General features: G+C 46.8%; 119 protein-coding genes, 2 tRNA genes and 1 riboswitch (2 of these 122 cut by a window edge). Of the genes, 59 read left to right on the forward strand and 62 right to left on the reverse strand.

Annotation, left to right across the window (positions count from 1 at the left end; all coding sequences use genetic code 11):
- Positions 1-546 carry the 5' end (the start) of an efflux RND transporter permease subunit gene (locus BEL04_RS21735; protein ID WP_066007492.1) on the reverse strand. It extends 2691 nt beyond the left edge of the window, so the window shows 546 of its 3237 coding nt (coding positions 1-546); the start codon lies at positions 544-546; its stop codon lies beyond the left edge, outside the window.
- Between the two features lie 125 nt (positions 547-671).
- On the reverse strand, positions 672-2033 hold the full coding sequence (locus BEL04_RS21740) for a TolC family protein (RefSeq protein WP_254659617.1): 1362 nt from the start codon (positions 2031-2033) through the stop codon (positions 672-674).
- A gap of 144 nt (positions 2034-2177) precedes the next feature.
- Here BEL04_RS21740 and BEL04_RS21745 point away from each other — a divergent pair, with 144 nt between their 5' ends.
- The 5 genes from BEL04_RS21745 (at position 2178) to BEL04_RS21765 (ending at position 7871) form a co-directional block, all read left to right on the forward strand.
- The gene (locus BEL04_RS21745) at positions 2178-3065 is read left to right on the forward strand and encodes a LysR family transcriptional regulator (RefSeq protein WP_066007494.1); all 888 of its coding nucleotides are present in this window, start codon (positions 2178-2180) and stop codon (positions 3063-3065) included.
- Positions 3066-3186: 121 nt separating this feature from the next.
- Complete coding sequence (locus BEL04_RS21750; RefSeq protein ID WP_066007495.1) at positions 3187-3969, forward strand: DUF6515 family protein; 783 nt, start codon at positions 3187-3189, stop codon at positions 3967-3969.
- Between the two features lie 464 nt (positions 3970-4433).
- Entirely contained in the window at positions 4434-5882 is a 1449-nt protein-coding gene (locus tag BEL04_RS21755; RefSeq protein ID WP_066007506.1) for a circularly permuted type 2 ATP-grasp protein, read from the forward strand.
- 30 nt (positions 5883-5912) lie between these two features.
- Entirely contained in the window at positions 5913-6848 is a 936-nt protein-coding gene (locus BEL04_RS21760; protein WP_066007508.1) for an alpha-E domain-containing protein, read from the forward strand.
- Between the two features lie 48 nt (positions 6849-6896).
- The gene (locus tag BEL04_RS21765; RefSeq protein ID WP_066007510.1) at positions 6897-7871 is read left to right on the forward strand and encodes a transglutaminase family protein; all 975 of its coding nucleotides are present in this window, start codon (positions 6897-6899) and stop codon (positions 7869-7871) included.
- Positions 7872-7974: 103 nt separating this feature from the next.
- On the opposite strand, the gene BEL04_RS21770 is transcribed toward BEL04_RS21765, so the two are convergent.
- The gene (locus tag BEL04_RS21770; protein WP_066007513.1) at positions 7975-9348 is read right to left on the reverse strand and encodes a DEAD/DEAH box helicase; all 1374 of its coding nucleotides are present in this window, start codon (positions 9346-9348) and stop codon (positions 7975-7977) included.
- Positions 9349-10314: 966 nt separating this feature from the next.
- Between BEL04_RS21770 and BEL04_RS21780 the strand changes: the two genes are divergently transcribed.
- Entirely contained in the window at positions 10315-10662 is a 348-nt protein-coding gene (locus BEL04_RS21780) for a hypothetical protein (RefSeq protein ID WP_066007516.1), read from the forward strand.
- A gap of 71 nt (positions 10663-10733) precedes the next feature.
- Here BEL04_RS21780 and BEL04_RS21785 read toward each other — a convergent pair whose 3' ends face one another.
- Positions 10734-12125, reverse strand: coding sequence for a DNA/RNA non-specific endonuclease (locus tag BEL04_RS21785; RefSeq protein ID WP_066007519.1), 1392 nt, complete (start codon positions 12123-12125; stop codon positions 10734-10736).
- Between the two features lie 202 nt (positions 12126-12327).
- On the opposite strand from BEL04_RS21785, the gene BEL04_RS21790 reads away from it, so the two are divergent.
- Entirely contained in the window at positions 12328-12804 is a 477-nt protein-coding gene (locus BEL04_RS21790) for a nuclear transport factor 2 family protein (protein ID WP_066007521.1), read from the forward strand.
- A 120-nt stretch (positions 12805-12924) separates the two neighbouring features.
- On the opposite strand, the gene BEL04_RS21795 is transcribed toward BEL04_RS21790, so the two are convergent.
- Complete coding sequence (locus tag BEL04_RS21795) at positions 12925-13413, reverse strand: hypothetical protein (RefSeq protein ID WP_066007523.1); 489 nt, start codon at positions 13411-13413, stop codon at positions 12925-12927.
- 76 nt (positions 13414-13489) lie between these two features.
- Positions 13490-14722: a peptidase T gene (gene pepT / locus BEL04_RS21800; RefSeq protein WP_371327595.1), complete on the reverse strand. Its 1233-nt coding sequence runs from the start codon at positions 14720-14722 to the stop codon at positions 13490-13492.
- Positions 14723-14843: 121 nt separating this feature from the next.
- On the opposite strand from pepT, the gene BEL04_RS21805 reads away from it, so the two are divergent.
- From BEL04_RS21805 to BEL04_RS21815, 3 genes are all read left to right on the forward strand, one after another.
- Positions 14844-15635 carry a hypothetical protein gene (locus tag BEL04_RS21805; protein WP_066007528.1) on the forward strand — a complete coding sequence of 264 codons (792 nt, stop codon included), beginning with the start codon at positions 14844-14846 and terminating at the stop codon, positions 15633-15635.
- Between the two features lie 128 nt (positions 15636-15763).
- Complete coding sequence (locus tag BEL04_RS21810) at positions 15764-17062, forward strand: serine hydrolase (protein ID WP_066007532.1); 1299 nt, start codon at positions 15764-15766, stop codon at positions 17060-17062.
- A gap of 553 nt (positions 17063-17615) precedes the next feature.
- Positions 17616-18683 carry a hypothetical protein gene (locus BEL04_RS21815; RefSeq protein ID WP_175404131.1) on the forward strand — a complete coding sequence of 356 codons (1068 nt, stop codon included), beginning with the start codon at positions 17616-17618 and terminating at the stop codon, positions 18681-18683.
- A gap of 2 nt (positions 18684-18685) precedes the next feature.
- Here the strand turns inward: BEL04_RS21815 and BEL04_RS21820 are convergent, their stop codons facing one another.
- Positions 18686-20071, reverse strand: coding sequence for a metallophosphoesterase (locus tag BEL04_RS21820; RefSeq protein WP_066007534.1), 1386 nt, complete (start codon positions 20069-20071; stop codon positions 18686-18688).
- A 147-nt stretch (positions 20072-20218) separates the two neighbouring features.
- Here BEL04_RS21820 and BEL04_RS21825 point away from each other — a divergent pair, with 147 nt between their 5' ends.
- Both BEL04_RS21825 and BEL04_RS21830 read left to right on the forward strand, forming a co-directional pair.
- Positions 20219-20572 carry a YciI family protein gene (locus BEL04_RS21825; protein ID WP_066007536.1) on the forward strand — a complete coding sequence of 118 codons (354 nt, stop codon included), beginning with the start codon at positions 20219-20221 and terminating at the stop codon, positions 20570-20572.
- Between the two features lie 49 nt (positions 20573-20621).
- The gene (locus tag BEL04_RS21830) at positions 20622-21842 is read left to right on the forward strand and encodes an RNA polymerase sigma factor (protein ID WP_066007537.1); all 1221 of its coding nucleotides are present in this window, start codon (positions 20622-20624) and stop codon (positions 21840-21842) included.
- Positions 21843-21931: 89 nt separating this feature from the next.
- Here BEL04_RS21830 and BEL04_RS21835 read toward each other — a convergent pair whose 3' ends face one another.
- The 10 genes from BEL04_RS21835 to BEL04_RS21880 form a co-directional block, all read right to left on the reverse strand.
- Positions 21932-22702 (reverse strand): DUF4382 domain-containing protein, encoded by a 771-nt coding sequence (locus tag BEL04_RS21835; protein WP_066007539.1) that lies wholly within the window; start codon positions 22700-22702, stop codon positions 21932-21934.
- Between the two features lie 260 nt (positions 22703-22962).
- The gene (gene thiD, locus BEL04_RS21840; protein WP_066007540.1) at positions 22963-23802 is read right to left on the reverse strand and encodes a bifunctional hydroxymethylpyrimidine kinase/phosphomethylpyrimidine kinase; all 840 of its coding nucleotides are present in this window, start codon (positions 23800-23802) and stop codon (positions 22963-22965) included.
- A gap of 9 nt (positions 23803-23811) precedes the next feature.
- A complete protein-coding gene (moeB, locus tag BEL04_RS21845; protein WP_066007541.1) occupies positions 23812-24879 on the reverse strand; it encodes a HesA/MoeB/ThiF family protein in 1068 nt (355 codons plus the stop codon).
- 5 nt (positions 24880-24884) lie between these two features.
- Positions 24885-25997: a 2-iminoacetate synthase ThiH gene (gene thiH, locus BEL04_RS21850; RefSeq protein WP_066007542.1), complete on the reverse strand. Its 1113-nt coding sequence runs from the start codon at positions 25995-25997 to the stop codon at positions 24885-24887.
- Positions 25990-26757 (reverse strand): thiazole synthase, encoded by a 768-nt coding sequence (locus BEL04_RS21855; protein ID WP_066007543.1) that lies wholly within the window; start codon positions 26755-26757, stop codon positions 25990-25992. The genes thiH and BEL04_RS21855 overlap by 8 nt, the downstream gene beginning before the upstream one ends.
- On the reverse strand, positions 26751-27413 hold the full coding sequence (locus BEL04_RS21860; RefSeq protein WP_083228031.1) for a thiamine phosphate synthase: 663 nt from the start codon (positions 27411-27413) through the stop codon (positions 26751-26753). The genes BEL04_RS21855 and BEL04_RS21860 overlap by 7 nt, the downstream gene beginning before the upstream one ends.
- Positions 27410-28018 (reverse strand): thiamine phosphate synthase, encoded by a 609-nt coding sequence (locus BEL04_RS21865; protein ID WP_066007545.1) that lies wholly within the window; start codon positions 28016-28018, stop codon positions 27410-27412. The genes BEL04_RS21860 and BEL04_RS21865 overlap by 4 nt, the downstream gene beginning before the upstream one ends.
- Positions 28018-29901, reverse strand: coding sequence for a phosphomethylpyrimidine synthase ThiC (gene thiC, locus BEL04_RS21870; protein WP_066007546.1), 1884 nt, complete (start codon positions 29899-29901; stop codon positions 28018-28020). The genes BEL04_RS21865 and thiC overlap by 1 nt, the downstream gene beginning before the upstream one ends.
- 17 nt (positions 29902-29918) lie before the next feature.
- On the reverse strand, positions 29919-30122 hold the full coding sequence (gene thiS / locus BEL04_RS21875) for a sulfur carrier protein ThiS (protein ID WP_066007548.1): 204 nt from the start codon (positions 30120-30122) through the stop codon (positions 29919-29921).
- A 64-nt stretch (positions 30123-30186) separates the two neighbouring features.
- Positions 30187-30279: riboswitch (TPP riboswitch) on the reverse strand.
- 241 nt (positions 30280-30520) lie between these two features.
- Entirely contained in the window at positions 30521-31525 is a 1005-nt protein-coding gene (locus BEL04_RS21880) for a YncE family protein (RefSeq protein WP_066007550.1), read from the reverse strand.
- A 23-nt stretch (positions 31526-31548) separates the two neighbouring features.
- On the opposite strand from BEL04_RS21880, the gene BEL04_RS21885 reads away from it, so the two are divergent.
- From BEL04_RS21885 to BEL04_RS21910, 6 genes are all read left to right on the forward strand, one after another.
- Entirely contained in the window at positions 31549-32391 is an 843-nt protein-coding gene (locus BEL04_RS21885; protein ID WP_066007553.1) for a chromate resistance protein ChrB domain-containing protein, read from the forward strand.
- Between the two features lie 76 nt (positions 32392-32467).
- Positions 32468-33832: a TolC family protein gene (locus BEL04_RS21890; protein ID WP_066007558.1), complete on the forward strand. Its 1365-nt coding sequence runs from the start codon at positions 32468-32470 to the stop codon at positions 33830-33832.
- Complete coding sequence (locus BEL04_RS21895) at positions 33829-36987, forward strand: efflux RND transporter permease subunit (RefSeq protein ID WP_066007560.1); 3159 nt, start codon at positions 33829-33831, stop codon at positions 36985-36987. The genes BEL04_RS21890 and BEL04_RS21895 overlap by 4 nt, the downstream gene beginning before the upstream one ends.
- Positions 36984-38072 (forward strand): efflux RND transporter periplasmic adaptor subunit, encoded by a 1089-nt coding sequence (locus BEL04_RS21900; protein WP_066007562.1) that lies wholly within the window; start codon positions 36984-36986, stop codon positions 38070-38072. Before BEL04_RS21895 ends, BEL04_RS21900 begins: the two co-directional genes overlap by 4 nt.
- Before the next feature lie 10 nt (positions 38073-38082).
- The gene (locus BEL04_RS21905) at positions 38083-39258 is read left to right on the forward strand and encodes a chromate transporter (protein ID WP_066007564.1); all 1176 of its coding nucleotides are present in this window, start codon (positions 38083-38085) and stop codon (positions 39256-39258) included.
- Positions 39255-39701, forward strand: a complete 447-nt coding sequence (locus tag BEL04_RS21910) for a chromate resistance protein ChrB domain-containing protein (protein ID WP_066007565.1) — start codon at positions 39255-39257, stop codon at positions 39699-39701. The genes BEL04_RS21905 and BEL04_RS21910 overlap by 4 nt, the downstream gene beginning before the upstream one ends.
- Before the next feature lie 177 nt (positions 39702-39878).
- On the opposite strand, the gene BEL04_RS21915 is transcribed toward BEL04_RS21910, so the two are convergent.
- A tRNA-Pro gene (locus BEL04_RS21915) sits at positions 39879-39952 on the reverse strand.
- An 86-nt stretch (positions 39953-40038) separates the two neighbouring features.
- Complete coding sequence (locus tag BEL04_RS21920) at positions 40039-40302, reverse strand: hypothetical protein (RefSeq protein WP_066007567.1); 264 nt, start codon at positions 40300-40302, stop codon at positions 40039-40041.
- 345 nt (positions 40303-40647) lie between these two features.
- On the opposite strand from BEL04_RS21920, the gene BEL04_RS21925 reads away from it, so the two are divergent.
- The 7 genes from BEL04_RS21925 (at position 40648) to BEL04_RS21955 (ending at position 49432) form a co-directional block, all read left to right on the forward strand.
- The gene (locus tag BEL04_RS21925) at positions 40648-43974 is read left to right on the forward strand and encodes a DUF4175 family protein (RefSeq protein WP_066007569.1); all 3327 of its coding nucleotides are present in this window, start codon (positions 40648-40650) and stop codon (positions 43972-43974) included.
- A gap of 1 nt (position 43975) precedes the next feature.
- Positions 43976-44398 carry an ATP-binding protein gene (locus BEL04_RS21930; protein ID WP_066007571.1) on the forward strand — a complete coding sequence of 141 codons (423 nt, stop codon included), beginning with the start codon at positions 43976-43978 and terminating at the stop codon, positions 44396-44398.
- 1 nt (position 44399) lies between these two features.
- The gene (gene ybeY, locus BEL04_RS21935; protein WP_066007572.1) at positions 44400-44831 is read left to right on the forward strand and encodes an rRNA maturation RNase YbeY; all 432 of its coding nucleotides are present in this window, start codon (positions 44400-44402) and stop codon (positions 44829-44831) included.
- Positions 44832-44965: 134 nt separating this feature from the next.
- Positions 44966-45478 (forward strand): glutathione peroxidase, encoded by a 513-nt coding sequence (locus BEL04_RS21940; protein WP_066007574.1) that lies wholly within the window; start codon positions 44966-44968, stop codon positions 45476-45478.
- A gap of 184 nt (positions 45479-45662) precedes the next feature.
- Positions 45663-47096: a DNA/RNA non-specific endonuclease gene (locus tag BEL04_RS21945; protein WP_066007576.1), complete on the forward strand. Its 1434-nt coding sequence runs from the start codon at positions 45663-45665 to the stop codon at positions 47094-47096.
- Positions 47097-47246: 150 nt separating this feature from the next.
- A complete protein-coding gene (locus tag BEL04_RS21950) occupies positions 47247-49121 on the forward strand; it encodes a M1 family metallopeptidase (protein WP_066007577.1) in 1875 nt (624 codons plus the stop codon).
- Between the two features lie 11 nt (positions 49122-49132).
- Positions 49133-49432: a hypothetical protein gene (locus tag BEL04_RS21955; RefSeq protein WP_175404132.1), complete on the forward strand. Its 300-nt coding sequence runs from the start codon at positions 49133-49135 to the stop codon at positions 49430-49432.
- A 6-nt stretch (positions 49433-49438) separates the two neighbouring features.
- On the opposite strand, the gene BEL04_RS21960 is transcribed toward BEL04_RS21955, so the two are convergent.
- The 5 genes from BEL04_RS21960 to BEL04_RS21980 are packed head-to-tail and all read right to left on the reverse strand — an operon-like array spanning position 49439 to position 52940.
- Positions 49439-50326, reverse strand: coding sequence for a phosphatidylserine decarboxylase (locus BEL04_RS21960; protein WP_066007580.1), 888 nt, complete (start codon positions 50324-50326; stop codon positions 49439-49441).
- 16 nt (positions 50327-50342) lie between these two features.
- Complete coding sequence (locus BEL04_RS21965; protein WP_066007582.1) at positions 50343-50954, reverse strand: phosphatidylserine decarboxylase; 612 nt, start codon at positions 50952-50954, stop codon at positions 50343-50345.
- Between the two features lie 46 nt (positions 50955-51000).
- Entirely contained in the window at positions 51001-51804 is an 804-nt protein-coding gene (locus tag BEL04_RS21970; RefSeq protein ID WP_066007583.1) for a phosphatidate cytidylyltransferase, read from the reverse strand.
- 6 nt (positions 51805-51810) lie between these two features.
- On the reverse strand, positions 51811-52017 hold the full coding sequence (locus tag BEL04_RS21975; RefSeq protein WP_066007584.1) for a DUF2007 domain-containing protein: 207 nt from the start codon (positions 52015-52017) through the stop codon (positions 51811-51813).
- Complete coding sequence (locus BEL04_RS21980) at positions 52017-52940, reverse strand: CPBP family intramembrane glutamic endopeptidase (protein WP_066007591.1); 924 nt, start codon at positions 52938-52940, stop codon at positions 52017-52019. Before BEL04_RS21980 ends, BEL04_RS21975 begins: the two co-directional genes overlap by 1 nt.
- A 41-nt stretch (positions 52941-52981) precedes the next feature.
- Between BEL04_RS21980 and dusB the strand changes: the two genes are divergently transcribed.
- Together dusB and apaG are read left to right on the forward strand one after the other, a co-directional pair.
- Positions 52982-53974 carry a tRNA dihydrouridine synthase DusB gene (gene dusB, locus BEL04_RS21985; protein ID WP_066007593.1) on the forward strand — a complete coding sequence of 331 codons (993 nt, stop codon included), beginning with the start codon at positions 52982-52984 and terminating at the stop codon, positions 53972-53974.
- A 128-nt stretch (positions 53975-54102) separates the two neighbouring features.
- Positions 54103-54489 (forward strand): Co2+/Mg2+ efflux protein ApaG, encoded by a 387-nt coding sequence (gene apaG, locus BEL04_RS21990; protein WP_066007595.1) that lies wholly within the window; start codon positions 54103-54105, stop codon positions 54487-54489.
- Between the two features lie 563 nt (positions 54490-55052).
- Here apaG and BEL04_RS21995 read toward each other — a convergent pair.
- Genes BEL04_RS21995 through BEL04_RS22005 form a run of 3 tightly spaced genes read right to left on the reverse strand, consistent with a single transcriptional unit; the run spans position 55053 to position 56785 of the window.
- A complete protein-coding gene (locus tag BEL04_RS21995) occupies positions 55053-55505 on the reverse strand; it encodes a DUF1569 domain-containing protein (RefSeq protein WP_066007597.1) in 453 nt (150 codons plus the stop codon).
- 9 nt (positions 55506-55514) lie between these two features.
- On the reverse strand, positions 55515-55997 hold the full coding sequence (locus tag BEL04_RS22000; RefSeq protein ID WP_066007599.1) for a DUF6252 family protein: 483 nt from the start codon (positions 55995-55997) through the stop codon (positions 55515-55517).
- 59 nt (positions 55998-56056) lie between these two features.
- A complete protein-coding gene (locus BEL04_RS22005; RefSeq protein ID WP_066007601.1) occupies positions 56057-56785 on the reverse strand; it encodes a zinc metallopeptidase in 729 nt (242 codons plus the stop codon).
- Positions 56786-56851: 66 nt separating this feature from the next.
- Between BEL04_RS22005 and BEL04_RS22010 the strand changes: the two genes are divergently transcribed.
- A complete protein-coding gene (locus tag BEL04_RS22010) occupies positions 56852-57997 on the forward strand; it encodes an FAD-binding oxidoreductase (RefSeq protein WP_066007603.1) in 1146 nt (381 codons plus the stop codon).
- Between the two features lies 1 nt (position 57998).
- On the opposite strand, the gene BEL04_RS22015 is transcribed toward BEL04_RS22010, so the two are convergent.
- A complete protein-coding gene (locus BEL04_RS22015) occupies positions 57999-59114 on the reverse strand; it encodes an AhpC/TSA family protein (protein WP_066007604.1) in 1116 nt (371 codons plus the stop codon).
- 6 nt (positions 59115-59120) lie between these two features.
- Complete coding sequence (murF, locus tag BEL04_RS22020) at positions 59121-60422, reverse strand: UDP-N-acetylmuramoyl-tripeptide--D-alanyl-D-alanine ligase (RefSeq protein WP_066007606.1); 1302 nt, start codon at positions 60420-60422, stop codon at positions 59121-59123.
- 352 nt (positions 60423-60774) lie between these two features.
- Here murF and BEL04_RS22025 point away from each other — a divergent pair, with 352 nt between their 5' ends.
- From BEL04_RS22025 to BEL04_RS22035, 3 genes are all read left to right on the forward strand, one after another.
- The gene (locus BEL04_RS22025) at positions 60775-61293 is read left to right on the forward strand and encodes a hypothetical protein (RefSeq protein ID WP_066007611.1); all 519 of its coding nucleotides are present in this window, start codon (positions 60775-60777) and stop codon (positions 61291-61293) included.
- A gap of 64 nt (positions 61294-61357) precedes the next feature.
- The gene (locus BEL04_RS22030; RefSeq protein ID WP_066007616.1) at positions 61358-61936 is read left to right on the forward strand and encodes a Crp/Fnr family transcriptional regulator; all 579 of its coding nucleotides are present in this window, start codon (positions 61358-61360) and stop codon (positions 61934-61936) included.
- 83 nt (positions 61937-62019) lie between these two features.
- Positions 62020-62682, forward strand: a complete 663-nt coding sequence (locus tag BEL04_RS22035) for a hypothetical protein (RefSeq protein WP_066007618.1) — start codon at positions 62020-62022, stop codon at positions 62680-62682.
- Between the two features lie 109 nt (positions 62683-62791).
- Here BEL04_RS22035 and BEL04_RS22040 read toward each other — a convergent pair whose 3' ends face one another.
- Both BEL04_RS22040 and BEL04_RS22045 read right to left on the reverse strand, forming a co-directional pair.
- On the reverse strand, positions 62792-64447 hold the full coding sequence (locus tag BEL04_RS22040) for a glutamine--tRNA ligase/YqeY domain fusion protein (RefSeq protein WP_066007620.1): 1656 nt from the start codon (positions 64445-64447) through the stop codon (positions 62792-62794).
- Positions 64448-64525: 78 nt separating this feature from the next.
- Positions 64526-64720 carry a hypothetical protein gene (locus tag BEL04_RS22045; RefSeq protein ID WP_066007622.1) on the reverse strand — a complete coding sequence of 65 codons (195 nt, stop codon included), beginning with the start codon at positions 64718-64720 and terminating at the stop codon, positions 64526-64528.
- A 51-nt stretch (positions 64721-64771) separates the two neighbouring features.
- On the opposite strand from BEL04_RS22045, the gene BEL04_RS22050 reads away from it, so the two are divergent.
- The 10 genes from BEL04_RS22050 to BEL04_RS22095 all read left to right on the forward strand — a co-directional run bounded on the left by BEL04_RS22050 (position 64772) and on the right by BEL04_RS22095 (position 71465).
- Positions 64772-65083 carry a hypothetical protein gene (locus tag BEL04_RS22050; protein WP_066007624.1) on the forward strand — a complete coding sequence of 104 codons (312 nt, stop codon included), beginning with the start codon at positions 64772-64774 and terminating at the stop codon, positions 65081-65083.
- 162 nt (positions 65084-65245) lie between these two features.
- Entirely contained in the window at positions 65246-65668 is a 423-nt protein-coding gene (locus BEL04_RS22055) for a cobalamin B12-binding domain-containing protein (RefSeq protein WP_066007626.1), read from the forward strand.
- Between the two features lie 124 nt (positions 65669-65792).
- Positions 65793-66575: an enoyl-CoA hydratase/isomerase family protein gene (locus tag BEL04_RS22060; protein ID WP_066007627.1), complete on the forward strand. Its 783-nt coding sequence runs from the start codon at positions 65793-65795 to the stop codon at positions 66573-66575.
- Positions 66576-66755: 180 nt separating this feature from the next.
- Positions 66756-67331, forward strand: coding sequence for a hypothetical protein (locus tag BEL04_RS22065; RefSeq protein WP_066007628.1), 576 nt, complete (start codon positions 66756-66758; stop codon positions 67329-67331).
- Positions 67332-67509: 178 nt separating this feature from the next.
- On the forward strand, positions 67510-68931 hold the full coding sequence (locus BEL04_RS22070; protein ID WP_066007629.1) for a sigma-54 dependent transcriptional regulator: 1422 nt from the start codon (positions 67510-67512) through the stop codon (positions 68929-68931).
- 18 nt (positions 68932-68949) lie between these two features.
- The gene (locus BEL04_RS22075; RefSeq protein WP_066007633.1) at positions 68950-69141 is read left to right on the forward strand and encodes a histidine kinase dimerization/phospho-acceptor domain-containing protein; all 192 of its coding nucleotides are present in this window, start codon (positions 68950-68952) and stop codon (positions 69139-69141) included.
- 76 nt (positions 69142-69217) lie between these two features.
- Entirely contained in the window at positions 69218-70267 is a 1050-nt protein-coding gene (locus BEL04_RS22080) for an AI-2E family transporter (RefSeq protein WP_066007634.1), read from the forward strand.
- 96 nt (positions 70268-70363) lie between these two features.
- On the forward strand, positions 70364-70633 hold the full coding sequence (locus BEL04_RS22085; RefSeq protein ID WP_066007635.1) for a YtxH domain-containing protein: 270 nt from the start codon (positions 70364-70366) through the stop codon (positions 70631-70633).
- A gap of 45 nt (positions 70634-70678) precedes the next feature.
- Positions 70679-71053 (forward strand): phage holin family protein, encoded by a 375-nt coding sequence (locus BEL04_RS22090; RefSeq protein ID WP_066007636.1) that lies wholly within the window; start codon positions 70679-70681, stop codon positions 71051-71053.
- Entirely contained in the window at positions 71037-71465 is a 429-nt protein-coding gene (locus BEL04_RS22095) for a hypothetical protein (RefSeq protein WP_066007637.1), read from the forward strand. Before BEL04_RS22090 ends, BEL04_RS22095 begins: the two co-directional genes overlap by 17 nt.
- Positions 71466-71468: 3 nt before the next feature.
- Here the strand turns inward: BEL04_RS22095 and BEL04_RS22100 are convergent, their stop codons facing one another.
- Positions 71469-72404: a GDP-L-fucose synthase gene (locus BEL04_RS22100; protein ID WP_066007638.1), complete on the reverse strand. Its 936-nt coding sequence runs from the start codon at positions 72402-72404 to the stop codon at positions 71469-71471.
- Between the two features lie 84 nt (positions 72405-72488).
- Between BEL04_RS22100 and trmB the strand changes: the two genes are divergently transcribed.
- From trmB to BEL04_RS22135, 7 genes are all read left to right on the forward strand, one after another.
- Positions 72489-73139: a tRNA (guanosine(46)-N7)-methyltransferase TrmB gene (gene trmB / locus BEL04_RS22105; protein ID WP_066007640.1), complete on the forward strand. Its 651-nt coding sequence runs from the start codon at positions 72489-72491 to the stop codon at positions 73137-73139.
- A gap of 6 nt (positions 73140-73145) precedes the next feature.
- Positions 73146-73487: an MGMT family protein gene (locus tag BEL04_RS22110; protein WP_066007643.1), complete on the forward strand. Its 342-nt coding sequence runs from the start codon at positions 73146-73148 to the stop codon at positions 73485-73487.
- Between the two features lie 40 nt (positions 73488-73527).
- A complete protein-coding gene (locus tag BEL04_RS22115) occupies positions 73528-73872 on the forward strand; it encodes a carboxymuconolactone decarboxylase family protein (RefSeq protein WP_066007645.1) in 345 nt (114 codons plus the stop codon).
- Between the two features lie 55 nt (positions 73873-73927).
- Positions 73928-74536, forward strand: a complete 609-nt coding sequence (locus tag BEL04_RS22120) for a hypothetical protein (RefSeq protein WP_066007651.1) — start codon at positions 73928-73930, stop codon at positions 74534-74536.
- Between the two features lie 37 nt (positions 74537-74573).
- Entirely contained in the window at positions 74574-75197 is a 624-nt protein-coding gene (locus BEL04_RS22125) for a biopolymer transporter ExbD (RefSeq protein ID WP_066007652.1), read from the forward strand.
- A 52-nt stretch (positions 75198-75249) separates the two neighbouring features.
- Positions 75250-75807: a hypothetical protein gene (locus tag BEL04_RS22130; protein WP_139113145.1), complete on the forward strand. Its 558-nt coding sequence runs from the start codon at positions 75250-75252 to the stop codon at positions 75805-75807.
- Between the two features lie 100 nt (positions 75808-75907).
- Positions 75908-76471, forward strand: a complete 564-nt coding sequence (locus BEL04_RS22135) for a DNA-3-methyladenine glycosylase I (RefSeq protein ID WP_066008043.1) — start codon at positions 75908-75910, stop codon at positions 76469-76471.
- Here BEL04_RS22135 and BEL04_RS22140 read toward each other — a convergent pair.
- Positions 76464-76787: a hypothetical protein gene (locus BEL04_RS22140; protein ID WP_066007654.1), complete on the reverse strand. Its 324-nt coding sequence runs from the start codon at positions 76785-76787 to the stop codon at positions 76464-76466. The genes BEL04_RS22135 and BEL04_RS22140 overlap by 8 nt on opposite strands.
- A gap of 11 nt (positions 76788-76798) precedes the next feature.
- Positions 76799-77299, reverse strand: coding sequence for a hypothetical protein (locus tag BEL04_RS22145; RefSeq protein ID WP_066007656.1), 501 nt, complete (start codon positions 77297-77299; stop codon positions 76799-76801).
- Between the two features lie 269 nt (positions 77300-77568).
- Here BEL04_RS22145 and polA point away from each other — a divergent pair, with 269 nt between their 5' ends.
- The 4 genes from polA to BEL04_RS22165 all read left to right on the forward strand — a co-directional run bounded on the left by polA (position 77569) and on the right by BEL04_RS22165 (position 83961).
- Entirely contained in the window at positions 77569-80376 is a 2808-nt protein-coding gene (polA, locus tag BEL04_RS22150; protein WP_066007658.1) for a DNA polymerase I, read from the forward strand.
- 70 nt (positions 80377-80446) lie between these two features.
- Positions 80447-80974 carry a Uma2 family endonuclease gene (locus tag BEL04_RS22155; RefSeq protein ID WP_066007660.1) on the forward strand — a complete coding sequence of 176 codons (528 nt, stop codon included), beginning with the start codon at positions 80447-80449 and terminating at the stop codon, positions 80972-80974.
- Positions 80975-81273: 299 nt separating this feature from the next.
- Positions 81274-82686, forward strand: a complete 1413-nt coding sequence (locus BEL04_RS22160; protein WP_066007662.1) for a glycogen synthase — start codon at positions 81274-81276, stop codon at positions 82684-82686.
- A gap of 12 nt (positions 82687-82698) precedes the next feature.
- Complete coding sequence (locus BEL04_RS22165) at positions 82699-83961, forward strand: glucose-1-phosphate adenylyltransferase (RefSeq protein WP_066007664.1); 1263 nt, start codon at positions 82699-82701, stop codon at positions 83959-83961.
- A gap of 36 nt (positions 83962-83997) precedes the next feature.
- On the opposite strand, the gene BEL04_RS22170 is transcribed toward BEL04_RS22165, so the two are convergent.
- The 23 genes from BEL04_RS22170 to prfA form a co-directional block, all read right to left on the reverse strand.
- Positions 83998-84675 (reverse strand): metal-dependent hydrolase, encoded by a 678-nt coding sequence (locus BEL04_RS22170; protein ID WP_066007666.1) that lies wholly within the window; start codon positions 84673-84675, stop codon positions 83998-84000.
- An 84-nt stretch (positions 84676-84759) separates the two neighbouring features.
- On the reverse strand, positions 84760-85074 hold the full coding sequence (locus BEL04_RS22175; RefSeq protein ID WP_066007668.1) for a YbaB/EbfC family nucleoid-associated protein: 315 nt from the start codon (positions 85072-85074) through the stop codon (positions 84760-84762).
- A 165-nt stretch (positions 85075-85239) separates the two neighbouring features.
- A complete protein-coding gene (locus BEL04_RS22180; RefSeq protein WP_066007670.1) occupies positions 85240-86271 on the reverse strand; it encodes a hypothetical protein in 1032 nt (343 codons plus the stop codon).
- Between the two features lie 41 nt (positions 86272-86312).
- On the reverse strand, positions 86313-87440 hold the full coding sequence (locus BEL04_RS22185; RefSeq protein ID WP_083228032.1) for a ferritin-like protein: 1128 nt from the start codon (positions 87438-87440) through the stop codon (positions 86313-86315).
- Between the two features lie 2 nt (positions 87441-87442).
- The gene (locus BEL04_RS22190) at positions 87443-89335 is read right to left on the reverse strand and encodes a GMC family oxidoreductase (protein ID WP_083228033.1); all 1893 of its coding nucleotides are present in this window, start codon (positions 89333-89335) and stop codon (positions 87443-87445) included.
- Between the two features lie 31 nt (positions 89336-89366).
- Positions 89367-89813 carry a hypothetical protein gene (locus tag BEL04_RS22195; RefSeq protein ID WP_066007672.1) on the reverse strand — a complete coding sequence of 149 codons (447 nt, stop codon included), beginning with the start codon at positions 89811-89813 and terminating at the stop codon, positions 89367-89369.
- A 653-nt stretch (positions 89814-90466) separates the two neighbouring features.
- Entirely contained in the window at positions 90467-91198 is a 732-nt protein-coding gene (locus BEL04_RS22200) for an SDR family oxidoreductase (RefSeq protein WP_066007674.1), read from the reverse strand.
- Between the two features lie 80 nt (positions 91199-91278).
- The gene (locus BEL04_RS22205; protein ID WP_066007675.1) at positions 91279-91851 is read right to left on the reverse strand and encodes a Crp/Fnr family transcriptional regulator; all 573 of its coding nucleotides are present in this window, start codon (positions 91849-91851) and stop codon (positions 91279-91281) included.
- A 55-nt stretch (positions 91852-91906) separates the two neighbouring features.
- Positions 91907-92059 (reverse strand): hypothetical protein, encoded by a 153-nt coding sequence (locus BEL04_RS24475; protein ID WP_175404127.1) that lies wholly within the window; start codon positions 92057-92059, stop codon positions 91907-91909.
- Between the two features lie 10 nt (positions 92060-92069).
- Positions 92070-93110 carry a 2-hydroxyacid dehydrogenase gene (locus BEL04_RS22210; protein WP_066007676.1) on the reverse strand — a complete coding sequence of 347 codons (1041 nt, stop codon included), beginning with the start codon at positions 93108-93110 and terminating at the stop codon, positions 92070-92072.
- Between the two features lie 39 nt (positions 93111-93149).
- Entirely contained in the window at positions 93150-93428 is a 279-nt protein-coding gene (locus BEL04_RS22215; RefSeq protein WP_066007677.1) for a DUF5676 family membrane protein, read from the reverse strand.
- A gap of 41 nt (positions 93429-93469) precedes the next feature.
- Positions 93470-93691, reverse strand: a complete 222-nt coding sequence (locus BEL04_RS22220) for a hypothetical protein (RefSeq protein ID WP_066007680.1) — start codon at positions 93689-93691, stop codon at positions 93470-93472.
- Between the two features lie 746 nt (positions 93692-94437).
- On the reverse strand, positions 94438-95196 hold the full coding sequence (locus BEL04_RS22230; protein ID WP_066007691.1) for an SDR family NAD(P)-dependent oxidoreductase: 759 nt from the start codon (positions 95194-95196) through the stop codon (positions 94438-94440).
- Between the two features lie 93 nt (positions 95197-95289).
- A complete protein-coding gene (locus BEL04_RS22235; RefSeq protein ID WP_066007693.1) occupies positions 95290-95784 on the reverse strand; it encodes a cupin domain-containing protein in 495 nt (164 codons plus the stop codon).
- Between the two features lie 69 nt (positions 95785-95853).
- Positions 95854-96744, reverse strand: a complete 891-nt coding sequence (locus BEL04_RS22240) for an NAD(P)H-binding protein (RefSeq protein ID WP_066007695.1) — start codon at positions 96742-96744, stop codon at positions 95854-95856.
- An 11-nt stretch (positions 96745-96755) separates the two neighbouring features.
- Complete coding sequence (locus BEL04_RS22245; RefSeq protein ID WP_066007697.1) at positions 96756-97838, reverse strand: alkene reductase; 1083 nt, start codon at positions 97836-97838, stop codon at positions 96756-96758.
- A 97-nt stretch (positions 97839-97935) separates the two neighbouring features.
- Positions 97936-98919 (reverse strand): AraC family transcriptional regulator, encoded by a 984-nt coding sequence (locus tag BEL04_RS22250; RefSeq protein ID WP_066007699.1) that lies wholly within the window; start codon positions 98917-98919, stop codon positions 97936-97938.
- A gap of 27 nt (positions 98920-98946) precedes the next feature.
- Positions 98947-99162 (reverse strand): hypothetical protein, encoded by a 216-nt coding sequence (locus BEL04_RS23935; protein ID WP_083228035.1) that lies wholly within the window; start codon positions 99160-99162, stop codon positions 98947-98949.
- A 112-nt stretch (positions 99163-99274) separates the two neighbouring features.
- Positions 99275-99412, reverse strand: a complete 138-nt coding sequence (locus tag BEL04_RS24480) for a hypothetical protein (protein ID WP_175404134.1) — start codon at positions 99410-99412, stop codon at positions 99275-99277.
- A gap of 4 nt (positions 99413-99416) precedes the next feature.
- Positions 99417-99827, reverse strand: a complete 411-nt coding sequence (locus BEL04_RS22260) for a DUF4267 domain-containing protein (RefSeq protein ID WP_066007700.1) — start codon at positions 99825-99827, stop codon at positions 99417-99419.
- A gap of 72 nt (positions 99828-99899) precedes the next feature.
- Positions 99900-100469: a Crp/Fnr family transcriptional regulator gene (locus BEL04_RS22265; protein WP_066007704.1), complete on the reverse strand. Its 570-nt coding sequence runs from the start codon at positions 100467-100469 to the stop codon at positions 99900-99902.
- A gap of 344 nt (positions 100470-100813) precedes the next feature.
- Positions 100814-100887 (reverse strand) — tRNA-Asp (locus tag BEL04_RS22270).
- Between the two features lie 58 nt (positions 100888-100945).
- Positions 100946-102019, reverse strand: coding sequence for a peptide chain release factor 1 (prfA, locus tag BEL04_RS22275; protein WP_066007705.1), 1074 nt, complete (start codon positions 102017-102019; stop codon positions 100946-100948).
- Between the two features lie 211 nt (positions 102020-102230).
- Here prfA and BEL04_RS22280 point away from each other — a divergent pair, with 211 nt between their 5' ends.
- Positions 102231-103097: a glutamate--tRNA ligase family protein gene (locus BEL04_RS22280; RefSeq protein WP_066007707.1), complete on the forward strand. Its 867-nt coding sequence runs from the start codon at positions 102231-102233 to the stop codon at positions 103095-103097.
- Here BEL04_RS22280 and BEL04_RS22285 read toward each other — a convergent pair.
- Positions 103067-103873, reverse strand: a complete 807-nt coding sequence (locus BEL04_RS22285; RefSeq protein WP_066007709.1) for a UDP-2,3-diacylglucosamine diphosphatase — start codon at positions 103871-103873, stop codon at positions 103067-103069. The two genes, BEL04_RS22280 and BEL04_RS22285, sit on opposite strands and share 31 nt — an antisense overlap.
- Positions 103874-104622: 749 nt before the next feature.
- Positions 104623-107982, reverse strand: a complete 3360-nt coding sequence (gene mfd, locus BEL04_RS22295) for a transcription-repair coupling factor (RefSeq protein WP_066008047.1) — start codon at positions 107980-107982, stop codon at positions 104623-104625.
- A 184-nt stretch (positions 107983-108166) separates the two neighbouring features.
- Between mfd and BEL04_RS22300 the strand changes: the two genes are divergently transcribed.
- The 3 genes from BEL04_RS22300 to BEL04_RS22310 are packed head-to-tail and all read left to right on the forward strand — an operon-like array spanning position 108167 to position 109243.
- Positions 108167-108571 carry a DUF4199 domain-containing protein gene (locus BEL04_RS22300; RefSeq protein WP_066007713.1) on the forward strand — a complete coding sequence of 135 codons (405 nt, stop codon included), beginning with the start codon at positions 108167-108169 and terminating at the stop codon, positions 108569-108571.
- Entirely contained in the window at positions 108572-108859 is a 288-nt protein-coding gene (locus tag BEL04_RS22305; protein WP_066007715.1) for a DUF2752 domain-containing protein, read from the forward strand.
- An 18-nt stretch (positions 108860-108877) separates the two neighbouring features.
- Positions 108878-109243 carry a TM2 domain-containing protein gene (locus BEL04_RS22310; protein WP_066007717.1) on the forward strand — a complete coding sequence of 122 codons (366 nt, stop codon included), beginning with the start codon at positions 108878-108880 and terminating at the stop codon, positions 109241-109243.
- Here BEL04_RS22310 and BEL04_RS22315 read toward each other — a convergent pair whose 3' ends face one another.
- The 3 genes from BEL04_RS22315 to BEL04_RS22325 form a co-directional block, all read right to left on the reverse strand.
- Positions 109244-109807: an isochorismatase family protein gene (locus BEL04_RS22315; protein ID WP_066007719.1), complete on the reverse strand. Its 564-nt coding sequence runs from the start codon at positions 109805-109807 to the stop codon at positions 109244-109246. It abuts the gene before it with no gap.
- Positions 109808-109963: 156 nt separating this feature from the next.
- Complete coding sequence (locus tag BEL04_RS22320) at positions 109964-111241, reverse strand: MFS transporter (RefSeq protein WP_066007721.1); 1278 nt, start codon at positions 111239-111241, stop codon at positions 109964-109966.
- A 116-nt stretch (positions 111242-111357) separates the two neighbouring features.
- Positions 111358-111792, reverse strand: a complete 435-nt coding sequence (locus BEL04_RS22325) for a MarR family winged helix-turn-helix transcriptional regulator (protein ID WP_066007723.1) — start codon at positions 111790-111792, stop codon at positions 111358-111360.
- Positions 111793-112205: 413 nt separating this feature from the next.
- On the opposite strand from BEL04_RS22325, the gene BEL04_RS22330 reads away from it, so the two are divergent.
- The 3 genes from BEL04_RS22330 to BEL04_RS22340 all read left to right on the forward strand — a co-directional run.
- Positions 112206-113300: a Nif3-like dinuclear metal center hexameric protein gene (locus tag BEL04_RS22330; protein WP_066007724.1), complete on the forward strand. Its 1095-nt coding sequence runs from the start codon at positions 112206-112208 to the stop codon at positions 113298-113300.
- Entirely contained in the window at positions 113300-114043 is a 744-nt protein-coding gene (locus BEL04_RS22335; protein ID WP_066007725.1) for a zinc ribbon domain-containing protein, read from the forward strand. The genes BEL04_RS22330 and BEL04_RS22335 overlap by 1 nt, the downstream gene beginning before the upstream one ends.
- A gap of 63 nt (positions 114044-114106) precedes the next feature.
- Positions 114107-115343: the 5' portion of a lipopolysaccharide assembly protein LapB gene (locus BEL04_RS22340; RefSeq protein ID WP_066007728.1), read on the forward strand. Its footprint extends 251 nt past the window's final position; 1237 of the gene's 1488 nt are visible here — the first part of the coding sequence; it begins with the start codon at positions 114107-114109; the stop codon falls past the right edge of the window.

A 115343-nucleotide genomic window follows, 5' to 3' on the forward strand; every position in this document is an offset into this window, starting at 1 on the left:
ACGGGTATTGCCACCAAATGGCGCCGGGGCAACCAAACCCGGGATAGAGGTAAAGCCCGAACGAACGTAAATATTGGCCAAATCGAGCAACTCATTATTCGTTCGTTTGGGGCTGCTCAGCACCAGCTGGCCGACGGGTAAGGTCGATGCATCAAAACGGAGGATGAACGGCGGGTTGGAACCATTCGGGAATATGGCCTGCGCCCGGTTGGAGAAGGCCGTGACCTCGGCCGAAGCCTGCGCCATATTGGTACCTTCGTAAAAAGTAAGCTTAATGAGCGTTAAGCCCTGGATGTTTTTGGTTTCGATACTTTTTACACCCGAAACATAGAGCAGCAAGTTAACATACTGCTTACCAAAATAAGCTTCCATCTGGTTCGGGGTATAACCGCCGAAAGGGTGCGACAGATAGATCACCGGCAAATTGAGATCGGGGAAGATATCGATCTTGATATTACGCACGGCATTGATACCGAAGAAAAACAAGCCTGCCACAATAACCAATATGGTGATAGGCCGCCGTAATGCACTTTTAATTAAACCCATGTTTTTATTTTAAGTAGAAGCAGAGGTTATGCAAGAGTCAAGAATCAAGACGCAAGAGCATTTCTTTTTCTTCATTGTTCACCCTCAGTATCTTGATTCTTGCATCTTAATTCTTGATTCTTTTTTTAGAATTCGTTAATAAACAAACCAAAATCGCCTGTCGAGGCGGCTTTGTATAACAGCGCCTGCCAAACATTATTATAGGCAATATCCCTGTCTGTTTCGGCGCGGTTAAGTGTATATAAGGCCGTCGTCAGATCGACGATAGTTGTCAGCCCGTTTTTATACAAAACCGATTTTTGCAGGTAGGCGTCGGATGCGGCTTTTACACCGACAGGCGCTTCCTGGTAATTTTTGATGGCGTTCTGTATCCGTGTATCCGACAGGGCAACCTGGTTGCGCAGGTTTTGATTCACCAGGTCGTATTCGTTTTTCAATCCCATCGAATTATACTTCTGCGCTTCAACCTGCTGGTGCACGCGGAAAAGACTGGCGATGTTCCAGGTTACGCCCACGCCAACCAGGTAATTGGCACGGGTCGGGTCGGCGCCGGTAAAATAGTTTTGCGTATAACCGTTCAGGTTAGCTGCGCCGTAACTGCTGTCGAAACCACTTCCCCTGCCTTGAAAAATGCTGAAAAGCGAAAACGTTGGATACGCAAATGTTTTAAAGTATTTCGCCAATTCGTCGCTGTAAGTAATGCGGCCCTGGTAAAATTTGAGGATCGGGTTATCTTCAATCTTAACATCGGGCACGGCGTTGATCACTTTGGGGATGCTGGATACAAACAAAGTATCTAATACAAAATCGCCGGCGTCAACACCCATAAACTGTGCAAGCTGGTTGGCCTGGCCCTGCTCATAATCGAGCGCGTTGGTCAAAGCAATTTTCGCGCTCGATACATCGGCATTAGCCAATGAAGAATCGACACCGGCATTTAAACCGTTTTTGGCACGAACAACCACCACTTTGGTGATCTGCATGGCCCTGTCGAGGTTCTTTTGCTGTTCGGCGCGGATCTGTTGCGCGGCTAACAAATTAAGATAAGCTGTTGCTACACGTACTTCGTGCTGAAACTGCTCCTGGGCAAGGTCGGCCTGATTTTGGTTGAGGATGGTTTGCGCCACCTTTATCTTTTCGCGCGCTTTACCAAAAGAGAAGAAATCCCAGTTAATATTGGCCAGGTACAATGAGCCGAAAGCGGTATTCCAGTTTTGATTGGCCAATGCCGGGCCGGATGAAGCGACAGCACCGCCACGGTAGCCCGATAGCGGACCAAACTGGCTGTTCACGGTACCATAATCCTGCTGTGCCGAAAAATTGAAATCGGGCAGCGCTTCGCGCTGGTTTTCTTTGACATTGGATTTGGCCGCGCTGATATAATTGGCCTTGGCCTTGATGGTTCCGTAATTATTGAGCGCGGTTTGTACAGCCTCCTTTAAAGTTAATACCTTTTGCTGACTGCTGGCCGTTTGCGCAAACGCCATTAACACGATGAGACAAATACAGGGATTGCGGTACTTAAACATGTGAAAAAACAAATTATTACAAAGTAGACGAACAAAAGTACATTCCGCTATACTATGAGAAAAATGAATTAAATTTGTGATAAGTATTAATAAAATTCATACATGAATATTGCGTTGCATCATTTCAAACTGGTTGATACCATTTCGAAAGAGGGGACATTAACAAAATCGGCCCTGGCGCTGCATTTAACGCAATCTGCACTGAGCCATCAGCTGCGTGAGCTTGAACGCGAAATGGATACCGAAATCTTTCGGCGAACGGGCAAAAGGATGCAATTAACCGAGAATGGCACAAGATTTTTACAAAGCGCTGAAAAAATATTGGCCGAAATACGGGCCCTGCAGGAAGATATCAGTAATTCGAAGAATGGGAAAACCGGAAAATTGAGCTTTTGTACCCAAAGTTATACGGCTTATCACTGGCTGCCCGACATTATTAAAAGCTACCGGGGGCTTTCGCCCGATATTAATCTGCACATTGTTTCGGAAGCATCGAAGCGCCCCCTGGAATATCTGCTGCGCGGGGAGCTTGATGTGGCCATTGTGCGGACGCAAATGGCCAATACTAAAATACATTATGAGCCGGTATTTGAAGATCAGCTCATGGTGGTGATGAGTAAAAATCACCATTTAGCTTGTAAAAAAGTATTCGAGATTGCAGATTTTCACGATGCCGAAGTGATTATGCCGGCGTACGACGCATCGTACCAGGATACGCCCCTGATCGAGCACATGATACAACAGCAGCATATCAGGATCAGTAATCTGCAACGAATACATTATACCGATGCCGCCATCGAAATGATAGATGCCGACCTGGGTATTGGCGTTATAGCCGACTGGCTGCTCAAACCATACCTGGAAAGTAAGAATATCGTAGCCATACCTTTCTCTTCGGCTATTGCGCCCCGTACGTGGTATGCCGCCACCATTACGCAAAGCTGCGCAATACGCAATTTTGTGCAGTGTTTGAAAGTGTATTTTGGGTAGGTGATTTAAGGAAGGAAACTGCGATAAAAATATGCCAATATCAAAATGTTAAAAAATTAAACTCCTACAATAAATCGTGGTCAAAGCAGTTTAAATAGATGTTTTTAAATTGTTTACCGCCATGAAATCCATCATCAAAAACCTGACCACGCTCGGCATCGGGGCGTTTTCACTACTTATTGTTACTGCAGCCAGCGCACAGCGCGTACGCGTTGGTATAGGCTTTGGCTTTGGTTATCCGCATTATTATTATAACCCTTACGGCCGTTATTATGGTTACGCTTATCCGCGTATCGGCCTGTCTTTCGGTTACCTGCCTTATGGTTATATACCGTTTTATTTTGGTACCGACTTATATTACCTGAATAACGGCGTTTATTACCGCCAGTATGATGATCATTACTATCATGTGGTTGCCCCGCCGATCGGTGCCGAAGTGCCCAAACTGCCAGGCCACGCCCGTTCGCTGATGATCGATAACCAACAGTATTTCGAACTGAACGGGGTTTACTACAAACCGAATATTAAAGCCGATGGCACTACCGATTATATCATCACCGGTAAGGATGGTGTGCTTAACACCAGGGTGGTCCCTGTTCCGCCTGCGCCGCAAGGTAATGTAACACCACCGCCGCCGCCTGCACCACCGGCTAATGACCAGCTTGCCCCACCGGCAGATCAAAATGCGCCAGCTGCGAATGATCAGCTTCCGCCACCACCAAGCGATGAGCCCGCACCAAAAGTTGGCGATATTGTCAGCGCTTTACCCAATGGTTGTAAAGCCGTTACCGTGGCCGGTAAAAAATACTTTGTATCAGCATCCGATGTGTATTACGAGGAGTTTAACAACAAAGGCAAAGTAAACTATAAAGTTGCCGGCGTGCCCGAAACACAAAACCAATAAACTAAATAAATATAATTGTTAGAGCCCGGGCGATTGTCCCGGGCTTTTTCATTATGACCGCCTGCTTATAAGCCGAATTACCCGTTGCGTTGTACAAACTTTTAGCTGTACAAGCTGTATATTACAGACTGAAACTTTATTGTTTGAACTGATCAATAAAACAAAGGGCTATCGTTATTAAACGCAGCCCCGCTTGTTTTCAAAAAAAATCTTAAAACCAAGGTAAATTTAAATAATTTCTATCAAAAAGATATAGAAAATAGTAATTTTTAAATTTTTTAATGAAATTCCTATAGAAATGACATTATTTTTTTATAAAATTGAAAATAAAGTGATTTTGTATTGATTAAATTCAATTTTTTATAGCTAAATTTTGAACTTTTAACCGGTTAACTTAATTAATTACACTCAATAATCATCTTTTGATCAATATTTAACCAGATCATATTGGAAGGGGAACAAAAATGACCGAGCACGCTTACTTTAACCAGTATCAACCCACACCCAATACCTGGGACGAAATGTTTGGCCCGGATGCCAAGATCCGCAAGCATTATCAAAAAGTGATCAATTATCTCACCAAAGAATCCATCGACGACCTGAACAAAAAGGAAGACCTGGCCAAGCGTTTGTTTATGAGCCAGGGTATCACCTTTACCGTTTACAACAGCGGCGAAGGCATCGAGAAGATCTTCCCTTTCGATATCATACCGCGCATCATCACCGGCGACGAATGGGCCTTTGTTGAAGAAGGCATCAAACAACGCCTGCATGTGCTCAATTTATTTTTGAAGGACGTTTACAGCAACCAGTTCATCATTAAGGATGGCATCGTGCCGATAGATATCATTTACTCGTGCCCGCATTTTTTGCGCGAGATGTATAATGTGCAGGTGCCTTATGATATTTATGTGCACATTGCCGGTATCGATCTCATCCGCGATGCCGATGGCACTTTTTACGTGCTCGAAGACAACCTGCGCACACCATCGGGCGTGAGCTATATGCTCGAGAACCGCGAGATCACCAAGCGTTTGTTCCCCGATCTGCTACCGCAATGCAAAGTGCGCAGCGTTACCGAGTATCCCAATATCCTGTACAAAAACCTGCTTTCGCTGTCACCGAGGCAGATATCCAACCCAACGATCGTGCTGCTTAGCCCGGGTATATACAATTCGGCTTATTTTGAGCATACCACGCTTGCGCGTTTGATGGGCGTTGAGCTGGTTGAAGGGCGCGACCTGGTGGTATCGAACAACAAGGTGTTCATGAAAACCACCACCGGTTTGCAGCAGGTTGATGTGATCTACCGCCGGGTTGATGACGAGTACCTCGACCCGCTGGTGTTTAATCAAACCAGCATCCTGGGCGTTCCCGGTATTATGGATGCCTACCGCAAAGGCAACGTCGCCATCGTAAACGCCATCGGCAACGGCGTGGCCGATGATAAAGCCATTTACTCGTACGTACCCGATATGATCCGCTATTACCTGAACGAGGAGCCCATACTCAAAAACGTGCCAACCTATCAGCTGGGCAACCCCGACGAAAAGGAATACGTGTTTGCCAACATCAACAAAATGGTGGTAAAACGCACCAACGGCAGCGGCGGTTACGGCATGCTGATGGGCCATGCAGCCAGTGAAGCTGAAACTGAGGATTACAAGAACGAGATATTGAAAAACCCGCGCGATTTTATTGCCCAGCCAACCATCAGCCTGTCATCAGCTCCATGCTATATGCAGGGGCAGCTCACACCTCGCCGGATTGATTTGCGGCCTTACGCCTTATGCGGCCCCGACGGTATCGAGATCGTACCGGGCGGTTTGACACGGGTTGCTTTACGCGAAGGATCGCTGGTGGTAAACAGCTCGCAGGGCGGGGGCAGTAAAGATACCTGGGTATTACTATAATGATTACTTTTATACACACCACTTTTATACATGTTAAGCAGGGTTGCATCAAGTTTATATTGGATGAGCAGGTACATTGAGCGCAGCGATGGTATTTTGCGCATGCTCAAAATCAATTACGCCTCATCGCAGGATACCGTTCAGGAGTTTACCTGGGAACCGGTTATCCGGATATTTACAGGCCTGCAGGCCGAAGAAAAAGAAGCCCTTGGCAACGACAGCCGCGCGGTATTGAAATACATGGTGCTCGATAAGGAAAACCCCAATTCGGTTTTGAATATCATAACCCAGGCGCGCGAAAACGCGCGCAGCGTTCAGGAGCATATCACCAAGGACCTTTGGCAATGCCTCAACGAGTATTACCATGTGGTCCGCGATCCTAACCTTAATTTCTGGATAGAAAAGGACGACCCGATAACGGCCCTCGATATCCTGATTAAGCAAGGGATGTTATACTATGGCACAGTTGAGATTACGATGGAACGCGGGGAAGGCCGCGCCTTTATGAACATTGGCCATTACCTGGAGCGGGGCATCCAGTCGGTCGACCTGCTCGACACCAAATTCGGGTCGCTTGATGATAACCCCGACCTGCTGACCGATACTACCTACTGGAAACACCTGCTGCTTTCGCTCGGCGGCTACGAAATCTATCTCAAAACCTACCGTAAGGGTTTTGAAGCCGAAAACGTGGTGGAGCAGGTGGTGCTGAATAACGAGTTCCCGCGCTCGGTGCTGTACTCCGTCAATCACATCCAGGTGTATTTTGAGCGGATTAAAAGCGAAAACAACATCGATAATTTCCGTGAGCTATCGTTTTTGATCGGCCGTTTGCAAAGCAGCATCAAATACAGCTCTGTAAAAACCATTAAGCAGGATGGCCTGCATGAGTATTTAACCCGCATCCGTGGCGAGCTTTTCAATATCGGCAACGTGCTCAACCAGCACTACTTTGCTTATTCGTAATTTCAAACGCTTTTATCGCAGTATTTTATAATTTTACCGCACAAGCTGATGCCAGAGTTCAAGATACAACATACTACCCGATATATTTATGATGGCCCTGTTCGCGACAGTGCTAACCAGATTATTCTTTACCCGATCCAGGATGATTTCCAGGAAGTGATCAGTCACGAGATCAAGATCAGCGGCGACCCTCATATTGACACCCATATTGATTACTACGGTAACGAAGTGGGGGTGTTTACCTATCTCGATCCGCATTACCGCCTCGAGATCACCTCAAAAATGCTGGTACACACCAAACACCGCATGTTCCCGAACGATGATATGTTTCCCGAACAGCAGTGGAATGATCTGGAACGGCTACGCTACCAGGTATCGTTCATCGATTTTTTGCGCCAGGAGCCCTTTGAGGGCCTTGCCGAAATGAAAGAACTTTTAGATGCGCAAAAGCAGCGTAACGAAACACCGTATCAAACTGCCGTGCGCTATTGCAAGTACGTATACGATAACTTCGAATACATCAAAGGCGTAACCACGGTCGAGACTACGCTCGATGAAATATGGAAGCTTAAAGCGGGTGTTTGCCAGGATTTTGCGCACATCCTCACCGAAATGTTGCGTGTGGTGAACATCCCCGCACGTTACGTAAGCGGGTACATCTGCACCTTTAAAGGTGCCATGCGCGGCGAAGGCGCTACCCACGCCTGGGCCGAGGCTTATATTCCCAATTATGGCTGGCTGGGCATCGACCCGACCAATAACATCATCGCTAACGAAAACCATGTGCGCCTGGCTGTCGGCCGTAATTTTACCGATTGCTCGCCTGTAAAAGGCGTTTACAAAGGTTCGGCAAGCCATGTGCTCGAAGTAGCGGTATCGGTAGGCAGCCATGAGGATGAGCATATTCACGAAGTGCACGAGCACGAGGTACATCCGGCACCGCCAATCAAACCGGCCAGTAAAATTGTTAAGAACAGTTACCGCGAATACCTGGAGATGATCCAGCAGCAACAACAGCAGTAATATAGTCTTGAGTCGAAAGTCTTTAGTCCAGAGTCTTTTTTACTCACGGTGCCGGCTATTTTTGCACTTTTCTGACTCAAGACTACGGACTCCTGACTCTGGACTATCCCACGGCCGGTGGCGAGCCATGCGGCCCCGCATTCGGCTTCCGCTTCCCTCTCCATTTACGGCGGTTATTTTTTTCGTGCGAATGCCCGGCCTTTGGCGCTTCAGCGCTTGCTTCTGCATTTTGTGGCTTGGCTTCGCCGGCAGGCTTTTTGTCACCGCTTTTACGGTTTTTATTACGGTTGTTGCCGCCGCCCCTGCGGTTGCCCTCGCTAAAGGTACCCGGTTTTCGGAACACGGGCGGTTCGCCTAATTCGGCAGGCAGTTCCTTTTCGGGGACGGGCCTGTCGATCATCTTCTCGATGTTCATCAGCTTGCGCTGATCGCGTTCGTTAATCAGGGTAATAGCCGTACCGGTTGTTGCGGCGCGCGCCGTACGGCCAATGCGGTGTATGTAGTCTTCGGGGTCGCCCGGTGCGTCGTAGTTGATCACAAGGTCGATACCCTCCACATCAATCCCCCGCGAAAGCACATCCGTACCCACCAAAACCCTTACCTTGCGGTTTTTAAAGTTAAGCAGGATCTCTTCGCGTTCGGCTTGCTTCAGGTCGGAGTGAAATGCTTCCACATGTATCTTCAACGCGCGCAAAGCTTTATAAACCTCTTTTACTTTTTCTTTTGTCCCGGCAAAAATAATAATGCTGCCATAGGCCGAATCCTTCAGCAGCATTTGTATCAAAGGCGTTTTTTGGCTGTCGTGCACTTTATAGATCTGCTGATCGATGCCCACCGCCGGCTGCGAAATAGCGAGGCTCACCTGCTGCGGTTCGTGCAAAATGCTTTTGGCCAGGTTGCGTATCCTGCCCGGCATCGTTGCCGAAAAAAGCAGTGTTTGCCGCTTTTTAGGCAAAAAACTGATGATGCGCATAATATCATCCTGGAAACCCATATCCAGCATACGGTCGGCCTCGTCCAGTATCAGGTGTTGCACAGTTTCGAGTTTTACTATCCCGCTGGCCAGGTGCGCCAGGAAACGACCGGGCGTAGCGATCAGGATATTGGCGCTGTGCTGTATCCCCCGGCGCTGCTGCTCGTAAACCATGCCGTCGCCGCCGCCAAAAATGGCCATGCTTGTGGTGCCGGTAAAATAAGCCAGCCCCTGTATCTGCTGATCGATCTGCTGGGCCAGCTCGCGCGTGGGCGCCAGTATCAGCGTGTTGATCTTGGGGCTGTGCAGGTTACTGATGTTATGCAGTATCGGCAGCAAATATGCAGCGGTTTTGCCGGTACCGGTTTGCGCGCAGGCAATCAGATCGTGCCCTGCAAGTATAATGGGTATTGCTTCTGCCTGGATGGGCGTTGGGGTATCAAAACCCATTGCAGATAGCCCCTCGGCCAGTTGTTCGTTAAAGTTAAAATCAGCGAATGTCAATTGTATCTGTATTAATGCCCGCAAGTTAACGCTTTTAGTTCATAGTGCATAAGTTTGGTATTACCGCAAAAAGCACATAGGTATTCTTCGGTATTTCAACTGTTCAAACATTGGGTCATTCAATTATTAAGAACAGGGTGTAATTATGGGTACTTTTTATTTCGAATGTTCAATTTCGAATTTAATTCTTAACGCGTCATTGCGAGGTACGAAGCAATCTCTACACAGGATGATCGAACTTGCAAGTGTCTCTGCAAATCTGGCATTATGGATTGATGTTTGTGCCGTTCCCGGCATCCTCACTAACACCGGAACGAACCTCATGGGTATTTGTGGGTGTTCTTTCATTTCGGATGTTCGATTTCGGATTTATTTTCTTAACGGGTAATTGTGAAAAATACACACGGGTAAAATATAGGTATTAGAAAGAAGTCATGCCGAACTTGTTTCAGCACCCCACAGGCCAAGCAAACGAGTATATTTTCAAGAACGTGGTTCTCATTACCGGCAAGTATGCCGGGTTGGATTTTGGTATAGCTACTTGTACCCATTCAATCATTCAGGCAATCAATCCTTCAATCATTTTTTCAAGGGCGTTGCCTGCGGCCGGGCTATCCCTGCCCGTCCGGCAGGCGCTGCTATCCCTAACGCATTTTCAGTCCGAAAGTCTGAAAGATGCTTTTTTACTTTCGGACTTTCCGACTTCCTCCAGCCAGGGGGGAAATTGTAAGAGATTTTTGCAGCCCTGTTAATATCTTTTCTCATCACAGAGGACCGATGAACTAATGACCGGCGAACTAATGACCTACTATCATGCTTCGCGCTTCAAGCTTCCGGTTCAATCTTACAATATACAAAAATCAGGACAATCTTACAATATTAAGCGTGAATTTAAAATAAATAGTACTATGTATTGCATAATACCATGTTAAACTATATCTTTGCTTTAATTAAATGCGATTGAACATGAAAAAAGTAAATTTACTGATAATTACCGCTGTGGCATTGGTATTAACCGCCTGCCATACCGGTCATCACATCTCCATAGTGCGCAATACCAACGGCAGTTATGTTAAGATAGAGTGTGCGGGCAATATTGCTCTAACCGAAGACATGACCGGCATCCAGGGTATCTCGCCCGGCGGTTATGTAAAATACGAAACCAATGATGAAAAAATCGTTGCCAAACCGGCGCTCGACGGGCATATCGAATACGAGCTCAATGACGGCGATCAACAGGCCACTCTTAACGAGAAAGGCAAAAAGCTTATTGCGCGGGCCGTTAAAGAGATCGCCAAAAATAGCCATTACTGATATAAAAAAGCCGCTCCCGGAATATGGGAGCGGCTTTTGCAATTTCGTATGCCAGTTAAGTTTCAGATAGTTTAGATGGTACCGGTTCCGCTGTCTTTTTCAACACGTAGTGCTGCACGTACATTGGCAGGTAATGCCGAGAAGAAGGTATAACCTGTAGCCGCCTCGATAGCTGCCGGGGTAGTGAGGTATTGGGTCCAGTCGCTGCTTACGGTATTCAGGTTTGGTACATCAATAGTGATAACACGTGTGGTTGTAGTAATGCGGCTCAAGTCGTTATTACCGTTAGGCAACACTACATAAATTTTCCAGATGTGCGCAGGCACACGTACATGGCCGCCATCTATAGTTGTAGCCGAAGCGCCCGAACCTGTACCGCCGGTACCATAAGTACCCATAATTACATAAACCTCATCTCCGCTGCCTGTAACCAGCGAGCGGCCGTAATCTTCAAAATTGGCCCAGGTGTGCTGGTTGTTATTTGGCGCCTGTGGTATCATGTTATCCATCAGGAAGGTAGCCGAGTTTGCTGCTACGGTTGAAGTACGGTCGGCCGAAGGACAGTTGTGGCCACGGTCGAAACCCGTACCCGAGTAGTCGCTGGCGCCTACTTCAAACCAGCCCGAAGGCAGGTTGGTATCCGCACGGAAATCATCCTGGCGTGCGGTTGAGCCTAAGCTTGTCGGGCCAACGTACCAGCTTGTCCAGTTTGGTACACCTGCATCGCGGTTATACGAATCGATATAATAAGTATGATCGTACAGGTAGTTATTGGGGCTGGTAGTGATGTTGGTAACGGCACTGCTTGGGTTACCCAAAAGCATGTTGGTGTTATCGCCAACGGTACCGCCGCTGCCACCACCGCTGCCGCTGTCATAGCCATTCACCGTAAATTCGTCGATATTGATACGGCCGCTGCCGGTTAGTTTAGCGATTTTAAAACGTACCGAACCGCTGTTATTAACGGTAAAAGTAGCTGTTGATAGTGTGGTTGATGATGTAGTGATGGTCGAGCCCACCTGTGTATACGTTGAGCCCGAGTTTGTTGAAACCAAAAGTTCCCAGGTAGAGCTTGCATCGCTGCCAAATAAGGCGTGTTTTACGGTCACGGTCGAGCAACCTGTCACGTTAAAATTCATAGCAATACTACCGGTAGTTTCGATACGGACAGAGTGAGAACCCACCATAGCATCAGACGTGCTGGTGCCAACCAACGCCAGGTTCAAGTCCCAGCTGCCACTGGCAAAAGTTACATTTCCATCTGCATAAGCAGTTTTTGTGCCGGCTTCAAAGCCCTCATCAAATGTTTGGGTAATGGTTTCAATCCGGTTTCCTCCGCCGAATGTCGGTGTGGTTGTGAATGGCGCTAATGCCGCATCGGCCACCGGGGCCTGATTGTCTTTCGAGCAGGAAGCCAGCATGGCCACTGCTACCGGGATAATTAGTAATCTTTGTAATTTCATGCGAGGTTTTAGTTTTGATGTTAAATTATACGAAAGTGCAAAGTCAAAAGTTAACTAATTTTTAACAAATTGTTGTCAAAACGTTGTCGGAAGTTGTTATATGAAAAATAAAGTTATGCACATTTGTTAGTTTGTAGAATAATTACAAAGTTTATACTCTTGATGATATATGCTTAGTTTGGTACATGCTTAATCAACACCGATGAATATTAATCAGCAGCTTATCGATCGCTTTTACACAGCTTTTCAAAAAAAGGATTATGCGACCATGCAGCAATGCTATGCCGCCAATGCGATGTTTACCGACGCAGTGTTTGTTAACCTCGATGCCGGGCAGGTAAAAGCCATGTGGCAGATGCTCTGCAAAAGCAGCAGCGGCGATTTTAAAGTTGAATACCGGATATTATCGGCCGATGATGATCAGGTAACTGCCGAATGGACAGCCTGGTACACCTTTTCGGCAACCGGCAATAAAGTAGTCAATCGCGTCAGAGCCGATTTTACTTTACATAATGGGGAAATTATATCCCATACCGATCAATTCAATTTCTACGAATGGGCGCGGCAGGCATTGGGTTTACCGGGGCTGTTGTTGGGATGGACACCTTTCTTCAGGCATAAAGTGCAGGCATCGGCAGCCGGGAGGTTAAAGGCTTATATGGAGAAGAATGGGTTGTAATGTTGAAGGTTAAAATGTTGTAAAGTTGTTTCTCGCAGAGGCGCAAAAACGCTAAGATTTATGTTTTGCCTTGCAGCTTTGGCGCCTTGGCGCGCAAACCCTTTAAATTGCTGGTTTCGATCAAAAAAACTTACGCTCAATCAATTGTACCTGCTGGCGTATCCATTTTGGTGGTTTGGTTTGCGCCTCGCTTTTCAGCAATAGCTGCTTTTGCTGTGCGCTGAAATAAACATCGCGCATTTCGTTATATTTTAAGTTTTGGGCGCCGGCGCATTTAACTTCAAGCAACTCATATTCATGCTGTAACCTCCTGCTTTCCAGGTGGATTTCGTCCATTTCGAGCGCAATGTGCAGGCCCGCCAATAAAACCGCCAAAAACGAGCACGAAACGGCTATGATGGTATTTTGGGTAGTTAAATAATCGAGCGGGCGCATCAAAATGTTAAATAAAGCCGTGCCTATGAGCAATGCCGCCCCGCCTATCATCGAAAAACGGATCAGCGTGATCAGGTCGACCCAGCGCTGGTAGGCTTCTTTCTCTATCCTGCAGGCCAGCTCTTTTTGTTTGAGCAGCTCGATCATTTTGTTCAGGTCTCCTTCGCCGGGCATGTGTTTGTTTGTTGATCCTAAAAATAAGTATTTAAACGTACTTATACGCTTAAAACTTATAGGTTGTTTCCAAATATCATGCCTTTTCTTCCCAGAGGCTGCACAAATTTAAGATGGTGAGCACGGCTTTCTCCATATCCTGCACCGATACCCACTCGTGCTTGCCATGAAAAGCATGCTCGCCTGCAAAAATATTAGGGCAGGGCAGCCCCATAAACGATAAGCGCGATCCGTCTGTACCGCCGCGTATGCTGCGTAACCGCGGCTCCATGCCCGCCCGCCTTATCGCTTCAATTCCATGCTCCACAATTTGCGGGTGTTTGTCGAGCACCTGTTTCATGTTGCGGTATTGTGGTTTGGTTTCTAAAGTATAGGTAGCTCCGGGATATTGTTTCAGCACCTCTTCGGTTACCGATCTGATCACACCGGCATGCTGATGAAGTTTATCATCAGCAAAATCGCGGATGATGAACTCGATCTTCGCTTCCTCTACGTGCCCGCTGATACCTACCGGATGCACAAATCCTTCTTTGCCCGAAGTCCCCTCGGGCGAAAGCTCAAAAGGCAGCATAGCAGCAATAGCCCCTGCAATTTTGATGGCGCTTTGCATTTTGCCTTTGGCAAAGCCCGGGTGGGCGCTGATGCCTTTAATGGTCAATACCGCCCCATCGGCGCTGAAGGTTTCGTTCTCGATAGTACCGGCGCTTTCACCATCGATGGTATAGCCAACATCGGCGCCAAGCTTTTTCAGATCGGCTTTGTCCACCCCGCGGCCTATCTCTTCATCGGGTGTAAACAGTATCCTGATTTTCCCGTGTTTAATTTCGGGGTGGTTGATCAGCTGGTAACAGGCATCCATAATTTCGGCTACCCCTGCCTTATTATCTGCGCCAAGCAGGGTAGTACCGCTTGCCGTGATCACGTCGTTACCTATCTGGTTCTTCAGGTCGGGGTGTTCGCTCATGCGGATAACCTGGCTATGGTCATCGGGTAATATCAGGTCCTGGCCCTGGTAATTTTTATGTACGATGGGTTTTACATCCTGGCCGCTGCAATCGGGCGAGGTATCCATGTGCGAACAAAAACACACAACCGGCACATCTTTTTTATCGGTATTGGCTTCTATTGTTGCATAAACGTAACCAAATTCGTCTAAATGCGTATCACGGATACCTATGGCTTTTAACTCATCGACTAAAATTTTACCCAGATTTTTTTGTTTAAGTGTCGATGGACAGGTAGAAGATGCAGGATCGGACTGAGTGTCCACAATAACGTAACGTAAAAATCGTTCTGCTACTGTAAACATAAAATCAGAATTTTTTAAAGAAGACATGATAATATCAAATGAAACTTTATTTTTGGTAAACTTAGCAAAAAATATAAGTGATGTTTTTTAAAACATTGTTCAATATATAACACCCCGTATTTTGAAAAGATTTATAATACTTATCCTGTTTATACAAGCCTCGGTTTTTACAGCTAAAGCTCAGCTTGGTTTCAATTATTACCAATACACCATGGGCCTCGGTATCGATTATATCAAGGCGTCAACCAGTGTACCTAACCAGCTATCGTACCCGGCTTTCCATTTCAATATGGGTTACAATGTTAGTCCGTACACTACTTTCAGCCTGGAGCTGCAGTTCGGTACCTTGTCAGGCGGGTTCGATCATTATTATGCTACCAAAGTAGCCTCGCTCGATCCCACCTCGGCAAAATACGATTCATTGTTGAACGATATTCCAATTCAATACAAAAAAATCGATCCGTACGAGTTAAACTATACCAACCACTTTCAGATGGTAAACCTGCATGCCGATATGGGCCTGGGCGAAATACTGAATCTGAATGATGATGACTGGACAGGCTATCTCAAGGATATTTACCTGGGCACCGGCATCGGCATGGTATTTAATAACATTTCAGATAACCACTCGCGGCTTAGCCCCGATTCAACTTATTACATCGGCGGCAGCGATAAAAGCCAGAATTTAGTGATACCGGCCCGTATAGGCTATCAATATAAGCTTTATAACGCTTACGATATTCCGTCTCTCATCCTCGAAATAGGCTATCAGCGCAACTTTGTGTTAGGTTACGGTTTGGATGGTTTTGCCGACCCTGTGGTGATTAAACAACAGGAGAGCTACAGCGGCTTTCATTTTACGCTTAAGTTTAACTTCGGCAGTATAACTTCCTGGCGAAAGTCGCTGCATTAACGCCGCCTCCCTAAATTTGTTTGCGGTTTTTTCCCACCTGCCATGTGGGATTGTTTAAAACTATTGTATCAGTTTACAAGGGATAATTAATAATTTTCGCCCTTGTTTATTTTTGATATTGCCACCGTATGCGTTTTCTCTCTCAAAAAAATCTCCTCCCCGCAATTTTCCTGCTCTCTATACAAGCCTGTTCATCGCACAATGCCGAAAAAAGCGAACCGGCTGCCGCTCCGTTAGCAAAAATGGATACTTCGATATTGAAGTACGACCCGGCGAAAGCAGATAAGCGGATTGACGATTTTATGCAAAACCTGCACCTGCACGCGGGCTTTAACGGCAACGTACTGGTTGCTAAAAACGGGAAGATAATTTACGAAAATGCTTTTGGCTGGGCCGATTACCCAAATCAGAACAAACTTACCCTCAACTCGCAGTTTGAACTGGCGTCCATCAGCAAAACCATGACGGCTACTGCCGTATTACAATTAATGGAACGTGGCAAACTGCGGCTTTCCGACTCGGTACAGCGCTTTTTTCCTAATTTCCCCTACCACGGGGTTACCATCCGCATGCTGCTTACGCACCGGTCGGGCCTGCCTAATTATGTGTATGCTATTGATGATGTTTTCCGCAAAGAGCACCGTGATCAAAAAACAGGGGTTACCAACCAGCAGATGATGGATCTGCTGGCGCAATACAAGCCGGCACGTTATAACGTGCCGGATAAAGGCTATCACTATAATAACTCTAATTTTATGGTGCTGGGTTCCATTATCGAAAAAGCCGCTCAAATGCCTTATGCCCAGTATATGATGCAGAACGTTTTTTTGCCGGCCGGCATGTATCATACCAATGTGTACTCAAAGGCTAATTATACCAAAATACCTACTAAGGTGCTGGGGCACGATCGCAACAGCTGGAAGTATTCGGTAGCGCAAAATTACCTCGATGGCCCCGTAGGTGATAAGGGTATTTATAGCACAGTTGGCGACCTTTTTATGTTCGACCGCGCGCTCCGTGCCGGCAGGCTGATTAAACAATCAACACAGGACTCGGCTTACACCAACCGTGTTCCGTTAAAAAACGGGCATTTTGGTTATGGTTACGGCTGGCATTTATTTGAGGGGCCCAATCAAAAAGTGGTTTACCATACCGGTTGGTGGCATGGCTATCGTCATAACTTTTTGCGCGATATGAAAGAAGACGTAGTGATAGTACTGCTGGATAACATGGCAAACGGCAGCCTGCTGCACCTGGATAATCTGTTTAAAATAACAGGCATGCCAGTGGTACGCGCAGGGGCCTATGGCCGTGATGGCGAGGAAGAAGATGCACAGGGCCCTGCACCTGCTGCAGCAAAGGCGAAGAAAAAAGAAGGCGGGGTAAAACACACTACCTCAAAAAAACATAAAGCCGCCAAACATTAATAGTTAAAAAGTGTACTGCAGACCGGCGAAACCACCGACGATTGATGAATTAATATGATATTTTAACCCGTTCTATCGCTATAGCTCCCTGTAGCTAAACGGCATTTTTATTATTTACTCATTTTATAGCCATTGCATTGCGTATAGGTGTTGCATAAATGCACTGCCCGGTATCGTTCGTATTCATTTGTCACTACCAACTTGCTGCTCAACATAAGTACTGCTCACACGCCGTTTGCACCAATGCATTAATAAACCATAACCATAACACTTAAGTAACAATAAAATAACGAGCCAATGTGAAATTGCGCGATAGCGCGGACGCGGCTTCTTGCGTTTTTCGTGATTTGCAAAAAGATATCGCCTTGGTTAACAACACGGCATTATCTATCAGTACTATGTCAAAAAGCAAGTTAGGCTAAGCGTCGCATGGTACAAAAACTAACTTTGTTGTGTAATCAACCCGTTACAATAGTGTCTAAAGCCCGGGCCTTCTGCCACAGTTGGCTTTAAACAATACGGTAAAATTATTGTTAAAATAAGATTAAGTATTATGAAGAGAAAAATACTATTCATAACTGGATCGATCAATCAAACCTCACAAATGCACCAGATAGCCCGGCAACTGGTGGATTATGACTGCTGGTTCAGCCAGTTTTTTACCGACCTCGGGTGGGTAAACAAACTGATCAAACATACTACTCTGCTGGATGGTACCATTTTGGCCGGGCAGTTCAAAAAACGATCGGAAGAGTATCTTAAAAAACATAACCTGCAGATAGATTACCAGGCTAAAAAGAACGATTACGACCTGGTGGTTTATTGCAGCGATCTGCACATCCCCAGGCGTATGCGCCAAACCAAAACTGTATGGGTACAGGAAGGGATGATCGATAAATATACCCTGGCAAGCCGCATCGTACAGGCGCTTAAGCTTCCGCCGATACTGAGCGGCAATACCTCGCTCAATGGCTCATCTAATGTGTGCGATATCTATTTCGCAGCATCCGAAGGATATAAAAAGTACTTTAGCAAATTAGGTACCGATGCCGAAAAGATCATCGTTACAGGTATGCCCAATTACGATAATATCCATCAGTACCTGGATAACGATTTCCCATACCGGAACTATGTGATGGTTGCCACCAGCGATATGCGCGAAACCTTCAGATGGGAAAACCGCCCGGCATTTATCAAAGAGGCGGTAAAGATTGCCGCCGGCCGCCGTTTACTTTTCAAACTGCACCCCAACGAAAAATTTGAGCGCGCCGAAGCGGAGATACGCAGGTTTGCACCGGCCGATACGCTCATTTATCAAAACGGCAATACCAACCACATGATAGCCAATTGCAGCGAGCTGATCACCCAATACTCAACAGTAGTTTATGTAGGGATGGTATTAGGCAAAAAGGTACACTCGTATTTTGATAAAGAGCAGCTTGAAGAGTTGGAACCCCTGCAAAACGACGGCATGTCGGCCACCTATATAGCCGATATCTGCCGTAATTATATCGAGTACAACCAGGTGCCTGCGTCGCTGCCGCTGCTTGCTACATCCGAAATGGCTTCGCGCAAGGCATTTAAAAAGTTAAAAGCCGCCCGGCACGCACATTCGGCCTAAGGCTATTTCAATACACCGCCGCAATAGCAATTGGTATAGCTTGCTGTGGTGAGGTTGCCCGTTGCGCACCAGTAAGCTTTCCAGTTTTGGTTATTGATACCATCCAGCTGCGGGTTGCTCATATCGTAGTAGTTAACGTAACTGGTTAAACAGGCCGGTTTCGACAGGATGTTTTTACGAACCACATCCAAACTTGCCGGCGTGATATTGCCGACACCGTAGGTCTTATTAAAGTCGTATTCAAACGTCCACGCCGGGGCGCTTGTGTTCAGGCTGTAATAATAAGTTTTCGAATCGAGCAACACAAATGAGCTTTTGCTGTAACTGAGGTTTTGGAAACCCGGGTTGTTGCCAAAAAGCGGACTAACCGCCGGCGTGATATGCATAAAGTATACCGGCACGCCTTTCGCATTATATAACAACCTGAAATCATCCATGTGGGTATGGCCCGCAAAGCCTGCCTTAATGGCCGCTGCATATTTGATAACCAGGCTTTGGAATACCATGTTGCACGAGTCGCGCCACATGGTGCGCACATTCTGGGCGCAGGTACCTTTGCCGTTGATGGTTTTATTCACATCGATGCCCGGTGGTATGTGCGCTGCCAGCCACAATTTTTTTGCCTGGTTTTGCTTGAGCACCCTTGCCAGCCAGTTTAGCTCGTCGGCCGCCGGGTGAGCGGGATGGGTTTCGCAGCTGTTATTGTAACTGGTCGAAAAGAAGATGGTGTTTAACATCACCATTTTACCGCCCGAACCGTCTTTCAAATCATACGTATAATATCCGCCTTTACCGAACTGGGTAACAAAAGCTTTATCCGCAATGGCATTGTGGCTGCGCTGCAGGGGCACCCATGCTTTTGCAAACATGTTCAAAAACTCACCGCCGGGATCTATCATATAATCGCCGCAAAACGAGTCGTTATTTCCTAAAACAGGTAAAACGACAGTTTTTGGAAAATATTTATCCAGCATCAGTGCCATTACCTGGATGGTTTTGGAGGTGAACGAGCGTACCGAATCGGGATAATTTGGCGCATATTTGGCGTAGTTGCTTTGGAAGCTGTGACACAGAAAATCGCCGGTGATGATAATGAACGCGGGCGACGGGTTCTGCTTTTTCATGGCGGCAAGCGCCGATACGAACAAAGGAAAATTGGAGTCGCTGTTGTAAGTGTTGGGCGCTTTTATTGATGACGAATTGAAAATGGTCGGCCATTGTTTGTAATCTGATTTCACAAGTTTGTCCATCAGCGACGGATCGAAATAAGGGTTCAGGTGGATGTCGGACACTGTCAGGATGTTACCTGTCGCTGTCGGTTTGGGTTGGGCCCGGATATTCGCAACTATCATAACCAAAACCAATATAATAACGCAGAGTTTTTTCATAACTAAATATAGGTTTATTAAAATAATATATCCGGCTATAATCGTCTTGTTTAAATAAATTTTTAGCCGGCCGTCCAATTTAGCCGGCCGTGATTGATATCAGTTTAATTAATCATTATATTCATTAACCGATAAAAATTTAAAAAGATGGACGAGTACGCATTGATCATGAGGCACGAGGACGGCAGCAAAATAGCTTCGCCCGAACAAATGCAGGCCTGGATGAAACAAACCATGGATTGGATAGGCGGCATAGCCGCACAAAACAAATTTGTAAGCGGCACAGGTTTATTATTTGCCGATGCCAAAGTGGTGCATCATAATAAGGTAGTTACCGATGGACCTTTCGGCGAAATAAAAGAAACCATTGGCGGTTTTATTGTGGTGCGCGCCGAAAGCGCCGAAGAAGCTGCCGGATTTGCCAAAGGCTGCCCGGTTTTGGGGGGTGAAGGTAATACGATGGAAGTGAGGCGTATTGCCAAAAACGACGGAACACATTAAACTGATCACGGGAGCTGCATCAACAGGGTGCAGCTCCCGTGTTTTTGAAATGGAACAGGAGCTGATACCTCATTTATTCCGTACCGAGTACGCTAAGATCGTTTCGGTACTGGCCAGGCATTTCGGTTTTGAGCAGATCGAAATGGCCGAAGACATAGCCGGCGAAACCTTTTTAACAGCCATGCAAAGCTGGCCGATGAACGGAACGCCGCCCAATCCTGTAGCATGGCTTTACAGCGTGGCCAAAAACAAGGCAAAAAATCAAATCAAACGTCAAATGCTCTACCGCGAAAAGGTGGAGCCGGGCTTAGTAAACATTACCGGTTCCACATTTGAGCACGAAATAGATCTGACGGCACAAAACATCACCGACAGCCTGTTGCAAATGATGTTTGCCGTGTGTAACCCGGTAATCGCACCCGAAGGCCAGATCGGCCTGGCATTACGCATATTATGCGGTTTCGGTATTGCCGAAATTGCCGATGCGTTTTTAACCAATAAAGAAACCATCAATAAACGTTTGTTCAGGGCTAAGGAGAAACTGCGCCAGGAAAAAATTAAAATAGAATTCCCGGCTGTTGCAACCATTGAGCAACGACTGGATAATGTTTTGACGACCATTTACCTGCTATTTAACGAGGGGTATTATTCAGTAAATAACGATCAAACTATCCGCACCGAACTGTGCTTTGAGGCTATACGCTTATGTACAATGCTCGCTGAAAACCCAAATACCGATCAACCGCGGGTAAGCGCCCTGCTTTCGCTGATGTACTTCCAGGCATCGAGGTTAAATGCCCGCCTCGATAAAAACGGCGGGCTGGTTTTGTATGATGAGCAGGATACCGCTTTGTGGGATACTGATATGATTGGCAAAGGCGGGTACTTTTTAAACCGGGCATCCACCGGAGATCAGCTATCAAAATATCATCTTGAAGCTGCTATTGCTTATTGGGGGACGCAAAAAACCGATAGCCGCGAAAAATGGGAAACAATTTTACAGCTGTATAACCGGTTGTTACAGATCGAATACTCGCCCATTGCGGCACTTAACCGCACTTATGCGCTTTCAAAAGCCAATGGCAAAACCGAAGCCATTATCGAAGCCGAAAAACTAAAACTCACCAATAACCATTTTTACTATGTGTTGCTGGGCGATTTATATAGTGGTATCGATAATCTGCGGGCCAGATCGAATTTAAAAATAGCATTGTCGCTGGCCAAAACCCCGACAGATAGACAAATTATCCTGAAAAAGTTAAGTGGTTAGGGTAAGGTTATTATAGGATTGCGATTCAACATGGTATAAAAAACCGGTGGTAAAATTACCGCCGGTTTTTTAAAGTAAAAAATTAAAAACTATTGGGTGCTGATAGTTATGGTACCCATGTCGGTAACCGAGCCGTTTGTAACCGAAACACTGTTAACGGTTTTGGTTACATATGGGCTAACCGGCACAAACCGAACCTGGTAGCTACCCGACGCCAAACCCGGAAAGTAGAACTTCCCGGTTGCATCGGCTATCGTGCCAACGGTATCTGTGCCCATAATAGCATATACTTTAGGCGATGAAGTCGCCGGGTTAACCATGCCGGTAAGCGCACCCGAAACGGCTTGTGGTATGGCACGGATAACGGGTTTCAGGATATATTTCCCGTTACCGGTGGCCACAATGGATTGTGCGGCATCAAAATCGAGGCGCAATGTGTAATCAACACCGGCTGTAAAGGTATCGTGCACGTTTAATTTAACCCCTGAGGTTTGTCCGCTCGGCGTAGTCAGGTCGTACGGTATACCGCCTACTACTACTCTGTTACCGCTATCATTCAGCACCACCCTGATCTGTTGAATAGTCCCTGCAGGAATGTCCTGACCGGCAAGGACGGTATCTTTGCCTGCGCGGAACCGCAGGATATCTACCGGCCCGCCATTAACGTTTAATGTTTGCTCACCCTTATCGGTTACAATCACTACACTTTTTACATTAATGATAACAGCATCAAATGAGCCCGGCGAATCCGTCATTTTTACGGTGACATGCGAGGTACTGCCTGCGCTGCCGGAATTATCCTTTTTACACGAGAAAAAACAAAGGCTTAGGATACTGGTAAATAAAAATAATTTTTTCATGGCATTAATAAATTGTTAATTACCGGGTCGTACAAAATTTAAGCCTTTATTAAAATGCTGTATTTTTTACTAAGCAGGCACTTCTTTGCCGCCAGGGATTGTATCGCAAAAGTTACAAATGTCTTGTTTTAAGGATGGCTGGATTGCCTCCGTCGATCCATTTGAAGGATAACAGGCTGATCAAGCGGTTATCAATAAAAAAGCCCTGACAATAACCAGAGCTTCTTTAAAGTCGGGATGGCGGGATCTCGTTCTACTTTTCATGTTAAATCCGGATTGATTTTTGCCTGCTTCCGGGGCCTAAAAAAATGATTTAAGGGCCCGTATCCTTCGCCGGTCTTCACATTTCGCCCTTCTTTAATGGCTATGTTGACATATTCACCTGCCGCGTCAATAGCTTCAATCAACGATTGTCCTCTGGCCATGCAGGCTGCTATGGCCGAAGCCAGCGTACAACCCGTTCCGTGTGTATTTGAGGTGGCTACAAAAGGATAGGCAAGAGTTTTTCTTTCACCCTGCTGATCGGCATATACATTGTAAAGTTCGGCACCAGTTAAATGACCACCTTTTACAAGCACCGCATGGCTTCCCAAATTCAATAATGTCTCCGCCGCTTTTTTCATATCATCAGCATTACTGGCTTGTTTACCTATTAGTTGAGCTGTTTCATTCAGATTCGGTGTGAGCAGGGTGACCATCGGAAAAAGCAACTCCTTCATGGCAAGTAATGCTTCGTTATTTGCCAGTTGTTTCCCGCTGCCTGAACTGATAACCGGGTCGAGTATGATGGGAACCGCCTGGTAACTTTTTAAGGTATCAGCTACCGTTTTCACAGTCTCCTCGTCTGGTAACATGCCGATCTTTACAACTGCGGGGCGGATATCATCCATTACTGCCCTGATCTGGTTTTGTATCATCACCGGCGGAACGATATGAATACCCGTTACGCCGAGCGTGTTTTGCGCAGTGATGGCAGTAATGGCCGATGTACCATAGCAACCCAGCGCGGCAAATGTTTTCAGGTCGGCCTGAATGCCTGCGCCGCCGCCACTGTCGGAGCCGGCGATGGTCAATATCGAACAATATTGATAATACTGCATATTGGCATTTTAAAAGTTAAAGGCATGAATGCCACCTTTCAAGCTAAAGGCCTCTCTCCGTAATAAAGTGCGGATTTGCTGAACGGCTATTTTACTACGCTGCCCTGTTTGACAGATAAACACCAACTTTTTGTCGGATGGAAAACTATTGGCGTGTTCCTCCAATTCATATAGCGAAATATTTACGCCGCCTATATTTTCGTCATCAAACTCATAAGGTTCACGTACATCAACGAGGTAAATATCGCATGGTTTCGTGGCGAGCCATTGTTTCAGCGTTTCGGCGCTAATCTCGTCTGCTACTTCAAAGCTTGCCACAGGTAAAGGTATAGCTGTAGTTAGAGTGTTTTGAGACGGCCGGGCAGATATCCTGAAGACAGTGATACTGCTATCGAGTGCGTTCAGTGTCAATAATTTGCCAGAGAGTAGTTCGCCTATGCCACATATCAGCTTAATTGCCTCATTCGCCATATAAGTACCTATCATACCGGGCAGCACACCGATAACACCGATTTCGGCGCAGTTGGGCACTTCGTTCTCGGGCGGTGCTTCAGGGAATACATCGCGATAGTTTGGCCCGCCCTGGTAATTAAATACCGATACCTGTCCTTCAAATTTGAATATCGACCCAAATACCAGCGGCTTATTAAGTGCTGTGCAAGTATCGTTTACCAGGTAGCGGGTTTTAAAGTTGTCTGAGCCGTCTATCACCACATCAAAAGTAGTTATTAACTGCTGCGCATTTGCGGCAGTTATCCTTTCGGTATAAGCGATTATCTCGACAAAAGGATTAAGCTGATTTAATTTTTGGCCGGCCACTAAAGCTTTGGGCCGGCCAATATCGGCCGCCGAATACAATATTTGCCGGTGCAGGTTGCTAATGTCAACCACATCATCATCCACAATACCAATGGTACCTGCACCGGCCGCTACCAGGTATTGCAAAACCGGGCATCCCAAACCGCCCGCGCCAATCACCAGCAAGCGTGCAGCTTTTAGCTTCTCCTGCCCGGGCAGGCCCAATTCGGGTAATATTATTTGCCGGTTATACCGTTTTAGTTCTTCGCGCTCCAGCATATTCTTTAAGTTAAACAACTATCCCAATCTTTCCAAACGGGCTCATAACCTTGCGCAGTTATTATTCTTGCAATTTCGGCCGGACTGCGTTCGTCCGAAATCTCGAATTGTTCTAACGATTCAGGTTCGACCGCGTACCCTCCGGGGTTGGTTTTTGATCCTGCACTCATGTGGGTAATGCCTAATTTGATGATATTGTTGCGGAAGTTATCAGACTCGCGCGTGGAGATCGAAAGCTCAACTTCTCCGTTAAATATCCGGTAGGCGCAGATCAGCTGTACCAACTCACGGTCGGTCATTTCAACTTTAGGCTCAAGGCCACCGCTAAAAGGCCTTAACCGGGGGAATGAAAGGCTGTACTTGGTTTGCCAGTATTTTTTTTCGAGATAGTTAAGGTGCATGGCGGTAAAAAAACAATCGGTGCGCCAGTCTTCCAAACCTATCAGCACACCCAGGCCCATTTTGTGGATACCTGCCTGGCCCAGCCGGTCAGGTGTTTCAACGCGATACTTGAAATTTGATTTTTTGCCTTTTGGGTGATGCTTTTTGTAATCCTCTTTATGGTATGTTTCCTGGTAAACCAATACGGTGTTGAGGCCGTAGGGGGTTAGCTGCTGATAATCTTCAAGGTCCATCGGCTGCACTTCCATCGAGATGTGCGCAAAATGCGGCCTGATCAGTTCGAGCACCTTTTTAAAATAATCAACATGCACGTTAACGTTATCCTCACCGGTTACAAGTAGCACATGCTCATAGCCCATCTCCTTAATAACGGCCACCTCCTGCATAATTTCCATCGGCGAAAGCGTTTTGCGTTTTACCTTATTATCATAACTAAAACCGCAATAGGTGCAAATGTTGCTGCATTCGTTGGATAAATATAGCGGTACATACATCTGTATCACCTTGCCGAAGCGTTTCAGGGTCAGCCGCTGGCTGATTTGCGCCATTTGCTCCAGATAGGGCGCCGCCGCCGGCGATACCAATGCCTTAAAATCTTCTAAGGTTCTTTTACCGGCGAACAGGGCACGCTCTACATCTGCGCTGGTTTTAGCATAGATGCTGGCTTTAGTATCATCCCAGTTATAGGTCTCAAAAATATCGTGAAAACTATTCATCTAAAAAAGAGGTTAGCGGGCTGCTTGCCACCGCATGTGATACCGACTGTGCCAATTTTGCTTCAAAAGCCATACGGCCCGCCTCAACAGCAAGTTTAAATGCCCCGGCCATTTGTACCGGATTATTCGATACCGCAATAGCAGTATTTACCAGTACGGCATCAGCGCCTATTTCAAGGGCTTTTGCTGCATCCGACGGAGCGCCTATGCCCGCATCGACAATAACGGGCACGCTGCTCTGGCTGATGATGATCTCTAAAAAATCGATGGTTTTAAGCCCCTTGTTGCTGCCAATAGGCGAACCTAAAGGCATTACAGCCGAAGTTCCCGCATCTTCGAGTCTTTTACACAGCACCGGGTCGGCGTGGATGTAGGGTAATACTACAAAACCAAGTTTCGCCAGTTCCTCGGTAGCTTTTAAAGTTTCTATCGGGTCGGGCATCAGGTATTTAGGATCGGGATGTATCTCCAGTTTTATCCAGTTAGTTTCAAGGGCTTCACGCGCGAGTTGGGCGGCGAATACGGCCTCTTTGGCAGTGCGCACACCGGATGTATTGGGCAGCAGGTTGATATGCGGATATTTTAAACGAAGTAACAGGTCGTCGTTGTCGTTGTTGTTTACATCAACGCGTTTAAGGGCAACGGTTACCAGTTCAGAACCCGAGGCCAGCAAGGCATCCTCCATCATAACCGGCGAATTAAATTTGCCCGTACCGGTAAATAAGCGCGATTGAAAAGTTTTATCAGCTATGGTTAACATGTGTGTTGTTTTTGAGCTTCGTTAAACAAAGGTTGATTTAATTGATCGTATATCTCCGAAACCATTTGCCCGGCATCGGCGGCATAAGTTATGGCGCCTGATAGTGCTACACCATGTACGCCGGTTTGCATAATCAGAGGGATATCAGCAGGTACAATGCCGCCGATAGCGATTACCGGGATATTGATATTAGCAAGGCGCATTTTATTCATGATACCCCGATAGCCTTCAATACCCAAAATAGGGCTCAGTTTCTGCTTGGTGGTTGTAAACCGGTATGGACCCAGGCCGATATAATCGGCGCCTTCGGCAACGCGTTGTTGTATGTGCGTAAAAGTATTGGCGGTTCCGCCTATGATCATATTTGATCCAACAATTTGTCGGGCCTGCCTAATCGGCATGTCCTGCAAACCTACATGCAAACCGTGCGCGCCCGCTTTTAGTGCAATTTCAGGGTGGTCGTTTACTATTAACCTGGCGCCATACCCATTACAAAGCTTAACAGCTTCGATGGCATATTGCAGAATAATATCTCCGGGTTGATCTTTAACCCTCAGTTGTATCCATTTACAACCCGCATTCAAAGCCGCCTTGATGGCATTAAGATGCGTATTGTCTTTAGGTTGTTGAGAGATATAATGCAGTTTATCGATCATGAATTTAATTGTTCAGTTACTTTTTTAATGCTTACAAAATTTAAAACAGCATGTTCCAGGTCTTGCCAGATCGCGCCCAACACTGCTGCTCCGTCAAAATTCATCGATCTTATTTGTTCGATGTTTAATGCATCTACCCCACCCAGCGCTATTACTTTTGGGTTTAGCTTATTTCTATCTAAACAAAAGCCCTCGGGCAACATGCTTTGATAACCAGGCTTGGATATACTGTTAAACACCGGGCTTAAAAAAACATATTCAAAGCCCTGCAATGTGGTTATAGCATCAACGGTGTGTACCGAGGTGCTTAAGCGATAACCCTCGTTAACCAGGGTATTTAACTTAGATTGATCGCATTTGATACGGTCATTTTCGGCATAATGCAAATAATCCATTCCAAAAACTTTGGCCAGCTGATGATGCTGATGGCAAACGATAGCATGGTGGTATGAGCGGTCGATCTGCGTAAGCAAGTCTGTACACCGCCCAATGTCCCAACCCGGTTTGCGCAGATGAAAGCGCTGTAATCCGGCTCCGAACAAGTGATTAATGATTTGTGCTTCATTAGCCACAATATCCGGGGCCGATATTACGATCAACTCCATCACAAATATATCTCGCTGCCTTTTTCGGCAAACTCTTTCGATTTTTGTTCCATACCTTTTGCCAGCGCGCCGGCTTCGTCAACCCCGTTTTCCTTAGCAAAATCGCGCACATCTTGGGTTATCTTCATCGAGCAGAAGTTTGGCCCGCACATCGAGCAAAAGTGAGCGATCTTGGCGCCCTCGGCAGGCAGCGTTTCATCATGAAATTCTTTAGCCGTATCCGGATCTAACGACAGGTTGAACTGATCTTCCCATCTAAACTCAAAACGAGCTTTGCTAAGGGCATTGTCGCGGTACTGCGCACCCGGATGACCTTTGGCTAAGTCGGCCGCGTGAGCAGCTATTTTGTAGGTAATCACGCCGTCCTTAACATCCTTTTTGTTAGGTAAACCTAAATGTTCTTTGGGAGTAACATAGCACAACATAGCCGTGCCGAACCAGCCGATCATGGCAGCGCCGATAGCCGAGGTGATATGATCGTAACCCGGGGCAATATCGGTAGTTAGCGGACCTAAAGTATAAAAAGGCGCTTCCGAACAATGCTTCAGCTGTTTCTCCATGTTCTCTTTAATAAGATGCATGGGCACGTGGCCCGGGCCTTCGATAATGGTTTGCACATCGTGTTTCCAGGCTATTTTGGTCAATTCGCCCAGTGTTTCCAGTTCGCCAAATTGCGCGGCATCGTTGGCATCGGCAATACAGCCGGGGCGCAGCCCATCACCTAACGAAAATGCAACGTCATAAGCCTTCATGATCTCGCATATCTCTTCAAAATGCGTATACAAAAAGTTTTCTTTATGATGGGCCAGGCACCATTTAGCCATGATTGAGCCACCGCGCGATACGATACCGGTGATACGCTTGGCGGTTAACGGCACATAGCGCAATAACACACCGGCGTGAATGGTGAAATAATCAACCCCCTGCTCGGCTTGTTCGATCAGCGTATCCCTAAACAGCTCCCAGGTAAGGTCTTCGGCCTTGCCGTTCACTTTTTCGAGCGCCTGGTAAATAGGTACGGTACCTATCGGCACAGGGGTATTGCGGATGATCCACTCGCGGGTTTCGTGGATGTTTTTACCTGTTGACAGATCCATAATAGTATCGGCACCCCAGCGGCAGGCCCAAACAGCTTTTTCCACTTCTTCTTCGATGCTCGACGTTACGGCCGAGTTACCAATGTTGGCATTGATCTTAACCAAAAAATTACGCCCGATGATCATCGGTTCGCTTTCGGGGTGGTTGATGTTTGATGGGATAACAGCACGGCCGGCAGCCACCTCCTGCCTTACAAACTCGGGGGTAATATAGCCTTTAGGCGTATTAGCGCCAAAGCTATGACCAGCGTGCTGCTGGCTCATCGCATCATACTGTCCGTTCAGCTGTTCTTTTAACTGATCGATGCGCTGGTTTTCGCGTATGGCGATATACTCCATTTCGGGTGTGATGATGCCTTTTTTGGCGTAATGCAATTGCGATACATTCATCCCGGCTTTAGCACGCAAAGGCTTGCTGTGATAGCCAAAACGCAAATGATCGAGCTCTTTATTATTTAAACGCTCACGGCCATACGCCGATGATATACCTTCAAGCTGATCAACGTCGCCACGGTACGTGATCCATTTTTCGCGCAGACGGGGTAATCCTTTCTTAACATCAATGGCGATGTTTGGGTCGGTATAAGGGCCGCTCGTATCGTAAACGGTTACCGGTGCGTTAGGCTCGGTTTCGCCAAAACGGCCATGCAGTTTGGTATCGCTCAGGCTTATCTCGCGCATGGCTACACCGATATCGTGCAATTGCCCTTTAACGTAGATTTTACGCGATGCCGGAAACGGCGTTTGGGTGATCGCCTGTGCTGTAGGTGTTTTTTCTATTTTCATGAAAAGCTATTTGGTGTTTATCCTCCCTGGGTGGCTTTGATAATAATAATTTTATCGCCCGGATTGAGCTTGCAATTTCCCCATTGAATTTTAGGAACAATAGTTTCATTGATGGCAATGGCCATACCCTGGCCTGGGCGCTGCAATACATCAATGAGCAAAGCCTGCACATTGCAATTATCGGGCACAATAAAATTTTGTTGATTAACGGTTATTTCCATTACGTTGCATTTAAAACATCAACTATAGGAATGTCCCCGTACAAGGAAAGAAAAACAACACCACGGCGTTGTCGTCACTTTTCCCTTCGCCAGCATTACCCGGATCAGGTTCAAAGGGTATTATCTCAGTCCGCAAAGGACACCCCTAAAGTCAGCGTAAACATAAAGAAAAAGATTTGGAATGCAAGGCCATCTCAAATAAATTTTATAGTTTAGAACAATCGGACACTGGTTATTTTATTGAAGATTCTGCCTTTTCACTGATGTGATTTCTTTTACAATAATCGCAGCAGCCATATTTATAAAACTTGCGGTTTCTGCAGCGATTTCAATCGTGGGTTCTTTGTTATCTTTTGCAAAAATCTCACGTACCGATCCAGGCGTTAATTCCGGGTTTTCTAATTGGGCAGCCTGTACAGCAACAACGCAGCGGGCCGATCGCCTGTTGCCCTTGCTGCCAAAATAAACAACTGCAAGCCCGGCTCCCATAAAGAAGTACGTGCACCACTGCGGGTTTTGATGTCGGCAACTTGTTTGAAGCTATTATTGCCCATATCTTTAAAGATATCGACCGAACCACCACCGCCGCTGATCAGCAATTGTTTGGTTTGAGCATCCCAATAAAAATCATCCACGTCACCCACCATACCTGAGCTGAACAGCTCTTTGCCGGTACGGCTGTCCAGTACTTTCAAAGTCGCGGGAATGCGGTAGCCGATGAACAACCGGTGCCCGGTTACGTCATAGGCCATCGGAAAATTGGAACGGGGTAAAAGTCTTTTCCATTCAGCTGTTACTTTTCTGGTTTTAATATCAGCCACAGCGATCCGGCCAGCGCCTGGTAAATTGACCCACAACCGGCCTGCGGCTGCGTCCAATTGAAAAGATTCCGGATGGGCAGCCAAAGAAATATCACCCGCCCGCTGGTGTTTACCTGCGTCGATGATGCCGATAGCGCCGCTGCCGTACCCTACATAGATCAGGTCTGCCATCGCGTCATATCGTACATCATCGGCGTCATCGTCATATTTAACAGACGCTACCTTTTGCCATGTTTGGGTATCGTAAAAGAAACATTCGCCCGTACCGCCATTGGCGATAAAAAGCTCATGATGTTTAGGAATATAAGCTACGCCCTGTGGTTCACTCATCCCGGTGATCGAATGTAAGACTTTTCCATTTTTCAGGTCAACCACTTCGACCGTGTTATTGCCCAAAGCGGCCACAAAAACAATTTGATCCTGCAGATCGATGTCGAGATGGTCGATGCGCCCTTTTACACCCGGCAGGGCGATCTCTTTTTCCGGCTTTAAGGCAGCCTGCCCGTAACTTTTATTGTCCTTGCAGCCGCAAAGCAGCACAGCGACCAAAATCAGTCCGAAGTGATTAGTTTTGTTTTTCATAGCTTTGATCAAATTTACATAAAATGAAATGGATCACCCGCGAGAGGCCGAAAATAGACCGTATTGCCTGCCCCTGGCTCATTAAACGTTTTGTCGATCCTGACGCGGAGTTCATTTATGTGCCCTATGCGGAAGTGCTGAAGGAAGCAGCAGAAAAAAATGCCATACCCTTTGATTTGCCCGACGTCGAATACACGCATTACGATGATCAGTGCACCTTTGATTATATCATCAAAAGGCACGGGTTAAAAGACCCCGCTTTGTTCCGTATCGCAGGGATCGTGCGCGGGGCAGATACCGACCGGCATGATTTTGCGCCGCAGGCCGCTGGTTTGGAGGCCATTTTTTCGGGCTTAGCTTATAACAGTAAAGATGACCACGAATTGCTGGAGCTGGGTATGCTGATCTATGACGGACTTTACAGCTGGGCAACCCACCTGTTTAAAAAGAAACATTCGGACGATAGCCCGGCGGAGCAATTGTTATTACAGGTTTATCATCAATACCTAAAAAAAGGAAAAGGCCGGAAGACGCCCGAATGGGCAGAAACGCTGAAAGAGATGATCCAGGATCAGCTGGATACGCAGATGACCCTGAGCTTGCAGCAAGCCTCAGAAGAGCTAAAGATCAACCCGGCCTACCTGTCTCGTGAGTTCTCCAAATATTTTGACAACCTGAGCTTTGGCGATTATATGCGCAAGGCGCGTATTGAAAAAGCGAGAAACCTGATCGAACACACCGGTCATACGCTCACCGAGATCGCTTACCTGACGGGTTTTTCAGACCAGGCCCACTTTACAAGAGCATTTAAACAGTACACCGGCGTAAATCCATCTGTTTTAAAAAAAAGTTTGACCAAAAAGTAAAGCAGATACAAAAAGTAAATTTCTTACAATTTTCCCGATTTTTATCTGACCAATATTGCAACATTAAACAAATGCCGTGAATACATTCAAATTGCTGTTGTTCGCTTGCGCGCTTTCTGCCACGGCCTATGGCCAACGGCCCGGGCGCGTGTACCTGGATTCGCTGCTGCAAACGACAGCCAGGAATTACCCCCTCATCAAAGCCAAGCGTCTGCAATCGCAAAGCTTGCAGCAGGCCGTGCAGTTACAGAAGAATGGTGTGATCCCGATGCTGACCGCTTCTTACCAGGCAGATTACGCTACTTACAATAACATTACCGGGATGATCTACCCGCAGTATATCATCCCCATCAGCGGGCCGCCGAGCAAAACGAATGTCTCCTCAGCCGTGCCGGGCAGCGCAGCAGCGCTGAGCCTGCTATGGGACCCTTTCACTTTCGGACAGCGGCAGACCGCCATTGACCTGGCGCAAAGCCGGGCCGAGGGCGGCAAAGCCGAAGAAAACCTGACGGTATTCCGCCAGCAGCTCGCGGTGATCAATGCCTGGCTGGACTATTCGCTCGATCTGAGCCTCATCAGGGTGTTTCAGCAAAATATCGACCGCGAGGCTTATCACCTGAAACAGGCGCAAAGCCTGGCCAGCAGCGGCCTGCGCCCCGGCACAGATTCATCCACCTTTCATGCAGAACTCATCCGTGCAAGGATACAAATGCTTGCTTTTGAGCAGCGGCGCGATTCCACGTTAAGCGTGCTGAAAGAACTGGCGGGCGGCCAGTTACCGCCCGGCCTTCCTGCAGATTCGTCGATATTCGGGCATCTGCCCATCGGCATGGCCAGGCAAAGTGCCGCCGAACACCCGGAGATCAGCCTGCAAAACACGCTGGTTAAAACCGATGAACTGACGTTAAGCGCATCCAAAAAAAGCCTGCTGCCAAAGCTGAGTTTTTGGGGGACAACCTATGCCAGGGGATCGGGCGTAGCCGCCGATGGTTCGGTCAATAGTTCCGATGGCTGGCAGTTCCAACGTTATAACTATGGTATCGGCCTGCAATTATCGGTGCCGATACTCGAAGCATTCCGTCAAAAACCCCTGTTCAAACAACAACGCTTAGCGGTTGATGCAGACCGTGAAATCTTGAATCAGACAGAACTGCGATTGCAGACCCAAGTGGAGATCAGCAATTCGGCACTGGAAAAAGCCATCGCCGCCGCAAAGCTTTCCCCGGAAGAACTGCACGCCGCCCGCTATGCCTATGATGCCATGTTATCGCGCTACCAGGCCGGTTTGACCAACTATGATGACGCCATGCAATCGCTGCTGCTGCTTTACCGCGCGGAAGCCTCGGTAAAAATGAGCTATTGGGCCGCATGGAAGGCCCTGCTGGGCAAAGCCGCCTATGAGGGAAGCCTGGACGTCTTTTTAAACCCCTACGGAAAATGAATATCGTACAACTCATCTATGCTTCCTTAAAAAAGCCGGTAACGGTCATCGTCGCGGTGCTGGCCATCGTGTTCTTTTCGATCACGGCTATCCGTAATATGCCGATTGATATTTTCCCGAAGCTGGGCACGCCGACGATCTATGTGGCGCAAACCTACGGCGGCCTTTCTGCCGAACAGTTAGAGGGTTATATTACCTCATATTACGAATACCACTTTTTATATATCACCGGCATTAAGTCGGTAGAGAGCAAGACCATACAGGGTGTAACCCTGCTGAAACTGAATTTTTACGAGGGGACGGATATGGGGCAGGCCACCGGCGAGGTAGTGGCGATGGTGAACCGCGCCAAAGCCTTTATGCCGCCCGGCACGATCTCGCCCTTCGTGACCCGTTTTGATGGCGGTAGCGTGCCCGTGGGCCAACTGGTGTTCAGCAGCCCCAACCGTTCACTGTCCGAAGTGCAGGATTTGGCGCTCTTTAAGGTAAGGCCGATGTTCTCCACGCTGCCCGGCGTATCCGCGCCGCCGCCGTTTGGCGGTAACCAGCGTACCGTACTGATCAAGGCCGACCCGGACAAGCTGCGCAGTTATAATATCACACCGCAAGATCTGGTTACGGCTATTGCCAAGGGCAATACCATCACCCCGTCCGGCAATATCCGCGTAGGCGACCAGACGCTGATCACCCCGCAGAATACCGTTGTAGACAATATACAGGATCTGGCGGCTATCCCTTTAAAAACCGGCAGCGGCCCGCAGGTCTATGTGCATGACGTAGCGACCGTAGATAACGGGGCCGACCTGACCACCGGCTACGCGCTCATCAACGGCAAACGTTCGGTGTATATCCCGGTAACCAAACGGGCCGACGCCTCGACCTGGGATGTGGTGCAGGCCGTGAAAAAGGCTCTGCCCGATATGCAGGCGGCCATCCCGCCGGATATTAAGGTCAGCTACGAGTTCGACCAGTCGGGCTATGTGCTGAATTCGCTGAAAAGCCTGGCTACCGAGGGTGTTTTGGGCGCACTGCTCACAGGCCTGATGGTGCTGCTTTTCCTGCGTGACTGGCGCGGCTCGATGATCGTGGTGCTGACCATTCCGTTAGCCATACTTTCCTCCGTCATCTGCCTGAAGCTGTTCGGGCAAACCATCAATATCATGACGCTGGGCGGTTTGGCGCTGGCCATCGGCATCCTCGTAGATGAAGCGACCGTCACCATCGAAAATATTCACCATCACCAGGAATCGGGCGAGTCCAAAGGCCGCGCCATCAAGGAAGCCTGCCGCGAGATCGCCCTGCCGAAACTGCTCATCCTGCTGTCGGTACTGTCGGTGTTCTTCCCGGCCTTTTTTATGTCGGGCATCCCTAAAGCGATGTTCCTGCCTTTATCGCTGGCCGTGGCTTTTGCCATGATGGCTTCCTTCCTGCTGTCGCAATCCTTTGTGCCGGTGGCCGCCAACTGGCTGTACAGAGATCATGCTGCCGGTATCGGTGAGGCCAAATGGATGCGCCGTTTTAAGGAAAAACATCAGGACAGGTTAACGAGGCTGCACAAATCATCCGGCTTGGTGATCATCTTATATCTGGTTATTGCGCTCACCGGTGCATTCTTACTATTCAGGGTAACCGGCAAAGAGCTGTTCCCGCGCGTAAATGCCGGGCAATTGCAGGCCCGTATCCGTCTGGCGGATGGCACGAGGCTGGAGCGCACGGAAACCGCCACTAAACGTTTACTCGCCATCGTGGATAGCCTTTCGGGCGGCAAGGTCGCCATCAGCTCGGCTTTTGCCGGCAACCAGCCGTCTACCTATCCCATCAATACTATTCACCTCTGGACAAGCGGCCCTCAGGAAGCCGTATTGAAGATCAATTTTATCTCCGGTTCGGGTATTCACCTCGAAGCGTTCAAAGAATCTTTGCGAAAAGAGGTGGCGCGGCAAATGCCGGGCATGCTGATCTCGTTTGAGCCCGCCGACCTGGTTGACCAGGTCATGAGCCAGGGCACGGCCACGCCGGTGCAGATCAGGATACTGGGTAAAAGCCTGGTGCAGGATCGCCAGTACGCGGCGATGATCATGGAGCAATTGAAGGCCTTGCCTTACCTGCGGGATATTCAGTATGCCGCACCGCAAAGCTACCCGGCCATGAAGCTGGAGTTTGACCGCACCCGGCTCGGACAGTTGGGGCTGACGGTGGACGATGCCAGTAAATCCCTGGTGGTAGCCACTTCATCCAGCCGTTTCACCACGCCGAATTATTGGCTGGATAAAGGTAATGCCACTGCCTACCAGGTACAGGTGCAGGTGCCCGAAATGATCATGAATGATCCGCAGAAAGTAGATAATGTGCTATTGGGCACCAGCAACGGCAAGCAGGTATATGTGCGCGATGTAGCCAGTTGGAAAATGGGCGGCATCGAAGCCGAATACGACCGGCTGAACCAGAAACGCTTCGTTACGCTGAGCGCCAACCTTTATGGTAAGTCGCTCGGCACTGCGATCAATGATATAGACAGGATCATCGGCAAACTGGGCAAATTGCCCGAAGGCATGAAGATACAGCAGCAGGGGCAATCGGAAGTGTTTCTGCAAACCTTCCAGGAACTGCAAAACGGTATCTTGATGGCGATTGTGGTCATCTTCCTGATGCTGGCCGCCAATTTCCAGTCTTTCCGCACCTCGCTGGTGGTGCTGTCGGTGATCCCGGCGATCCTGGCAGGCAGCTTGTTACTGCTCTGGCTGACCGGCAGGACACTAAACATTCAATCCTATATGGGCTGCATCATGGCCATCGGCGTGGCCGTGGCCAATGCCATCCTGTTTGTTACCCAGGCAGAAAAGCACCGCCGCGAAAAGAGCGGGCAGGCCTACCTCGACGGTATCCGTGACCGTATCCGCCCTATCCTGATGACCGGCGCGGCGATGATCGCCGGCATGATCCCGATGTCGCTCGGCTGGGGTGAGGGCGGCGACCAGATGGCTCCGCTCGGCACGGCGGTGATCGGCGGCCTGTTATTTGGCCTGGTGATGAGCCTGTTTTTGCTGCCGCTCGTTTACCAGCGCTTTGTCGGCACCGGCCCGGTAGCGGCGGTGTCCCTCGACCCGGACGACCCGGAAGGCATTTATTTTGAACACGAACAACATAACAAATGAAAGCATACCATTATATCAGTTTATTGAGTTTAAGCACCTTATTGGCCGCTTGCGGCGGTAGTGCCGATAAACCGGCTGACAAACCCGCAGCGCCGCAGCAGCCCGCCGTTGAACTGGTGTCCCTGCAACCGCAAAAGATCAGTACCAAACTATCGCTGACCGCCGAGATCATCCCCTTTGACCGGGCCAACATCTATGCGCGGACGGCAGGCTATGTTAAAGAGATCAGGGCCGATATTGGCACCAAAGTGAGCAAAGGCCAGGTGCTTTGCATACTGGAAGCACCGGAGCTGAGCGCCGGGGAAGCCGAAAGCCGGAGCAGGAGCCAGGGTGCCTTATCCAAATACCAATCGAGCAAAAGCATTTACCTGCGCCTGCTGAAAGCGGCGCGGACGCCTGGCGCTATCGCGGATAATGAATTGGAGGTGGCCCGCAACCAGATGAGAACGGACAGCTCGTTTTATGAAGCATCCCGTGCGGCTACCCAGGCTAACCGCGCACTGGAAGATTACCTCGTGATCCGTTCGCCGTTCGATGGCGTGGTAACAGAGCGCAACGTGTTTAAAGGTGATTATGTCGATAATTCCGGTAAGATATTATTGTACCGCATTGAGGATAACTCGGCACTGCGCATACAGGTGCCGGTACCCGAAGCTTATAACGCCACGCAGATCGAGGGCAGCAAAGCCAGCTTTACTGTATCGGCATTGCCCGGTAAAACCTTTACCGCGCCGCTGACCCGTAAATCAAATGCGATCAGTACGGATACCCGCAGCGAAACCTGGGAGTTTGATTTTCCCAATAAAGACGGGCTGTTAAAGCCGGGAATGTTTGCACAGGTAATGCTGATTGTTAACCGCCCTTATGACGGGTTTGCCGTGCCTTTCAAAGCCGTGGTGACTACCCAGGAGCGTAAATTCGTGGTAAAGCTGGTAGACGGGCATGCGAAATGGGTGGATGTCAAGACCGGCTTTACGGCAAAGGATAAGGTAGAGATTGCGGGCGACCTCGCTCCCGGTGACCTGGTGGTGAAACAAGCCAATGAAGAAATGAAAGAGGGAACCATATTGAAGATCAAAAAATAACAGGAATGAAATGGTGAAGCCTGCAACATCGAAATATCAGCTTTCTGAGCTTGCCCTGTATTTCCTCAAACTTGGCACCTGGGGATTTGGCGGGCCGGTGGCTTTAGTAGGTTATATGCACCGCGACCTAGTGGAGCAGAAACAGTGGCTGACGGAAGAAGAATATAAGGAGGGATTAGCTTTAGCGCAACTGGCGCCCGGCCCTCTGGCTGCGCAGTTGGGCATCTACATCGGGTTCGTTCATTATGGCCTGTTGGGGGCAACGCTCACAGGTCTGGCTTTTGTTTTGCCCTCGTTCGCCATGGTCGTGCTTTTGGGCATGATCTACCAATTGTACAGCGGCCTGACCTGGATGCGCGATGTGTTTTACGGCGTTGGTGCGGCGGTGATCGGGATCATTGCCATCGGCGCCTATAAGCTGACCTTGAAGTCCGTAGGCAAGCTAACTGTCTCGGCCGTGAAGACCAACTGGCTGCTATGGCTGTTTTATGGCGCAGCTATCGTTATTACCGTTATCACTCAACAAGAGCAGATATTACTTTTTGTTGGTTGCGGGCTGCTGTATATGGCCGTAAAAGCCCCGCCTTTGTGGATGAAAAAGCGTACCACGTTGCCGGCGTTATTATTGACCGGCATTGGTTTCTGGAATTTTTCCAAAGACACGTTGGTTCAGATCGGCCTTTTCTTTTTAAAAGCAGGCACCTTCGTTTTTGGCAGTGGCCTGGCCATCGTTCCTTTTTTGCACGCCGGGGTAGTCAACGATTATCACTGGCTCACCGAAAACCAGTTTGTGGACTCGGTGGCGGTGGCCATGATCACGCCCGGCCCGGTGGTGATTACCGTAGGTTTCATCGGTTACCTGGTGAGCGGATTCCCGGGGGCGGCGGTAGCAGCCTTAGCGACTTTCCTGCCTTGTTTCCTGTTTACGGTGATCTTAGCGCCCTATTTCAAAAAGATCGCTAAGAATGCCAGTATCAAAGCCTTTGTGGATGGTATTACCGCTGCGGTGATCGGCGCGTTGGTCGGTTCGGTCATCATCATTGCGACACGCTCCATTATCGATATACCGACAGCAGTTATCGCCGTAGGAAGCGTGTTGTTATTGGCTTATGTTAAAAAGATAAAAGAGCCGCAGTTGATCGGCACGGCTGCTGTTTTAGGGATCATCATTAAAAATTTGCTATGAAATGGATCACAAGAGAACGGCCTAAGATTGACCGTATTGCCTGTCCCTGGCTCATTAAGAACTTTGTGGACGAGGCTGCGGAGTTCGTCTTTGTACCTGCTGAGCAGGTATTTGCCAGGGCAAGCGAAATAAACGCGGTACCGTATGATATACCCGGTGCAGAATACAGCCACGAAGGGGAATTTTGTACCTTTGATTATATCATCAAAAAACACCAATTAACCGATCCCGCATTATTACAGATCGCCAAAATTGTGCGCGGCGCGGATACCGACCATTTTGAACTGGCACCGCAGGCTGCCGGGCTTTGGGCCATATCCGCCGGGCTATCGTACAATTACCGGGATGACCAGGAGCAGTTAGCTATCGGTATGCAGCTCTATGACGCCCTGTACAGTTGGGCGGCTAAAGTGCAGGGCGAGAAACACACCTGGGTGCAGTAACAAAATATCAGTTATTTAAACTCAATACCTATGGAAGCAGGCGCTTTATTGCTACTGCAGCCATAACTTGAGATGTTATGATAGCAGCACATCGATGGTAGTAAACAAAACGAAAAAGAGCACATCAGAAAAGGTTTAAGGCCTGCTCCAATATGCTCTGGTTAACGTTTACCGTAGTCGGGATGGCGGGATTCGAACCCACGACCTCCAGCACCCCATGCTGGCGCGATACCGGGCTACGCTACATCCCGTAAAGGGTTGTAAAATTATAAAAATTTGATTTCAGGCAAAACGAATATTTGAAATTATACACCGAAGGTCCGCCATTTAATCCCGGCTATCTGTACTGGTTATTCTGCCGGTGTTTGCGCCGGCGGATGGTATTGGCTTTGATGACCATAAATACCGACATAATGCTCAAGGCAATTTCGATACCTATAACAAATATATTGTAAGGAAAATCGACAGTGGTATAAGTGATAACAACAACCAGACAAACTAAAAAGATGATCACAAAAAGCTGGCTTATCAATATCCATTGTTTTGATACCTTGTTCCAGTCTAAATCACTTTCCCTTCTTGATGATCTTCTTTCTTCCATTAAGCAATAACTCTGTGTTTCGGCTGTTGTTAATAATTATTGTTGAAAGATAACATATTTTCTATTAAAACAACAACCCGTTAACGCTGTATAAAGTGTAAAAAACATTTTTTGGGTCCTTTGGTCTGCAGAATAGCTTTCACAACATTACGTTATGGCTTGTAATTAAAAAGGTAAATTTTTGCCGAAACCTGATTTTGCAGATGTAAGAACAGAATGCTGCAAATTTAAAAAAAATAGTAATCAAAACCATTCAAATAAAAAGTACCTGTTTACCAACGTAATTATATAATGTTTATATCGTTTTTAACGCAATGTTTATTACTTTTAACCTATTAAACATTTATGGAGGCTGCAGGTAACTACGATTTGCTGATCAGAAAGATCGACACCTTTATACGCAGGTACTATTTAAATAAGCTACTGCGCGGGTTAATCTTTTTGGGTGCAGCATTGTTTTCGGGTTATGTGGCAGTTACCTTAGGCGAATATCTCGGCCATTTTAGCACTGTGCTGCGCAGTGTATTGTTCTTCGGTTATATCTTAATCAATCTGCTGGTGTTTGCATGGCTGGTTTTACCGCCATTGCTGGCTTATTTTAAGCTGGGCAAAACCATCAGCCATGATGCGGCAGCCGAAATCATCGGTACCCATTTTGCCGATGTTCAGGATAAACTTTTAAATACGCTGCAACTAAAACGCCTGGCCGACCAAAACCCGGCACAGCAAAAGCTCATCGAGGCCAGTATCGACCAGAAAATAGTATCGCTCAGGCCTATCAGTTTCCCATCGGCCATCCGGATAAAAGCCAATGTAAAATACCTGAAGTGGGTGCTCGTTCCGTTTTGTATCATCGTGATCCTGGCGTTTACCGCCCCTTCGGTTTTAAAAGAAGGCACCGAGCGGCTGATTAAACATAATCAGTATTTTGCCCCTAAAGCGCCATTTAATTTTGTTATCGTTAATCAAAACTTATCTGCCGTGCAGGGCGAAGACCTGAAGCTGGAGCTGAAGCTTACCGGCGACCGTTTCCCGAACGATGTTTACCTCGAAACGGGAAACAATACCTTCAAGCTTAATAAAGAAAATATCAGCAGGTTTAATTACGTATTTTCCAACCTGCAGCAAAACGTGAAGTTCAGGCTTACCGGTAACGATTTTCAATCGGCCGAATACGAGATCAGCGTGCACCTGAAGCCATCGCTGCTAAGGTTTGATGTCGATTTACAGTACCCGGCCTATATCCATAAAAAGAACGAGCAGGTTAACAATGCCGGCGATCTGACCCTTCCCGAAGGCACCACCGTACGCTGGCAATTGCACACCCAAAATGCGAGCACGCTGTTGTTCGGTATGAACGACCGTGTGCTGCAGATACCAGGCGCCGATAACACGTTTTTACATACCGAACGCATTTTAAAACCGGGCGTTTATACACTGAAGGCCATCAACAACATGGTGAACCGTGGCGATTCGGCGGCATACCGCATCAATGTGATTACCGATCAGCCGCCCATGATCAATGTGGATGAAAAACAGGACTCGGTGAGCTCGAAGGCGATTTATTTTAACGGCAAGATCCAGGATGATTACGGTTTTTCGTCGCTGACATTCCATTGCACCATAGATGCACACGATAATCAAAAGCCCCGGGTATCGGCACAACCGGTGAAAGCCGATCTGAACAGCACACAAGCCGACTTTTTTTATTATTGGAATTTGAAGGACATGGGCGCAAAACCCGGCGACGAGGTGAGCTATTATTTTGAAGTTGCCGATAACGATGGCGTTAACGGCCCGAAACGGGTGCGCTCGGCAGAGCATACCCTGCATGTACCAAGCGAAAAGGAGCTGGATAAGCAACTGGATGCCGGTTCGCAATCGGTGAAACAGAAAATGCAATCGGCCATCAAGCTTTCGGGCGAAGTTGAAAAAGAAGCTCAAAAGCTAAATCAGCTGTTGCTGAACAAAAACTCACTATCTTTTGACGAGAAGAAGCAGATACAGGACCTGCTGGAAAAACGCAAGGAACTGGAAAACCTGGTAAAGGACATCCAGAAGGAAAATCAGCAGAACCTGTTCGACAGGCAGGAAAACAAACAGCAGGATCAGGAAATACTCGATAAGCAAAAGCAGATTAAGGACCTGTTCGATCATGTGTTGGATGAGAAGACAAAAGAGTTGCTTAAAAACCTGCAGCAAATGCTGGAGCAAAACCAAAAGGATATGGCGCAGGACCAGCTGCAGAAATTGCAGATGGATAATAAATCGCTCAAAAAGGAGCTCGACCGGATGCTCGAGCTGTATAAAAAACTCGAGGTTGAGCAAAAACTGAAAGAGAACATCGATCAGCTGAATAAAACCGCTGATAAGCTCGATAAATTATCCGATCAAACCAAACAGCCCAACAGCGATCAAAAAGACTTACAACAAAAGCAGGATCAGTTGAAGAACGATTTTAAGGATATCAAAAAATCGTTGGAAGATACCAAGCAGAAGAACGATCAGCTGGAACAAAAAAGCGATTTTGAAGAACCTAAAAAAGACGAGCAGAACATTGACGAGCAAATGGATAAAAGCAGCGACGAGTTGAGCAAAAACAATAAGCCGAAAGCATCGCAGGCGCAAAAGCAAGCTGCCCAGCAAATGAGACAGTTATCGCAAAAACTGCAGCAAATGCAACAGCAGGAAGAAGAGGAGCAATCGCAGATTGATGTTCAGCAATTGCGCGAGCTGATTAAAAATCTGGTTAATAGTTCGTTCGATCAGGAAAAAACAATGCAGACGCTGCGCAGCATGAACACCAATGACCCGGCTTATATCAGCTGGTCGCAAAAGCAAAAAGATATTAAAGATAATTTGAAAAATGTGGAGGATAGCCTATATTCACTAAGCAAACGGGTTCCGCAGATACAATCGACGGTAAACAAAGAGGTGGGCGCAATCAATAGCAATATTGACCAGGCATTGACCAATTTGGGCGAGCGCCATACGAGCGAAGCCAACCGAAACCAGCAGTATGCCATGACATCGATGAACAACCTGGCATTAATGTTGGCAGATGCATTGGACAATGTTCAAAAAAGCATGAAAAATGCGAAAGGAGGAGCCGGGAAGAAAAAACAGCCCTCGCTATCTCAATTGAGCCAGATGCAGCAACAGCTGAATAAGAACATGCAAAAAATGCGCGAGCAGATGCAGCAACAGGGTAACCAGGGCCAAAGCAAACAGGGGCAAAACGGCATGAGCGAGCAATTTGCCCGGATGGCCCGCGAGCAACAGCAGATACGCCAGGCATTGCAGCAGATTAATAACCAGGAAAACAAAGACGGTACCAAGGGTTTAGGCGATCTGGATAATATTTCGAAGCAAATGGAACAAACTGAAAAAGATCTCGTAAACAGAAAAGTACTGGATGAAACCCTTAAGCGGCAACAACAAATACAAACGCGTTTATTAGAAGCCGAGAAGGCTGAACAAGAAAGGGAACAGGAACAAAGGAGGGAAAGCAATGCTGGAAAAGATATTCCACCCGGTTACATCAAAGCGCTGCAAAACTATCAGCAAGCCAAAAACAAGCAAACCGAGCAGATACAAACGGTACCTCCAACCCTGAATTTTTATTATAAATCAAAAATCAAACAATATTTTGATCAAATTAACGGCAAGTAGTATGGAACAGCCCAATATAGATACCGGCGAATTATTTACTTTGCAACTCCCGTCAAAAATGGAGAGCCTCAACGCGCTCGAGAATTTGATCGAGGCGATGGCAAGTAAATACAACATTCCGGACGATACTTTTGCGAATATGATGACCTGCTTAAATGAGGTGTTTATTAATGCTATCGTACACGGAAACAAGCTGGATGAAAATAAAAAAGTAATTATCAATGCCGAAGTTGATGGCCGGCGCGTTACCTGGACGATTACCGACGAGGGCCCGGGCTTTGATTACAATAAACTTCCTGACCCAACCGCCCCCGAAAACCTGGAGAATTTAACCGGCCGTGGCGTTTTTATCGTTAAACAGTTGGCCGACCAGTGTATTTTTAATAGCGCGGGGAACGAGGTTGAACTACTCTTTAAATTTTAAGATGCCCCGTATACCCGTTTTCTTTTTTGAAGAAGATATCAAATTTAAGCCCAAAAATAAAACCGCTTTGCGCGGATGGATAAAGGATACGATAGTTGCCGAAGGCTATAAACTGAAAGAACTCAACTACATTTTTTGCTCGGATAAATACCTCATCGGCATTAACCGGCAGTATTTGGATCATGATACCTATACCGATATCATTACGTTTGATCATTCGGAAAAGGAAAAAATGATCGGCGGCGATATCTTTATTTCGATAGAACGCATCCGCGAAAATGCTGCAAAATTTTCGGTGAGCGAAGCCAACGAGCTGCACCGGGTTATTATTCATGGCGCATTACACCTGTTGGGCTACAGAGATAAAAGCAAAGCCGATAAGGCTTTGATGACCGCTAAGGAAGATTTTTACCTTGCCCAGGTAAAATTTTAAATACGTAAGCGCTTTTTTTAAAAAATGCGCTTTAATCTGCTTAAAATTGCCTTGTATTTCAACCGTTTAAGGCAACCAAAATCACAAAAAGCGAGTATATATAACCGTATTTAATAAACTTAAAAAATTAAACCATGAAAGTATTAGCATTAATTTGCGCCCTGATGTTTGTAGCTGTTGCGCCAACTTACGAGTTTAAACTGAAAGACATTGATGGCAAAGCCTTTAGCCTGGCTAAATATAAAGGCAAAAAAATATTGGTGGTAAACACGGCATCGCAATGTGGTTATACCCCTCAATATGCCGAATTACAACAATTGGCCGATAAATACAAGGATAAGCTGGTTGTAGTTGGTTTCCCGGCAAATAACTTTGGCGGCCAGGAGCCCGGCAGCGATCCAACCATTAAAGAGTTTTGCAAAGCACGCTATGGTGTCACTTTCCCGTTAAGTACCAAGATCAGTGTTAAGGGCGATGATATCGACCCTTTATTTAAGTATTTAACAAACGCCCCTAATCCTGATTTTACGGGAGAAATCAAATGGAACTTTGAGAAATTTTTGCTGGATGAAAACGGTAAACTGATCCACCGCTTCCGTTCGCCGGTTACGCCGATGTCGCCCGAATTGACCAAATACTTGAACTAAGTAACCAATCAACCCTATACAAAACAGGCCATATTGTCAAATATGGCCTGTTTTTTTGCATAATTGTTTTTTAATTAGGTGTTTTTATAAAAAAAATGCAGCGATTAATAAATTAAATTCAGTATCTTTAACATTTAGTTAACACGTAAAAGCTTACTTTGCAAAACATTTTAAATTCCCTCAAATGAAGATTAAGTACTTATTTGCACTCTCAGTTATCGCTATGGTCTTTGCTTCCTGCGCCAAGGTAGCACAGCCCGATCAGTCGCAATTAATAGATACACCCACGCCAACAGGTGTAAACCCGAGCACAGTACCTTATTCTATTGTCGAGAGTTTTGAATACGGCACAAAAACTTCATACGCGGATGCTAATGTAACCTTATTAACCGGTTCGTGGGATTTTAACGACGCCCTTATCGGTAACCTGAGCAACGATGCCAAAGACGGTTCATTTTCGGCCAGGGTGCGTACCGGATCGCTGGGTATGAACTTTGATATTTCCAATTTAAAAACATTATATATCAGCCACGCTTTGTATGGTTCGGATGCTGCCACAACCTGGCAGTTAATGGCCTCGACCGATGGCGGTACTACCTACACCCAATTAGGAAACACCATTAACGAAACAAGCACAACTTTGGTTGTCGACTCGTTTAAAGTAAGCACAACCGGCAAAATCCGTTTCAAAATCGTCAAAACATCTACAACCCGTATCAACATCGATGATATTACCTTTAAAGGTATCGGCGACCCGGGCATTACCGTAAGCGTACCGCCAAGCAGCCCTGTTGATACGGCATCAACAGGTACCGCAGCTGCTGCAAGGGCCGCACTTTATGGCAGCGACGCACCACCGGCAAACGGCGACAACAGCAATTTGCTGTTCGGAAACCCTTCGAACGCGGCAACCATATCAAACGATAATTACTTATTTGACCAGCATTATTATGTAGAAAGCTACAACGCAACCCGTGCCGAACCTAACTGGGTAAGCTGGCATTTAGATGCCAGCAATACTACGAACGCCCAGGGCCGTTTAGACAATTTTGCAGCCTTTAGCGGCTTACTGGCGGGTATGTACGCGGTGCAGAGCAACAGCTACTCGGGCAGCGGGTTCGACAGGGGGCACAATTGTCCTTCGGCCGACAGGACAAGTTCATTTAATGCCAATGCGGCAACTTTCCTGATGACCAACATGATCCCTCAGGCGCCAAATAATAACCAGCAAACCTGGGGCAACCTCGAAAACTACCTGCGCAGTCTTACATCGTCGGGCTACGAAGTATATATCATTATGGGCAGCTACGGAAGCGGTGGTACGGGTTCGCTTGGCGGCACTACGACAAGCATTAACAACGGCCATATTGCCGTGCCAAGCAACGTTTGGAAGGTTGCAGTAATTTTACCGGTAGGTAATGGCGATTTGGCACGTGTTTCATCGAGCACCAGGGTGCTTTCGGTAAATACGCCTAACGTTAACAGCATCAACTCCGACTGGAAGAAATATATCGTTACCATGAAGTCGATCGAAGATGCTACGGGCTATAAAATTCTTTCGGCATTACCGGCAAGCGTCCATGATGCATTAGCTGTTAAAACAGATCCGGGCAGCTGATTTATCCCAAAAGAGATCACAGAAGGCCATTCTATTTTTTAGAATGGCCTTTTTTGTGAATTAAATTTTACTGGATAAATTATACGCCGCTAAATACGTTTAAAAACAAATGCGTAAATTGTAGCCTTAGTAACCGTATTAACTGCTTTCATGATCAAAAAATTGCTGCCCCTTATAACGCTCGTCTCGGTTATAGTCAATGCTGATGCCCAAACCTATTTATCGCCGCCTTTAAATATCGAACAGGCCTACCTGAACCAAACACGCACCATCAGCGGTAAGCCGGGTAAAAACTACTGGCAAAATACGGCCGGTTATAACATCAAGATCAGCTTCGATCCGCAAACGCGAAACCTTAAAGGTACTGTCGGTATCGATTATACCAATAACAGCCCCGATACTTTAAAACAACTGTGGTTTAAGCTCTACCCTAATTTTTATAAAAAAGGGGTGATGCGTAACTATAAAATTGATGCTGTAGATATGAGCGACGGGGTACAGATCGGCAGGCTGGCTATCAATAATGAAAACCAGGATTTGGCCGACGCCAATATCGACGGCACGAACATGGCGCTTAATATCAAGCCCCTGTTGTCGAAACAAAAGCTGCATGTCGATATCAGCTATTCGTATACACTGAACCGCACATCGCATGTGCGCACCGGACAGGTTGACTCGGGTTCGTATTTTATCGCCTATTTTTTTCCAAGGATAGCCGTTTACGACGATATCGACGGCTGGAACAAATACCCTTATTTGGGCACCGAGGAGTTTTATAATGATTTTTGCCATTTCAATGCCGAGATAACCATGCCAGGCAATTACCAGGTTTGGGCAACAGGCGATTTGAAGAATGCCTCCGAAGTTTATAATCCGCAAATTGTAAAGCAGATCAGCCTGGCCGAAAAGACGAGCGATATTACTACCGTTGTAAGCGAAGCCGACCTGCAGGCGGGTAACGTTACTACAAAAAGGCCATTCAACACCTGGCGGTTTGAAGCGGATAATGTAACAGATTTTGTGTTCGCCGCCAGCGACCATTACCTATGGATGGCGGCCAGCCCGGTCGTCGACTCGCTTACCGGCAGGCGCACACGCGTTGATGCGGTGTTTAACCCGGCTCATAAAGATTATTTCCCGGTAATTGATTTTGCGCGTAAAACCGTTAGCCTGATGAGCCATACTTTCCCGAAATGGCCCTTCCCGTACCAGCATGAAACCGTGGTGGACGGGCTCGACCAGATGGAATACCCGATGATGGTAAACGATAACCCGCTCGAAAAAACCGACGATGCCATTGAGCTGACGGACCACGAAATATTCCACTCGATGTTCCCGTTTTACATGGGCATTAACGAAACCAAATACGGCTGGATGGATGAAGGCTGGGCCACCATTGGCGAATGGACGCTTAGCGGTATGATCGATCCAAAAGTAGTTGATGTAGATGGCATCGGTTTGTACGAAACTATCGGGGGCAAGGAGGAAGATTTGCCTATCATCACCTTATCAACCCAGCAAACAACGCCAAGTTATGTCGCAAACTCGTACCCGAAACCAGGCCTGGGATATATGTACGTGCGCGATATGTTAGGCGACGCCTTGTTTACCAAAGCCTTGCATTACTACATTGAGCAATGGCACGGCAGGCACCCCATACCTTACGATTTTTTTAACTGTATGAATATAGGAGCCGGTATGAACCTCAACTGGTTTTGGAAGAATTGGTTTATGGAACGCGGTGCGCCCGACCAGGCCATCAGCAAGGTTAGCCGGAAAACCGGCAAAGAATATATAGCCGTGATCACCAATATCGGCACCAAGATGATACCCATCGACCTGACAGTTTATTACGCCGACGGCACAACCAAACTGATCCATAAAGACATCTCCTGCTGGCGAAACGGTAATAAGGAAGTAGCTGTTAGCTTTACGGCAGATAAACCGGTGGAACGTTTAGTACTGGGTGGTATTTACGACCCGGATGTGGATAAGAAGAATAACGTTTGGGAGGTGAAGAAGTAGCAATACAAATAATGGCATTAGATTTTTATAATATTTCTGACAGCAGTCTCCAGCAAAGATTGTTTGAGCTCACAGAGGTCGATATATACAATTTAATAGAAGTCCTGAATGAGTATAGAAGGTTAAGCGGTTTGCAAATAGATGAGTATGGAACTACCAGGATATCTCAGGACCATATTGAGCTAATTATTCAGTTGCTTAGTGATTATTTGAAAAAAGCCCGCTTAAACGTCTCAGTGAGAGAAAGATTATCGGATATCATTACACGATTCAGCCAATCGAAAGAGGGATTAATGGCCGTTGGAGATTAAACTTTCTTATGCTTTCGCCCCAACCTTTTCCCCAATCTTAACCAGTACCTCGGTGTTTTTGCCGGATTGCTCGATGATATCCGCATCAGGTACGATACTGCCTTTTTTAAACAGCTGTATCACGGTTGAGCCGCCGAATTCGAACCAGCCTTTTTCTTCGCCGCGTTTAAAGGTATAGGCACCGTACTGGCGCTGCACCACTTTGCCGACGAATAAAGCCCCCACCTCGATGTGCAGCACCGTACCAAAGTTTTCGGTATGCAGAACGGTTAACTCGCGGTAGTTTTTGGCCATTACCGAGCTGGTTTCGGCCAGGGCGATGCGGTTTACCGAGTGGAGTATGCCCTTAATTTTCTGCACCCTATCCTGGCGGCCGTTATCGATGTAGCCATAACGGTGATAGTCGGACGGGGCCAGGCGGTATACAAAGCACCAGCCATCGGCAAATTCGTCGGCTAAAGCTTTATCTTTCACCAGGTCGTTCAGCTGGTACCAGTAACCTTTTACCGGCACCTGGTCAACTTTATTTAAATCCCAGATGATCAGGCGCGAATCGGCAGGCGAGATCAAATGCCCGGGAGTTTGATCGATGGGGCGGGCGCTGGGTTTCAGTTCGCGGATAAAAAAATCGTTAAAGCTCACAAACGAATTGAGCGGGCGTTTAATCTCGCTCACGTCGATATCATAGTGTTTGATAAACTTAGGTATTTGTTTCAGGCTTTTCTTGCCTTTCATCACCCGGCCGTAGGCAGTCGAAACAAAGCGCCTTTTAAGCACCAGGTTGGTGAGCAGCTTACCGGCAAGCGTTTTATACAGAAATATCAGCCCATCTACTTTAAAAGCGTTTTCTTCGATGGTTTTTTTTGTTTTTCGGTCGTAGATGTAGACTGCCATTACCGCAATACTATTTTTATGATTTTAATTGTGCCAGAACCGTTTGGCCGGCTTTTACAGCGGCGTTAACCTGTACACTGATTGGCGAGCTAACAGGTATCAGCACCTCAACATTTGCGCCACCCATAGCAAAACCGATCTGATCACCCTGTGCGATGCTATCACCTTGTTTGGCATAGGTAACCATGTGTTTGGAATAACCCGGCAACTGGCGGTACAATATAACGGCTCCCGAAATACTTTCGATAGCTACTGTGGCATGGCCGTTTTTTTGCGCGTATTTTACGTTGCCGCTAACCGGGCTCAGGTTAACCCTCAGGTCGGTTGGTGCAATGGCTATAGATACTTTGGTATAACGGCCCTTGATATATTCGCTGTCATCTATTTCATCAATCGCGGTTATGGTGCCATCTGCGGGGCTTAAAACAGCCTTGTCGTTTGCGGCAATAGAGATAGCCGGGCTGCGGAAGAACCAGATCGTAGCGGCAAAAAAGGCTAATGATAGAATGTAAACCAGCCATTTAAACAGATGCGCCTGCGGAGCGTAAAACTGGGCGATAGCATTAAACAGAAAGATCAGTAGAACACAGATCGCTATATTGGTGTAACCCTCTTTATGAATGGTCATGTTGTTAATTGCAGGTTCGAAAAAATTAATTAATAGTCCAAAAATACTAATTTGTGATCAGGTACAGGTATGCAAATACTAATGGCGCCGAAAGAAACAGGCCGTCGAACCTGTCGAGCAAACCGCCATGACCGGGCAGCAGGCTACCGGAATCTTTAGCGTTCAGGCTACGTTTCAACATCGATTCAACCAAATCGCCCATGGTACCAAAGCAACCGATCATCACGGCCATACCTTTCCACTCCAAACTGGTGATATCTTTTAAATAATAGGCAATAATGCCCGATACAAAAACAGCAAATAAAACCCCGCCGATAAAACCCTCCCAGGTTTTTTGCGGCGAATGCCTCTCAAAAAGCTTGGTGCGGCCCAGCCAGCGCCCTACAACATAAGCGCCGGTATCGTTGCTCCATAATAGTAACATAAATGCCAGCGGGAAATGGAAGCTGTAGCTGCCCCTCATAAACGCTAAGCCGAAAAAGAAACAAAAAGGCGCTATCGCGTAAGCTAAACCTACTATGGTATAAGCGATGTTGGTAAACGGGTGTTCGGACTTTTTGTAAAGCTCGGATATAAAAATGCTGCCCACAACGGGCACAATGATAAGCAGGAACTTCGAATCGATATTTAAAGCATAGTGGAGGCCTATGCCGGCAAAAATGCAGATACCGCCTATTAAACCGATGATGAGGTTAGGATTAACATCGCCGGTTTTAACCATTTTATAAAACTCGTTAAGGCACAAAAGACTGAGTAAGGCGAAAAATGCGGTAAAAACCCACAAGCCGCTAAGCAGCGACCCGAGCATGATTATGATAAAAAAGATGCCTGTGATAGCGCGTGTCTTCATAAAAAATTACGTTTGGTTCAGGATGATAATCTCGATAGCCCGGCTAAAATCTTCCTGATGGATATACACATCAATATTACCAAAATTGCGATGCGATGAATCCTGCTTATTGATCAATACACTGGTGACCTGGTTTTCGGCGAGTACTTGCTTCACAATCTCCGATTGATAGTAGTTTGCAGAAGTAAATATCCTGATCCAGTCTTTTTCCATTACATCGGCAGTGGTTTTTTGGATTGTGCAATATTACGATAAACTATCAGTAAAAACACGGTTAATGCAAGGCTGGCCACGTAATGTAAAGAATTAAATACATGCTGATCATCGGGATTAATTTTAACAGCCTTTTGCTGATACAGGTAAGTGAGTATCACTGCCGAACCATTATTGATAAAATGCCCCCATACCGCAGGCCAGATACTGCCGCTCCATGCCGCGAAATAACCGAACAATACACCCAGCATCAGCCGCGGCAAAAAGCCGAAGAACTGCATGTGAAAAGCGCTGAACAGGATGGCCGCAATCCAGATGCCCCAATGCCGGTTGCGCGTCCACCGGGTAAATATGGTTTGTATGCAACCGCGAAACAGAAACTCTTCGGCTATGGCGGTTAACAAACCAATCGCCAGCAGGTTGAAAAACATGGCACCAAGGCTGTTCATCTGTAAAAGCAGCTGCGTTTCTTTAGCCGCCTCGTCTTCGCTGTGGCGCATCCAATCGTAAATGCCCTGCATAAAATGCGGAAACTTCATCTGCTGGTTGATATTGACCAGCCATTCCATCACGGGTGATGAAAAAAGCATGACCGCCAAAGCCATAACAAACAGCATTGGCTTAACAGGGGTATTTGCCTTCAGATAGGCTACGGGCTCACGAACAATGTATCTGGCAAAAACAACCGGCCCCAAAAATAGCGGGATAGTAGTGGTAGTTATCTGCAATATCCAGATGGAATTTAATACCCCGGGATAAGCCGTGTTGAAAGTACCGATCTGCGTAATGGTTTTTAAGCCGTAAACAGCAGCAATGATCCCGGCCCCTATCAGCACACCGGCCAGCATGCAGCCGATAACTATAGCGGCCAATACCAGGAATTGCAGGCTTGGATGGAGCGGTGAAACGGCATTTTCTTTCATATGAGTTAATATTTGTACCTTTGCAGCGCTTAAAGATAGTCATGTCTGTTCAAATAGGAAATATCGACCTGGGGAATTTTCCGCTGTTACTTGCGCCGATGGAGGATGTGAGCGATCCGCCGTTCCGTTATGTGTGCAAAAAAAACGGTGCCGACATGATGTATACCGAGTTCATCTCGTCGGAAGGATTGATCCGTGATGCGGCAAAAAGCCGCGCCAAGCTCGATATCTTTGAGTATGAGCGCCCTATCGGCATACAGATATTCGGCAGCGATATCAACAGCATGCGCACCGCTACCGAAATTGCTACTCTGGCCCGCCCCGACCTGATGGACATTAATTACGGCTGCCCGGTAAAAAATGTGGCCTGCCGTGGCGCGGGCGCAAGCTTGCTGCAGGATATCGACAAAATGGTAGCCATGACCAAAGCTGTTGTCGAAGCTACGCACCTGCCGGTAACGGTTAAAACCCGTTTAGGCTGGGACGATAATACCAAAAACGTTTACGAGGTTGCCGAGCGCCTGCAGGATGTGGGTATCAAGGCGCTTACCATCCACGGCCGTACCCGTGCGCAGATGTATAAAGGTGTTGCAGACTGGTCGCTGATACGCGATATCAAAAAAAATCCGAGGATTAAAATTCCCATTTTTGGCAATGGCGACATCGATTCGCCCGAAAAGGCGGCCAACTGGCGCATGGAATACGAGGTCGACGGCATGATGATCGGCCGTGCTTCGATCGGTAACCCCTGGATTTTCCGAGAGATCAAGCATTTTTTTGCCACCGGCGAGCACCTCGATCCACCGACAATTACCGAAAGAGTCGAGAACTGCCGTATCCACCTCGAAAAATCGATCGAGTGGAAAGGGCCAAAAACAGGCATTTTTGAAATGCGCAGGCACTATTCCAACTACTTTAAAGGTTTAGACAATTTCAAAGAGTTCAGGATGAAACTGGTTTCGACCGAGAACATCAACGAATTATTTGACGTTCTGCAGACCATCGCCGATAAATATTCGTTAGAGATGGCGTAATTATTGATTGCCGTTATCCGTATAAGTAACAAAAGAAAATTTTTATTGGTTTATCACCATTTTGTTAGATGGTTTATGAACAAAATAGATTTTTTTTTATTTATGTTTGAATTGAAAGTTACACCGTTATGGTTAATACAATTACAGATGGAGTTAAGGTTTCGGTAGAAACCGTTTACCAGCCGGAGTACTCAAACCCGGCGAACGATCATTTTATGTTTGCTTACAAAATCAATATTGAGAATGTGGGCAGCAATACCGTGCAACTGCTGCGCAGGCATTGGACGATATTTGACTCGAACGGTACCAAGCGAGAGGTGGAGGGCGAAGGCGTAGTTGGCCAGCAGCCTATTATCGAACCCGGGCACTCGCACGAGTATGTTTCGGGCTGTAACTTAAAAACCGATACCGGCAGCATGAAAGGCGAGTACCAGATGCTGCGCCTGGTGGATAACAGTGTGTTTAATGTTAAAATACCGGAGTTTTATCTGATAGCGCCGTATAAGTTGAATTAGGATTTTATTTACATAAAAAGGAAAGCCCTGTTGTGAGAGTAACGGGGCTTTTTTGTTTGCGATAGGCTTACGTTGATTGGATACGCGGACTTTAATCCAGTCAATAAGGGTAATATGTTTTTCGTCTTGATTCTTGAGTCTCGACTCTTGATTCTTTTTTATCCGGGCGTTTCCCTGCGGGCCGCGCTTTCCGCTCATACTGCGTAGGCATTAGCCACGAGGCCGGTATCCCTGCCTGCCGGCAGGCGGGCGCTGCAATCACTTAACGCAAAAGCGAACAATAAGCTTGCGTTTTTGAATAATTATGGCTATATTGTATAGTTAGGCGCGAAGCTTGATAGTAGTTCATTAGTTCACTGGTCATTTGTTCATTGGTGCCTATATGATGAGAAAAGATGTTAACAGGCCTGCAAAAATTTCTCCGGCCTGCCGGCTGGCAGGTACAATTCCCCCCCTCGCTCGCAATGATAATTCGTGAAAATCTTGTGAAAAATACCGAAGAATACCGATGTTTTCTTAAATGAGTCAGGTGCAACATAAAAGGTAATAATTTTCCAACATCCCTACGCTCCAAACTGGCTCAGATGATGATCGAGGTGTTTCCAGAACATGGTGTTCCATTCGGCAACGGTTAACTTGCCGAATGAGTGCGATTCCTTACCATCAAAATAGCTTTCGCCCAGTTCGAGCGTTTGGTTAAGGTGGCCGATTAACCGCGCTTTCTCGGCTTCAAAATCTTTATCTTCTCTGATCAGGAAATACGGCGCTGTTTGCAGGTTATGTTTGTAAGGTTTGGGGTCGGTAACGGTTTTTTTAACCAGCGTTTTCAGGATGAACTTCATGAAAGCATTTGGTTTGGGGTGCTTGTCGGTGTATACCAGTTCGTAGGTTACATTGCAATGGGCCAGCATTTGCCCTACGCTCATTTTACCCCAAAGCGGCTGGGTTGAAGGGTTTAACTTGTTGATGCGTGCTATCAGTTTGCTTACATCGTCGTGGTTGAATACGCTTTCCATGTTTTTGCTTTATTGCCTGGTATATTTTAAATTAAAAATCCCGTTGCTGATTGTTTTGGTGGCATTGTTATTAAAGTTTGTGGCGGTAAACTGAAAAGTGCCCGTCACGGTGTCGGTAGTCAGGCCGGTAATGGTGACGGTGCCAATGGTACCTATAAAGGTATCTGTATTAGCCGGGGTAGCATTATAACTTAAAATGGTATTGTTTGCAGCAATATTAAAAACGCCTGTTTTCAGATCGTCTATCAACAGGTTAACGCTTTGGTTACCGGGTAGCTGCCCTACGATTTGAATGCTGTTGGTGCTGATATAAAGAATAGCCGCATTTAAATAGGATGCCTGGCTAACCCCATCAACTTTAAGCGTGATGTAATAATCGTTGCTTAAGCTTGTTACAGGCTTTGTACTTAACGATCCCGACCCTTTATCGCACGAATTAAACAGCATAATGCTGAGTGCCAGGAAAAAGAATGAGACGCCGGCGTTTTTCATAAATCGTCAATACATTGATAAATATACAGACAATTTATGAAAACAGGTTCCCTGGTTGGTTAGTTGCGGCGGTTAAATAAAAATGATGCGTAATACAGCAAAGTAGCCAGCGAACCCAATGCGGCAACAACATAGGTCATGGCGGCCCACCAAAGCGCGTCTTTAGCCTGTTCGTGCTCTTCGGCGGTTTTCATTACGGTGTAGTTGTTATTGAGCCAGGCCAGGGCACGGTTGCTGGCATCAAACTCAACCGGCAGGGTGATAAAGCTAAAAGCAGTAACTACAGCTAAAGCAGCAACGCCTATGGCCAGTACAAACGGGTTGTTGGTAAATATGAGTAATAATACACCGATCATGAGCGTCCAGGTGGTGAGTGTTGATGCAGTATTGACGATTGGCACCATAAACGATCGGAAATTAAGCCACGAGTACGCTTTGGCGTGCTGCAAGGCGTGTCCGCATTCGTGTGCGGCAACAGCGGCCGCGGCCACGCTGCGGCTGTAATACACATCAGGGCTCAGGTTTACGGTTTTGGTTTCGGGATTGTAATGATCGGTTAGCTGGCCCTCAACCGAAATAACCTGCACATCATAGATCATGTTATCCTTGAGCATCCTTTCGGCAACCTCCTGGCCTGACAGGCCGGATAGCAAACCTGTTTCGGAGTAGGTTTTGAATTTGCTCCTGAAGCGGGCCTGTACGATAAAACTGACAATGGCTACGGCGATCATCAAAAACCAGCCCGAATTATAGCCTATATATGCGGTTATGAATGTTAAACTATTCATGGTATTTGTTTTTTATAGATATATTCAAAAAGTATTCCGATTATTAACTGTAACAGGTGCACTAAAATGATGGCGCAAAATTATTCGTACTGGGAGCAGACCGCATTTGTGGGCGAATGCGATGTTATTATCGTTGGCAGCGGCATCGTAGGCCTTAACGCAGCGCTGCACCTCAAAACCCTGCGGCCCGGATTAAACGTTGTGGTTTTGGAGCGCGGTTTTTTGCCCAGCGGCGCAAGTACCAAAAATGCCGGTTTTGCTTGTTTCGGAACGGTTTCGGAGCAATTGGGGCTGTTGAAACAGGCATCCGAAGCAGAAGTGGTGCAACTGGTTGATTACAAATGCCGCGGGCTGAAAAGGCTTCGCGAGAAGCTGGGTGACGATAATATCGACTACCAGGAATACGGGGGTTACGAACTTTTTTTTGATGGTGATACGAACAGGGCTGATGAATGCATAGCTAAGATCGGCTATCTGAATAATTTACTCTCGCCTGTTATTGGGCGTGCTGACATTTATGCAGTAGCCGATGAAAAAATTGCAGACTTTGGCTTTAAAGGCGTTAGCCGGATGATATACAATACCTGCGAGGGCCAGATACATACAGGCAAAATGATGCGGGCCTTGCTGACGAAAGTGCAGGGCTCGGGAATATTGGTTTTGAATAACTGCATGGTTAAGAATATCGCACAGCAAAACCATTCGGTTGAAGTGCTGACGGAACAGGGCGTTTTTAAAACCAGGACATTGATCATCGCGACCAATGCATTTGCAAAACAGTTATTCCCCGAGCTTGATGTAATACCCGGCCGCGGGCAGGTTTTGGTAACCAAACCTATTGATGAGCTGAAACTGAAGGGCACTTACCATTTTGACGAAGGTTATTATTACTTCCGTAATATCGACGGACGTGTACTTTTTGGCGGCGGACGCAACCTCGATTTTGCTGCCGAACAAACCACCGAATTCGGCCATACCGATCGCGTAAAGCAAAAACTGCTCGATTACTTGCAGCGGGTTATTTTGCCCGGACAGCGGTTTGAGGTGGACTATTGGTGGAGCGGCATTATGGGCTTTGGCGGCGATATTCAACCGGTCATCAAACAAATTGAACCTAATGTTTATTGCGCCGTGCGCTGCAACGGCATGGGCGTAGCCATGGGCACGCTGGTAGGCGAACAGGTGGCTGAGCTGGCGCTGCAAAACAGCTGATTTACTTCAGCACCTCGGCCAGTTTATCTGCCAGGGCATGTCCGCGCAGGTCGCGGCCCAATATGGTGCCATCCCTGCCTATCAAAACGTTATCGGGTATGCCCGATACGCCGTAAATAAGCGCAGGTATGCTACGGTCGCCTTTCAGGTCGCTTACGTTTATCCACACCAGTTTATCCTGAAAAATAGCATCAACCCATTCCTTTTTTTCGGTATCGAGCGAGACCCCCAAAATATCAAAGCCCTTGCTTTTATACCTGTGATAAGCGGCAACCAGATCGGGGTTTTGCGCGCGGCATGGCCCGCACCATGATGCCCAAAAATCAACCAGCGTTATCTTTCCGGCAAAGTCGGATAGTTTTACGTCCCTGCCATCAGGCGTGCGTAGTATAAAATCGGCATACTTATCGCCAACCTTCAGGTTTTTGTTTAGCGATAGGTACTCGGCGATACTTTTGCTGTATGGCGAAGTCTTAACTTCGGCCGAAAACGCGTTGTATAACTGCCTGGTTTTATCCCTGCCCAGTGAGGCGGCATAAGTATTGAGCGCTTCGGCGCTGACTACCGAGTTTGGATTGCTTTTTATAAACGCCGCCGATATTGTTATCTCGCGGTTTCGCAGCACATCAAACATTTTGGCGTTAGCCGCCTGGTTAAAACCCAGGCTATCGGCCTGCAGGGCATGGTTAAGGCTGTCGATAGAAACAGTTACCGGCCTAACGGCCGAGGCCAGTTTATCGGCATCCTTTTGTGTTTCTGAGCCAGTTATCACGGCATCGTTAAATTTGCCCTTAGCGGCATTAAACTCCATGTCGGTGTTCTCAACCCACAAAAACTTATAATCTTCGTTGTTTTTTGTGCCGAGCATTACGTTCATGGTCGTGCCGTTTACTCTACCTTTCAGGGTGAATTTGCCCCCTGCTATTTGCGTCGAGTCGATAATATTAAGCCTGCCTCCTGGCGTCGCATCTTCGAGGTATATTTTGGTGCTATCGGCAAAACCGGTTACTGTGCCGGTGATGGTAAAACCGTCGGTGTTCTTCTTCGGCGAACGCAGTACAAAAAAAACAGCCACGACTGCACCTGCCAAAACCAGTATAATGATGAGTTTTTTCATGAAGTTCTAAAATAAATTTACCAAACGTTCCAAAGCCATGCCACGTGAGCCTTTGATGAGAATAGTAGCATTTTTAATGGGACGATTTGTCAACCCGGCAATGGCCTCTTCGGCGGTGTCGTAAAAGGTGGCTTTAACCTTGCCATTGCTCTTGTAGAACTCGTGGCCTATAAAAATGTGCTGATCGGCCGGTACCTGCATAGCTTTTTCAATAACCATGCGGTGCTCAGCCGGCGACTCTTCTCCCAATTCAAACATATCGCCTAATATCAACACCTTATGCGGCGCTTCCAGTTTCGCGATGTTATCTATCGCGACAGCCATGCTGCTTGGGTTGGCGTTATAATAATCGCAGATCAGCGTATTGCTGGCAGTTTGGGTGATTTGCGAGCGGTTGTTTGTAGGCTGATAGCCCGCGATGCCCTGGTTGATCTCCTCCGGCGAAAGCCCGAAAAAATTACCGATGCAAATGGCAGCCAGAATATTATCGAGGTTATAAGCACCGGTGAGCTGAGAATGTACCGCAAAATACGCACCGTCCTTCAGCTTCCACTGCAGTTTTAAAAACGGGGCGTTTTCCAATAAGCTGCCCGAAACAGTATTGCCGGCATCGTGGCCGTAATAAAGCACGTTTGTCAGGCTTCGTTCGGCAGCCATATCTTTCAGAACAGCACTGTCATTGTTTACGAACGCTACACCTAAATGTACCTTGAGGAAATCGAACAGTTCGCCTTTGCCTTTTTTAACACCTTCGGCGCCGCCAAAACCTTCGAGGTGCGCTTTGCCTACGTTGGTAATTAAACCATGACTGGGCTGCGCAATGCTGCAAAGCAGCTCAATTTCTTTCTGGTGATTGGCTCCCATCTCAATTACCGCTATTTCGACGGTATTATCGATAGCTAAGATGGTCAGCGGCACCCCGATATGGTTATTGAGGTTGCCTTTGGTAGCATAGGTTTTATAATGCTGTGATAGTACAGCGTTGATCAGCTCTTTCGTAGTGGTTTTTCCGTTCGACCCGGTCAGCCCGATAACGGGTATCGGCAGTTGCCTGCGGTGGTAACGCGCAAGGTCCTGCAAGGCCGTTAAAACATCGTCTACCAGGATAAGGCGGTCGCCATTTTCGTAATCCGGGTTATCAATAATTGCGTAAGCGGCACCGCTTTCAATAGCCCGGGCTGCAAAAGTATTGGCATCGAACTTGTCGCCCTTCAAGGCAAAAAACATACACCCCGGGCTGATGTTGCGTGTGTCGGTACTGATAACGGGGTGCTGAATATATAACTGATAAAGCTCTTCTGTGCTCATTTTGTAGGTTACTGTATGCAAGTTTAAATATTTGAACGCGGATAACCGGGTGAAAAACTGCTAAAATTTAAACTTACCCGTTAAAACACGGTAAAATATCAGTGATTATACTTTAAGATATCGTTAAAGTTTTGGGGTTATTTGTACTACTCTGCCACTAAACAGGGCAATAAACCAAAACAGATTTACGATTTTGAAAAAAATTTAATAAAAGCGAACAAATATTAAAAATGCTGCAACCGTTTGCTGCTTTGATTGTTTTTCTTTTAAAAAAAGACATTTTAGTCAGGACAACTAATAATGAAAATGATTATATTAGCAATAATTCAGTAGTACTTTAAAACCGATAGTTATGATAAAAATTAACATTGCTACGGCAAATGGTTTTACCACCGAAGAGTTAAAAAAAGTTGAGGCGGCCAACTCGACACTAAATAATATTCTGAACAGTGAAAAGTTCAGGGAGCGGGTGCTAAAGTTTACCACCGATGGCTTGTTCAGGTTCCATTATCGTCGTTCGTTTTTTGGAAAATGGATAGATAAGCCACACACCAATCACCAGGTTTATGAAATAGTGACTCAACACTCGGGTGCTGATGATGCCGGTGTTAAACAAATCGACCTGCACCTCGAATTATTGCCAGGCGGTGGCGAAGAACACATAGGCTACACAGATACCAATACCCGTAAGATATTTACCTACCGCGATTGGTTTAACAGTGTTTCGCTTGCCGAATATGCCGGTCATTTAACCCACGAGTGGTGCCACCAGTTAGGTTTTGATCACTCACCGAAACCCGATCCTAAACGGGAACATTCGGTACCTTATGGCATAGGCTCTATTACCGAGGCTATTACCCTCAACTACTAAAAGAGCACTGCCTGCAATCTGCATTCGGTTTTTTGTGTTAACTTAACACCAAAGTCCGACTGTAATGAACGATGCGCTTACCTTATTTTTATACCAATCGGGCCTGGTTTCGCTTACCGGTGCGCAGCAAATCGCTGCCCATTTTCATGAAAAAACACTCTCAAAGAACGACTACCTGTTAAAATCAGGGCAGGTAAGCAACGAATACCTTTTTGTTGAGAGCGGCTTTTTACGCTTATTTGCTTACGATGTTGATGGTAATGATATTACTACCGGTTTTTGCAGCAGTAACCAGGTCGTATTTGAAGTGTCATCATATTTTAACCGCACACCCTCTAAAGAAAACATACAGGCATTAACCGATTGCCGGGGCCGGTTCATCACGTTCGACGAATTGAATAATCTTTTCCATACCATGCCCGAGTTCCGCGAATTCGGGCGCTCGATATTGGTAAAGGGTTTTTCGGACCTGAAAGTGCGGATGCTGTCCATGATCACCGAATCGGCCGAGGAGCGTTATGCAAACCTGCTCAGATCAAACCCCGAGATCATCCGGAACGCTCCGTTAAAAACCATCGCCACTTACCTGGGCATCACCGATACCTCGCTGAGCCGGATCAGGAAAGAGATGGCGCATAAATAAGCCTTGTTGCATTTCTTGCCAAATGGCAAGCGTAGGCTCCGGTTTGAAAACTTCCTTTGTTGTGTATTTAAACACACTGTAAAATGGAAATACTACCCGCATTATTTATCGTTATCGCACTCATTGCCTTGTTTATATTATACAAAGCAAGTGGCAGCAAGGCTATAGTTTTATTGGTTCCTTTAGGATGGCTGATACTACAGGCAGTTGTCAGCAGCGCCGGTTTTTACCAGGTAACCAATACCGCACCGCCAAGGATTATGCTGGCCATATTACCGCCACTGATTTTGATCCTGTTGTTGTTTATTAGCCGGTCAGGTAAACTATTTGTAGATTCATTCAACCCTGCATGGCTTACTGCAATGCATATCATCCGTATTTTGGTGGAGATAGGGATATTACAATTGTACCTTCACCATCTTGTTCCGCAAATTATGACTTTTGAGGGGCGGAACCTGGATATCTTATCAGGGATCACAGCACCTATCACCTGGTATTTTGGTTATTATAAACCCAAGCTCCATAAGTCTGCGTTACTTGCGTGGAATTTTGCCTGTATGGCCTTGCTGTTCAACATCGTAACTATCGCTATACTTTCGGCACCGTTTAAATTCCAACATTTTGGTTTTGAGCAGCCTAATATTGCTATCCTACAGTTCCCATATATCTGGCTGCCTTGCTTTATTGTGCCGGTGGTACTGTTTTCGCACCTGGTATGTGTGAGGGAGCTACTTGTAAAGAAATAAAAAAAACGGAGTCATGCTGAACTTGTTTCAGCACCTCTCAAGACATTTACTCAAGCAAATGAAAGCCAGCCTGGATAGTCCCCGGGCTGGTTTAGTATAATGATAATATTTACTTCTTCGCCCAGCTATCTTTTAGTGTCACCGTCCGGTTAAAAACCAGCCTATCGGCTGTCGACGTTTTATCCAGCGTAAAATAGCCCTTGCGCATAAACTGGCAAGGTTTACCGGCTTCCATGTTCACTAACTCGGGCTCGACAAAGGCGGTGATGGTTTGCAAGCTATCCGGGTTCAGGAAATCTTTAAAGTCGCCTTCCTCGCTCGACGGGTCTTCAACCTTAAACAAACGTTCATACAAGCGTACTTCGGCGGTTTTGGCATGCGCTACGCTCACCCAGTGGATGGTGCCTTTGACGTTGATCCCGCTGGTATCGTTACCCGAACGCGACTCGGGAATATAACTGCAATGTATTTCGGTAACGTTGCCATCGGCATCTTTCACAAAATCATCGCATTTGATGATATAGGCATTTTTTAACCTTACCATCAAACCCGGGCCCAAGCGGAAGAATTTTTTAGGCGGCTCTTCCATAAAGTCGTCACGCTCTATCCACAGTTCGCGGCTGAACGGGATATCGCGGCCTCCATCGCCGCCTTCAACTTCGGGGTTGTTTTCGCCGAAGTGAATTTCTTCCAGCCCTTCGGGGAAATTGGTGATGATACATTTGACAGGGTCGAGCACGGCCATACGGCGCCAGGCGGTTTTGTTCAGCTCCTCGCGGATGCAGAACTCCAGCAGGCTCACGTCGATCATGTTTTCGCGCTTGGCTACGCCGATACGCTCGCAAAATTCGCGGATAGAACCCGGTGTATAACCACGGCGACGCAAGCCGCTGATGGTCGGCATACGCGGGTCGTCCCAATCTTCCACATGGCCCTCTTTTACCAGTTGCAGCAGCTTGCGCTTGCTCATTACGGTATAGGTCATGTTCAGGCGTGCAAACTCGTATTGTTTTGACGGGAATATCCCAAGCTTCTCGATAAACCAATCGTACATGGCACGGTGAGGAACAAACTCCAGCGTACAGATCGAGTGGGTGATCTGCTCTATCGAGTCGCTTTGGCCGTGTGCAAAATCGTACATCGGGTAAATACACCATTTATCGCCGGTGCGGTGGTGGTGCGCATGTTTAATGCGGTACATAACGGGGTCGCGCATCAGCATGTTGGGCGATGCCAGGTCGACTTTGGCCCGCAGTACTTTAGCACCGTCCGGATATTTACCCTCTTTCATCTCGGTAAACAGGCGCAGGTTTTCTTCAACGCTGCGGCTGCGGTATTGGTTTGGTGTGCCTGGTTCGGTAGGCGTGCCTTTTTGGGCCGCTATCTCTTCGGATGTGCTGTCATCAACATAAGCCAGCCCTGCCTCTATCAGCTTCACGGCGAAGGCGTATATCAGGTCAAAATAGTCGGATGCATAAAGCTCGCTGGCCCAGTTAAAGCCAAGCCATTTTACATCTTCCTTAATACTGTCCACGTATTCGGTATCCTCGGTAACGGGGTTGGTATCATCAAAACGCAGGTTAGTGCTGCCATTGTATTTAAGCGCGAGGCCAAAATTAAGGCAGATGGATTTGGCATGGCCGATATGCAGGTAACCATTAGGCTCTGGCGGGAAACGCGTCAGCACACGCCCGCCGTGCTTACCGGCAGCTATATCTTCTTCTACTATTTCTTCTATAAAATTTAACGATCGTTCTTCGCTCATAGTAAGGCAAAGTTAATTAATGTGGTAATTTAACAAAGGACATGGGTAAATATGGGTATTTTAACTCATGTTTTCAGGTTAACCAACCTGCACACCCATTAAACCTGAGTACGATATGAGCTGGCCCTGGCAGGCCTGGCCAAGCGATGCTTTTACACCGGTGACTGCTACATCCATATAAACTACAAGTTTGTTCATACGCAAATATACCGAATCATAATCACTTCCTGAAATGCGGCCATCTTCCTTTTTATCTGCTAAGGTTGTTTCCATAAGAACTTGTCAATACATTTTGTAATGTGATTTTTGTGTTTGTAAAATAAGATGAACGGTCTTTTCTGCTTTTCTGTAGTTTGTAATTTAATTGGGGCGGTGCCTGCGGCCCAGGCTATCCCTGCCCGTCCGGCAGGCGGGCGCTACTATCCTTACCGCGAATTGCCATTTTCTCAACCAAAAATTCTAAGACATCGTATTCTTCGGTATTTTAAATTAGTTATTGATTTTTCTAATGCGAGACGATTCAATCCTTCAATCATTAAACATTGGGAAATTGTACCTGCCAGCCGGCAGGCCGGAGAAATTTTTGCAGGCCTGTTAATATCTTTTCTCATCATAGAGGCACCAATGAACAAATGACCGGTGAACTAATGAACTACTATCAAGCTTCTTGCTCAATCATACAATATACACAATTTATTAAAAACATTCAAGTAAACCGCTAACTATAATGTGTTGCCTTTAAACTAACAATTCGATTTTCTTGCTACTTTTACAAAAACGCGACCATCGTTATTTTTTATGAGTAATACCGAGTTTAACCGCCCTATACGTGTACTGGTAGCCAAAGTGGGCCTCGACGGGCACGACCGCGGCGCCAAGATCATTGCCACTACCCTGCGCGACGCAGGCATGGAAGTGATCTATACCGGCCTGCGCCAAACACCCGAAATGGTAGTGAACACCGCATTGCAGGAGGATGTCGACGCTATCGGCATTTCCATTTTATCGGGCGCGCACATGACGGTTTTCCCCAAGATCATTAACCTGATGAAAGAAAAAGGGATGGACGATGTGCTGGTTACGGGTGGCGGCATCATTCCCGAAAAGGATATTGCCGAACTCAATAAAATGGGTGCAGGGAGGCTTTTCCCGCCCGGTACCAGTACCGAAGAAATTGTAAACTATATTACCAACTGGGTAAAACAGAACCGGAATTTTTAAGGCAAAATATTAAAACTGTCATTTCTAAGAAGGGACGACTGAGAGATCTTCTGCTGCATACCGCAGAAGATCTCTCCCGCTGGTCGAGATGACATAGTTTATAGTCATCAAATCAATCATCACCATGAACTACGAAAACCTGCTGATAGAAACAAAGGAGCGCATTTGTTACATCACCATCAATCGCGAAAGCAAACTCAACGCGTTAAATGAATCAACTTTGGAGGAATTGTATAACGCTCTATCCGACTGCTTTTATGACAGAAGTATTGGAGGTGTTATTATAACTGGTGCTGGCCAAAAGGCTTTTGTGGCAGGGGCCGACATATCTGAATTTGCCGAGCTAAATGTTGAGCAAGGTATGGAACTGGCCCGTCATGGACAAAAGTATGTGTTCAACCTAATAGAAAATGGTCCCAAACCTGTCGTTGCTGCCATCAATGGTTTTGCCCTGGGTGGAGGCCTTGAACTGGCCATGGCCTGCCATATCCGCGTAGCTTCGGATAACGCACGCGTGGGCCAGCCCGAAGTTACTTTGGGTTTGATACCCGGCTATGGCGGTACACAGCGTTTAACACAATTGATAGGGAAAGGAAAAGCAATGGAACTCATCCTCACTGCGGATATGATCAATGCTGCCGAAGCTTTGCAGCTGGGCCTGGTGAACCATGTTGTTACACCCGAACAATTATTACCCAAAGCCGAAGAGATACTCAACAAAATATTAGCCAAAGCTCCACTTGCCGTGGCGGCAGGTATCAAAGCCATCAATGCCTCGCTGACTGATGGCATAAACGGATACGAAACCGAGATCAGTGAGTTCGGCAAATGCTTCGGTACCGACGATCTGAAAGAGGGCGTCGATGCCTTTTTGAACAAGCGCAAGCCGCTTTTCAAAGGACGTTAAGATGACAAAAACCGCATTTTAGTGACAATAGGCTGACTTTTTAGCAAAATAGTTAAATTATATTCTATTGTTAATCAATCGATTGATTAATGTTTACATTAGGATGAAAAAACTTATGTGTTTTGTGCCGTTACTTTGTTGCGTGATTTAAATGTCACAAACGATTTAATACATAAAACAATGAAAACTTTATTCAAAATTTCAGCAATCGCTTTGGTAGTATCAGGTTTATCCTTTGGCGCTAAAGCACAAACTACTTCACAAAACCCATCAACAACATCATCAGTTCGTTATAGCATAGGCGTAGATGCCGGTTTGCCTGTCGGCGATTTTTCGGATACCCACAACTGGAGCTTAGGTGGTTCGTTGCAGGCCGATATCCCTGTTGTAAATCAATTATTTGTTACCGTTAACGGCGGCTACAACAACATTTTTGGTAAAAAAATCAATAACACATCACTAAGCTATACCGATGTGCAACTGATCCCTGTAAAGGCAGGCCTTAAATACTTCCCTTTGCAAAACGTGTATATCCAGGGCGAAGCCGGTGCATCTTTCCTGGTTAACAAAAACGACCTGGCTGCTAATAACTCTACCGCTTTTGTATATGCCCCGCAGGTTGGCGTGGTATTACCGGTTGGCGGCAAAAGCTTTATCGATGCCGGTGTGCGTTTCGAAAACACCCAGTCGTTTTACACCAATGGCAACTCTTTTAGCACACTTGGCTTAAGGGTAGCTTATGCATTTGGGTTATAATATTATTATTTCTGATTTGTTAGTTAAAAAAAGAGGCATATGCCTCTTTTTTTATGCTTTCATTTTTGAGCAAATTATATAAAAAGCGCTTAGCGTTAATTTTAGCGCATTAAAAATTGTAGAAAATTTTTCCCATGTAATAAAATGTACGTAACTTCATAAAACAATAATCATCCTTATGAAAAATATTCTCATCATTGATGACGAAGTTAACGTAGCCACGCTCCTTTCTAAATTTCTGACGCGGAACGGATTTCATGTTACGACAGCTTCAACGGGATCAGGCGCATTTGAATATCTTAAAAATAATACCTATAACCTGGTGCTTTGCGATTTCAGGCTCGAGGATACCGACGGGCGTGAGATCCTGAAAAAGATCAGGAGCGAGTACCCGCAAACCGGTGTGATCATCATTACCGGCTATTCGGATATCAAAATGGCCGTGGAGCTGATCAAAATGGGCGCTTACGACTATATAACCAAGCCGCTGTATCCCGATGAGATATTAACAACCATCAACAAGGCTATCGAAACACAGCAGGCACTGATGGATACTCCGCCCGAAACGCCGGAAACGCCTGAGGTGCGCGAGCGTAAGAAAAGCATCGCCAGTAACGATTTTGTAGTTGGCAGCAGCCGGGCATCCAAAGAGCTGGTACACCAGATAGAACTGGTAGCGCCAACTAACTACAGCGTGATCATCATCGGCGAAAGCGGGACGGGTAAGGAGTCGGTAGCCAAAAGCATACACATGAACAGTAATCGCCGCGATAAACCGTTTATTGCGATGGACTGCGGATCGCTGACCAAGGAACTGGCCGGCAGTGAGTTTTTCGGTCACGAAAAAGGGTCCTTCACCGGCGCGCTTGGCACCAAGATAGGCCACTTTGAACTGGCCAATGGGGGCACTTTGTTTTTAGATGAAGTGGCTAATTTGTCTTACGATATCCAGGCGGCTTTGCTGCGTACCGTTCAGGAACGCAAGGTCAGGCGCATCGGCGGCACCAAAGAGATCGATCTGGATGTACGTATTATTGTAGCAACCAACGAAAACCTGCAGGATGCTATCCGGAACGGCAAATTCAGGGAAGATCTTTACCACCGTTTTAACGAGTTCGGCATCAACCTGCCGCCCCTGCGCGAACGCGGAAAAGATATCTTACTGCTGGCCGATCACTTTCTGGAGCTGGCTAACGAGGAGCTTGGCCGTAACGTGACAAGTTTTTCGCCCGAGGTTATCGAGAGCCTGCTTAACTACCGCTGGCCGGGCAATATACGCGAGCTGAAGAACGTGATCCGCCGGGCCGCGTTATTAACCGAAGGTACCGAAGTACAAACTAAGGCATTACCGCTCGAAATATCGAGTTACAACAAAACCCAAACGTACGAGGGCTTTACGATACAAAACCAGCAGAGCGCCCCCGTCACACCGGCAACACCGCGTAACGACCTGAAAAATGCCGCGATGGAGGCTGAGTACGAAACCATTTTACGGGTATTGCGCGAGGTTAACTTTAACAAAACCAAAGCCGCCGAGATCTTAAATATCGATCGTAAAACATTGTATAATAAGATGAAAGCAAATAATCTGGACAAATAACTGTAACGATACGCAGCGATGGAAGGAGCAGCAGGGGACGGAAAAATCCGGGCATTAAAGCACGATATCAAAAACCAGTTATCCAACATTATCCTGGCGCTTAATCAGCTGGAGTACGAACTACCCGATACAACACCCGATCAGCGCATATACTTCGATACCATCAACGATAGCTGCAAAAAGATAAATCAGCTGCTTAACGAAATATAATACCTGTTTTGCTTTAATTTAACATTTTTTGCAAACATTTATGCTGAGTATTGTTTTATGATACAATATACCGGCCATGTCACTTTTCAACTATAAGCAACGCAACAACATTATCCTTTTAGCGATAATTGTATTAGGCGTTTTTTTAATCTGGGCTTTACAGGGCTTGTTCAGCTCCATTTTGGGGGCCATTGTGCTGTTTACCATCTTCAGGCCCTTCTACCTGTACCTGGTTGATAAAAGAGGCTGGGGACGGGGCCTGGCCGCTGTGCTGATCATCGTTTTATCATTCATTGTTATCGTCATCCCTTTTTTGTCGTTAAGCATCATGATCATTGATAAGATCGGGAGCCTCACTTCAAATAACTTTCCCATTCGCGAGTGGTTCGCCAAGATCGATGCCTTTGCAGGATCGCACTTAAACCAGCCGCATTTTGTCGATAGTATCACAAAGAACCTCGGCTCCTACGCTACCGAGCTTTTCCCATCGTTACTGGGCAGCGCGGCCAACATTTTTTTAACGCTGCTCATCCTGTATTTTTTGCTTTATTACATGTTTACGCAAATAAATGAGTTCGAAAGCACGCTGATCAAATACGCGCCTTTCAGAGAGCAGCATGCTTTAAAATTTGCTAAAGAACTGCAAAATGCAACGTACTCAAACGTACTTGGGCAGGGCATCATTTCCCTGTCGCAAGGCATATTGTTTACCATAGGCCTTACCATTGTCGGCGTACCCGATCCGGTATTCTGGGGCGTTATCGGTACATTTATTTCGTTTTTACCGGTAGTAGGCGTTCCGTTTTTATCGATCATATTCAGCGTTATCCTTTTGTTGAACGGCAAAACATGGCAGGGCATATTTTTGATGGTGTACGGCTTTGCGTTTGTGAGTTATATGGATAATTTTCTGCGTTTGCTGATTAACAAACGGCTGGCCAACACGCACCCTTTAATTACCGTGATCGGCGTGGTAATGGGTATACCTTTGTTTGGCATACTTGGGCTGGTGTTTGGCCCGGTATTGCTATCGTTTTTCCTGCTGCTGGTCGAAATTTACGAAACCAACCGCATGGCGGCCGACAGGCTGGAGCGCATACGCACAAATACCGAACTTGATGAATAGTATTTGAAACAAAGGCACAAGAATGACGTTTATTAAGTAACTAATTATTATTTTGGCGTTTTATTGACACTAAACTTTAATCATTAAATCAATACCATGAGCGATAACACAAAAGTAGTAGTTGCCTTGCTTGCAGGCCTTGCAGCAGGAGCAGCCCTGGGTATCTTATTTGCACCCGATGCCGGATCAGAAACCCGCGATAAATTATCAGAATCGTTAAAAAACTTAGGCGATTCGATCAAGGAAACAGCCGCAGCTGAGATCGACAACCTGACGAGCATGAAAGACAAAGTTATGAACAACTTCAAAACAAAACTGAAAAGTGTTGAGACCGAGTACCACGCCGATGATGTTGAACACGCTTAAATAAAATAATGCCCGGGCTAACCGGGCATTATCACTATCACAATTATGGAAGACACCAAAGAGGCAAAACCCGGTTTAACCGACCAGATTAAGCAGTATATCGAAACACGTATTAAGCTTGCCCGTTACCAGGCTATCGAAAAAGGCACGTCGTTTTTCGCAAACCTGATAACCGAAGTCTTTGTATTGATATGCATTGCTTTTACACTCTTTTTTGCAACAATAACCCTGGGTTTGCTGCTCGGTAGTTTGCTGGGATCGTACTGGGAAGGCTTCGGTTGTGTAACGTTATTGTACCTGTTGATGGCGGTAATCGTTTCGAAAACGAAACGGAAATATATCGAACCCCGGATAGTGAATTTTTTGGTAAAAAAGCTGTTAAAACCACGACCTGCACCTGACAATGAGCCAGCCAATTAACAATATAGCCGATCTGCGCAACGAGATAGCCCGCTTGCAAATAGTAAAAGCCGAGCAGGAAGCTGCCATAAAAGAGCATTTCAGCAGCCCGTCGGCAATCATTGGCACGGTAATGTCCGGATTCGGCGGCGATAAGGGAAAAGGAAGTTTTTTTAAAGCCGATGACATCGTCAGCCTTATCTCCCGGTTCGTGTTGCCTTTTGCATTGAACAAAACTATCTTCCGCAAATCCAATTTTATTATCAAAGCCATTGTGGGTATGCTATCCCAATCGGCCTCCGGGTTTATCAACGAGAAAAGTGTTGCTTCGGTTTGGGGCAAACTCAAGTCAATCATCCCGCAAAAATGGACCGCCAAAAAGAGCGGTAAACCTGTCGATTATGGCATTCCGCCGTTGAGCGAAACTTATTGATTATTATACCGGGAATTTTCTTTCTAAAAAATCTTCGTAAGCCAGGGCTATCCCTTCTTCAAGCTCAATTTTATGGTGCCAGCCCTTGGCGTGCAGTTTTGAAACATCCATCAACTTGCGTGGAGTGCCATCCGGCTTGGTATGATCAAAATCAATATCTCCCTGGTAACCAACAATTTTTTTTACCAATAAGGCCAGTTCTTTGATCGATAGTTCTTTACCCGAGCCTATATTGATCAGCCGCGGTTCATCATAATTCTGCATCAGGTAATAGCAGGCGTCGGCAAGGTCATCAGCAAACAAAAACTCACGCATGGGTGTTCCGGTTCCCCAGATGGTAACAGTCGGTGCGCCATTTACTTTAGCCTCATGAAAACGGCGGATCAGGGCAGGCAGCACATGCGAGTTTTGCGGGTGGTAATTGTCGTTATAACCATATAAATTGGTGGGCATTACCGAGATATAATTACAGCCGTATTGAAAGCGGTAGGCATCGCACATTTCAATACCGGCTATTTTAGCAATGGCGTAAGGCTCGTTCGTTTCTTCGAGTGAGCCCGTCAGCAAATACTCTTCCTTTATTGGCTGCGGGGCCATTTTGGGATAAATACAGCTCGATCCTAAAAAAAGCAGCTTTTTCACCCCGTTCAGGTAAGAATTATGGATAACATTATTCTGTATCTGTAAATTTTCGTACAAAAACTGCCCGCGGTAAGTATTGTTCGAAATAATGCCCCCAACTTTGGCGGCAGCTAAAAACACATAATCAGGTTTGTGTTCCTTGAAGAATTCGGTAACATCGGCCTGGTTACGCAGATCAAGCTCGGATGAAGACCTTGTTATAAAATTGGTAAACCCCTCTTTAATCAGTTTACGATGTATTGCCGAACCGACCATCCCGCGGTGCCCGGCAATATAAATTCTCGCGTCTTTTTTCAAAATTCAGCTATTTGCCCAAATATATAAACTCTTGTAATTATGGGTAAGTAATAATAGTTAATTTTGCATTTTTATAACAAATACGTGGGTAAAGACAAGTTAAAACGATTTGCAGAAGTTGCCGGATTTGAAAATGTGCTGCAACTGGATGAAGGGAAGCCAATGGCCGGAAAATGGAGCCAGGCTTTTTTTAAGAATAACCAGCCGCTGGTGCTCGAACTTGCGTGCGGAAAAGGCGAATACACCGTGAACCTGGCGCAGATGTTTCCTGAAAGGAATTTTTTGGGCATTGACTACAAAGGTAACCGCATCTGGCGGGGCGCTAAAACCGCGTTGGAAGAAGGCATAGCCAATGTGGGTTTTTTACGGATACAGATCGAAAACATTACCGATTACTTTGCTCCGGGCGAGGTTGACGAGATCTGGATCACTTTCCCCGACCCGCAACCGCAATTAAGCCGCGAAAAGAAACGCCTCACTTCGCCGCGATTCCTGGAAAAGTATAAACAGGTACTGAAGCCAGGCGGCATTATCCATCTTAAAACGGATAACGATGGCCTGCATGCTTACACGGTTGAAACCATAGCGGCATCGGGCTTAACCAATCACGCGCAAACGGAAGATCTATACAACTCGCCGCTGGCCGATGAGGTGCTATCCATCAAAACTTACTATGAGCGTAAATACTTAAAGGATAATAAGAACATCAACTACGTTAAATTCTCGTTTGATTGAGACATTATGGCCGAAGAATCATTTTACGACAGAGTTTACGAGGTGGCCCGGCTGGTACCCTATGGCAGGGTAACATCATACGGGGCTATCGCTAAGTTTTTGGGTACTGCCGGCACTGCCCGCATGGTTGGCTATGCCATGATGCATTGCGGCGGCTTACAGCCGCCGGTTCCGGCACATCGCGTGGTAAACAGCCGCGGCATGCTTACCGGCCGCTTCCATTTTGCCACGCCAACGCTGATGCAGCAAATGCTCGAAAACGAGGGCGTTGAAGTAGAAAACGACGGCGTGAAAAATTTTAAACAACTGCTCTGGGACCCGGCCAAAGAACTGATGGAAGGATATTAAAATTGGTGCAATCACAATTAAATCAGTGTAATCGAAAAATATGGGAAAATTGATCAACGAATTTGAAGCCTATCGCACCAAAATGAACGATAGGATAATGGAAACCGCCAATACCAACATCAAACGCTTTTTTGCTTTAGATACCACCAGCTATGCCGACGGCGCACTGGATGTAAAGACCAAAGAAATGCTCGGCCTGGTGGCCAGCATGGTGCTGCGTTGCGACGATTGCATTAAATACCACTTAGGCAAATGCCGCGAGGCCGGTGTTAACAGCGACGAGATGAACGAAGTGTTTATGATCGCCAACCTGGTTGGCGGCTCCATCGTCATCCCGCATTACCGCCGCGCTGTTGAGTACTGGGACGAGCTAAACGAGGGTTAATATAGGTATTGGTTTGTATACTGGTTTTGCTTAACTTTAATAAAAAAGGGAAGCCATGTACAAATCAAAAACCAAACGACTCAGAAATATTTCGGTCGAGATTGCCGTTGCATGCAACGTTGTTTTTCTTGTGCTCGCATTATTGATCTCATCTTCAAAGTTTAGTATACCATCCAAAACGCAGTACGTTGTTGCACCAATGCTGTATGATGGTGAAAACGAAGCCACCATCTTCATTGCAAAAAATAAGGTAATGTTTCAAATCCCCGATGGTTTGAAGGACGCTACTTTATCGCAAATCGAGGAGCTCTATAATTTCAAACTTTCGGCGCAGCAGCGCGAAGCTTTTAAAAACACATCTGTTATATGTGTGCCAATTGCCGAATTAAAAAACTACCTCGACACTTATAACTACTCCCGCAAAAGTCCCTGGCTGAATAGGGGCATACGCTGTGATACCGTCACGAATGAATTGTTTAACTGGGTACGCGAGGCCCGGAAGGCTGATGCCGCACTGAATGGCAAGGCACTACACATTACCATCGACGCTGAAGAAGATGCGCCTGACAGTAAAATAAGCGAAGTCCTTAACATTTTAAAGAGACAAAAAGTTGCCCACCTGAACATGAGGCTTGGAAGCTACCGGTTTGGGAGTTGCGGTTAATAGCTGAGTTATCCTGAAATAGTATAAATTTAATCCCATGCGCAAAACGAAACTAAAAATCAACAGGAGCCTGTCGGTAGATATGGCTGCCTTGTGCGATGTCGCATTTTTGATATTGGTGTTCTGTATAGCCACATCAAAGTTTAAGGCCTGGGAGCCGATGAAGATTGATACACCATCGGGTGCAACCAGTATCGTTTGCAGCCTGGGTGATGACAGTGCAACGGGAATTATTTATATAACCGGCGACCGTGTGATGTACCAGATTGCCGGCGACAGTATGGTAAGAAAGGCCACCCTCGGGCAGATGGGTCAAATGTATAATATCAAATTTTCGCGCGATGATAGTGAGGCCTTTATGGGCGCGCCAATAATAGGCGCACCAATAGCACAGCTTAAACAATACGACAGGCAGTACCAGGATTGGGGAACTAATATCAGCAGGCCCGGTATTCCATACGATATGGGTAGTAACGAATTATTCAACTGGGTACGCGAGTCCCGGAAGGCGGAAAAAGCTATTCATGACAGAGCATTACTTATTGACATAAAGGCCGATAAAAATGTAAGCTACCCGGTTATAAAGCAGGTGATAGCTATGCTGCAGGGTCAAAATGTCAACAAGTTCTCGTTAATAGTTGATGGAAAAGGACGTTACTGAGAGAAAGCACCTATAAGCGATAATGCATCAAACAAAACGCAAACCCATTAAAATGTCAGGTATCAACTTATCGGTTGGTATGAATATCGGCTTTTTGATATTGCTGTATTCCGCTGTGTTGTTAAAAAGCGATCTGTTCAAACCCAATTACGGTTTTGTTTGCGGTGGCCATGGTTATTTGAAAGCTTCAGAAATTCCATTAATTATTAACGTTAGCAAAAACAACGTAACGCTTCAGATACCATATCCCAACATCCGCAGATCTGCGCTTGCGTCTATGGAGCAATCCTACGGCATCCAATTCGCCAACAAGTTTCGATCTGACTTTATGGAAAATGGTATAATCGCAGCGCCAATATCCAAGCTGCGGCGTGCCGATGATAAAGTAGCTGCAATTAAACCGCCGCGAATGGATCTTGAAATTCCTCCTGCCAAGTATAAGAACAGCGAATTGAACCGGTGGATATTGGAAGCACGAATGGCAGATGCGGTATTCAACAGGGCAACATTATTAATTGTAGTCAAGGCCGATACTAATTTCAGCCCGCGGTTGTTAAATCATGTACGCCATGTTTTAACAGACCAGCACACGCCATTCACTATTCAGTGATACCTGCAAAAAATAAAGCCATTTTATAATATCGACGAATTTTATGTTTGCTAATTTTATTAGTATTTCGTATATTGGCAACTATAAATTAATCAACCAAATGACCAACCAACCAATACGCTGCCACTGGTGCGGCAACGACCCGCTGTACATCAAATATCACGATGAGGAATGGGGGAAAGAAGTGCACGACGATAAGATCCTTTTCGAGTTTTTGCTTTTAGAAGGTGCGCAGGCCGGGCTGAGCTGGATCACTATTCTGCGCCGGCGCGAAGGTTACCGCAAGGCATTTGCCGGTTTTGATGTGGAAAAGGTAGCTAAGTTTGGTGAAAAAGATATCGAGCGTTTAATGAACGACGAGGGTATTATCCGCAACCGCTTAAAAGTACTGGCTGCTATTAACAATGCCAAATTGTTTATGGCGGTGCAAAAGGAGTTTGGCTCGTTTGATAAATACCTGTACAGTTTTATGCCCGATGGTAAATCCATCAAAAACAATGTTAAAGGCATGGGCGATATCCCGGCGCGGACAGAACTATCCGACGCGATAAGCAAGGATATGAAAAAGCGCGGCTTTAAATTTTTCGGTACGACAATTTGCTACGCACACATGCAGGCCACCGGCATGGTGAACGATCATATTGCCGATTGCAGTTTCAGATAGTGGGGATAGCCGCGTTCACCGCAGCCCAAAAAACATCCAAAGCTGCGTTGGCTGCTGCCTGCGCTACGGCTAACGCCATAACTTCGCTGGCAAGCAGCTGCGTTTGCAAGGTAGTCTTCATATCGTCGAGATATGATTGCAGATCGGCCTTGCTCATTTGGCCGGTTATAGTAGCCTGGGCCATATCGGCCAGGATATTTTTGTTGGTTTGCTCAAAGCTGGCCCAAATCTGTTGTGCCTGCGGCCATGCGCCTGTAACGGTAGTTTTTACAGCCGACTCCATGCTTTGCAGGGTTGCCGAAATATCAAATCCCATAATTAAATAATTTATTGGTTAGTGTTTGTACTTGAGGAGGCCTGGCTGGCGCCTAACATTTTTACACGTTCCGAAACTTCCATGGCCTGCATTTTGGCCAGCATAAAATCACGGTTCAGGGTGATCTGGAAATCCATCAGCGTGCCGTTGCCGGTACCTTTATGCATGGCTTCGTATTTGAGCCATTGTTTAAGTGTTAAACTACAAATGGTATCCTGCTGGGCATTTTTTGCACGGGTACTGTTAATATTGTATAACTGGCGTAACTCAACCTCGATGGTGGCGTAGTTAGCCGCGAAATTGCTATACTGCCTGGCAGCGCTGCCTTGGGTGGTTGTGGCTAACATTTGCGTATAAAAAGTATCGATGTCTTTAGAAGCGGTTGTGATCTGGGTATGAATGGCATCATCATAAGCCGAGATCAGCTGAACCTTACAGCCCGCAAACGATAAAGTAAATACAGATAATAATAGTACAGCGATTCTGCTTCTGCGCAAGATAATTTTATTCATAACCAATAAATAGGGAGGTTTAAATTATTATAAAAGTAAAATTATATTTTTAATAAATACAACCGTTTGGCAAAATAACAGGTTTAGTTAACCCGCCGATAATTTTTAGTTAATAATTACCGTAAAATTAAATTGCTGTACAAAAGGTAACAGCGCCGATTTTAAAGAATTGATTTCACAGATGGGCCCGGTTTGCTAACTTTGGAATATCGGTGCTGGTGTGATCAATCGGTGTAATCACCAGCAAATCGGTGTAATCCAATCAAAACATGAAGAAACTTTTTTTATTAGATGGCATGGCCCTGATTTACCGGGCCCATTTCGCATTAAGCAAAACCCCGCGTTTTACCTCTACCGGCATCAATACCTCGGCCGTAATGGGTTTTACCAATACTTTGCTCGATGTTTTGAAAAAAGAAAAGCCAACACATATGGCTGTTGTTTTTGATACCGAAGCGCCCACCGAACGCCATACCGAATTTGAAGCTTACAAAGCACACCGCCAGGCCATGCCCGAAGACCTGGCAGCCGCTATCCCTTACATCTACAAAGTTATTTTAGGGTTTAATATCCCGCTCATCACCTCGGATGGTTTTGAGGCCGATGATATTATCGGCACCCTGGCCAAAAAAGCCGAAAAAGAGGGCTACCAGGTATATTGCATGACACCCGATAAGGATTTTGCGCAACTGGTTTCCGAAAACATCTTTATCTATAAACCTGCCCGCATGGGTAACGATATGGAGATATTGGGCGTGAAGGAGGTGCTGGAAAAATGGGAGATCGAGCGCCCCGAGCAGGTGATCGATATTTTGGGCCTTTGGGGCGATGCTGTCGACGGCATACCCGGTATACCAGGCGTAGGCGAAAAAACCGCCAAACAACTGATCAAACAATACGGGTCGGTCGAGAATATCATCGCCAACAGCCATGAGCTTAAAGGTAAGCTGAAGGAAAATGTAGAGCAATATGCCGAGCAGGGTATCTTATCAAAAAAGCTGGCGACCATTATTTTAAATGCGCCAGTCGAACTCGACGAAGCCGGACTGGAAATGTGCGACCCGAGCCGCGACCTGTTAGAACCGCTTTTTGCCGAGCTGGAGTTCCGCACCCTGGGCCGCCGGGTATTTGGCGATGGGTTCAGCATCACCGAAACCAAAGCCGTAAGCATCCAAACCGATCTGTTCGGTAACGAGGTGGTAGATAACCGCACCACCCTGACCGTGGATGTGACCGACATACACGAAGAACCGCTTACTGCCGCAAAAAATATCAGTAATACCGAGCATACTTATCATTTGGCCGACACACCCGAAAAGCGTGCCGAACTGATCAACATACTGAGCCAGCAAAAGAGCATTTGCTTTGATACCGAAACCACCGGTACCGATGCTAATCAGTGCGACCTGGTAGGCATGTCGTTCTCCATTAAAAAAGGCGAAGCATGGTATGTGCCTGTTCCGGTCGATTGTGATGAGATTCAGAAAATCGTAGATGAGTTTAAACCCATCTTTGAAAATGAAGCAATTGGTAAAATAGGCCAGAACATCAAGTTTGATATGCTGGTACTCAAATATTATGGTGTTGAGATACGCGGCGAGCTGTTCGACACCATGCTGGCTCACTACATCATCGATCCGGATACACGGCACGGTATGGATGTGCTGGCCGAAAACTACCTGGGCTATTCGCCGGTATCCATTACCACGCTTATTGGCGCCAAAGGCAAAAACCAGGGCAATATGCGCGATGTGGAGATCAGCAAAATAGCTGAGTACGCCGCCGAAGACGCCGATATCACCCTCCAACTGAAAGAAGTTTTCGAACCTAAACTAAAACAGGTAAACGGCGATAAACTGGCTAACGAGATCGAAAACCCGCTGATCTATGCCCTGTCCGATATTGAGTTTGAAGGCGTGCGGATTGACCACGATACGCTTAAAGAGTTTTCGAAAGAATTGGAAACTGACATCGCCAAACTGGAAAAAACGGTTTACGAAAAAGCGGGCGTAAAATTCAACATCGCCTCACCAAAACAATTAGGCGAAGTTTTATTTGAGAAATTGCTGCTCGACCCCAAAGCCAAAAAAACCAAAACCGGCCAATACCAAACCGGCGAGGATATCTTGATGGGGCTGGCTGCCAAAAGCGATATCGTGCGCGATATTTTGGATTTCCGGCAGTTGCAAAAATTAAAATCGACTTATGTTGATGCGCTGCCGCTGATGGTAAACCCAAAAACCGGCCGGGTGCATACCTCATACAACCAGGCGGTGGCCGCTACCGGGCGTTTAAGCTCGGTTAATCCTAACCTGCAAAACATTCCCATCCGTACCGAGCGCGGGCGCGAGGTGCGCAAGGCGTTCATCCCCCGTAATGACGACCACGTGATCGTATCGGCGGATTACTCTCAGATAGAGCTCCGTATCATTGCCGAGATCAGTAAAGATGCGAATATGATGGATGCCTTTACCCAGGGCATCGATATCCATACAGCAACTGCTGCAAAAGTTTACGGTAAAGCTTTGGATGAGGTCGACAGCACCATGCGCCGCAATGCCAAAGCGGTTAACTTCGGTATCATTTACGGGCAATCGGCCTTTGGCTTATCGCAAAACTTGGGTATCCCGCGTAAAGAGGCTGCCGAGATCATCGAGCAATATTTTGCGCAATACCCCGGCATTAAGCAATACATGAGCGATACCATGAACTTTGCCCGCGAAAACGGCTTCGTTCAAACGCTGATGGGCCGCCGCCGTTACCTGCGCGATATCAACTCGGCCAACCAAACCGTACGTGGCTTTGCCGAACGAAACGCCATCAACGCGCCCATACAGGGCTCGGCTGCCGATATGATCAAGATTGCGATGATCAATATCCATAAAGAGTTTAAGGCCCGCAAATTCGATAGCCGCATGACGATGCAGGTGCATGATGAGTTGGTGTTCGACGTACACAAGAACGAAGTCGAACAGGTAAAACCCATCATCATCGAAAACATGAAGAACGCCATTAAAACCACCGTGCCCATTGTGGTTGAGGTCGGTGTGGGCAGTAACTGGTTAGAGGCGCATTAAATTTTACAGAATTAATAAAGCTTTTACGGCACAATTTTTATTAGTAAATTAGCATTATAACCAGTATGTTATGCTAACGGATATACCTTCAACAGCGATTGATATTTACAGGGCATTACCCGAAGGGACGAGGTGTGAGGTTATTTTTAACGAATTAAGTATGTCACCATCACCAGGGTCGGAGCATCAGTTAATTTTGATGGAAATATCCGGCCAATTGTATTCTTTGCTGAAGCAAACTAAATCAGGGAAGGTTATTCCAGCCCCAATGGATGTTTATTTAAATGATACCCTGTCCGTTGTACAGCCCGATATCCTGGTAATTTTAAGCAAAAATTTAGATTTCATAAAACCGGATGGCGTCTACGGCGCTCCTGACCTGATCATCGAGATACTGTCATCCGGCAACCGCCTGCACGATACGCAAAAGAAAAAAGCGCTGTACGAGAAAGTTGGTGTAAAGGAGTACTTTATAGTCGACCCGGAAAATAAAGAGGTGGAGTTATTCACAATAAACCCATCAGGGGTTTATGTCAGCTCCTATCAGCAAAAAAGCACCATCAAAAGTACGCTGCTTAATTGTGAACTCCATTTTTGATCTGTTGCCACCCGGCAGTGAAAACCACCCGTCGAGTTGACTAATAAGTATGAAAACATGCGGTAAAAGTCAATAATAGGTTCACAAATCACACTTAAACGTCAGTTTTTTTGAATTTGACATAAAAATATTCTTTCGAAACATTTTCATGCAATTTGGTTATTAACTTAGATTATGTTTACCTAATTTAATGCCATAATACAGCTGTCCGATCCGTTACGGTCAATATTTTAAATAGTTTCCTCCTGTTTAATTGTGCCGTTGCAGCTTTTTATTGCAACTAAAACAAATTGCTCTAAATGAAAATTTTCCACCTGAGTGCCGAATGTTACCCCGTAGCCAAAGTTGGCGGTTTAGGCGATGTGGTTGGCGCTTTGCCCAAATATCTGAACCAGGCCGGCCTCGATACCTCGGTTGTAATGCCTTTTTACGATCGTAAGTTTACCCGTGAGAACCTATTTGACGTAATTTTTGAAGCCTCAACAAAACTGGGCGACAAGCGGTACGAGTTCCAGGTATTGAAAGAGCAAACCGATAAATTAGGCTTCCCGCTGTATCTCATCAAAGCTCCGGGTTTGTTAGATCGCGAAAATATATACAGTTACCCTGATGAGACGGAGCAATTTGTGTTCTTCCAGCTGGCTTTCCTTGACTGGCTGAACTGGTCGCAGCAAACTGCCGATGTGATCCATTGCCATGATCACCATAGCGGTTTGGTGCCTTTCCTGCTGTACCACTCGGCTTTATACAAACGCATATCAAATATCCCAACCATATTAACTATCCATAACGGGCAATACCACGGTGCGTTTAGCTGGGATAAGTTTAATTACCTGCCGGAGATCGACCCGGATAGTACCGGCTTGCTGGATTGGCGAGGCGGTATCAACCCGCTGGCCGCAGCTGTAAAATGTGCCTGGAAATACACCACGGTATCGCCAACTTACCTGCACGAGCTCACCATCCAGTCAAACGGCCTGGAATACTTGTTTTATACCGAAGGACAAAAGGGCCGCGGTATCATCAATGGCATCGATACCCAGGTTTGGAACCCCGAGACGGACCCCATGCTGGTTAAAAACTATCACACCAAAACTGCCGATAAGGGCAAAAAAGAAAATAAAGATGCGCTTTGCGAAAAATTCGGCCTTTCACCTGATAAACCCCTGGTGGTTTTTATTGGCCGTTTGGTTGATGAGAAAGGTGCCGACCTGATACCGGCGATCATCCGGAAAAGCCTCGATAAACACAAAGGTGCGTTGAGCTTTATGATATTAGGCTCGGGCGAATCGGGACTGGAACTCGAACTGAAACAATTACAGGAACAGTTTGCCGGCGAATGCAGCGTGTACATCGGCTATAACGAGGAGCTTGCACACCTGGTATATGCCGCGGGCGACTTTTTGCTGATGCCTTCGCGCGTGGAGCCTTGTGGTTTGAACCAGCTTTATTCGTTACGTTACGGTACCGTACCTATCGTACACAGCACCGGCGGGCTGCGCGATACAGTGATCGACTTTGGTAACGAAGAAGGATACGGAATCACATTTAACAACATCAGCGCCGAAGAAGCCTGCGTTTCTATCGACAGGGCAGTAACCCTTTATGCCAATACGCCGCATCTGAAACTGCTGCGCAAACGCATGATGGAGCTCGATTTTTCGTGGGACAGATCGGCCAAAGAGTACATTCAACTATATGAAAGCCTTTAATTATTATATATTATGACATCGAAAGTAATGTGCATCGTACTCGGAGGCGGCCAGGGGAGCCGCCTGTTTCCGCTTACTGCCTCACGGTCAAAACCCGCGGTACCTATCGCAGGCAAGTATCGTTTGGTGGATATACCCATCTCCAACTGCCTGCACTCGGGCATCAACCGCATATTTGTGTTAACGCAGTTCAACTCGGCATCGTTAAACAAGCACATTAAAAACACCTATCACTTCAGCAATTTCAGCAGCGCCTTTGTTGATATTTTAGCTGCCGAGCAAACACCCACGAGCGTAGCCTGGTTCCAGGGTACGGCCGATGCGGTGAGGCAAAGTTTGCACCACATGTCGGTTTACGAATTTGAGTATGTGCTCATCCTTTCGGGCGACCAATTGTACCAGATGGATTTTGTAGAAATGATAAATGCACACGAAAAAAATAAAGCCGATATCTCCATCGCAACTATCCCGGTAACGGCTAAGGATGTACCTGGCTTTGGCATATTAAAAACCGACGAAAATAAATGGATAACCCAGTTTGTTGAAAAACCTAAAACCGATTTTGAATACCTGAAATCGGATGTGGGTGCCGAGATGGCGCAACAGGGGCGCGATTATCTGGCATCGATGGGTATTTATGTGTTCAACCGCAAGGTATTGTATGATTTATTGCAGGGCAACGAGCGTACTGATTTTGGTAAAGAGATCATCCCGCAATCTATCAGCGATCATAAAGTATTGAGCTATCAGTATGAAGGCTACTGGGAAGATATCGGTACCATACCCTCGTTCTTCGAGGCCAACCTGGAATTGACGGACGATATACCGAAATTCAACCTGTTCGATAAAAACCATATCTACACCCGGTCGCGTATGCTGCCGCCGTCGAAGATATCGGGCTCAAAGCTTACACGCGCTATTATTGCCGATGGTTGCATCATCAACGCAAAAGAAATAACCCGTTCGGTGATCGGTATACGGGCCCGTATCGGTTTCGATACCGTTATCGAAAGCTGCTATATTATGGGCAGCGATAATTACCAAACGCTGGAACAGATCGAGCAATCGAGGCAGAACGGCACACCTGTGATGGGTATCGGCGACCGCTGCCACATCAAAAATGCCATTATCGATAAAAACTGCTATATCGGCAACGATGTGAAGATCAATTGCGGCGACCCGCTGCCGAACGGCGACTATGACAAGTATACCGTGATGGACGGCATTGTCGTGCTTAAAAAGCGCGCGGTGATACCGGATGGTACGGTGATATAAAACGCGAAAGCCCCGGAATTCCGGGGCTTTCGCGTTTTATAAATCTATCGTTTCGCCTATGCCTGGCAAACTGAGGTTTAGTCCGGCTTTGGTAAATTTGGCTTTAGCTTCTCCTTTGTCAATTTTTATCACCGGGAACGAATCGTAATGTATACCTACCACTTTTTTACAGTTCACAAAACCTGCGGCTTTAATGGCATCATCCACGCCCATGGTATAATAATCGCCGATGGGTAAAATGGCCCAGTCGAGGTTCTCATCTTCCAGCAATTTCATATCATAAGTTAGGGCCGTATCACCCGCGAAATAGATCTTTTTATCGGCGGTAGTGATCACAAAACCGGCGGGGTTACCGCCATACGAGCCATCAGGCAAACCGCTCGAGTGGATGGCTACCACCATTTTAACGTTGCCGAACTCCATTTTAAAATTACCGCCGATGTTCATCCCGGCAACTTTTTCAACGCCTTGCTTGTTTAACCAACCAACAATATCGGCAATACAAACCACCTGGGCGCCGCTGTTCTTCTGGATGGTTACCAGGTCGCCAATGTGATCACCGTGGCCATGGCTCAATAAAATATAATCGGGTTTAAGGTTGCTGATATCGATATCCTTAGCTAAAGGATTGTGGGAGATAAAGGGATCGAACAGTACTTTTTTACCGCTGATTTCGAGTTGCAGGCACGATTGCCCGTAATAAGTTAATTTCATCGATAGTTGGTTTTATTAAGTAATAGATTGACAGGCTGATTGATCAGTAAAAAATAATCCGGCAGTATTAACAAAGGGTTAATACTACTTGCCAAAGAGCGCGCCCAGCCCGCCCATACCACCGAGCAGATCTTTGGTCATAGCTGCTGTTTCACTCTGGCTAATGTTTTCGGCTTGCTCCATTGCCTGGTTAATGGCAGTAAGGATCACGTCTTCAAGCATTTCAATATCGCCCTCCTTTAAAACTACGGGGTCGATCTTTACGGATTGCACTTGTTTGTTAGCGTTGGCGGTTACCACAACCACGCCGCCGCCCGCACTGCCGGTTACCGTAATGGCATCTAAACGTTTTTTAACTTCGCCGGCTTTTTGCTGCGCTTCAAATATCTTATCGAACATAAAAATTGATTTACTGCTGTAAAGTTAACACCATTTTAGCAATGATGTTTAGCCGTGCGGCGCATAAATTATAGTACAAGCCCGGGCCGGGCAACAGCAGTTGCGGATAAAGACAGGGGCCCGAAATTCGGGCCCCCTGTCTTTCAGACTATTAAACTATCTTTTTTAGATCGCGATCAGCGTATTGATGTTCCAGTGCGGGAAAACCACGTCTTTACCGTTGTATGCTTTAGGGAACAACAGCGGGATAGACTGCAGATATTGAAGCTGAAAGAAGGTCGGGTTTTCGTCCTGGGTTGGAGCAAACGTTGGGTTGTTCTGCACAGTTTCGATCATGAAGGTGCAGATAAAATCCTGAGGACCGATCACTCCCCGCGCAAACGGTACATTAAGCACGCCGCCCAGGTTGTTCGCTGTGGTAACCGCCATTGAAACAATCTCGCTGACATTGGCCGTGTATTTATTCAATAACGAGATCGGGTTGATAAAATCATCGACGGTTAGTGTTGTCTGTCCGATATTATCCAGCGAAACGGCGATCTGCGCACGGTAATCTGCTTGCAGCCCGGATGGGTCCGATCCATCAACAAAAAACGGTAAAAAGCTCAAAGCGCCATTCTCCGTAGGGAAGTTTTGCAAAGCAATATAAGGCGACAGGTCGATCGGGCTGGGGCCGGGCGACGATATATTATAATCGCTCCACACACCGGTAGCCTGTATGGTGTTGCCATGCGGGATGGTGCCCGAGCGGACTACAGGATTAGTCACCACATAATCCGTTTCGGGCTGGCCTGTTATTGCCTGCAAGCCATTGCCGGTCGGGTCGACAGGCAGGGTACCCAGTGTCTGGTTCAACCACATACCGGTTTCTTCGTGCAAAATGTTCTTGCTCACATTTTCAGCTACAATTTGTGAGTATTTTACTGCACCTACCTGTGCCGTACCATTGTTCTGGCTGCGGTTCGGAACCGGCGCAGGAACTTCGTCGAATTGATGTGTTTCGAACAACTGGCTCACCATTACCAAAAACTGGCTTTTAGGGTTAGGTACCACCATGATGTTAAAACCGGTATCGCCAACCCAGGTATTGCCGGTTACTAAGGTTTGGAGCGGACCGAGCGCTGAATTACTTGCTGCCGTTTGAGCTTTGCGGTTGAACGCCAGTGGCGTAGTCGCCAGGTTTTTAATTGTTGCCATAAGTTGATTTTAAGATTTTACGGATTGGATTGGTATTTAAATTATTTTTCGAATTCGAAACTTGGCCCGGCCATGTATCTGGTGCCGGGTACCGGGATGTTCATCAACGCGATAGCCTTGTACTTAAGCTGGTACATCATGGCAACGCCTTTCATCAACAAATCGGGCTGCCCGTTACAGGCGTTATGGATATTATCCAGCAAAAGGGTATAAGTGCGGTTAAAGTCGCGGACTTTTTCGAGCAGTTCGGGATAAGCCTTAAAGTCGTCCATTTTAGGATTGGGCTTCATGTTGTACACCGCATCCCATTCCACTACGATCCTGTCGCCGGTCGGGCCGCTTTTTGGCGTGTCGGTATCCTTATACAAACGCTCCTCGTGCAGCTCGTTAAAGCGGAAGTAGTGCGCATACTCGATACCCTGGCCAAACATCTGCTGATCCGAATCTTCGATAGTGTCGTCGATACCCTCGCCCTGGCCAACAATCTCGGCTATGGCTTCGCGGGCATCATCAATGGTATAAACCGGTATAATCTGGCCGCCGCTCCCGTAGTAATGTTCAGCAGTGATCTGTTTAGCGCGTTGCTTTTTGTCTTTGGTAAAAATGCCGCCCGGTGTGTTATCGTTAACATACTCGAGGCCAATGCGTACTGCCTGGTAAAACTGTCCGATGGTTTGATAACCTTTGGCTTTGGGCGGCTCGCTCGTGGTAGCAGGTTTCTCGATCTTCAAAAAAACATCGACCGACTCGCGCGAAAATTTAGCGAGGTTGATAACGAACGAATTATCGCTATCGGGCAGGTGGCCCGGATAGGTCGGCACAAAACCGGGCTTATTGATCGCCGGTTCGCCTCCTATGGCATTCAGGATATTGCAGGCCAAAATCATGTGCAGCATTTCTTCCACCACGATGCTTCGGATGGTTTCGACGGCTTTTTGGTTAGTACCATCCTGTATGGAGTAGAGCGCGCACAAATAAGTAGGTATGGTAGAGTGCTCCAGTTCGATGGCGTTCTGCAAAGCGCTTTTCAGTTCGGCCAGGGTACGGATGGTGCCGTCATCGCGGGTATGCTTTCCCGCCATAAGCAGGTTAACCTGTTTGGGTGTCGGAAGCGGTTTAAGCAGCTTTTGCCGTTTTGGGTTATGAGGTTGTTGATATGCAGCTTTCATGTTTATTTTTCGAGTTGTTTAAGAATGGCCTCTGCGGCTTTAAAGGTGAGGGCGGTCATGGTTAATGACGGGTTTGATGTACCGAGCGTTGGCATATTGCCGCAGCCGGCCAGGAACAGATTAGGGTGATCCCAGGTGCGCTGCTCGTGGTTCACTACCGAATCGTGTTTGTTAAAGCCCATGCGGTGCGTACCTACAATGTGCCCGGCGCCGCGGTAAGTATAACCCTGGCCTTTATAGGTTACATAACCGGCGTCGGTTACGGGGTTGTAAACCGTATGGTCTTCAATGCCATTGGCTGCAAATATCTGATCGGATACGGTTTTGGCCGCCTCCATCGATTTAAGCATATAATCGGTAGCATAATAATGGATGATGGGTTTATAATTGCCCAGCGGATCCAGGTACTGATGATCGATGGTGACGCGGTTATCGGGGTCGGGGCTTTGCTCGCACTCAAAGTGCAGCAAAAACTGGCGGGTAAGCCTTTCGTTCAGGTAATCGCGCAGTTGCTTACCGAACAAACCCATCGCTAAGCCATCGCTCACATCCGAACCGGGCGAGAACACCGGCCAGCTCCAGCCCCAGTTATCAAAGGGCGATATCCAGGCTGCATGCTCCGACCGGAACGGCCCATCCCTGAAGGTAGCGATATTGGTGGTCGAGCCCGGGCCGCGGTACGGGTAGATCTTTTCTTTGGTCAGCCCCCAGGTGAGCATGACCATGTGGTCCATCAGGTTACGGCCTACCTGGTCGCTGCTGTTTGCGGCACCCGATGCCAGCAGTATCTTGGCATTCTCGATGGCGTTGGCGGCCAGCACGTATATCTTGCCTGCAGCTACACCGGTAGTATACTCGGGCGAATCGGGGTTGTTGTAACGCTTATACACTATGCCGGTTACCTCTTTGGTCTTTTCGTCGATATTGATGGTCGAGGCCACTGCCTGTGTGATGATAGTAAGATGATCGAAGTTGGACCGTTTCAGTGTTTTCAACGGGTTGTATTTAGCCTGCACCGGGCATATCGGCACACAACTGGCATTGCCCTCGCAGCGTTGGCCGGTATAGGCATCCCAGATGGACGGAACCGGGTTATAATCGTATTTTTCTCCCAGCAGGCCGGTCAGCTTCAATTTTTTCTCAGCTTTGTTCCATATCACATCCCGGTAAGGGTATTTGGCGTTTGGCGTGGAGTTACGGCCCTGCGGTGTACTGATGCAATTGATCTTGTACTGGCGTTTGTTGAGTTTAACCGTCATATTCTGTACCCCTTTGGCAATCTCCGTATCCAGGTAACTCTGCGGTATTTTATGCATCGGGAACACATAGTCCTTCCCAAAATACGCTTTAGGAGCCGGCGTATCCGGGTAGGTTTGCTCAGATACCTCACCAGATACACCGATCTCCAACTCGGCCATTTCATAATAGGGCCTCAGGTCGTCGGCCGTAATGGGCCAATCCACAGCCTGGTTATAAACGGTTTTCATCTTAAAATCGTTGGGCAGCATGCGCAGCGTGGTACCCAGCCAATGCAGCATGGTACCGCCCGGCCCGCGAACGGCATCGCTGGCAAAAGGTAAGGGCCCCATCTGCACCAGGTATCCCGGCGGAGGCGGCCCTCCGGGTGTAAGCTTAACCACATCGAGCACGTTTGATGTTGGCGCGTCTTTCAGTATTGGATAGGGCGAGTTGGGCACCTTGGCAGCGGCATTATAAAACCTGTCGAGGTAGCTCATATAATTATTATAGGCGCCATCGCTGTCTAACGCGACCCCGGCCTGCAGGCCCGCTTCGAGCAATAATACTTTTTTACCTGCCCGTGTGAGGGTTTTGGCTATGAGCGAACCCGCAATGCCCGACCCGGCAATTACCACGTCGTAGTGATCTGTTTTCATATCAAAAAATAAGTTGTATTGAGCAATTAAATTATAAAGGCGGAAAACTCCACGAACCAAAGCCGGGTTGTTTCGCTCCGGGCGGGTGCGCTTCGGCGGTATCCCACATCAGCCCCTGTATGTACGCCTGCGCATTAACCACGTTTGCGCCCCAACTACCGGTATACCACAGCGTGATGATAGATTGCGCCAGGCCGTTATAAGCCGAAAGAGGCATCAGCCTGCCGGCGATGGCCTGCTGAAGCTTACTTTCATCTTTTTTGTTTTCTTTCAGTATCGAATTTACTTCTTCAAAAAAGAAGCCTACGTTGGCTTCATTTGCCGCCAGCTCCTGGTCGGAGTAGTTTGGGTCCTGAGGAATATTTGCCACGGTATTATAGTATGTCGCTACCATACCGGTGCCCTGTAATTCGGCTTTGTTAAAGCCCGTGAGTAATGCCGATATCTCCAGAAAGAGGTCGGCTCTGTTATTTGCCATTGTGATATTAGGTTTATAGTTAAATCAATGCGATCAAAACCGGCTGGACAGCGCCATACGCGCGCAGAACGCGTAGCCCAGGCCAGCAAAAGCTCTCAAATACCCTTATTTATATATAGGCGGCGCTTCTCTATTCCATTGCCGGCCAGACCAGGCCGTCGCGAAAGGGGAAAAACTCATAATTCATCACGGGCGCCGCGCGAATGTTTGTAAATATATAATAAAAATATGATCTGTGTTTTTAAAAAACAAATAAATTATATTCAAATTGGTGTTTTTTAAACAATTGATTATCAAGTAAATATCTAACAATAAAACAGCGAATCGCATAGAAATATAATTTTTTAATAATATTAATTATAAAATTAACTTATCTGAAAGTTTATTTTAATAAGATTTGCGGTAAAAAGTCTTTTTTATTTTGAGGCCGGATCTGATTTTATATTGTTCGAAGCATAACTGCCGTTAAAATTGTAATGTGTCCCATATCCTTTTTAATTAATTTAAGACCAAGACACGCTCAACCGGGTTTCTGATTTATGCTTAAAAAAAACCGATTGATCTTAAAATTATCAGCCTACAAAAAAACCCCGGCTTTTCAAGCCGGGGTTTAATGCACGATTAATGGATTTCTTAGTGCCTGTTTATAAAGGCTATATCAATACATGACCACCATCTACAAGTAACGACTCTCCGGTGCTGTAAGGCTGTTTAAGCAGGTAAATATAGCTTAGCGCTATATCCTCGGGCCCGGCAACATATTTTACCGGAAGCGCACTTGCGGCATTTGCATACATGGTTTCGCGGGTTTCGCTGTCCAGGTAGTCCCACAGGTTTGTTTTAACAAAACCAGGCACAATACAATTGACACGTATGGGCGCAAGTTCGATAGCCAGGGAGCGAGTCAGACCTTCCATTGCAGCACAGATACTTGACGCTGCAGACCAGCTTGCGCCGCCGCGCCGGCCGGCAGCTCCGCTTGTCAGCACAATAGAACCACCTTGTTTTATCTTTGGAGCACCGTATTTTATTGCGGTGTAAGCTCCCCAATAGCGTACGTTGAAAAAGCTGCGCGCCTTTTCGATATCGGCTTCAACAATGGGCGAGAGGCTGAGGTTCTCGCCGGCGGTGTAAATGAGATGATCGAAAGCACCGATAGTTTTGAAGAATCCGGCAATGCTTTCCTCCTTGCTCAGGTCGACCGCATAACCCTGACTGCCGGCGGGCAATTGCTGTAGAGCTGCATCAATGCGTGCCTGGTTGCCCGACGCGATGATGACCCGCGCACCTTCCTGTGCAGCTAATTTTGCAGTTGCCAGCCCGATGCCGGCGCTGCCGCCAAGGATGATAACTGTTTTTCCGGATATGGAATTTGTGTTGTTCATGTTGATTAATTTGATGACACAAATTTCCGGGATAACACCTCCCAAACGCTTACCAAATGGTAAAAAGCAAAAAGCGGGTATTATTTTGCAATGCGCCGGATACGGCTTAGGGATTGCGGGGTGATCTCGAGGTATGAGGCAATATCAGTAAGCGACACCCTTGCAGCAATATCCGGATGGCTGGTGCGGAACTTTTGATAGCGTGTTGTTGCATCTTCGCCTAATAAACCGCCACGCACTTTTATTTTTTCCATCAGCGATCTTTTAGAAATGCCGTCGAACAGGTCGCGAAACCAGGGCAGTACCGCACAGATACTTTCAAAGCCACTGCGTGTAAATACGATCAGGTTTGCGTTACAGGCAGCTTCGATACCTTCTCCCGCCGGAACGCAGTCGTTAAAACTATACAGAATGGTGCAAAAATGGTCCTCCTTTACAAAAAACTGGGTAAACCTGTCTCCTTTGCTGTTGGTAACCATAGTTCTCAATATACCATTGCAGATAAAGAACAACTCGCGCGCGCGTTGGCCCGGCATTAAAAGCACTTCGCCTTCGAATACATTACGGACAGCGCTGTGCTCCATGATAACCTTTTTATCATCTTCGCTAATAGTGCGATGTTTATCAAGAAAATCAAATAGCCGTTGGTACATAATCTTCTGAAGAGTTATAGCAAATTTATACAAATAGCTAAAATGCCAAAAAGCCTTACTGAAAAGCGGGGGCTTTTAAGTTTTTGGCGAAAAACGCTGGGATCATTTCGGAAAACAGCATGATGGGGATCGTCAGAACGAGTACAACAAAGAAACGCTTGCGGAAATCTGCGATCATTTTTCCATGGTCATGTCCTGCATGCTCCATGCCATTGTGTTCATGGACTAAAACGTTTGTGTGATGATGATTTTTGTGATGCTGCCCCGTAAGATAGAATTTCATTGCCGGATGACGATCCATTCTCAAAACAATCTATATTATAAACGGTTGCATCCGCAATATTTCTTAAAGCCGTTTCTGTTAAAAATGCCTGGTGACTGGTTATCAGAACATTTTGAAATACCATCAGGCGAGCAATCGTATCATCCAATAAAATGTCTTCAGAATGGTCTTCAAAAAACAACCCGTCTTCTTCCTCATAGACATCCATGCCGAAATAGCCGATCTTCCCATCCTTCAATCCATCTATAACCGCTTTTGTATTAACTAATTTACCGCGGCTGGTATTGATCAGCATTACGCCTTTTTTCATGGTGGCTATGCAGTCGCTGTCAATGAGGTATTTTGATGCTTCTGTTAGAGGAGCATGAAGCGTTATGATGTCGGATTCCCTGCACAAAGTATCGCAGTCCGTGTAGGTAACATGAAATTGATTGACCAGGGACTCATCTGGAACCGGGTCAAATGCAAGTATCCTGCATCCAAAACCATGCATTATTTTCGCAACTAATGCCCCGATCTTTCCGGTTCCGATGATCCCTACGGTTTTTTCTACCGTGTCAAACCCAACCAGTCCGTCGAGCGAAAAGTTTTGTTCCATGATACGGTTATGGGCCCGTACCAGCTTTCTGTTTAATGCAAGTATCAGGGCAATTGTATGCTCGGCTATAGCATGAGGTGAGTAATCCGGTACCCGGGCTATTCTCAGGCCAAGCCGGCTTGCCGCCTGCAAGTCGACATTGTTGAATCCGGCGCATCTCAATACTAAAAAGTTTACGCCAAACTTTTTTAGCTTTTCAAGAACCGGGGCCGATGCGTGATCATTTACAAAAATGCTCACGGCAATGTGCCCGGCCGCCAGGTCGGCCGTATCCTCCGACAATACTGATTCCAGGAATTTTAATTCATGCCGATTGTTATTGGCTGATATAAGGTAATCCCTTTCAAACTTGTGTGTGCTGAATACTGCTACTTTCATACTTGATAGTGACCGAGTCCATAAACGGTTGATTAATTTTTATCTGTCGTTCCTGATCGAAGCATTGTAAAAGGCTGCAATACAGGCGCCAATTAACCAGGAAATTATAAAAACCTCAGCCACGCCGATGGCTGCTTCTGAGAACGGAATACCCGTTCGGACAACAGTAGAAAAATCCATACCATGAATAATGGAATTAAAGAACTTTACGCTGTTATCTTTTCCGATAGTTGCCATAAGCAATATACAACTTATGTGAACAAGCGATGCGGTGACCCCAAAGGCAAAACCAAGTTTTTTTACTATGATCCGTTGCATAATTAAATCATTTAAAGTGATCAACTAATTTTTAGATAGCCTTATTTTTGAAGCCTGCCGGGTTTTTTTGGATCGTGCATCGAATTGTCCGGATGCTTATTACGAGCATGATGCATTGGCATCAGGAGGTGGCAACCGAACATGGCAATAATGAAAATAAAAGTGGAAATATTACCTTTTATACCAAACAGCGGCGCTAAAAAAATAAGCAACAATGGGGCGCCACAACCCAAAAGCATCCAAAGCAAATGTTTGTCATTCATTGTCAAATCTCTCCTTTCCGAAAGTTAGTAAGATCAACAGCTTCAACAGGTGTTTACCATCAGTGAAAAAAATGATTTGCGTCAGTTATACCGCGTCAACCGGCAGTGAAAGAGAGCTGTGATTATGTATATTGATGTAAACAGCCATTCCCGGTACCGTTCGCTCTGCCAGCCTCAACATTCCAACGGGTAGCGTCGCAGACTTTCCCGGTCGATACTTCGGCTCGCCGACTTTCTATCGTAAAGCGCAAATAAATGGTTACCGGCCCGATTTTGTAGTTTGTTCTTTTTTTAGATAAAAAAGCAAGTTGACTTGCGTTCTCATTACAAATGATTTTTTAGTGAAACAAAATTGTTTATTTCATCATTTGCAGCCAAGATGCTCAACAGCTTAACTACCCGTAATACAATTCGTTACAACGTTTCGGGTGGGCAATTGCATTTCTCAAATATGCTCACAGAATTGTTCACCTTTGTTATGGTAAAACATGGATGTTTTGGCATATTTCAGAAATTAAAAAGCCTGCAAACATTTAATTTACGGGATTTTAGTTGTTTTTAGCGGAATGGACGGGACTGTCCAAAACTCTGAAATGCGCTCATTTAGAGATATATTCTATTGCATATCATCAATGGTACCCGATTTAGCACCCGAGATAAATACACTTAATTGTGTGATTTTTGGAAAGAACTTCTTTTTCAAATTTACTAAATAAAGTAGTAAAATCAAACTGAAGATTAATTCCTTAAATCATGATACCGCCGCCTACTTCAATTCGTTGCGCATTAAGGTACCGGCTGTCTTCTGAGAGAAGGGATGCTACATACATGCCAATGTCATCGGCATCGCCGAGCCGCCCGAGCGCCACCGCCGAAGCAATTTGTTGGCGGTGCGCTTTGTCTCCTTTACCACCGCCGAACTCGGTATCAATAGCCCCGGGGGCCACACTGTTGAAACGGATCTTCCGATCAGCCAGTTCCTTTGCAAAATACCGTGTTAACGACTCTAGCCCCGCCTTCAAGGCCCCATACACGGCGCTGCCTGGAAAAGAAACCCTGGCCAGGGCAGAAGAAATATTGATCACGTGGCCGCCATCCTTGACGAGTGGCAACAATGTTTGGCTGAGAAAGAACACGCCTTTAAAGTTTACATTAACAAGTTCATCGAAGATCGCTTCAGTGGTGTCCTTGATCAGTGAACGCTGGGCAATACCGGCATTGTTCACTAGGTAATCCAAAGTATCACGCCCCCAATTGTCTTTCAACGCCTGAACGACCTGGCCTTTAAAGTGATCAAAACTTTGAACGGCTGCCGTATCCAGGTGCAATGCAACGGCCTTGCCACCGGCTTGATTGATCTCCGCCGCTACGGCTTCGCCCTGTTCTTTTCGATGATTGTAGGTCAGGATAACGCCGATGCCCCGTTTAGCAGCATTGATGGCAATGCTCTTGCCAATTCCCCGGCTACCCCCGGTAACCAGCAGGATTTTATTTGTTGTATTCATAGCTATTTATTTAAGCATTATAGATAGATTATTGTTGGGTCTTATGATATGGATTTCATCTTATTTGTATTGATTGGTAGATGAATGTTTTGATTATTTATCCAGGTAATCGGGCGGGTAAACCTCCTGTCCATACATTTTGGCAATGGCCATCAGCTTTTCGACCGCCTCTTTGTCCAGGTGCGGGTGCGGTAGAAATTCATCCGCCTGCACGGGCGTACCGATCTCCTCAAAAAAGGCATCGAGGCCCGCTGGTACCACGGTACATAACAGGTGCGCCATGCTGCCGCTGATGTTTTTGAAAGCATGTACCGCGCCGCCTTTAGGTACCGTAAGCACGTCTCCTTTGCGGGCGATCGTTGCTCCGGCTTCCGTTTTAAATTCCACTTCCCCGTCCACCACGTAAAATGTTTCGTGGAAAGCTGCGTGTGCGTGCGGACCTGGGCCGCCACCCGGCGGCACCAGCATGTCGATCATCGCAAATTCGCCGTTGGTTTCTTTGCCGGAGATCACGATGCGGTAATTGTCGCCCATGATGGAAAGATGCTTCCCCTGGCTGCTGTTGATATGCTTTACGTTGTTGGTCATGGCTATTTTTTTTGATGATCATGAAACCATCGGGACGAACTTACAGGTACATCCCGATGGATTTTATGCTTAGGCTTGCTGATAACGGTTTTTAAAATCCTCCGCAAATTGTTCGAGTTTGATCTTTCCGGTCACTGCTCCGCCCTTTGCAAAAAAGTCTTTCATCACAATGCCGGCCCTTACGCCCTGGCCCAGTTCAGTAATGAGCCCGGCCAGTTCAGCTGGCAAACCGGCACCCAGCATACCTTGCTTCAGTTGTTCGTCGAGTATCTCGGTCCAGGTCAGTTCAGGTTTGCCGATGGCCTGGCCAAACAAGGCGGCCAATTGATTACCGGTCGAGATATCGCTGATCACATATTTTATCTCAAAGCCATTTCCTTTGGCCTGCAATTCAGCAGCGATAGCTGTCGAAAGGTCGTCATGATGGGTCAATGCCAGACGGTCATCGCCGCCATAGTTATTGCCGAAGATGCCTCTATTCTTGATAAGCGGAATGTCCCGGAAGAAGTTGACATAGAAGAAGCCGGAGCGAACGATGGTCACGTTGACATCAGTTAACTGATCCTGAAAGATCTGCTCCACCCGGTGCACGCCGCCAACCGGGCCGGTTCCTGCGGGCGCATCAGCGCCTACGCTGCTCAGCATCACCACGCGTTTCACATTTGCGGCTTTGATGGCATCAGCATAGGCTTGGCCAGCTGCCGCAATGTTTTCGATCATGTTGCCGGGCCCCATGGATGGCGGCATCATGGTATACACGGCATCTGCGCCTTTGAAGGCTTCGGTTAAAAAGGCTGCGTCACTGATAGAGCCAATAACCGCTTTAGCGCCTAAAGCTTCGATCTCGCTTGTTTTGTCTGCTTTGGTGCTGATCACGGTTACTTCATGTCCTGCTGCGATCAGTTTTTGTACTAGGGGTTTGGCTACATTGCCTAATGAGCCTGTTGTTGTAATTTTCATTTTGATATGTTTTAAAGGGTGAATGATAATTGTTCTAATACCGGGTAATCGGTGTAACCCTGTTCGCCGGGCGTATATAGCGTGTTATAATCCGGCTCATTTAAGGGTGCGTTTTTTTCCAGCCGATTGATAAAATCGGGATTGGCTAAAAAACTTCTGCCGAAGGCTACCAGGTCAGCCGAGCCATCCTGCAGTTTGGCTTCGGCAGTTTCTGCCGTAAAGCCGTTACAGTAGATGATCGTGTTTTTAAAGGCGGCGCGGATGCCCTGATGCGTTTCTTCCGGGATGCCCGGATTGTTTGAGATATGCAGGTAAGCGATACCCAGGCGGTTCAGTTGTTGCGCCAGGTACACATAGGTTTGATGGACTTCCGCACTGTCATAAGCCGGCATATCGTTGGAGGTCAGATAAGGTGAAATACGCAGGCCAACTTTATCTGCGCCAATGCTGTCGGCAATCTGCTGCGCGATCTCCAGTAACAAGCGGCTATGGTTTTCGATGGAGCCGCCATAGCTATCTGTACGGTCATTTACAATAGGGTTTAACGACTGTTCCAGCAGGTACCCATGCGCACCATGCAGTTCCACACCGTCAAAGCCGGCATCAATAGCGTTCTTTGCTGCCTTTACGTGGTCGGCAATGATCCGGGCGATGCCCTGCTCAGCCAGCGCGACAGGCGCAGAGAATTCCTGCATACCGGTTTCGGTATAAATTTCACCGGCGGCTTTCAGATCCGACAAACTCACCAGTTGGTAGCCTTCCGGCAAATTGCTGCTATGCCCGATACGGCCGGTATGCATCAATTGCAGAAATATTTTAGCGCCGCCCTCGTGTACGGCTTCTGTTACCAGTTTCCAGCCCGCTACTTGTTCATCAGAGAAAATGCCGGGAATGCGTGGATAACCTAAACCCTCGGGACTGGGTGAGGTACCTTCGGTAATGATCAGCCCGGCGCCTGAACGCTGTTTGTAGTAAGTAGCCATTAAGGCATTGGGCACATTATTAATGGCCCGGCTGCGGGTCATGGGCGCCATCACCACCCGGTTCTTTAATTGTAAGCTGCCGTTATGGTACGGCTCAAATATCTTTTTCATGTTGCTATGTTTTAATTGACATAGCAAAGTTGCCGCTTATGCGCAGCGGAAAATAGCGCAAAAAGACGCAAAATCAGTCCAATCCGGCAAGGGATGCTTAAGCCTGGGCAGAGTAACGTTTGGGTGTTAGACCGTAATGTTTTTCAAACAAACGGCTAAAGTGGCTCAGGTTGGAAAAGCCGAGTTCATAACCGGTTTCGGCTACCGAGCGCTTGCCTTGTTTTAACAGGAAAGCCGCTTCTTCCATCCGGGCGCGCTGGTAATAATTGTAGATGGTATCGCCAAAGGTTTGTTTGAAAAGCTGCTTCAGCTTGGTTTCGCTCATGGCCGCCAGTTGCGCCAGTTCGCTGAGTACGGGCGGTACGCTCAGGTCTTTCAATAGTTCGTTGCGGATAAACAGCAATCTTTCCACATCGGCGCTATTGATGCTGTAATGCGGCGTGTTTTCTCGCAGGGTGAGTTGACGGAACAGCAGGTAGATCAGTTCCTGCACCTTTACCTGCATATAAAAATGACTCAGATCATCCTGCATATTTATAGCAGCCATGTGCTTCAGTTGGTTCTTCGTTTCCGAGGTCATACTTTCAAAATACAGAAAGGAACTGCCGCTGGTAGTGATCGTTTTGATGACGTCATTAGGCTGATGGATATGCAACAGCGTTTTCAGGTAGGCAGGTTTGATGGCGATCACGATATAGTGAACAGCGTGACCTTTGGGAAAATGTATAGTAGAATTCAGATCATTGGAGGTGACCTGGATAGCCGCCTCTTCCCGTTCAGAAAAGCGTACCTGCTGCTCGTCGTTAAAAGCGATCTCCAGCGTGTCTTCATTGCTGTAAAAGAAGAGGGTGATCAGTTCGTTCCCCAGCCCGGAGGAATTGCGTTTTATCACCAGGTCTTCTTTGAGGGTATAATGATGCAGGGTGATCTTAAAATCGGGCGTAAAAGCCAGCTTACGGATATACCCTTCACCCAATGATCCCGGGAATTGCAACACATTGTTTTCTACCGATGCGCCGAGATGACGGGCGAAATGCGTCATGAAGTCAAAATCGGGCGTGGCGGAAAAGCTGAAGATCATGACCGAAGTTAAACTTAAAAGACAGCATCAGCAATAGTTGACGATGATCAATGCGGCCATGGCGATGAATAGTAAGGCTGCGCGCAGCCAGATCATGCTGTCCCAGCGCTGCTGCAATTCCCTGATGTTCGCTATTAGCCTACCAAATTTGACGCCCTCTGTCATCAACTTATTGATGGGTTTGGCTATGGTCAGGTACACCGTAAGGTGCGCCAGCAAGGCTACTAAAGAAATCAGCGCCAATTGTCCATGAATATGCGTGACGCCGGCCAGACGATCTGAAATAAACTGGAAAGGATGGCCGTAACGCCTATGAACGGCATCCTGGCATCGGCTACTTCATGCAAATGGCCCATCACACCGCTATGGATGCATCCTGGCTTTTAGCAGCGGCTTTTTTACCAACCAGTGTGAAGAAAACATCGGTGCCGAATACAACGGCAGTAGCGACTATCGCTACGCCGTTGAGTATATGTAGGATCAAAGTGTTCATGGTTTTACTTTTTTGCTTTGAATAAAAGGAAAGTGGTAATCATCATGTACACTGCCGTAATGCCGTGGATGAGTAAATGCGTAATGTCAGCTGTGCCGTTTACCGCCAGCACGGTCAGACAATCGGAAACCGGAATAATGATGGCCGCGCCAAAAGCGATAGCAGTTGCACGTGGGTTTTGCGAGATGAGGAACGTGAGTACGACGATGCCGGAAAATATATCGCGAATACCTTTGATCCAGCCGTAGGCAAGCGTTGCTTTGTTTGAAGCCAGCGTGATGCCGAAACCTTCGGCCCCGGCCTGCGGATCGAGCATAAACCGTGCACCCAGGAAAATGATGCCTGTCGCTACTACGGCGGTCATCCAGTACGAGGCCGAACGCGGGCCCCATGAATTGATTGTTTGTGTTTTCATTTGCTTTATTGCTTTGTTAAAGCAAATGTCGCCAGCTCAAAATCCCTGGTCATTCACCCAGGTTAATAAATACTACAGGGTAGCTCTTTTCCGGATACGGGATAAAGATTGTGGTTTGATGCCCACATAGGAGGCAATATAGTATTGCGGCACCCGCTGGCTGATACCGGCGAATGTTTTAAGAAAACGCTGATAACGGAGTTCGGGCGAATCTTTATAGAACGAGGATAATTGCTGCAATATACTAACGAATACCTGCTCGATAGCCAAACGGCCCAGGCGTTCACCCGCTTCTACTTCACGGTAAAGCCGTTGCAGGTTGTCGTAACTGATCGCGAATAATAACGTATCTTCCAATGCCTGGATGTTTTTGGTTGAGGGGGTCCGCGGCAAAAAACTTTCATAATCACACACAAAGTCTCCCTCGCTGCCGAAGTAATAGGTGCCCTCGTTGCCATCTTCATTGACATAATACCTGACGAGGCCGGTGCCGATCAACGCCGCCGAGCGGCAGATTTGTCCTTCCTGTAAAAAGTGCTCCCCTTTTTTCAATTTCCTTTCCGAAAAAAGTTGTCCTATTAACCCCACTTCGTCGTCCGAAATATGGACTATCGATTTTATCCTGTCGATGAGTAATTGCATAAGGCAATATAAATTTTATCTGCCAATGACTTAATATTCATAACGAAAAACCTTCCTTAATTTATTGAGGCTTAGTGTGTCTGTATAGGAGATAAGGTCCGCAAAAAATCCTTCAAGTTACTTCATATGGCACTGTAAATGAATGTATTAAATCGAAAACAAAAAATGGCACCCGATTTGGCACCCTTTTAAAAAGTTTTGATGGTGCAACCAAAGTCAGTTTTGGTCTAAAAAGTGCTTATTTGAGCTTATTTGGCAGGTTTTGAAAGTTAGGTTCGAGTCCCGTCTGGATAAAACAAAAACGCCTGTAAATCAGTGATTTACAGGCATTTTATTGCGTTTAGCGGAATGGACGGGACTCGAACCCGCGACCCCATGCGTGACAGGCATGTATTCTAACCGGCTGAACTACCACTCCGTTGGGGCTGCAAATATAAGCAGCTATTTGCTTTCCGCAAATAAAAAGTGAAAAATGTTTAGGCCATGCTGCCTTCCTGCAGTTTCTCAGCATTTTCGGCAAACTGCAGGGCTTCCATTATCTCCAGCAAATTACCGTTCATTACATCGGGTAAGTTGTAAATAGTTAGGCCGATGCGGTGTTCGGTAACGCGCCCCTGCGGATAGTTATAGGTACGTATTTTAGCCGAACGGTCGCCGGTGGATACCATGGTTTTTCTTTTCTTCGAAATCTCTTCGAGGTGCTTGGCCAGCTCCATTTCGTAAATACGCGAGCGCAATACCTGTAACGCCTTGTCGTAGTTTTTTAATTGCGATTTCTGATCCTGGCATTGGGCCACGATACCGGTTGGGATGTGCGTTAAGCGCACGGCCGAATAGGTGGTATTTACCGACTGCCCGCCCGGACCCGATGCACAGAACAGGTCTTTCCGGATATCATTCACATGAATGTCCACGTCAAACTCGTCCGCTTCGGGCAATACCACTACCGAAGCGGCCGAAGTATGTACACGGCCCTGGGTTTCGGTATCGGGTACCCGCTGCACCCGGTGCACGCCCGATTCAAATTTCAGCGTACCGTAAGCATCCTCGGCATTTACGTTGAAGATGATCTCCTTGTAACCGCCCGCCGTGCCTTCGGTGCAATCAACCAGTTCGGTTTTCCAGCCTTGTTTTTCACAGAAGCGCACGTACATGCGGTAAAGGTCGCCGGCAAATAAAGCAGCCTCGTCGCCGCCCGTACCGCCGCGTATCTCCACAATCGCGTTGCGGCTGTCTTCCGGGTCCTTCGGTATCAGCATCAGGCGTATCTTTTCTTCAAGTTCTTCTTGTTTAGGCAACAGCTCATCCAGCTCGGCCTTAGCCATATCCCTGAACTCCGGGTCCTTTTCGGTAGCCAGTATCTCGCGGTTAGCCTCAATATTGCTCATTACGTTGGCATATACACCGTACTCCTCTACAATTTTGGTCAGGTCCTTATACTCCTTATTCATCTGCGCAAACCGCTTCATATCCTTCATCGTATCCGGATTGCTCAGTTCGCGCTCCACATCCTGCCAGCGTTCTTTTATCGCTTCTAATTTATCTAACATATCTTTTTTCTTCGAAAATCAATTTCCCGGCTCCATCGGTTCCGGCAGCCCCGCTTTACGCTGCAAGCCACCTTATGCACAAGCCCTTACGACTTTACGCTGCAATCGGGTTTAGTTTACACCATGCGGTGCAAATAGCATGCAAAAGTACGGAATTTATAGAATAAACGTATTTTGCGGCCTCATACATCCGGCACCGTGCCAACATGACATGCCAGCAGCTCAACCCGCATTCCGTAAAACACGCATAGCGCCTACACCAAGCGGCTATTTGCATTTAGGCAATGTATTGTCTTTCGCACATACAGCGGCGTTGGCGCAAAAAACCGGGGCTGAAATTCTGCTCCGGATCGACGATCTCGACCAGCAGCGTATCCGGCCGGAGTATGTGCAGGACATTTTCGACACGCTCAATTTTATGGAGATCCCCTGGCACGAGGGCCCGCGCAATATCCACGAATACAAAACCCGATGGTCGCAAATGTACAGGCTTGGCAGCTATAAACAGGCGCTCGACAGGCTGAAACTCCAGGGCGACCTCTTCGCCTGTATCTGTTCGCGCAGGTCGAAAACGCCTTGTACCTGTTTATCGCAAAAGTTACCTTTCGATCTGCCTGAAAGCAGCTGGAAACTCCTGACAACCAATGATAACATCGAAGTGCACAGCTATCCCGACGAGATCATCACCGCCAGGCTCCCCGCCGATGTACAAAACTTCATCGTCCGCAAAAAGGATGAACTGCCGGCATATCAGCTGGCTTCCGTTGTCGACGATCTGCTTTTCGATATCGACCTCGTTGTTCGTGGCGAAGATCTGTGGTCGTCAACCCTGGCACAGCTGCAACTGGCCAAAAAGCTCCGGGTCGAACCATTCCTCAAAACCACGTTCTATCATCATCCTTTGCTGATGGCTAACGGCGATCAAAAGCTATCCAAATCGGCAGGAGATACCTCCGTCAAATGGCTGCGTGAACAAGGCAGAACACGCACCGATATCTACTCGGCAATCGCCCGGCAGTTCGGTAAAAACGAAAAAATAAACACCTGTTACGAACTGGCAGATGTATTAGGGCTATGATCCCATCGCGGATGCTCCGGCTGGGTATCGCTCTCGAAATATTTCAATAGCAGGTTCTCGCCATCAAAAACGGCATAGCTAAAATAGTTCACCCATTCGCCTAAGTTTACGTAACGGCTTTTTTCGGTGAGTTGAATATCCAGCGGCAGGTGCCTGTGACCGAATACCAAATAGTCAAAAAATTCGGTTTGCAGTACCCCGCGACTGTAAGCTACCAGCCATTCCTGCTCCAAATTTTTGCGCGCCAGGTTATGGCCCTGCACCAACCGGCTATGGTTCGACCATTTGTTGGCTATCCCCACGCCTAAGTTAGGGTGTATCCTGGCAAATAGCCACTGGCAAATCCGGCTGCGGAAAAACTTCTTCAGCATTTTGTACTTGGTATCACCCGGGCCCAGCCCATCGCCATGGTGCAGGTAAAACTTTTTGCCGTTCCGTTCAATAAGCAGCTCATCCGGGATAATTACCGCGCCAAGCTCTTTCACCAGGTAATCGAACATCCACATATCGTGGTTACCTTTAAAAAGGTATAGCTTTACGCCGGCATCGGCCAATTCGGCCAGCTTGCCGAAAAAGCGGATGTAACCCTTAGGCACAACGGTAGCATACTCAAACCAAAAATCGAAGACATCGCCCATCAGGTATAGCTCGAGGCAATCATCCTTGATCATATCCAGCCACCGGACGATCTTATCCTCACGCTCGCGGCTCGCGGCATAATTAGGTACACCTAAATGGAAATCGGAGGCAAAGTATAATTTATCGCGCTGGGGCATGTTTTCAAAAGTAAGGGTATTTCAGCAATGTGCAAACACCCTCCAAGCGTCACTGCGAACGATAGTGAAGCCAACCGAACGGAGTGAGCTCATTCATACCTTGAAAAAACAAACACAAATGAATAATCTCTACATAGGACGATCGATGAATTAAAATTGGACCTACTTACCAGATTGTAATTTTAAAACATGGGTAAATATGGGTATTCGCACAAGCAGTTCTTGTCTTATTTCCTGATTCTTGCTTCTCCACTCTATCTCACCAACACATAGGTATTCTTCGGTATTTTTTGCGATATTTTCCGCTTTATTGCCCCTGTTCGCTTCAAACAGGCTTCTTGCGTATTTTATACCTATCAAACACATAGGTACGGCATCGGTATTATATCGGTGTACCTATGTCGCTATGATGATCATTCAATAACTCAACCCTTCAAATTAAACAGGGGGGAAATTGTAAGAAAATTTTGCAGTCCTGTTAACATCTTTTCTCATCATATAGGCACCAATGAACAAATTACCAGTGAACTAATGAACTACTATCAAGCTTCGCGCTTAACCATACAATATACATAAAATTAATGAGATTATAAAGTTAAAGCTGATTCCAAGTTGTTATGAATTTGCCATTCTTTCCTGCGCTCGTTTGCAATGAGTGCTTAACCTGTTTTAGCGATTGCATCGCGTCCTGCCTATCAAATAACGAAACGCCCATATAGCGATGGGTTTGAAACCCATCGCTATGAATATCATACCGCCACCGGCTCCGCAATCTCCTGCAGCAACTCCACCGCTTCATCAATACTTTGCACATCCTCAATGCTCAGTCGCAAGGTGTTTTTAACTTCCTTAAGGTTACAGCGGCGCATATTGCCCTGTAAAAAGCCAAGTACCCGTTTAAACTGCGGGCTTTCAAAATAAGGCGAGCTTTGGTTAGCGATAAAATACCCGCGCAAAACCTGCTTTTTAAGCGATATTTTTTCGAAGCCAATGGCTTTGCCCAGCCATTGCAGGCGCATGGTGTTCAATAGCTCGTTCACCTGTACAGGTACCGGGCCAAAGCGGTCGTGCAGCTCTTGGGCAAAGGCGGTCAGCTGCGTTTCGTTTTCCAGTTTGCTCAGCTCGGTATACAGGTTGTAACGTTCCTGTATATTGGTCACATACTCGTCGGGTATCAATATCTCCAAATCGGTATCCACCTGGGTAAACGAGATATAGGGCCGGGGCTTATCGTCGTTAAATAAACCTTTAAACTCTTCGTCCTTTAGTTCCTGTATGGCTTCGTCGAGTATCTTATGGTACATCTCAAAGCCAATTTCAGCAATAAAACCGCTCTGCTCGGCGCCAAGCAGGTTACCGCTTCCGCGGATGTCGAGGTCGCGCATGGCCACATTAAAACCGCTGCCCAGGTCGCTAAACTCTTCGATGGCGCTTAAACGCTTACGCGCTTCGGATGTTAAGGTTGACAACGGCGGACTCAGCAAATAACAAAACGCCTTTTTATTGCTCCGGCCTACGCGCCCGCGCATCTGGTGCAGGTCGCTCAGGCCGAACATGTGCGCATGGTTGATGATAATGGTATTGGCGTTCGGGATATCCAGACCGGCTTCGATGATCGTGGTTGCCACAAGCACATCGTACTCGGCGCTCACAAATTTCAGCATCACGTCTTCCAGGTCGTCGCCTTCCAGCTGCCCGTGCGCAATGCCGATGCGCGCCTTGGGCACCAGCTTGCGGATCAGGCCGCCCAGCTGCGGCAGATCGGCTACCCGGTTATGGATAAAAAACACCTGGCCGCCGCGTTCAATTTCGTACTCAACCGCTTCTTTAATCAGCTTGTCATTAAACACATGCAGCTCGGTAACCACAGGCTGCCGGTTTGGCGGCGGCGTTGATATGATCGAAAGATCGCGCGCGCCCATCAGCGAAAAGTGCAGCGTGCGCGGTATCGGCGTGGCAGTCAGCGTCAGCGTATCCACGTTAACGCGCATGGCTTTCAATTTCTCTTTGGTGCTTACGCCGAATTTCTGCTCCTCGTCGATGATCATCAGGCCCAGGTCCTTAAACTTTACATCCTTGCTTACCAGCCGGTGCGTACCGATAATGATATCCACCTTGCCCTCGGCCAGTTTTTCCAGGGTTTCCTTGATCTGCCGGCTCGATTTAAAACGGTTCACATAGTCGATGTTAGCCGGGAAGCCTTTCAACCTGTCCGAAAATGTTTTGTAGTGTTGGGCCGCCAGGATGGTTGTCGGTACCAGTATAGCCACCTGTTTGCTGTCGGCAACAGCTTTAAACGCTGCGCGAACAGCCACCTCTGTCTTACCAAAACCTACGTCGCCGCAAATCAAACGGTCCATCGGGTGGGGCGATTCCATGTCCTTTTTAAAGTCGATGGTCGCCTTTTCCTGGTCGGGCGTATCTTCGTAAATGAACGAGGCCTCAAGCTCGGTTTGCAAATAACTATCCGGCGAGAACGCGTTGCCGTTTTGCGCCTTGCGCACGGCGTAAAGCTTGATGAGGTCGCGCGCTATGTCCTTAACTTTTTTTTTTGTGGTTTTTTTGAGCTTCTCCCAGGCATCGGTGCCCAATTTGTTCATTTTGGGCACGGTACCTTCCTTACCGCTGTATTTCGAGATGCGGTTAAGCGAGTTGATGTTCACATACAGCAGGTCGTTATCGGCATACAACAAACGGATCATCTCCTGCATTTTGCCGTTCACTTCCACTTTCTCCAGGCCGGCGTATTTGCCGATGCCGTGGTCGATGTGCGTAATATAATCGCCCGGCTTAAGCTCGCGCAGCTCTTTCAAAGTAATGGCCTGCGAACGCTGATAGCCTTTTTTAAGTTTGTATTTGTAGTACCTGTCAAATATCTGGTGATCGGTATAGCAGGCCAGTTTCTGGGTATGATCTACGAAACCTTCGCGGATGGAGATATGGATCGGCGTGAATTTGATGCTCTTGTCCAGGTCGTCAAAAATAGCGTAAAGCCTTTCCACCTGCCTTGCCGAATCAGTAAAAATGCAGTTCTCTATCTTTTCGGCCTCGTTGTTTTTAATGTTGTGGATGAGTAAGCTGAAATCTTTATTAAAGCTGGGCTGCGGCCTGATATCGAACTGGATGCTATCGTTAGGTGTATAAAAAAACTGTTTGCCAAACTCAACCAAGCCAAAATCGGCCAGCTGATCGGCGATCATCTTTTCGTCGGTAAAAGCAAACTTGGGGTCAATCCACTCCGGGTTCTGGTTTTTATCTTCTGCCGAGAGGGCTTTCCACAATTGTGTTGCTTTTTTGTGCCCTGTCTGGATGATATCCAGTGTAAACTGTACATCTTTTATCCAGATGGTGGTAGATGGATCAATGTATTCGAGCAGCGAGATATTGTTCTCTGTTAAAAACTTCGATTGCACGTTGGGCACTATGGTGATGCTCTTTACCTGTTCGACCGATAGCTGGCTCTCGATCTCGAAGGTACGTATCGATTCGATCTCATCGCCAAAAAACTCCACGCGGTAGGGCAGGTCGTGCGAAAACGAAAAGATATCCACAATACCGCCACGGATGGAAAATTGTCCCGGAAGGTAAACAAAATCAACACGCTCAAAATCGTATTCCACCAAAAACTCGTTGATAAAATCGATGCTTAGCTTGTTATTTACCGATATCTCTAAAGTATTTTTTTCGAGCGATGCCCGGTCGATCACCTTTTCGGCCAGCGCTTCGGGGTAAGTAACGATCAGTTGCCCATAGCCCGACGCCTGCTCATGGTTCAGTTCATTCAACACCTCGGCACGCGCCAGAACATTGCCGCTATCGGGCTGTGTAAACTCAAAAGGTTTGCGGTAGGATGAAGGGAAAACCAACACTTCCTTATCCAGCAGGTTCTCCAGGTCCGATTGAAAATAACTGGCCTCTTCCCTGTCGGGCAGGACGAACAGCATGTGGCTGTGCTTCAAAAAATACAAAGCTACCGCCATGGCCGCATCACTCGACCCGACCAGGCCCCGCAGGTGTACCCTCGGGTTTTTCGAACTGTTGAGCGCTTTGGCTAACGATTGTATCCTTTCGTCGGCCTTGTAACGCTCCAAAATATCGCGAATATTCAAAACGGTGCAAATATAATTAAAAAACAACCGCCCAAACGCAAACATGTTTTTGCTAAAAAACCACAGTATTTTAAAACAAACACTTGCTTAATTCACTTTATTGAACATACATATTGACGGAATAAAATGGTATATTTAACTAACAATTCCTAATCAACAAGTTTAAACTAAACCTCTATATATTATGAAGAATGCATTAATTTACGGGGCCGTTATTGGCGCGCTGAGTGGTATCTGGATATTTGTGATGCACCTTGCCGGCATTAGCACCAAGCCCACAACCGAGTTTCAGCCAATCGAGATCACTTCGGTGATCATCCCGCTCGTCGTACTGTACATTGGCGTACGCAGCTACCGCGAAAACGAAATGGGCGGCCGCATCACCTTTTTAGAGGCATTGATAGAAGGCTGGAAGATTTTACTCGTCGGCGGCGTTATCGCCATCTTTTTTGCCATCCTGTTCATTAATTACGTCACGGCCGGTAGCATCACAGCTTTTTCGGCGCAAATATTTGGCGCTCTTTTGGTTGGATTATTATCTTCGCTTGCCGTATCGTTACTGATCATGAGCAGGAGCAAAAATTTATAAATGATTAAAGCACTGAGCCGCAACTTCGAACTGATATTCTGGGTTGCGGCTTTGTTATGTTTATCGCTTGCCAGCCCCTCATCAAACACGCATTTCACGCTTTGCCCGCTCAAATTAATGGGCTTTGGCTGGTGCCCGGGCTGCGGCCTCGGCCATAGCATCATTTACCTTTTTCATGGGCAGGTTTCGGCTTCGCTGCACGCCCATTGGCTGGGCATCCCGGCCGTCGTTGTCATTTTCTACCGCATAACCCAATTATTTTCAAAGGTTTTTGTTACATTTAGTTGACCTTTCAATCTAAATGTTATGACAACGAATCAAAACAACCCATATTTTTCGTTTCCGGGCATTACTGCCGAGGAAATGTACCTTTTAAACCAGGCCACGGCCGACCTGAACGAGAGCCAGCTGCGTAATTTTCAGATGATCTATTCAACCAAACGTAAAAACCCGGGCGATGTATTGCTGTTTTGCATATTGGGCTTTTTTGGCCTTGCCGGTATACAACGTTTTGTACTGGGCCAGATAGGCATGGGCATATTATACTTTTTTACAGGCGGCTTATGTGTTATCGGCACTATTGTAGATCTGGTAAACCATAAACAACTGGCCAACGAGTATAACCGCGATATGATTTACGAAAGCTACCAGATAGCTAAAATGGGGGCCTGATCATTTCAGTTGCCCGATGATATCATCTGTTGTGCCCGATTCGCCCATCCGCGGAAAAATGTACTTCAGGCTGCGCTCATGGGCTTCGGCTGCCGTATCGGTCATGGCGTCGACAGCAAAACTGATATTATAACCGCGTTCGTGGGCCGCCCTGCCTGTTCCTTCAACCCCGATACTGGTCGATACGCCTGCCAGCACAATGCCGGTGATGCCACGCTTTTGCAGCTCGGCATCCATAGCCGTTTCGTGAAAAGCACTCCAGGTATGCTTGGTAATAAAAATATCGCCGGGCTGTGTCACAATCTCCGGCGCTATCTCGAACCATTCGGCAGGTATTTCACCCATATTGCGTTGTTGAGCGTCTTTACGGGTATGGAGCGATTTAAACCTGCCCGGATCGACGTTTACCACAACAACAGGTAAATTAACCTTACGAAAGGCCGCAACCAGTTTGGCCGCATTGGCCAAAACAGCCGCCATGGGGTGCGCCGTCGGGTAACCAACTATACCTTTTTGCAGGTCGATCAATACGAGCGCTGTTTTTTCATCTAATGCAGTAATCATGTCTTATTTCGAATTTGAAAACCCGGGTTATTAATTCAGTTATTTTTGCTTTAAAAGTTTCGAACAATCTTATTCTGTAATCAGCATCCAAAATCAAAATAAATTCGAAATTGAAAACGGCGAAGCCCTCAATGAAGTTAATTCGGAATTCGAAATCTATTGCACCACTTCCGCAGGCGGCATATTGGCTTCAACCTGCTTGCGTAATGCATGTATCTTTTTCCGGTTGTGTTTTAAAAAGCGCAGGTGCAGCAAACCGATGAGCAATGCCACACCGCCCTCGGCTAAAACGGTGTCCTGCACACCGATATGCTGCGACGCCCAGCCGATGATCAAACCGCCCAGCGGCTGCATACCAAAAAATGCCATCGCGTAAAAGCTGATCACCCGCCCGCGCATGCCCGGATCGACCGTGGTTTGGATCAGCGTATTGCTGATCGTGATCTGAGACATCATCCCAAAACCGCCGATAATGGCGAACACCAGCGCTAAAGGATAAAACGTTTCGTGCGAGAACAACACCAGCCCCGTACCGAATATCAGCGTATTAATGGCCAACACTCTTTTGAGGTTTTTACCTGGCTTTAGCGATGCCAGGAACATCGCCCCCGAAAATGCGCCCAGCCCTATAGCGCTGTCTATCCAGCCAAAATCGGTAGCGGTACCGTGGAAAATGTCTTTGGCGTAAACCGGTATCAACGTGCTGTAAGGCAACACCAGCAGGCTTATCAGCGCCAGCATTATCAATATAAAAGCTATCGAAGGCGTATTTTTGATATAGGTAAAACCTTCTTTCAGCTCACCGATCACATTTTTGGTGTGCGGCTTTTTAACGTATTTGGGCAATCGCATCAGTAACAACGAGCCTATTACCGCTATAAAGCTTGCTGCATTCAATCCAAAACAAACGTCATCGCCTAATTTTTCCAGGATAAAGCCCGCTATGCCCGGCCCGATGAGCCGCGACAGGTTCACCATCGACGAGTTTAAGGCCAGGGCTTGCGGCAGGTCGTTCTTGTCCTCAACCATTTCGTACACCAGCGATTGCCTCGCCGGCACATCAAACGCGTTAATGATACCCAGCATCACGCTCAGCGCAACAATTTCCCAAACGTTATAGTCCTTAAAAAACACCAGGGCCGTTAGCAATACGGCCTGTATCATACTGGCTACCTGGGTTGCGAGCAATACTTTATAACGGTCGTACCTGTCGGCAACAACACCACCTAAAAACGAGAACAGGAATGATGGGAACATGCTTGCGAAAAGCGAAACACCCAGCATAACTTTCGAATGGGTAAGCGCATAAATCACCCAGCTTACGGCGGTTTTCTGCATCCACGTACCTATCAGCGATATGGATTGCCCCCAAAAGTAAAGCCGGTAATTACGGCTCTTAAAAACCCTGAATGTATCTACGTGTATTGCGCTCATTCCTGTCCCTCTCTCTTTTTATTTATCAATTTTTAAACTCAGTTATAAATGCAAAAAATCTCAAACCGGCCTTTTTTCATTTGCACATCCGCACATTCTCGCATTTGCACATCTACTTAATCAAAATCAACCAGCTTCGCTAAAGCACCTAACGCCTTTGTCAAAGCATCATGCTCTTCGGGCGTTAAAGCCCCGGCAATAGCATCGCTCAGCCATTCATCCTTTTCGGTGCGGGCCTTTTCTATGATTTCCTTACCTGTGTCCGAAAGCGAGAGCAGCACTTTGCGTTTGTCGGTTTCGGATGGCGTTTTTACGATGAGCCCCAACTCAAATAAATGGTTCACTACCTGCGACATGGATTGCGTGGTTATCTTTTCTGCCAGCGCGAGCTCGCTGGCCAGCATAGTCCCGTTATTATAAATGAGCGCTATGCTTGAGCGCTCGGTTAACGACAGTTTTTCGGCCGAGACCGATTTTTTTCGCAATTTTTTATAAAGCCTGACCAATACCGACCTGAGTTCGGATGCGAGGTGCAAATTTTGATTGTTCATTTCTTGTAAGCTAAACTTGTAAGTTTACCTTACAAATATACGGGTAAAAATATCAGGAGAAAGTAATTTTACACGAACAATGGCACGGAAAATCTGCCGCTTACAAAAAAGGCCCGTCATCCGCGTGTCGGATAAGACGGGCCTCCAGTTAGGGATCTGTTATAGTCTAAATCAATTAGGGGAAAGAGATTTATTCGTATTAATTAGGTAACAGGTATTATCCAAAATCAATACCAAAAAATAAAAACAGCTTAGCCGCCGCTTTTTGGCGCATTTACCAAACTTTGTGACGTTCCCCAACTGGGGAAAATTGTGGAATTGGGGAAATATATTTACAATAACGACTTTTTATTAACTTGTTTTTAAAACACGCCCGGAGACGGATATGCTGCATTTTGTTTAATTTAGTGCGGATGAAACTTTTTGAATTGACCCAATACCTTGAAAGCCTTGCACCGCTTGCCTACCAGGAGAGCTACGACAACTCCGGCCTGATTGTTGGCCGCGCAGATAAAGAGGTACTGCAGGCCTTGGTATCGCTCGATTGTACCGAGGCTGTGGTTGATGAAGCCATCCTTACCGGCTGCCAGGTCATTGTATCACACCATCCCATTGTTTTCGGCGGCTTAAAAAAGTTTAATGGTAAAACCTACGTGGAACGGGTGGTCGAAAAAGCGATCAAAAACGATATCGCCATTTACGCCATCCATACCAATCTCGATAGTGTATCAACCGGCGTTAATGCCCGCATTTGCGAAACTTTAGGCTTAACCGATTGCCGCATACTCGCACCCAAAGCCAACCTGCTTAAAAAGCTGGTTACTTATGTACCGGTAAATTATGCCGATAAGGTACGCGAAGCTTTGTTCGGCGCAGGGGCGGGCAACATCGGCAATTACAGCGAGTGCAGCTTCAATACCGAAGGCATCGGTACGTTTAAGGGCAGCGAAGGCACCGATCCCTTTGCCGGCCAACCGGGCAAACAGCACCGCGAAGCCGAAGTACGCATCGAAACCGTTTACCCCGCGACGCTCGAAAGCAAAATACTCATGGCGCTTTTTATGGAGCATCCGTACGAAGAAGTGGCTTACGATCTGTACCCCATCACCAACCAATATGAGGTAGGCTCGGGTATGATAGGTGAACTCGAAACCGCCATGCCCGAAGCGGAGTTTTTGCAAATGGTGAAGTATAAGATGAATACACCCGTCATCCGCCATACTAATTTGCGGGGTAAACCCGTTAAAAATGTGGCAGTTTGCGGTGGTTCGGGCAGCTTTTTGTTAAAGCAGGCCATTGCCGCCGGGGCAGATGCTTTTATTACGGCCGATTTTAAATATCACGAGTTTTTTGATGCCGAAGAAAAGCTGATCATTGCCGATATAGGACATTTTGAAAGTGAGCAATTTACACAGAATTTATTAGTTGAAATTATCCGGAAAAAATTTGTTAACTTTGCCGTCCGTTTAACAGAAGTAAATACAAACCCCATCAAATATTTGATTTAATGGAACAAACCGTAGAACAAAAGCTTAAAGCTTTATACGAGCTACAAACCATCCACACCAAGATCGACAGGATACGCCAGGTACGCGGCGAATTACCAATGGAAGTTGCCGACCTTGAGGATGAAGTTGCCGGACTGGAAACACGTATCGACAAGATTAAAAGCGAGCTGGATGACCTCGAAGATGCGATCGTGACCCGCAAAAACGTGATCAAAGAGGCACAGGCAAATATTAAAAAATACGAAGCCCAGCTTAACGAGGTAAAAAACAACCGCGAATACGACGCTATCTCGAAAGAGATCGAGATCCAGGGCCTGGATATCCAGGTAAGCGAGAAAAAAATAAAAGAGTTTGGTTTTGAGATCGCAACCAAAACACAGGTGTATGATAAAGCCGTTGCCGATCTGGAAGGCCGCCAGGGCGATCTGGATGCTAAAAAAGCTGAATTAGATACCATCACTGCCGAAACTCAAAAAGATGAGCAGGAGCTGATCGCGCAAGCTGAAAAAGCTGCCGAAAGCATCGAGGAACGTTTATTAACCGCTTATACCCGTTTGCGCGGCAACGCTAAAAACGGCCTTGCTGTGGTAACCATCCAGCGCGATTCGTGCTCGGGCTGCTTTAACCAGATACCACCTCAGCGCCAGTCGGACATTCGCCAAAGAAAAAAGATCATCGTTTGCGAACATTGTGGCCGTATATTGGTTGATGAACAAATGGCGTTAGAAGCCGAAACCGTTTAAGTTTTGCTTTTAATATACTTATGATATACAGCGCCTTTTTTACAAGGCGCTTTTTTTTTACCGATGTTTAGGAAACTGTTTTTAGTACTCGTCCTGGTTTGTTTAAGTAAGGTTAACGCTTTTGCCTATTTCGACTTTAACAGTAACTGTGCTTTGGCCTACAAAGCGCTAATGAGCCTGCGCCTCAATGAGGCCCGTGCGCTCATCAATAAGGAGAAAGCCCAGCATCCCCAAAACTCGATTACTATCCTGCTGGATAATTACTACGATTTTTTTACCGTATTGACCACCGAAAACCGCGAGCAGTTTGAAAAGCTGCAGGATAACAAATCGGCACGGATAGACAAGCTGGAAAACGAAAATGAAAACTCGCCTTATTACAATTACGCCATAGCCCAGGTTAACCTGCAGTGGGCACTACTGCACAGCCGCTTTGCCGAGTATACCACAGCCGGTTTCGAAATCAATAAGGCATACCGCCTACTGCAGAGCAATAACAAAAAGTTTCCAAATTTTTTGCCGACCAATATCCCGCTGGGCGTGGTTAACGTTTTACTGGGCTCGTTGCCAGGCAGCCCTCTAAAAAGCATCCTGGCATTCTTTGGCATTAAAGGCGATACCCAAACCGGCATTAAAATGCTCGAAAAACTGTCGGAGACTCTAAAGCCATCGCCCTATGCTTTTAGCTACGATGAATTGGTTTTTTATCTCACTTACATCCAAACCGATGTAGTAAACGACCCGTTGGCTTATACTAAAATGTTGCACATGGTAAACGGGATAGATAGCACGAGTTTGTTAAAATCGTATATAGCGGGTTATGTGGCCTTGCGCACAGGGCACAGTAACGAGGCTATCGGTTTGCTGCAAAATCGCATCCAGGGCCTCGAGTACCAGCCATACGCTTATATGGATTATTTGCTGGCCATCGCTAAAATGAACCGGCAGGACGATGACGCCAGCAATTATTTCAACAAGTTTCTAAAAACCTACTCCGGTGCGAATTTTATTAAGGATGCATACCTGCATCTGGCCTGGCGATGCCTGCTCGATGGTGATACCAAACGTTATTATGCCTTTGTGGAGCTGGTAAAAAGCAAAGGCAACCTGTATAACGATAAAGATAAGCAGGCCCTTGACGAGGCGAATGACACGCCTCCGGATGCTAACCTGTTACGCGCCCGTTTGTTGTGCGATGGCGGTTTCTACACCAAAGCCGTTGCAACTTTAAGCAATAAAGCAGTTAGCGATTTTTCGCTGCAGCGCGATAAAATTGAATACTACTATCGCCTGGGCCGCA

Origin of the sequence: Mucilaginibacter sp. PPCGB 2223 (assembly GCF_001705515.1) — a bacterium.
In the GTDB taxonomy this organism is placed as follows: Bacteria; Bacteroidota; Bacteroidia; order Sphingobacteriales; family Sphingobacteriaceae; genus Mucilaginibacter.

Coding starts and splice junctions, on each gene's coding strand:
- BEL04_RS21930 (WP_066007571.1), top strand. CDS start 43,976: ATGGAACAGCCCAATATAGATACCGGCGAATTATTTACTTTGCAACTC.
- BEL04_RS21900 (WP_066007562.1), top strand. CDS start 36,984: ATGAAAGCATACCATTATATCAGTTTATTGAGTTTAAGCACCTTATTG.
- thiC (WP_066007546.1), bottom strand. CDS start 29,901: ATGAAAATAGAAAAAACACCTACAGCACAGGCGATCACCCAAACGCCG.
- BEL04_RS21955 (WP_175404132.1), top strand. CDS start 49,133: ATGGCATTAGATTTTTATAATATTTCTGACAGCAGTCTCCAGCAAAGA.
- BEL04_RS24475 (WP_175404127.1), bottom strand. CDS start 92,059: ATGGAGCATGCAGGACATGACCATGGAAAAATGATCGCAGATTTCCGC.
- BEL04_RS21965 (WP_066007582.1), bottom strand. CDS start 50,954: ATGACCATTCATAAAGAGGGTTACACCAATATAGCGATCTGTGTTCTA.
- BEL04_RS21895 (WP_066007560.1), top strand. CDS start 33,829: ATGAATATCGTACAACTCATCTATGCTTCCTTAAAAAAGCCGGTAACG.
- BEL04_RS21810 (WP_066007532.1), top strand. CDS start 15,764: ATGCGTTTTCTCTCTCAAAAAAATCTCCTCCCCGCAATTTTCCTGCTC.
- ybeY (WP_066007572.1), top strand. CDS start 44,400: ATGCCCCGTATACCCGTTTTCTTTTTTGAAGAAGATATCAAATTTAAG.
- BEL04_RS22230 (WP_066007691.1), bottom strand. CDS start 95,196: ATGAATACAACAAATAAAATCCTGCTGGTTACCGGGGGTAGCCGGGGA.
- BEL04_RS22115 (WP_066007645.1), top strand. CDS start 73,528: ATGGGAAAATTGATCAACGAATTTGAAGCCTATCGCACCAAAATGAAC.
- BEL04_RS22060 (WP_066007627.1), top strand. CDS start 65,793: ATGAACTACGAAAACCTGCTGATAGAAACAAAGGAGCGCATTTGTTAC.
- BEL04_RS22045 (WP_066007622.1), bottom strand. CDS start 64,720: ATGGAAACAACCTTAGCAGATAAAAAGGAAGATGGCCGCATTTCAGGA.
- BEL04_RS22190 (WP_083228033.1), bottom strand. CDS start 89,335: ATGAAAACAGATCACTACGACGTGGTAATTGCCGGGTCGGGCATTGCG.
- BEL04_RS21975 (WP_066007584.1), bottom strand. CDS start 52,017: ATGGAAAAAGACTGGATCAGGATATTTACTTCTGCAAACTACTATCAA.
- BEL04_RS21920 (WP_066007567.1), bottom strand. CDS start 40,302: ATGGAAGAAAGAAGATCATCAAGAAGGGAAAGTGATTTAGACTGGAAC.
- BEL04_RS22210 (WP_066007676.1), bottom strand. CDS start 93,110: ATGAAAGTAGCAGTATTCAGCACACACAAGTTTGAAAGGGATTACCTT.
- BEL04_RS22110 (WP_066007643.1), top strand. CDS start 73,146: ATGGCCGAAGAATCATTTTACGACAGAGTTTACGAGGTGGCCCGGCTG.
- murF (WP_066007606.1), bottom strand. CDS start 60,422: ATGAGCACAGAAGAGCTTTATCAGTTATATATTCAGCACCCCGTTATC.
- BEL04_RS22215 (WP_066007677.1), bottom strand. CDS start 93,428: ATGCAACGGATCATAGTAAAAAAACTTGGTTTTGCCTTTGGGGTCACC.
- BEL04_RS22080 (WP_066007634.1), top strand. CDS start 69,218: ATGTCACTTTTCAACTATAAGCAACGCAACAACATTATCCTTTTAGCG.
- BEL04_RS22090 (WP_066007636.1), top strand. CDS start 70,679: ATGGAAGACACCAAAGAGGCAAAACCCGGTTTAACCGACCAGATTAAG.
- BEL04_RS21835 (WP_066007539.1), bottom strand. CDS start 22,702: ATGAAAAAATTATTTTTATTTACCAGTATCCTAAGCCTTTGTTTTTTC.
- BEL04_RS22165 (WP_066007664.1), top strand. CDS start 82,699: ATGACATCGAAAGTAATGTGCATCGTACTCGGAGGCGGCCAGGGGAGC.
- BEL04_RS22070 (WP_066007629.1), top strand. CDS start 67,510: ATGAAAAATATTCTCATCATTGATGACGAAGTTAACGTAGCCACGCTC.
- BEL04_RS21785 (WP_066007519.1), bottom strand. CDS start 12,125: ATGAAATTACAAAGATTACTAATTATCCCGGTAGCAGTGGCCATGCTG.
- BEL04_RS22000 (WP_066007599.1), bottom strand. CDS start 55,997: ATGAAAAACGCCGGCGTCTCATTCTTTTTCCTGGCACTCAGCATTATG.
- BEL04_RS21970 (WP_066007583.1), bottom strand. CDS start 51,804: ATGAAGACACGCGCTATCACAGGCATCTTTTTTATCATAATCATGCTC.
- BEL04_RS21755 (WP_066007506.1), top strand. CDS start 4,434: ATGACCGAGCACGCTTACTTTAACCAGTATCAACCCACACCCAATACC.
- dusB (WP_066007593.1), top strand. CDS start 52,982: ATGTCTGTTCAAATAGGAAATATCGACCTGGGGAATTTTCCGCTGTTA.
- BEL04_RS22250 (WP_066007699.1), bottom strand. CDS start 98,919: ATGATCTTCAGCTTTTCCGCCACGCCCGATTTTGACTTCATGACGCAT.
- BEL04_RS21950 (WP_066007577.1), top strand. CDS start 47,247: ATGATCAAAAAATTGCTGCCCCTTATAACGCTCGTCTCGGTTATAGTC.
- BEL04_RS22030 (WP_066007616.1), top strand. CDS start 61,358: ATGAACGATGCGCTTACCTTATTTTTATACCAATCGGGCCTGGTTTCG.
- BEL04_RS22050 (WP_066007624.1), top strand. CDS start 64,772: ATGAACGGTCTTTTCTGCTTTTCTGTAGTTTGTAATTTAATTGGGGCG.
- BEL04_RS21980 (WP_066007591.1), bottom strand. CDS start 52,940: ATGAAAGAAAATGCCGTTTCACCGCTCCATCCAAGCCTGCAATTCCTG.
- thiD (WP_066007540.1), bottom strand. CDS start 23,802: ATGCAGTATTATCAATATTGTTCGATATTGACCATCGCCGGCTCCGAC.
- BEL04_RS22035 (WP_066007618.1), top strand. CDS start 62,020: ATGGAAATACTACCCGCATTATTTATCGTTATCGCACTCATTGCCTTG.
- BEL04_RS21905 (WP_066007564.1), top strand. CDS start 38,083: ATGGTGAAGCCTGCAACATCGAAATATCAGCTTTCTGAGCTTGCCCTG.
- BEL04_RS22240 (WP_066007695.1), bottom strand. CDS start 96,744: ATGAAAATTACAACAACAGGCTCATTAGGCAATGTAGCCAAACCCCTA.
- apaG (WP_066007595.1), top strand. CDS start 54,103: ATGGTTAATACAATTACAGATGGAGTTAAGGTTTCGGTAGAAACCGTT.
- BEL04_RS22055 (WP_066007626.1), top strand. CDS start 65,246: ATGAGTAATACCGAGTTTAACCGCCCTATACGTGTACTGGTAGCCAAA.
- BEL04_RS22220 (WP_066007680.1), bottom strand. CDS start 93,691: ATGAATGACAAACATTTGCTTTGGATGCTTTTGGGTTGTGGCGCCCCA.
- BEL04_RS22130 (WP_139113145.1), top strand. CDS start 75,250: ATGTCAGGTATCAACTTATCGGTTGGTATGAATATCGGCTTTTTGATA.
- BEL04_RS22325 (WP_066007723.1), bottom strand. CDS start 111,792: ATGAACAATCAAAATTTGCACCTCGCATCCGAACTCAGGTCGGTATTG.
- BEL04_RS21780 (WP_066007516.1), top strand. CDS start 10,315: ATGAAAAAAGTAAATTTACTGATAATTACCGCTGTGGCATTGGTATTA.
- BEL04_RS21880 (WP_066007550.1), bottom strand. CDS start 31,525: ATGAAAAACAAAACTAATCACTTCGGACTGATTTTGGTCGCTGTGCTG.
- BEL04_RS21825 (WP_066007536.1), top strand. CDS start 20,219: ATGGACGAGTACGCATTGATCATGAGGCACGAGGACGGCAGCAAAATA.
- BEL04_RS22160 (WP_066007662.1), top strand. CDS start 81,274: ATGAAAATTTTCCACCTGAGTGCCGAATGTTACCCCGTAGCCAAAGTT.
- BEL04_RS22025 (WP_066007611.1), top strand. CDS start 60,775: ATGATAAAAATTAACATTGCTACGGCAAATGGTTTTACCACCGAAGAG.
- BEL04_RS22170 (WP_066007666.1), bottom strand. CDS start 84,675: ATGAAATTAACTTATTACGGGCAATCGTGCCTGCAACTCGAAATCAGC.
- BEL04_RS21925 (WP_066007569.1), top strand. CDS start 40,648: ATGGAGGCTGCAGGTAACTACGATTTGCTGATCAGAAAGATCGACACC.
- BEL04_RS21765 (WP_066007510.1), top strand. CDS start 6,897: ATGCCAGAGTTCAAGATACAACATACTACCCGATATATTTATGATGGC.
- BEL04_RS22245 (WP_066007697.1), bottom strand. CDS start 97,838: ATGAAAAAGATATTTGAGCCGTACCATAACGGCAGCTTACAATTAAAG.
- BEL04_RS22305 (WP_066007715.1), top strand. CDS start 108,572: ATGATTAAAGCACTGAGCCGCAACTTCGAACTGATATTCTGGGTTGCG.
- BEL04_RS22040 (WP_066007620.1), bottom strand. CDS start 64,447: ATGAGCGAAGAACGATCGTTAAATTTTATAGAAGAAATAGTAGAAGAA.
- BEL04_RS22335 (WP_066007725.1), top strand. CDS start 113,300: ATGGAACAAACCGTAGAACAAAAGCTTAAAGCTTTATACGAGCTACAA.
- BEL04_RS22135 (WP_066008043.1), top strand. CDS start 75,908: ATGACCAACCAACCAATACGCTGCCACTGGTGCGGCAACGACCCGCTG.
- BEL04_RS22095 (WP_066007637.1), top strand. CDS start 71,037: ATGAGCCAGCCAATTAACAATATAGCCGATCTGCGCAACGAGATAGCC.
- BEL04_RS22235 (WP_066007693.1), bottom strand. CDS start 95,784: ATGACCAACAACGTAAAGCATATCAACAGCAGCCAGGGGAAGCATCTT.
- BEL04_RS21860 (WP_083228031.1), bottom strand. CDS start 27,413: ATGATCGATAAACTGCATTATATCTCTCAACAACCTAAAGACAATACG.
- BEL04_RS21760 (WP_066007508.1), top strand. CDS start 5,913: ATGTTAAGCAGGGTTGCATCAAGTTTATATTGGATGAGCAGGTACATT.
- BEL04_RS21940 (WP_066007574.1), top strand. CDS start 44,966: ATGAAAGTATTAGCATTAATTTGCGCCCTGATGTTTGTAGCTGTTGCG.
- thiH (WP_066007542.1), bottom strand. CDS start 25,997: ATGAATAGTTTTCACGATATTTTTGAGACCTATAACTGGGATGATACT.
- BEL04_RS22175 (WP_066007668.1), bottom strand. CDS start 85,074: ATGTTCGATAAGATATTTGAAGCGCAGCAAAAAGCCGGCGAAGTTAAA.
- BEL04_RS22315 (WP_066007719.1), bottom strand. CDS start 109,807: ATGATTACTGCATTAGATGAAAAAACAGCGCTCGTATTGATCGACCTG.
- BEL04_RS22300 (WP_066007713.1), top strand. CDS start 108,167: ATGAAGAATGCATTAATTTACGGGGCCGTTATTGGCGCGCTGAGTGGT.
- BEL04_RS21795 (WP_066007523.1), bottom strand. CDS start 13,413: ATGCCCGGCGAAGGAGACCTGAACAAAATGATCGAGCTGCTCAAACAA.
- BEL04_RS22180 (WP_066007670.1), bottom strand. CDS start 86,271: ATGGCAACAATTAAAAACCTGGCGACTACGCCACTGGCGTTCAACCGC.
- BEL04_RS21855 (WP_066007543.1), bottom strand. CDS start 26,757: ATGTTAACCATAGCTGATAAAACTTTTCAATCGCGCTTATTTACCGGT.
- BEL04_RS22260 (WP_066007700.1), bottom strand. CDS start 99,827: ATGAAAACACAAACAATCAATTCATGGGGCCCGCGTTCGGCCTCGTAC.
- BEL04_RS22330 (WP_066007724.1), top strand. CDS start 112,206: ATGAAACTTTTTGAATTGACCCAATACCTTGAAAGCCTTGCACCGCTT.
- BEL04_RS22075 (WP_066007633.1), top strand. CDS start 68,950: ATGGAAGGAGCAGCAGGGGACGGAAAAATCCGGGCATTAAAGCACGAT.
- BEL04_RS22155 (WP_066007660.1), top strand. CDS start 80,447: ATGCTAACGGATATACCTTCAACAGCGATTGATATTTACAGGGCATTA.
- BEL04_RS21750 (WP_066007495.1), top strand. CDS start 3,187: ATGAAATCCATCATCAAAAACCTGACCACGCTCGGCATCGGGGCGTTT.
- BEL04_RS21885 (WP_066007553.1), top strand. CDS start 31,549: ATGAAATGGATCACCCGCGAGAGGCCGAAAATAGACCGTATTGCCTGC.
- BEL04_RS21740 (WP_254659617.1), bottom strand. CDS start 2,033: ATGGCGTTTGCGCAAACGGCCAGCAGTCAGCAAAAGGTATTAACTTTA.
- BEL04_RS22120 (WP_066007651.1), top strand. CDS start 73,928: ATGTACAAATCAAAAACCAAACGACTCAGAAATATTTCGGTCGAGATT.
- BEL04_RS21815 (WP_175404131.1), top strand. CDS start 17,616: ATGAAGAGAAAAATACTATTCATAACTGGATCGATCAATCAAACCTCA.
- pepT (WP_371327595.1), bottom strand. CDS start 14,722: ATGTTTACAGTAGCAGAACGATTTTTACGTTACGTTATTGTGGACACT.
- BEL04_RS21945 (WP_066007576.1), top strand. CDS start 45,663: ATGAAGATTAAGTACTTATTTGCACTCTCAGTTATCGCTATGGTCTTT.
- BEL04_RS22205 (WP_066007675.1), bottom strand. CDS start 91,851: ATGTACCAACGGCTATTTGATTTTCTTGATAAACATCGCACTATTAGC.
- BEL04_RS22125 (WP_066007652.1), top strand. CDS start 74,574: ATGCGCAAAACGAAACTAAAAATCAACAGGAGCCTGTCGGTAGATATG.
- BEL04_RS22145 (WP_066007656.1), bottom strand. CDS start 77,299: ATGAATAAAATTATCTTGCGCAGAAGCAGAATCGCTGTACTATTATTA.
- BEL04_RS22320 (WP_066007721.1), bottom strand. CDS start 111,241: ATGAGCGCAATACACGTAGATACATTCAGGGTTTTTAAGAGCCGTAAT.
- thiS (WP_066007548.1), bottom strand. CDS start 30,122: ATGGAAATAACCGTTAATCAACAAAATTTTATTGTGCCCGATAATTGC.
- BEL04_RS21820 (WP_066007534.1), bottom strand. CDS start 20,071: ATGAAAAAACTCTGCGTTATTATATTGGTTTTGGTTATGATAGTTGCG.
- BEL04_RS22015 (WP_066007604.1), bottom strand. CDS start 59,114: ATGAAAAAACTCATCATTATACTGGTTTTGGCAGGTGCAGTCGTGGCT.
- BEL04_RS21995 (WP_066007597.1), bottom strand. CDS start 55,505: ATGGAAAGCGTATTCAACCACGACGATGTAAGCAAACTGATAGCACGC.
- BEL04_RS22195 (WP_066007672.1), bottom strand. CDS start 89,813: ATGGCAAATAACAGAGCCGACCTCTTTCTGGAGATATCGGCATTACTC.
- polA (WP_066007658.1), top strand. CDS start 77,569: ATGAAGAAACTTTTTTTATTAGATGGCATGGCCCTGATTTACCGGGCC.
- BEL04_RS21960 (WP_066007580.1), bottom strand. CDS start 50,326: ATGGCAGTCTACATCTACGACCGAAAAACAAAAAAAACCATCGAAGAA.
- BEL04_RS21910 (WP_066007565.1), top strand. CDS start 39,255: ATGAAATGGATCACAAGAGAACGGCCTAAGATTGACCGTATTGCCTGT.
- BEL04_RS22265 (WP_066007704.1), bottom strand. CDS start 100,469: ATGCAATTACTCATCGACAGGATAAAATCGATAGTCCATATTTCGGAC.
- BEL04_RS22085 (WP_066007635.1), top strand. CDS start 70,364: ATGAGCGATAACACAAAAGTAGTAGTTGCCTTGCTTGCAGGCCTTGCA.
- BEL04_RS22285 (WP_066007709.1), bottom strand. CDS start 103,873: ATGCCCCAGCGCGATAAATTATACTTTGCCTCCGATTTCCATTTAGGT.
- BEL04_RS22010 (WP_066007603.1), top strand. CDS start 56,852: ATGATGGCGCAAAATTATTCGTACTGGGAGCAGACCGCATTTGTGGGC.
- BEL04_RS21790 (WP_066007521.1), top strand. CDS start 12,328: ATGAATATTAATCAGCAGCTTATCGATCGCTTTTACACAGCTTTTCAA.
- BEL04_RS22140 (WP_066007654.1), bottom strand. CDS start 76,787: ATGGGATTTGATATTTCGGCAACCCTGCAAAGCATGGAGTCGGCTGTA.
- BEL04_RS22185 (WP_083228032.1), bottom strand. CDS start 87,440: ATGAAAGCTGCATATCAACAACCTCATAACCCAAAACGGCAAAAGCTG.
- BEL04_RS21830 (WP_066007537.1), top strand. CDS start 20,622: ATGGAACAGGAGCTGATACCTCATTTATTCCGTACCGAGTACGCTAAG.
- BEL04_RS22065 (WP_066007628.1), top strand. CDS start 66,756: ATGAAAACTTTATTCAAAATTTCAGCAATCGCTTTGGTAGTATCAGGT.
- BEL04_RS21865 (WP_066007545.1), bottom strand. CDS start 28,018: ATGGAGTTGATCGTAATATCGGCCCCGGATATTGTGGCTAATGAAGCA.
- BEL04_RS22280 (WP_066007707.1), top strand. CDS start 102,231: ATGCCAGCAGCTCAACCCGCATTCCGTAAAACACGCATAGCGCCTACA.
- prfA (WP_066007705.1), bottom strand. CDS start 102,019: ATGTTAGATAAATTAGAAGCGATAAAAGAACGCTGGCAGGATGTGGAG.
- BEL04_RS24480 (WP_175404134.1), bottom strand. CDS start 99,412: ATGAACACTTTGATCCTACATATACTCAACGGCGTAGCGATAGTCGCT.
- BEL04_RS21745 (WP_066007494.1), top strand. CDS start 2,178: ATGAATATTGCGTTGCATCATTTCAAACTGGTTGATACCATTTCGAAA.
- BEL04_RS22200 (WP_066007674.1), bottom strand. CDS start 91,198: ATGAACAACACAAATTCCATATCCGGAAAAACAGTTATCATCCTTGGC.
- moeB (WP_066007541.1), bottom strand. CDS start 24,879: ATGCTGGAGCGCGAAGAACTAAAACGGTATAACCGGCAAATAATATTA.
- BEL04_RS22310 (WP_066007717.1), top strand. CDS start 108,878: ATGACAACGAATCAAAACAACCCATATTTTTCGTTTCCGGGCATTACT.
- BEL04_RS22005 (WP_066007601.1), bottom strand. CDS start 56,785: ATGAATAGTTTAACATTCATAACCGCATATATAGGCTATAATTCGGGC.